This is a genomic window from Streptomyces sp. NBC_01451 (assembly GCF_036227485.1).
In the GTDB taxonomy this organism is placed as follows: Bacteria; Actinomycetota; Actinomycetes; order Streptomycetales; family Streptomycetaceae; genus Streptomyces.
In genome coordinates this window covers 3,901,288-4,016,630 of sequence record NZ_CP109479.1, presented here as the reverse complement: position 1 = coordinate 4,016,630, position 115,343 = coordinate 3,901,288, and the positions used below count along the sequence as shown (strand labels likewise).

The following is a 115,343-nucleotide window of genomic DNA, read 5'->3' as shown; positions in this document are numbered from 1 at the left end:
AGTCCTCGGACGGCCGTACGTCGGCAACCAACAACCAGGTCTCCGGGATCGGCGAGGGCTGGGACTACAACCCCGGCTCGATCACCCGCACGTTCGTGGCCTGCGCGGCGGACACATCGGGCGCGAACAACGACAAACACTTCACCGGCGACCAGTGCTGGGGCTCGAACAACGCGGTGCTGACGCTCAACGGCACCACCACCGAGCTGGTGCGCAGTGACGCCGACGGCACCTGGAAGACCTCCCGCGGTGACAACACCCGTGTGGAACTGCTGACTTCGGCTGACTACAAGCTCATCACCGGCATCGACAGTTCCAACAACGGTGACAACAACGGGGAGTTCTGGCGGGCCACCACCAGCGACGGCACCCAGTACTACTTCGGCATGAACCGCCTGCCGGGCTGGACCTCCGGCAAGGAGGAGACCAAGTCGGTCCTGAAGGTGCCGGTCGCGGGCAACCACCCCGGTGACGCCGCGAAGAACGTACCTGCGGACCCCTGCTACGCCACCAAGTTCGAGGACTCCTTCTGCGACCAGGGCTGGCGCTTCCAGCTCGACTACGTCGTCGACCGCAACGGCAACGCGATGTCGCTGTGGTGGGACAAGGAGACCAACGCCTACGCCAGGAACAACAAGGAAGCCAAGGCGGTCGAGTACGACAGGGCCGGCTACCTCTCCCGCATCGACTACGGCCAGCGCTCGAACACCCTCTACTCGGCCGAGCCGCTGGGCCGGATGAAGTTCACGGCGCAGGAACGCTGCTTCGAGAAGGACGGCGACTGGAAGTGGAACTGCTCCGACGCCAACTTCGACTCCAAGCAGTCGTACCTGACCCGTCCGTGGTTCGACACCCCCGCCGACCTCGCCTGCAAGACGGGCGCGAAGTGCTCGACGTACGCCCCCACGTTCTGGTCGCGCAAGCGCCTGGCCACGGTCACGGCGTGCGCCCAGCGAGAGCAGGGCGTCAAACTCACCGAGTACAACTCGACCGACGACACGGGTGCCCGTAACGCCTGCGGCATCGACGACTCGACGTACGGCACCACCGCCCTCTCGAAGGTGGACTCCTGGAGCCTCGCCCAGTCGTTTCCCTGGGGCCTGACCGGCGAATACACGGCCCTCTGGCTGGAGTCCATCACCCGTACCGGCTACGCGGTCGACGGTTCGACCGACCGCCTGAACCCGGTGGTCTTCGGCCGCAACAAGCTCGTCCTGCCCAACCGCGTCAAGAAGGCCACGGGCGACACCGACCCCCTCTTCGGCAGGCTGCGCATCCAGGACGTGGTCTCCGAGTACGGAGGCCGCACCCACGTCACGTACCTGGCGCCCGAGGACGCCTGCGCGACCGGCGCCGACTTCCCCGACGTCGACAAGAACACGCTGCGCTGCTACCCGGCCTACTGGCACGCGGACGGCGAGCTGACCGACAAGCGGATCTCCTGGTTCCACAAGTACGTGGTCGGGTCGATCACCGAGTACGCGCAACTCGCGGACGCGACAGACGTCACGACGACCTACCAGTACGAGACGAACACCACCGACAAGACGGTCGGTGCCCTGTGGGCCAAGAACCAGGCGGAGTTCTCCCGCCCGAAGACCCGCACCTGGGACGACTGGCGCGGCTACCCGGTCATCGCGACCATCTCCGGCGTCCCGTCGGCCCCGGACGGCAGCGTCGCCGCAAAGTCGGTCACCCGCTACTTCCGGGGCATGAGCGACGACGTCCTGAAGGACGAGACACCGACGAACCCGAAGGACGACGTCAAGCGCTCCTTCATGTTCAAGGACGTCACCGGCGCGGACATCGCGGACGACCGCAAGGCGTACGCGGGCATGGTCGCGGAGTCGCTGACCTACCCCGACTCCAACGCCGCCACGTCGTCGGGCTGGCTGTCCCGCACGGTCAACTACCCCGACGCGCCAGTCCGGTTGGCCACCCGTGACCGGACGGACGGTCCGGATGTGGTCTCCGAGCGGGTGACCCTCGACACCGTCAAGACGATCACCAAGTCCTCGGGCACCCGGCCGGGCGACTCGGCGCCGCTGCGCACGGTGAAGACGCAGACCGAATACGACTCCTACGGTCTGCCGACTGTGGTCCGCGAGTACGGCGACGAGGCGAAGACCACCGACGACTCGTGCACCCGCACGTCGTACGTGAACAACGACTCCACCGGCACAAACGGCGTCTACCTGATCGGCCTGGTCAGCCAGACGATCACGACGACCGGCACGAGCACCTGCTCGGCCTCCCTGTCCGCGTCGACGGCCACGACCCTCGTCACCGGCTCGCGTGTGTACTACGACGGCTCCACCGACCTGGGGGCGGCGCCCACCAAGGGGCAGTCGACGCGTACCGAGACGCCCACGGGAGCGGGCACGGGCTGGGAGACCACCAACCCCGAGTCGCGGACGACGTACGACGACTTCGGCCGGGTCACCAAGGTGACGGATCCCAGCGGGCTGACCAACCTCACGACCTACACGCCTGACTCCGGCCAGGTCTACGAGATCAAGACGGTCCAGGGCACCCAGCTCGACAGCGCCGGCGCGGAGACGGGCCCCGTCTCGATCACCAAGGTGGAGCCCGGCCGAGGGGCGACCCTGACCTCGACCGACGCCAACAACCGGGTGACGTCGTTCACGTACGACCCGCTGGGCCGCACCACGGCGGCCTGGGGACCGACCCAGTCGGCCACGGACGACCCCGACGCGAAGTACACGTACAACACGGTCGAGGGCAAGCCGGTGTCCGTGGTCTCCGAGTCGCTGCAGGACAACCCGACCAGCGCGAAGGACGACGGTGTGTACACCGAGTCCACCGCGATCTACGACGGCCTGGGCCGCGAACGCCAGTCCCAGACCCCGGCGGTGGGCGGCGGCAAGCTCATCACCGACACCTTCCACAACGCGGCCGGCCAGGTCAGCTTCACCCGTAATGCCTACTACATGGCGGGCGACCCCGGCACCGACCTGATCGTCCCCGTCTCCGAGTCCCTCGTCCCCAACGCCACCACCTACACGTACGACGGCCTGGGCCGCGTCCTGACCGTCACGCCCGTCCACCACTCCTTCCCGCAGACGGGCCTGGAGTACGAGGACGGCACCGCCAAGGTGAAGACCACGGACCGCCGCACCCGCTACGAGTACGGCCTCGACTACACGATCGTCCGCCAGCCGAAGGGCACCCCCGGCTCCCGGGTGTGGACGGACGCCCTGGGCCGCACGGTCCAGCAGGACACGTACAGCGACACGACGCTGACCGAGGCCGGCGCGATCAGCACGACGTACGACTACGACCTGCGCGGCGACATGACCACGTCCACGGACGAGGTCGGCCACACCCGCACCTGGAAGTACGACGCGCTCGGCCGGGTCACCGACACCACCGACCCGGACACCGGCACCACGCACACCGACTACGACGCCTACGGCCGGGTGGGCACGGCGACCGACGGCCTCGGCGGGAAGCTGGCGTACAGCTACGAGCGCTACCACCGGGTCTCGGAGGTCAAGTACACCGCGCCGGGCGGCACTTCGGGCACCACGGTCCAGTCGTACGGCTACGACTCGGCGCCCGGCGGCAAGGGCCAGCTGGCCTTCGCGACCCGCTACAACGACGGCGGCAAGGCGTACAAGACGTCGATCGCCGGCTACACGGCGGACTACCAGCCGACGTCGATGACCCTGACCCTCCCCGACGGCACCACCTCGGGCACGACCACGGACGGCTTCAAGACCAACTACACGTACGACTACACGTACAACGACGACGGCCAGCTGGAGAGGTACACGACTCCGGAGGCCGGCGGACTGACCGCCGAGACCGTGATCAACCGCTACAACGCGGCCGGACTCCCCACCACCGTCTCCGGCCGGGACTGGTACGTCGCCGAGACGTCCTACTCGCCCTACGGCCAGGTCATGCGCTCCACGGTGGGTGAGGTGGGCCACCGCGTCTGGCAGGACAACTCCTTCGACGAGTCGACCGGCGAACTGCTCACCAGCAAGCTCGTCCGCGAGAACGCGACCGACACCAGCATCACCGGCAACACGGTGAGCAGGCGCTCCTACGGCTACGACCCCTCCGGCAACATCCTTTCCGTCGCGGACAAGGTGGGCGATGGAGTCACGGACCAGCAGTGCTTCACGTACGACACGCTGGGCCAGCTGAGGACCGCCTGGACCACGCCGAGTGGCGGCGCCTGCACGGCCGCCGGCAAGACGACGGCCGAGCCGGTGTACTCCGACGGCAAGGTCAACGTCTCGTCCAACAACGATGGTTACTGGCAGTCGTACGACTACGACGTGCTGGGCAACCGGAAGACGAAGACGGTCCACAAGGCGGACCCGACCTTCACCACGGCCGGCGCCCGGGTGACCACGAGCGACGTGGCCACCGTCTACAACTACGGCAAGAGTGACGACCCGGCGGTCAAGAACGACCAGCCGCACACCCTGACCTCGTACGACGCGACGAGCTATACCTCGGCCGGGGCCGAGGTGAAGACCCGCTCCACGCAGACGTACGACGCGGCGGGCAACCTCATCAACCGCACCACCGGCGGCGACACGTCCCAGGGCCTCACCTGGACATGGGACGGCCAGATCGAGACGGTGACCGGCTTCGGCCCGGACGGCTCCGGTCCCTGGCTGGGCACGTCCGACATGTGCATGGACCTCGCAGGCGGCAACCCCGCGGCCGGCAGCGTCATCCAGATCTACGCCTGCAACGCGTCCAAGGCACAGAACTTCCGCCTCAAGGCCCTCGACGCCGACAACAACGGCACCGTCGAGAACGCGGCGGTCGGACAGTTCGTGGTCGCGGGTGCCTGCGCCCAGCCGACCAGCGCGGCGGCGGGCGCGGCGGTCCAGGTCCAGCCCTGCAACAAGGACACGGCGACGCAGCTCTGGGAGGTCCAGGACACGGGCCTCCTCAAGCTCAAGGGCACCACCCTCTGCATGAACGCCCCGTCGACCGCGAACAGCACCGACCTGGTCCTGGCGACCTGCTCGGCATCGGCGACGGGCCAGGTGTTCAAGCCGGCCTCGAAGACGACGTACGTGTACGACGGCATGGGCAACCGCGTACTGGAGCGCTCGACCGCCGGTGCGGTCCTGCACCTGCCCGACACGACCGTCTCCCTGACGGTGTCGGGCAAGGTCCGCTCGGCGGAGCGCACCTACGGCCACGGCGGCGCCCCCACGGTGACGCGCTTCCGTGAGGCGTCCTCCACGACGGGCGCCAGCGAACACCTCTTCGCCCAGGCGGTCGACAACAACGGCACCCCGCTGGCCGAGGTCCGGCTGGACGGCGGCCAGGCAGTACGGGTGACGAAGAAGGACCCGTGGGGCGACGACCGCAAGGCGTACAACACATCACGATCGAGGACGGCGTACGCGACGGGTGACGCCGACAGAGCGGCGGGCCTGGTCCACCTGGGCGCCCGGGAGTACGACCCGGCGACGGGCCGCTTCATCTCGGCGGACCCGGTCCTGGACCAGAGCGACCCGCTCCAGGCGAACGGCTACTCGTACGCCAACAACAACCCGGTCACGCACTCGGACCCGAGCGGTCTCACCTCGTCGGCGTCGAGCTTCGACGCGTCGATCGCCGCGCTGGACGCGAAGATCGCCGACTTCCAGCGCACCCTGTCGACGTCGATCGGCGACGTGATCCTGTCGGTCGGCTGGGCGGTGTTCAAGGAGTTCATCGGCTGGAACGACGTGGTCGGCTGCTTCTCGCAGGGCGACCTGTGGGCGTGCGGCAGCCTGCTGATGGACGCGATTCCGTGGACGAGCGTCTTCTCCAAGGGCAAGAAGATGTTCAAGGCGTTCAAGGCGACGATGGGCGCCGTGAAGGCATGGAAGGCAGCCAAGGCCGCCGCGGAGATCGGCCTGAAGGCGGCGAAGGCGGCCAAGGCCGCACTGATCAGAGCGAAGAAGGCAGCGGAGGCCGCGGCGGCGGAAGCCAAACGCAAGGCAAGGGAAGCGGCGAAGGCGGCGGCGGAGGCCGCAAAGAAGAAGGCCCACACGGGTTCGAAGGGCGCAAGAGGCAACGCCCCGCAGGTCAAGGCCCGCAAGTCGGCCCAGGAGAAGGGGTCTTCGGGCGGGGGACGGGCGGAGAACAAGTCCGGTGGGTCGCGGGGTGGTTCAGGCCGGGACGACTCGGGCGGAGGCACCAGCTCGGGGGGCAGTTGCTCCAAGGGCGAACAGAGCAACAGCTTCACTCCTGAGACCCGGGTCCTGATGGCCGACGGTTCCACCAAGGCGATCAAGGACGTCAAGGTCGGCGACAAGGTGATGGCCACCGACCCGGAAACGGGCCAGACCGAGGCGGAGGTAGTCACCGCCGAGATCAAGGGCGAGGGACTCAAGCACCTGGTCAAGGTCACCATCGACACCGACGGCAAGAAGGGCTCGAAGACGGCGGAGGTCACCGCGACCGACGGTCACCCGTTCTGGGTACCCGAACTCGGCGAATGGATCGATGCAACCGACCTAAAGGCCGGCCAGTTGCTCCAGACAGGCACCGGTGCCCGAGTCCGGGTCGCAGCGATCGAGCGGTGGACGGCGCCAGATGCCACCGTTCACAACCTCACCGTCAGCAGCCTGCACACCTATTACGTACTCGCGGAGACCACACCGGTCCTCGTCCACAACTGTGGCGGGCTCATGCCGGGACACGCCGATGAGTGCGGGTGTAACGGTGTCGGTGACGACATCATCTACAAGGACGTCCCCAAGGCCTACGAAGATGTCGACGCCCCGCCCGCCACTTCTGTGTCAAGCCGTGATATCCACGGAACACTGGCCTCCGCCGACGACCAAATGTCTGAAGCCGACATCCAGGACCTCATGTCGAACGCGGATCGTGTTCTCTGGCAAGGGAGTGGAGACAACCTGGCGCGCGTGTATCTGAGACGGGCCTCTAACGGCACACACGACGCCGCTATCCGTAGGTTCGCAGACGGTGGCCCGATCACCAGCTTCCGAAATCTGACGGAATCATCGTTGCAGGGACGGCTGAACAGCGGAAGGTGGTTCGACCATGGCTGAGATGAGTTCTGACCCGACGTGCTGTTTCTGCTACGGCATCATCCAGAGCACCGAGGATCCGTTCGCCATGAGGATCAGGGTGGGCCTGCTGTCCGGTGATCTCAACCAGACTCTTTACGCACACTCGACGTGCTTTAAAGAGCGTCTGCACGCGGACCTTGATTTCTGGTGGGAGTACTCGGATTGAACACGGCAAGCCGTGGTGAGATCTGAGTCGTTTCGATCGTGGCAGCGATAGCCACGCGCGCTTCGGGAGACCCGATCGATGGCCGGTCGGGGCTTCTGAATTTTGATCAGTCACGAGTCCCGTCGGGCCGAGGCTGCCATTCAGCCGACGGCCTCAGGCGCGCTGAGGTGTCCGCATCCCGGCGCGAACCTCGGCGGCCAGGGTGTGCACAGCCAGATCGAGGCGATGTTCTGGCTGCCGAGACATTCCCGGCCCGCTCCGACACCCCCGGCACAGCCCACCCGGCAAAGCCTCCGGCCGCCCCGGCACCCCGCAGTTGGTGCACTCCACCAGCAGGGTGCGCCGGGGACCAGGAGCCGCAGTAGCCGGCGGTACGACGACCCGCTCGGGCGGCATCTTGTCGAGCAGCCGCCTCCGCACGAACCCCCGGGGTGAGTGCACGCTGTCCGGCAGCCCGGCGACGAGGGCGCCGGTGAGCAGTTCGGGCGTCGCCCCCCGGACCAGCCAGTCGGCGGCCAGTTGTTCCAGGGCCGCGCAGTCGGCGGCGGACAGGGCGAGGCGGGGCTCCCGGAGGCCGAGCCGGGCGAGGGTGTCGTACGCGGTGGAGGGACCCGGATCCCGGTCGGGGCGTGGTGAGTTGACTGTCCGGGTTGGTGCGGCGCCGATCTCTTCCGGGTCTTCGTCGGCTGCCAGGGGCTCCTGGGGGCCGGTCTCCCGGACCTCGGCGGCTCCCGGCGTCGCTGCGGGCGCCTCGCGCGTCACGTCACCCTGGAGGAAGGTGGCCCACCATTCGTTGTCACGTGCGGTACGGGACCAGTAGGTGTGGAAGACCCAGCGGGTGCCACTCACGCCTTCACCGGACGGGACGCTCTGGCGTACCCGGCGCAGATGACCGGCCACGCCGAGTTCGTTGAGGGTGGTGCGCACCGCTGCCTGGCCGTACAGGGGCTGCGACTTGGCGATGGTCTTGGCGTCCATTGCCGCGTTCTCGCAGAGCCGGTCCAGGAGGCTCGCCAGGTAGGCGGCGCGGGCTGGGAGGTGGTCGAAGTCGCCCTTGCGGGGCGGTGACTGGCCCGGGGCGGAGCGCTTGCCGAAGCCGGGTTTGGCCATGGGGTGGGCTTGGGCTGCGGGGGCGGGCAGGGCAGCGATAAAGTCGTCGTACGCCACGAGATCTCCATGAGGATCTTGTCGGTCAGACCCCGGCGGGTGTTGGTAGCACCCGGCCGGGGTTGTTTATTGTTGCGAACGGTAGACCGTCACCACGGCGCGTCGCAAGCCGGTCACCAAAAGTCATATCCGCTGGTATAGGCGCCAGTTGAGAAGCGCGGGGGACCGGGGGAGGGTGGGAGGGTGGGTTCAACTTACCGCCCATTCCATACAAAAGGGGCTCGGATCTCGGCGCCTGGAGCTCGGGGCTCAGTCTTCGCCGGATTGCGGGTGCGAGGGGTGTGGGGGAGAGGGCGCGGACGTCGACTCGGACACGGGAACTCGGGCCCTGAACTCCGAGCCTCGAACTCATAGCCCCAAACTCCGAGCCCCGAACTCAGCTCTGCTTCTCTCCGAGGGCTACGCGCAGCCAGTCCAGGGAGCCCGTCGCGAGTACCGCGTCGGCGAGTTCGTTGGCCGACCTGGTGGTGAGCCTGGCGCGGCTGTTGTCGATCCAGCGCTGGGCGTTCTCGTAGCCCTGGGCCTTGTACTCGATGCCCTGGATCATGCACTCCAGCTTGTCGGCATCCCGGGCGCAGATCGCTTCGGCGGACTCCTTCGCCTCGTACTCGGCGACGAGTTCACGCACGGCGGAGGCCAGGATCTCGGGCATACCGGCGACCTGGTCGGCGGTGACGGCCTGTGGGTCGGCCCCGGTGGCGTACTTCTTGCCGAGGTGGTTCACGTCGCCGGTACGGGTCTCCTGGGAGTCGTGCCACACGGCGAGGTGGGCGGCCCGCGCGGGGTCGGCGCCTTCGAGCTTCGCGATGATCGACGCGAGGAGCGCGGTGCGCCAGGAGTGCTCGGCCACCGACTCCGGGTCGCGTACGCCGGCCATCCACCACCCGGTGCGCTTGGTCTGCTTCAGCGTCCCCGCCTCGTACAGGAAGCGCGCCACCGCGGTCAGGTCTTCAGCCACCGTCGGGCTCCTCTCACGCCTCGGCGAGGCGGATCGCGTACCGGATGCTCTCCAACTCCCGGCGCCCGCGCGCCGACAGCTCCCGGCTATCCAACATCACCGGCAGCCGGTCGCGCAGGGCACGGCCCGCCGCACCGGATCGCAGCAGGTTGGGCCGGACCTGGAGCAGGGACCACACGGAGTGGATGTTGAGGTCGACGTAGCCGTGATGCGGGGCGAGCCCTTGAGTGAGGTGGGTCAGCAGCTTGTCACCCGGCCACGGTCCGGGGGCGCGAGCGGCGATGAAGTCGTCACTCAACTCCAGGTGGGCGGTCTCGCCGATCCAGTACGCCCAGTAGTTCAGGTTCGCGGCCTCGCCGGCCTCGTCATCGGTGAGGGCGGTGTGGATGAAGTGACTCATACGGTCCCGGTCTCCTCGCCGGGCCGAGACAGCGGCGACGGAACGGGAGTTGAGCCACCGCGTGAGCCAGTCACCGGGGCGTTCGGCGGCCTGCTGATGGGCGAGCCACTCCGTCGTGTCGGGCTGGTCGTCGTACCCGGAGAGATACAGCGCCTGGCGGCGGAGGAGGAACTGGCCCTCGCCACGAGCCTGCTCGGCGGTACGTCGCATCTGCGCGAAGAAGTATGTCCGTTCGGAGGCTGACAGTTCCGGCCCGGCAGGGGCAGGTCCTCGGCGTCTGCGAGGTGCGGCGGGCAGGTCGCGGACGGGCTGGGGCGGTACGTGGTTGAGGGGCCACGCAAGTACCTCGACGAGGTCGCGCTGCATCACCCAGGCCCCGAGCGGGCTGTCCTCGACCCCGGTGGCCTCTTCGTCGAGGGCTCCTGCAAGGAGTACGTCCGCCTCAAGGGCACGGTCGAGAGCTTGGAGAAGCGCAGGTACGGTGCCCAACTGCATCAGCCGGTGCCGGTGCACGAGCATCTGCCCGACCGGTACGGCGGTCAGCGGGCGGCGGCCCGACTCCCACCCCGCGATCGTGTCTGCGGACACCCGTAACTGCTCAGCCACTTCCTCCTGGGTGAGGCCCAACTGCTCTCGTATGCCCCGGAAGACGTAGCCGGAAATGACGCCCCCACGCGGGCGCCCGGGTGTTCCCTGACCGCTGGTCAGGGTTTGTCGCGAACTCGACCGCATACACAGCCCCATTCCCGTGTGTTCGCAGCAAGCCACTTGTACTCGCGGTCACTTCAAGCAGTGATCGCGGCTCTCTACCGTCGTATGCATCACCGGACGAGCCTAGTGGGGCAGCAGCCCTGAGGGCCGGTGACAAGGCCACACGGAACGCGAGCACCCCCGAGGGACGCGACGATGACCACGACGGCTGCATCAGCATCAGTAGGACCACAGCGTTACCAGGAGCGGTATGCGGCGAGGCCGGAAGCCGCCAGGCAGGCCCGCCGGGACATAGCCCAAGTTCTGGAGAGCTGGGGCCTCTTTCACCTGATCGAGGTAGCCGAACAGATCGTCACGGAACTGTTCGCCAACGCGCTGGAGCACACAGACGCGGCAACGATCGGCACCTCCATCACCCAGACCGGCGAGGAAACGGTACGGATCGTCGTCACGGACACCTCCCGCGCCTCACCTACCCCGGCCGGGCCGTCCTGTGACGCCGAAAACGGGCGCGGCCTTCTCCTTGTGGACGCGCTCGCCCACGACTGGGGAAGCGAGCCGGTCCACGGCGGGAAACGGGTGTGGGCCGAACTGCGCGGGGGTGGTCCGTTGTTCCCCGCGCTGGACGGTGAAATCCCGCTCACCACCAATCAAACTACGGAGGAACCATGCCCACGACAGTCATCCCCTTCGGCGCTCGCGCCGAGCGCACCCCGTACGCCGTGACTCTGGAGGCAGGGTCATTCGCCTACGACCCGGTACGTCAGGTCAACGTCCTGGCCGACGGCTCCGGTTCGCTGTGGAGCCGGTGCACCTCCCTGGCGGGGAGCTGCACGAACACGAACTGGGACAGTAAGAACGACGACACGTCCGACCCGTACGCGATGCGGTGACGCAGCGTCTGTCCGGCGGCCCGGTGCTGGTCGTCACCAAGGAACTGGACCCCGCGGCGGACCTGGTGGTCGACGAACTGACGATCCGGAATGTGCCGGTGATGAGGTTCGACATGGGCGACTTCCCGCAGACCATGTCCCTGTCCGCCGAGCACGCCGTAGCACCTTGGGCGGGCGTCCTGAGCGACGAGTACCGATCCGTGCGGCTGGAGGAGGTGAGAGCCGTCTACTACCGGCGGCCCCGCCTTCCCTCCGTATCCGAGGAACTGCAAGAACCCCACCGCACATGGGCGAACGAGCAGGCACTGGCAGGCCTGCTCGGCACGCTGTACGCACTGCCGGTGACCTGGGTCAACCGGCCGGACGTGGACGGCCTTGCCTCCCACAAGCCGGGACAACTCCCGGTGGCGGCTGCGCACGGGCTGCGTACGCCCCGCTCGCTGATCACCACCGACCCTCAGAGGGCCCGGAGGTTCTGCCGGGAGTTGGGCGGCCCGGTGATCTGCAAGCCGCTCATGGGCGGCCCGTTGGAGTACGCGGACGGCCGCCGCACCGGAGTGCCGACGACATTGATCGACCCTGACACCATCGACGAATCCGTCTCCCTGACGGCGCACCTGTTCCAGGAGTGGATCCCCAAGTCCCATGAGGTGCGGCTGACCGTCGTGGGCACGGACATGTTCGCGGCCGAGATCCACGCGGGTAGCGACACCTCCCGAGTGGACTGGCGCAGCGACTACGACGCCCTCACCTATGACGTGTGCGATGTGCCGCACGACGTACGGGCGGGTGTGCTGGGCTGGCTGAAGCACTTCAGTCTCAGCTTCGGGGCGTTCGACTTTGCCGTGACTCCGTTCGGTGACTGGGTGATGTTTGAGTGCAACCCGTCCGGAGAGTGGTCCTGGATCCAGAACAAGACCGGCCTGCCCATCGCCCCGCACATCGCTGACCTACTCGCCAAGGGACGACCATGACGACGCACACCGAAGAGCGCGCCGCCGAACTGCGTGCGGCACTGGCCGACACTCTGGAGGCCGACGGCCAACTGACCGACCCCACCTGGCGGAAGGCATTCGAGACTGTACCGCGCCATGCGTTCGTACCAGAGTTCTGGACCCTGGCTGACGGCGCGCAGCGGCTCGTGTCGGCAGCCCATCCCGACTGGCTCGACCTGGTGTACACGGATGACGCGCTGGCGACCCAGATGACGGAGGGCGTGGCCACGTCGTCGTCCACCGCACCGGGCCTGATGCTTGCCATGCTCCAGGCGCTGGATGTGGCCGACGGCAATCGGGTGCTTGAGGTGGCCACCGGGACCGGCTACAACGCGGCACTTCTGGCGCAGCGGTTGGGCAGCGACCAGGTGGTAACGGTGGAGGTCGACCCTGTGCTGGCACGGCTGGCGGAATCGCGGATGCAGCACCTCGGATACTCGTCGCTTGTCGTCACTGGGGACGGCCGCGACGGCTATCCGGGCCGTGCACCGTACGACCGGCTGATCGCAACCTGCGGTTTCTCCACGATCCCGACGGCCTGGCTGGAGCAGGTAAAGCCCGGCGGACTGATCGTGTGCCCTTTGGGCTGGGGCACTGTGAGCCTTGTCGTCGGCTATGACGGCCGTGCCGAGGGGCGATTCCTGCCGGGAGGCTCGTACTTCATGGCCGCTCGTGACACCGGCACCACCGGTATCCCAGCGCACCCCGGCAGGCCCAGTCCGACGAGCGGTCGGTTGACCGGCCTGGATCTCACCACCGTCGCGGAGGACGACGCGTTCCGCTTCGTACTCTCCTTGGTCGCGCCCGAGACGGCCTTCGCATCAGAGCACGACGACACCGGCCATGTGACGGCCGTGGAACTGTGGGCTGCTGACGGCGCATGGGCGCGCACCGAGGGCGGGACCGTACGACAGGCAGGGCCGCGCCTTCTGTGGGAGGCGGTGGAGGCCGCGCACGCGCTGTATCGCGAGAACGGCCGTCCGGGCCGTGAGCGCTTCGGCGTGACCGTGACCGCCGAGGAGCAACGCATCTGGCTGGACGCGCCCAGCTGTCCTGTGCCACGCGCCCAGTCGTGATGCAGCCCGATCTTCCCCACCTACGACGGGCAGCCGGACCGACTCTCCGGCACCTGCCGGGTTTGCGGCCCGATAGCGAAGGCCTACCAGACCGCGAGGGCACCACTGGAGAACTACTGCCAACATCGTGAAGTAGTAACGACATGACCGCTGTCGCTGTCGAAATCGCATCCCCGCCCGCCAAGAGGGCCGAACCCGTCGGCATGGTGGTCTTGGTGGTCGTCGAGGACGTTGAGGAGTTGACCGTGGCGGCATCCCCGGCTGCGGCGACGACAGCCCGTACCAGTAACAACGCCCCTGGTGGCCCCGCGCAGCCTTCGTGCCGTGTGGGGTCGTCCCCATCTCTGTATAAGTGCAACCATGCCGACCGACCGCATCGACTTTGCCGACCTGCCCGACGATGTCCAGGGCTCCGTACTCGCCCGCACCGGTCCGCTCCTGAGCGTCGAAACCGTGTCGTCCGGCTTCAACTCAGCCATCTCCGCGCGACTGACGACCGAGAAGGGCGAGGTGTACGTCAAGGGGTTGCCCGCAGATCACCCCCGCGTATGGACGCAACAGCGAGAGGCAGCCGTCGGCCCGTACATGAGTGGGATCTCTCCGCGCGTGCATTGGCACCTCAGGGCCGGCGGATGGGACCTCGTCGCCTTCGACGCACTCGACGGCCGCCACGCCGACTACGCCCCCGGCTCGGAGGATCTCCCGCTCGTCGCCGAGACTCTGGAACGGCTGTCGGGGCTGCGCGCACCGGACGGTGTGGAGCTGAAGGAAGCCGGACACCGGCTGCGTGAGCACGCGCCTGACGCAGTTCTCGTGCACTTCAGCGGAGACACCCTCTGCCACACCGACCCAAACCCCGCCAACATCATGGTCGGTCAGGGACGGGCGTGGCTTGTCGACTGGGCATGGGCCACCCGAGGAGTCGCGTGGCTGGATGCCGGGTACTGGGTCGTCTGGCTGATCGCCGAGGGTGGCCACACACCCGGGAGCGCCGAGCAATGGGCTTCACGTGTCCCTGCCTTCCGCGAGGCCCCCGAGGCAGGGCTGAACGCGTTCGCTCGGGCCAACGAAAGCGTCTGGACCGAGATCGCCGAGGAGTCCCCCAACCCCTGGACCCAGGCCGTCCACTCGGCTGCCAAGGAATGGGCCGCTCATCGTGTACGGACGGCCTGACTGCGTGTGGCTGAGCGCCCCGTTCCATCGCGAATGTGGCCGCGAGACCGTTCGGCCATCGACTGCGCCAACGAAACGGGAACTCGGGGCCTGAACTCCATACAGGACCGTTGGCAAGATGGTATCGATAGCGATAGTATCGCTACAGATACTATTCTCCATGAAAGTCTTCTCATGCGTCGCTTTATCGGTCGTGACCGCGAGCTGCACGTGCTCGGCACCGCCCTGCAGGCCGTCGGCGACGCCGCCGCCTCCGTGAAACCGGGCCAGTGCATCCTCATGCGCGGGAGGCGACGGGTCGGCAAGTCCAGCCTCGTCGAGGAGTTCCTGCGGCGTACCGAGATGCCGTACCTCTTCTTCACGGCGGCCGGTGGCACCGCCGAGGACGAGCTGACGGAGCTGCTCGACGCCGCCGCCCGGTCCACCCTGCCGGGGCGGGAACTGTTCGCGGAGGAGGCCCCGACCCAGTGGAACGCGGCCTTCAGGCTCCTCGCGGAGATCCTGCCCGACGACCGCCCGAGTGTGGTCGTCATCGACGAGGTCCCGTATCTCATGGACCGCATCGACGCTTTCGAGGGCATGCTGCAGCGGGCGTGGGACCGCCTGTTCAGCCGCAAGCCGGTGCTTCTCCTCCTCGTCGGATCCGACCTGTCGATGATGGAGGCGCTGAACAGCTACGACCGCCCCTTCCACCAGCGAGGGAAGGAGATGGTCGTGGGGCCGCTGAACCCGGCCGACATCGGCGAGATGCTCGACCTGGAACCGGCAGCCGCCTTCGACGCCACCCTGATCACCGGCGGTCTCCCGCTGATCTGCGCGGAGTGGCGGCCCGGGTCGGACGTGTGGGAGTTCCTCCGCGACTCGCTCGACAACCCGATCTCGGCACTGCTGGTCTCCGCCGAGCGCTCACTGGGCGCGGAGTTTCCTCCGCAGGCGATGGGCAGGGAGGTCCTGCGGGCCATCGGCAGCGGCGAGCGGACCTTCACCAACATCGCGCGTGCCGCCGGCGGCATCTCCCACAGCACTCTCACCCGCGCCGCTGACGTCCTGATCGACAAGCGGGTGGTCGCGGCCGAACTGCCGCTGTCGCTAAGGCCGTCGAAGGAACGCCGTTACCGAGTCGCCGACCCCTACCTGCGGTTCTGGCTCGCGTTCCTGGATCCGCACATGGCGGAGATCGAGCGGATGCGGGGAGATCTCACGCTGAGCCGGATCAAGGAACAGTGGACGAGCTGGCGTGGCCGCGCGATCGAACCCCTGGTCCGGGAGTCCCTCGCCCGACTCCTCCCGGACGGGGAGCTGCCCGCCGCCCCAGCGATCGGCGGCTACTGGACCCGCGCCAACGACATCGAGATCGACCTCGTGGGCGCCGACCGACAGCCGGTGGCGAAGCAGTTGCTCTTCCTGGGGTCCGTGAAATGGCTGGAGAACTCCGCGTTCGACAGCCACGACCTCGCCGCGCTGCAGAAACACCGGGCGGCGATCACCGACGAGCCCGTACCGCTGGTGGCGGTCTCCCATAACGGGGTCAGCTGTTCCGGACACCAGGCCGCGTACGGTCCCGAAGAACTGCTCGGCGCCTGGCGCGCGACCTGAGAGGATCCCGGCCGGGTGCGGGTGCGGGTGCGGGTGCGGGTGCGGGTGCGGGTGCGGGTGCGGGTCCGACCCTCCGTCCCCTACCGGAACAGCTCCACCGAGATGTGCCCCGACCCGGACAGCGCGCCCAGGAAATCGCCCGCGTCGAAGGCCGCCCCGGCCGACGCGACACCGACCGCCCGCGTACGTCCCGTCAGGACCCGTGCCACCGCCTCCACCGCCAGCGGTGCGCTGACCGCGTAGATGTCCCGACCGCGCGCCACCGCGCGCCGTTCCGTGCCGCCGGACCGTACGACGACGTCCACGACGAAGGTCTGCGCGGACCGCCCGTCCTCGTCGACCGCGACCGGTGCCGGGGTGTCCGGGGCCGACAGTTCCCTGGCCGCGTCCGCCGCCATGTAGCCGCGTACCTCGGGAATGGTCAGGTGGCTGGGGACGGTGACGACGTCGGCCATCGAGAACTCGCCGAACACCTCCCGCGGCCCCATCGGGTCCGGGAAGGGCCACTTCAGGGTCGGCAGCGCGTCGTCGTGGTACTCCAGCCGGCCTCCGCTGTAGCGGACCCGGCGGCCGTTCCTGCGGTCCCGGGAGACCGCGCCCGCGGTGCGCGTGCCGGCGGTGGGGTGCCAGCTGCTCAGGCCGTACGCGATGTGCGCCTCGTCGGCCGACGTCCAGTCGCCCATCGCCGCCGTGACCAGCAGGTCACTGAGGCCGCCGAAGAAGGCCATCGCGGGGATCACCAGGGCGTTCGCGGCACGCGCACGCTCCGCGAAGTGCGTGAACGTGTCGAGGTTGGCCTCGATCTCCGCCGCCACGTCCACATACGGGATCCCGGCCCGCAGCGCCGCCTCGATCACCGGTGCCGCGGTCGCCGCGAACGGCCCGGCGCAGTTGATCACGGCCGCCGTACCGGCCAGCGCCCGGTCCAGCGACCCCGGGTCGTCCACCGAGGCGGGCCGGGCATCGAGCCCGGGGTGCGACGCGGCCAGCTCCCGCAGCTGCTCCGGGTCCCGCCCGGAGAGGATCGGCACGAACCCCCGGTCCAGCAACTCCGCCACCACGAAGCGCCCGGTGTGCCCGTACGCGCCGAACACCACGACAGCCTGCCCCGATGCCGATGCCGATGCCGATGCCGATGCCGATGCCGATCCAGATACCGAACCCATGACTTCTCCCCGTTGAATCCGAGTGATCATCCGCTGATCTGCTGTGACCATCCTGGCGGCGGGAGTCGGTACGTACGAGTGTCCGGAACGACATGTCCCGTACAGTTCCGGACATGGAAACGGGTACGAGGAAGGTCGCCATCGCCCTCACCGGCGGCATGCTGCACTTCGAGCTCGGCATCGCCTACGAGGTCTTCGGCTCCGATCTCACCCACCTGGTCGACCCCTGGTACGACGTCGCCCTCTGCGGCCCGGGCCCGATCCGCGCCGGCAGATTCCTGCTGGAACCCGACTCCGGACTCGACCGCCTCCCGTACGCCGACACGGTGATCGTCCCCGGCTGGGCCGACGTCGACCAGGAGCCGCCCGCCGAACTGGTCGAGGCGGTGCGCGCGGCCCACGAGGCGGGAGCGCGTGTCGCCTCCCTGTGCACGGGCGCGTTCGTGCTGGCCGCCGCCGGGCTGCTGGACGGGCGGCGCGCGACCACGCACTGGGCCCACACCGATGTCCTGGCCGCCCGTCACCCCGAGGTGGAGGTCGATCCGGACGTCCTCTACGTCGACAACGGCAGCGACAGAGGCCGTGTCCTCACCTCCGCCGGCAAGGCGGCCTCGATGGACCTGTGCCTGCACCTCGTACGGCTCGACCACGGCTCGGCGATCGCCAACACCGTCGCCCGCCGCCTCGTCGTACCCCCGCACCGGGCCGGCGGGCAGGCGCAGTTCGTCACCGCGCCGGTGCCCGCCCAGGACGACCATCCGCTCGCCGACCTGTTCCCCTGGGCGATCGAACGGCTCGACCGCCCGCTGACCGTGGAGGACCTGGCCCGCCGGGCGAACATGAGCTCGCGCCACCTGGGCCGCCACTTCCGTACGGTCACCGGCACCACCCCGCTGCAGTGGCTGCTCACCCAGCGGATCCGGCGCGCCCAGGAGCTGCTGGAAGCCACCGGCGACAGTGTCGACGCCATCGCGGAGGCCGTCGGCATGGGCACCGCCACGACCCTGCGCCGCCACTTCAACCGCACGATCGGCGTGCCCCCGGACGCGTACCGCCGTACCTTCCGCAGCACGCGGTCCAGTTCGCGGTCGGGTTCGCGATCCAGTCTGTGAGTCGGTTCGCGGTCCGGTGCGTGATCCAACGCGGGACGGTGTGCGGGATGATGCGCGAAACCTTGACGTGTCCCTGTCGCAGTGGGTACATGGGAGCGCTCCCACATTTCCGCTCCCGTGTTCCTTCTGATGCTGAAGTCTTCTTCGCGCTCACTTTCTGGAGTCGCAGTGAGAATCGCACCGAGAACAACGAAAAGCACGACACGAAAGAGCCCCCCAACCGTCCTGCTGACCGCCCTGGTCACCCTTCTCGGGCTCCTGGCCCTCGCCCTGGCCCCGACCGCCGCCCAGGCGCAGGCCGAGTCGCCCCGCGCCCTGGCCACCGGCCTCCACATCTCCAACGGGCGTCTTCTCGAGGGCAACGGCAACGACTTCGTGATGCGGGGCGTCAACCACGCCCACACCTGGTACCCGACCCAGACCCAATCCCTCAGGGACGTCAAGGCGTTGGGCGCCAACACCGTCCGCGTCGTCCTCGCCGACGGGCACCGCTGGACCAAGAACACCGCCGACGACGTGGCCGCCGTCGTCGCGCAGTGCAAGGCCAACCGCCTGATCTGCGTACTGGAGGTGCACGACACCACCGGCTACGGCGAGGAGGCCGCCGCCGGGACACTCGACCAGGCCGCCGACTACTGGATCGGCCTCAAGAGCGTGCTCGCCGGCCAAGAGGACTACGTCATCATCAACATCGGCAACGAGCCCTGGGGCAACACCGATCCGGCAGGCTGGACCGCCCCCACCATCGCCGCCGTGCAGAAGCTGCGTGCCGCCGGCTTCCAGCACACGATCATGGTGGACGCGCCCAACTGGGGCCAGGACTGGCAGGGCGTCATGCGCGCCAACGCCCAGTCCGTGTACAACGCCGACACCACCGGCAACCTGATCTTCTCCATCCACATGTACAGCGTCTTCGACACGGCGGCGGAGATCACGGACTACCTGAACGCCTTCGTCACGGCCAAACTCCCCATCCTGATCGGTGAGTTCGGCGGTCCGGCCGACCAGTGGGGCGATCCGGACGAGGACACCATGATGGCTACCGCCCAGCAGCTGAAGCTGGGTTACCTGGCCTGGTCGTGGAGCGGGAACACGGACCCGATCCTCGACCTGTCGATCGGCTTCGACCCGAAGCAGCTCAGCACCTGGGGCCAGCGCGTCTTCAACGGTGCCAACGGCATCGCCCAGACCTCCAAGGAGGCCACGGTCTACGGCGGCGGCACGGGCACCGACACCCAGGCCCCGACCGCCCCCGGCGCGCCGACCGCGTCCGCGACCACCGCCACGTCCACCACCCTGACCTGGGCCGCGGCGACCGACAACGTTGCCGTCACCGGCTACGACGTCGTCCGCGTCAACGGCACCACGGAGACGGCAGCCGCCTCCTCCACCACCAGTACGGTCACGGTGACCGGCCTCACCGCGGCCACCGCGTACACCTTCGCCGTGTACGCGCGGGACGCCGCCGGCAACCGTTCGCCGCGCTCGGCCACGGTGAACGTCACCACGTCCCCGGGCGGTGGCACCCCGGGAGTCAGCTGCTCCGTCGCCTACCGGGTCGTCGGTGAATGGCAGGGCGGCTTCCAGGGTGACATCACCCTGCGCAACACGGGCACCGCCGCCCTCACCAACTGGACGCTGGCCTTCAGCTTCGCCAACGGCCAGACCATCAGCAACATGTGGGGCGGAACGCCCACCCAGAGCGGCGCCAACGTGAGCGTCGTACCCGCCTCCTACACGGCCACGATCCCCGCCGCGGGCTCGGTCTCGGTCGGCTTCATCGGGGTGAAGGGGGCGACGAACGCGGCGCCGACCGCCTTCACCCTCAACGGCACTGCCTGCACGGCCACTTGATACCTGCCGAATACCCGCCTACGACCAGAGGGCGGCGTTCCGTCTCCGGAACGCCGCCCTCCGGCCCGCTGGTCGGCCGCTGTGTCCGTCAGTCCTGGTGGGGTGTGCCGTGCACGACGAGCTCGGTCATGTCCAGGTACTCACAGCCCGAGGGGCCGGGGTCCTGCGCGCAGTCCACGCCGTTGTCGACGGCCTGGTTGCCCAACATCGTCACGCGGACGTACCGGACGTTCCGCTCGGTGCCCGTGGTGAGCGGCACGGCGTTCTCCCGGCCGGTGTCGGCGGGCCCGAAGTGGCCCTCGGCGGCGGTGGCCCAGGTGGTGCCGTCCGGGGAGGTCTCGATCCGGTAGTCGCCGAGGGACGCCGTCAGGTCGTCCCCGCAGCCCGACGTCGGGTCGACGCGCAGGTCGCTGACGTCCACGGCCGCGGGCAGCCGTACGGTGTTGTGGACCGGGTCGATCCCGGTGCCGTCGGTGCCGCCCTTGGCGTCCGAACCCCAGACGTTGGCCGACATGTCGATCAGACCTGCCGGTCCGCAGCCGAAGTCGCTGTAGTCGGCGCCGCTGAACTCCGCGACCTCGGCGCCCCCGGAGGACGCCGACCAGTTCCGGCGCACCGCCCAGTCGGCGGCACCGGAGGTGACGGTGAGCGTGCGGATCTGCGGTTCGTACCCGTTGCCGCTCGCGTAGACCTTCCGGTACGTGCCCTCGGGGACGTTCCGGATCGCGTACGTGCCGTCCGCCGCGCTGACGGCGGAGAGGTCGGCGCCGGGGAAGCCGGAGGCGTGGCCGCTGATGCTGACCGTGACCCCGCTCACCGGGGTGCCGGACTCGTCGTCGGTCACCTTGCCGGTGAGCGTGACCACCGGGGTGTCCGGGCCGGGCGGCAGGGAGAAGTCCTCGTCGGGCCGGGTGTCGTCGCCCGTGAGAGCGGCGGCGAACCAGCCCATGCCCCGCTTGGCGAACACCTGCCAGATGCGATCGTGCGCCCGCCCGCCGTCGACCACGGTGTCGGCCTGAAGGATGGCGTTCCGCTGGTCGAGGAAGGACGGGTTGACCGGCGACAGCTCCATCGCCCGGGTGACGAGCGACTCGGTGAGCCGGCTGCCGAGCGCGTCGCGGAGGTCCCAGAGCGTCTCGCCCCAGATCTCGCCGTCGCCGTGCACCTCCGGACCGCGGGCGGCGATCTTCCCGTAGTCACCGTAGGTGTAGCCGCCGGGGCCGGCCCCGGCCGTGCCGTGGCACCTGGCCGACGTGGAGCCGACCGGGCAGTCCAACGCCTGCGAACGCGCGGGGAGTTCGTCGCTCCAGCCGGGCGCGTCGAGTGTCACGTCCCCGTCGGTGCGCCCGTTGTCCTTCAGCAGGCCCTCGTTGTTGAGGAAGTCGAGGGCGTACCAGTCGCTCCACGCCTCGCCCATGGCCCCGGACTGCTGGCTGTTGAGGGCGGGGACACCGTCGGCGTCGGTGACGAGGCGGTGGGACAGGCCGTGCGTGTACTCGTGGTAGACGGTGGCCGCGTCGTCGCCGAAGTTGCCCTGCAACACGTTGTAGCCCGGTATGGAACCGGTCAGGTACATCTGCATCGTCGGCGCCTGGCCGTCCGGCGGCGTACCCATGTTGGCGTTGTTCAGGTGGTCCTCGTCGGGCATCCCGTCCTTGATGGCCGCGCCGTCGTCCGTCTGCGCCTGTACGGCGTCGCCGTCCCGGCTGTCGAAGTTGCCGGCGGCCCGGGTGAAGCCGATCGGACCGGCTTCCAGGTGGTCGTGGAAGGTGCCGAGGAAGTAGTAGACCTGCGCGGCGTTCTGCTCGCGGTTGGTCTGCCAGGAGTACGGCGTCTTCTGGTCCCACGAGCAGGGCAGCGGGGTGCCGCAGCCGTCACCGGTGAACGGCTTGAACGGGAAGGAGAACGTCCCGTCGGCCGCCGGGGCGACCTCCTCGCCCGGGTCCACCTTGTTGTTGTCGTTGACGTCGCTGTAGACGTGCCCGACCGGCCCGTCGAGGGTCTGCGCGCCCTCGGGGAGCCAGCCCCGGGCGGTCAGATGGCGGGTGTGCTGCTTGCCGCCGGACCGGGCACCCGGGTACTGGTCCCAGACCAGCACCTTGCCGGTCTGCCGGAGCGTGCCCGCCGAGGACGCGTTCGGCGACTGCTCGCCCGACTGCGCGGTGGACGAGGTCGCGGACTGCGCGGGTGTCAGGTCGGAGGACAGGTTCTGCCGGTACAGGACCCGGCCGGTGACCGCGTCGACCACGTGCAGCCACATGCCCTGGCCGTCCGGCGTCGTGACCGTCCGCCACGCACGTCGGGCCGTGCCGCCCGGCGCCGCGTACACCACCTGCTTGGCGGTGTCGGAGGCGTCGACGCTCACGTCCGCGCCGCCCGCGATGTCGCGAACCGCCTTGCGCCGGGCGTCGGTTCCGGTGATCCTGGCGGGCGCCAGCGCGGACGGCAGCTTGCGCACCGGGGCACCGAGGACGCTGATCAGCCGTCCGTCGCGGGCGACGTTGGCCTTGACGCCGTTGCCGAACACCGGGACACCGTCGACCGACTGGACGAACGACAGGTGACGTATCCCGGCGACATCGGTGTACTGCTTGCGCAGGGTGAGCCCGCGGACCTGGTCGGCGGTGAGCCCGAACACGTCGGGATGCGCCCGCAGATACCGCCGGGCGATGTCCTCCGGGTCGGCGCCACTGGCCGACGTCAAGTACCCGTCGAGCCGGGCGACCTGGCGCGCCGTACCGGTGGCCGGGTCCAGTTCGAGCACGCCCTGCGCGCCGAGCTGCTTGCGCAACTGCCTTACGCCGGGCCGCTGTTCGGCCTGCGTCAGCCGGGCGTCGGTCCGCGCCAGCGACTGCTGCGAGGGTATGGGCGGCAGCCCATCCGTCGTCGGGGAGCCCGCCGGGGTGTCCGACGCGGTGCTTGACGTCGTGCCTGACGGGGAGTCTGCGGCGGGGCGGCCCGCCGGATCGCCCGGGGCCGCGTTCGCACCGCCGGGCAACAGAGCGACGGCCAGCGAGAGGCCGGCCGTCGCGGTGAGTATGGTCGCGCGCGTTCCGCGCGAGAAGGGGGCTTTCGCCATGGTGCGCCTCGTGGGGGGTGAGGTTCAACGACCGCATGGAGCAGCCGAGTTGTGCTGCCCAAACCTCTCAGGACGCACAGCACAACAGGAAGCCTGAAAGTTTGATGTTCACAGGAGTCTCACAGGCCACATCTCTTCGCGCTCAGCACCGGGGCGTCGGTCACAGCCCCCTGCCTGCGGTGTGAGGGCGACGCAACCCAAGTCCCCACGGTCTCTAACAGATCGGAAACCGGCCGTTGCGGCAGGCGCACTAACTTCGTGACATGAGGGTGTGGACGCCAATACGGCCGCTGCTCGACAGGCTCACCGGACTCGGCGAAGCCGGCAGGCGCGGTGTCGGCAAAGGCGTTGCCGCCAACGGAGTCGCCGCCAAAGAAGTCGATGACGAAGGCGTTGCCGACAACGGCGGTGCCGACAAAGGCGGTTCAGCGCGCCGCCAAGGTGACGGAACACCTCCCGGTCGTCGTCCGCTGCCCGGCTGGCGCAGCATCAGGGGCCGGGTGGCGGTGGTCATCACCGTCCCGATCTGCCTGCTGCTGACGGTCGCCGGTCTTGCCGTGTACGGCCGCGCGGAGGCGCTCGGTGACGCCCGGACGACCCGTGACGAGGTCGGACTGAGCCTGCGCGTCCAGGCGCTGGTGCACCAGCTGCAACGCGAACGCGGCCTGACGAACGGCCTGTTGGGAGGCGAGAAGAGCTACCGCACACCGCTCACCGACACTCGCCGCCGCGTCGACACCGCGCTGGAGGCCATGCGCCCCGAACGCGCCGTCGAAGAGGTCATCCAGAAGCACCTGCGGCGCCTCACCGCCATCCGCACCGCGGCCGACAGGGACACCGCGGCCGACAGGGACACCGCGTCCGGCGGGGGCGCCGTCGACCGCACCGCCACCCTCACCTTCTACACGACCGCCGTCGACGCCCTCAACGCGGTCGACCCGGTGGCGGACACCGTGACCCGCGACGACCGTCAACTCCGCGACGGACTCGCCGCGTTGCGGGAACTGGCCGCCGCCAAGGAGTCCGTCGCCCTCGAACGCGGCTTCCTCAACGGCGTGTTCGCCGAGGGCGCCTTCCGGGACCGCGAGTACCTCACCTTCACCGAGGTGCGCGCCACCCGCGTCGCCGCCCTCGCCCGCTTCCGCCAGGTCGCCACCGCGCCCCAACTCGCATCCCTGAAGCGCGCGTTCGGCACCAAAGACGCCGAGCGCGCCACCACCTACGAGACCCGGGCGGAGGACGCCCCCGACGGCTCCGCGCTGCGCGTCGACCCCGGCACCTGGTGGGACGTGATGACGGTACTCGTGGACGACCTCTACGCGGTCCAGCAGACGGTCGGCGACGACGTACGCGACCGGGCCGACCACCTGAGCCGTGACGCCGAACTGGGCCTCGCCGCCTACCTCCTCGGGGGAACGCTCATGGCCGTCCTCGTGGCGGCCCTCGCCGCTTTCGCCTCGCGTTCCCTCACCCGCCCCCTGGCCGCACTCGCCGAGGCCGCCCACGACGTGGCCCGGCACCGGCTGCCCGCCACCGTCGCCCGTATCCAGCGGTCCCCGCTGGACCAGGCGGAGTTCCCCGAGGAGCAGACACAGGAACAGTCCCTCGGGGGCGCGGCGGAGATCGCCAAAGTCGCGGAGTCCCTGCGCCAGGTGGAACACACCGCCCTCCAACTGGCCGCCCAGCAGGCCGGCCTGCGCCGCAGCACCACCGAGTCGCTCGCCAACCTCGGCCGCCGCAACCAGAATCTCGTACGCCGTCAACTGGGCCTCATCACCCGCCTGGAACGGCAGGAACTCGACCCGGACGCCCTCGCCGAGCTCTTCGAACTCGACCACCTCGCCACCCGAATGCGGCGCAACGCCGAGAGCCTGCTGGTCCTGGCCGGCCAGAATCCGCCCCGGCCCACGGCCGCACCCGCCGGTGGCCTGGAGGTCGTCCAGTCGGCCGTGGCCGAGGTGGAGCAGTACCGCAGGGTCCTGATCGCGGCCGTGGAACCGGTGCGCGTCCGCGGGCACGCCGTCGCCGATGTCGCCCACCTCCTCGCCGAACTCATCGAGAACGGGCTGACGTTCTCCCCACCGAACGAACCGGTCGAGGTGCACGGCTGGTACGACACCGAGGACGCCACGTACAGCTTCGCCGTCGTCGACCACGGCGTGGGCATGTCCGCCGCCGACAAGGAACGCGCGAGCGCCCGCCTCTCCGGTTCCGACGAGGACGCCTTCCTCGCCGCACCGACCCGCTTCCTCGGACACCTCGTCGTCGGCCGGCTCGCCCACCGCCTCGGCGAGGGAGCGAAGGTCCACCTCTTCGACACCCCGGGCGGCGGCCTGTCCGCACTCCTCGTCCTGCCCGACCGCCTGCTGGCCCCCGCCCAGCCCCTCAGCACCGCACCCCTCGCCACCGCACCGCCCACCCCCCTGCCCGCCGGACCACCGGCTGTCTCCTCCCTGCTCAACGGCTTCCGAGCAGGTGTCGCCCGAGCCGAGGCCCGAAGCACCCAAGGAGCGTCATCGTGACCACCGCAGTCCAGAGTTTCGGCTGGCTCATCTCGGAGTTCGTACGCACCGCCGACGGCGTCACCGACGCGGTCGCGGTCTCCTCGGACGGCCTCCTCATGGCCGCCTCCGACAGCCTCGGCCGAGACCGCGCCGACCACCTCGCCGCCGTCGTCTCCGGCATCACCAGCCTCGCCCAGAACGCGGCGACGACACACGGCTTCCGCGGCATGAAGCTCGTCATGATCGAAATGCTCGGCGGCTTTCTCATGGTCGGCCGCATCCGCGACGGCAGCTGCCTCGGCGTCCTGGCCGCCGAGGGCTGCGACGTGGGCCTGGTCGGCTACGAGATGTCCGTCCTCGCCGACAGGGCAGGCGAACTCCTCACCCCACAACTGGTACGCCAGCTCCACTCGGCACCCTTGGCCGCGGGATAAGTGCGGTTCCCCCACGGGGAGTTCCACCGGTACGGGGGTCAGGGTCCGTCGGCGGCGCGGCGCGGTGCCGACGGGATCGTCCAGGGTCACTCGGCCCAGGTGGACCGCACACCGGAGACCGGCGTGCCCCGGTGCCACCGCCGTCCCCGCACGCCACCTGCCTGGATACCCGGACGGCAGCCCACGACGAGGATCCGGCCCCTGACACCTGACGCCTCACACCTCCACACCTGACGCTCAGCCAAGACGTACGCGTCCGACCACCGGCAAGTGGTCGCTCCCGGTCGCGCCCAGGGCCGACACCTCCGTCACGACGGCCCCTCTGCCGAGCACCTGGTCGATCCGCGCGACCGGCAGCGAAGCAGGCCAGCTGAACGCGAACCCCGCCTCGGGGGAGCCGAGTTGTGAGGTGAGCGGATCCAACCCCCGGTCCTGCACGGTGCCGTTGAGGTCCCCCACGACCAGGAGCCGGACCGCCGGGTCGTCCGCGATCCGTGCCCCGAGTCGGGCCGCGCTCTCGTCACGGGCCGCCGATGCGAAGCCGCTCGCGCCCAGACGGATCGACGGCAGGTGGACCACGTACACCGCGACCGCTCCCTCGGGCGCGGCGACCGTGGCCCGCAGGCCGCGCTGCCAGCTGCCCGGGAAGCCCGCGGGCCGGATGTCCACGGCCCGCACGTCCGTGATGGGGTACGCGGACCAGAGCCCGACCGTGCCGTGGACCGCCCGGTGAGGGTGGGCCCCGCCCAGGGCGTCCTCGTACACGGGCAGCGCCGTCGGTGTCAGCTCCTGTACGGCCACGAGGTCGGCGTCCGTGGCGAGCAGCGCCCGGGCCGTACCGGCGGGGTCGGGATTGTCGTCGGCCACGTTGTGCTGGACGACAGTCAGGTCGTACGAGCCGGAGGACGAGCCGAACCACAGCCCGCCGAACAGCCAGAGCCAGGCGAGGGCGGGCAGCAGACATGCGACCAGCCCTCCCACCGACCGCTTGAACAGGGCGAGACACGCGATGAGCGGCACGGCCACGCCCAGCCACGGCAGAAACGTCTCCAGCGCACTCCCGAGCCGCCCGACCCGGTTGGGCAGGCCGGAGTGCAGAACCAGCAGCCCGGTGACCCCGACGGCGCACGCGACGAGCCCGCACTCCCACCGTCGCCGCCACCCGCTCCGACGCTCTCCGCGCACGACCACCGGCCCCCCTTGTCCCGACGGACGACGCGCATCCCCGCCGGACGGTTCCCCACGGCGAACCGGGAGCCGTCGGATCGGCCCGGTCGGCCCGTGGTCGGAGAAGCCGAGCATCCGCCCGGTCAGCAGCCGGCGGGCTCTGCGTCCGGGCTGCCGTTCTCCGTGCCGAAGCCCGCACCGAGCACGTCCGACCGAGTTTCCGAAGACCGATCGCGGAGGCCGCCCCCCGGACGTACGCACTACGAGCGTTCGGTGAGCAACTCCGCCAGGCGGTCGGCGAATTCGGTGAGCCAGTGCAGCCGTGTTCCACTGCGGGCGATACGAAATCCGTGGCGGCGGCCCCAGAAGGCAGCCTGGACGGCATGGAACTGGGCCCACCGCTGGACGCGTTCACGGTCGAGTTCCGCGGCCTCGGCGAAGACGTCCAGGACACGGTGGACAGCCTGGCGCAGGTCATCCGCTTCAAGGAGCGTCAGAGCACGGGACTTCAGCAGGGTGCCGCCGTCGTAGGCGGGATCTCCCACGTAGCCCTTGGGATCGACAGCCAGCCACGGCTCTCGCCCGGCGCGCAGGATGTTCCGGGCATGAAAGTCGCCATGGACGAGGGTGTCCGGCTGGGTCCGGCCCAACTCCCGAATGGTCGCCACGGCGGCATCCAGCACCTGCCGAGGCAGCGCATGCGTCAACTCCTCGGCGTCCTTGCGGAGTTGCTCCTCCCAGGCATCGGCCTGTTCACGCAGCCTGGGCAGGCCGGGCGGTGCGGGGACGGCCAGGCGGCGATTGAGCCGCCCGGCGACCGTCACCACCTCGTCGCCGTCCTCGACCTCCGCCAGGGTCGACGGCTGAACCCGCTCCAGCAGCATCGCGAACCGCCCGTCGTCGCGCTCGTGCAGCAGGACCGCGCCGCACCCGCCCCACGCGACGAACGCATCCGGCTCATGCACGTTGCCGGGATGCGGAAACGACACCTTCAGCACGGCGCGATCCTCAACCCGTCGCTGCCGCCGTACCGGAACGACGACGCCGACGCCCCCGTGCATGACCTCGCCGTCCGGAACACACCCCCAGCGCCCCAGCAACTCCTCCACGATCCGGGGCAGTTCGGCGAGCCACGCCGCCCCGGCCTCCCCCTCGCGGTCGACGGTGCTCCGTACGAACTTCTCCGGCATCCCGATCACCCCGGCACCCTACGCGCCGGCCCACCGCAGCTTGATCGCGCTCTCGCGCAGCGGGACCGACTGCGCGGGGCTCGACGCCGCATACGGCCCGGCGGAACTCCTCACGGCATGGTCCTCCTGAGCACACCGGAGTACGTGCGGGTTCCGGACGTCCATGGCCTGGCGCCGCCACTCGGGTCGGCCGAGTACCTCCCTGGGTGAGAAACCCCAGGTCAGATCCACCATCTGGCAGGTGGCTGATCCTCTTCAGGAGTCCGGAGGAGAATCGGGGTCCCCGGCGGCCCGCCCGCACACGCAAACGGCCCCGAACAAGTCCGAGGCCGGGCAGGAGTCCTACCTGGAAAGGAAACCCCAGGTAGGACCAGCAATGCGGTGTGCCCTCGGCAGGATTCGAACCTGCGACACCGGCTTTAGGAGAGCCGTGCTCTATCCCCTGAGCTACGAAGGCGGGGACTTGCGTAAAACGTGGGTGAATACTCTGAGTGAGTATCCTCCCCCGCTGTGGCAAGGGTGGGACCACCACTGAGGGCGGTCCTTGACAGCCTAGCGGATCAGCGTGGGGTGGTGGAGTGGGGTTGAGGGCACAGCCCCGTTTCATGATCGTGTGGTTGTTCTTCGCTGCCGCTGCCGCTGCCGCTGCCGCTGCCGCTGCCGCTGCCGCTGCCGCTGTGGTCTGTGGTCTCCGTGTCCGTGTCCGTGTCCGAGCGGCTGGGGTCTTCTCGGTAGCGGGCGGCGCCCGTGGCGTTCTGTGCGGAGCGGTCGAACGGGGAGGCTTGGTTGCTGCGACGGCCTTCTCGGTCCCGTGCCGCAAGGCAGGGGCGGAGTCGTGGCCCCGAGGGCGAAACCAGGGGCCGGGGATGTGGTGCGTCAGGTGCGCTGTCAGGCGTCCAGCAGGGCGAGGGCGTTGTCGATCCCCTGGTCGAGGAGTTCATGGGCGAGTCGGGTGTCGGTCAGGGCGCGGGACAGTTGGAGTGTCCCGGCCATCAGGCCGAGGAGGCCGAGGGCCCTCACGCGTGCGGAGGACGGGGCGTCGGGGGCCATGCGGGCGGCGATGCCGTCGATGAGGACGAGCACGCCGTCGGTGTACGCCTGCCTGGTCGCGTCGGTGCAGCGCCCGATCTCGTCGAGCAGGGCGGCGTTGGGGCAGCCGTCGCCAAGGCTGTCGCGGTGCTGGGGCGACAGGTATCCCCGTACGATCTGCTCGACTCCGGCCCGGCCGGGCGCGGCCCGCGCGACGACGTTCTCGGCCTGTGCCTTCAGTTGGTCGGCGATGGCCGTGGTGACGAGGTCGTCCTTGGATTCGAAGTGAGCGTAGAAGGCGCCATTGGTCAGCCCCGCGTCCTTCATGAGCGTCGAGACCCCGGAGCCGTCGATACCGTCCTGCTTGAACCGGCGGCCCGCCGTCTCGATGATCCGCCGCCTCGTCGCCGACTTGTGCTCTTTCCCGTACCGCACCACAGCGCGCCCTCCATCGCCGCCCCGAGGGGCCGGTCGACCTTCACCGGCCCCTCGAAGCCTATGATATTGCGAACGTAATTCAAAGAGTCGGCGGACGGTGGCGGCCGGCCACCGTCCGCCAGGTCGCTATCAGCCCTTCACGCGGTGGCCTCACAAGGTTGCTTCACGGGGTGTTTCACAGGGTGTGATCGGGGCGGCGGAGGAACGGGCGCAGGGTCTCGATGACGCCCGGGTCGTCGACCGTCGACGGGATGGGTTCGTCGTGGCCGTCGGCGATGCCGCGCATGGTCTTGCGCAGGATCTTGCCCGAGCGGGTCTTGGGCAGGGCGGTCACGACCGTGACGTCCTTGAGTGAGGCGACGGCACCGATGCGTTCGCGTACGAGCTGGACGAGTTCGGCCTCGACCTCGCCCGGTTCGCGGTCGCTGCCGGCCTTCAGGACGACGAAGCCGCGCGGGATCTGTCCCTTGAGCGCGTCGGCGACGCCGATGACGGCGCATTCGGCGACGTCGGGATGAGCGGCCAGGGCCTCTTCCATGCTGCCGGTGGACAGCCGGTGTCCGGCGACGTTGATGACGTCGTCGGTGCGGCCCATGACGAAGACGTAGCCGTCGTCGTCGAGGTGGCCGCTGTCGCCGGTGAGGTAGTAGCCGTCGTAGGCGGAGAGGTAGGAGGCGACGTAGCGGTCGTCGTCCTGCCAGAGAGTGGGGAGCGCGCCGGGTGGCAGGGGAAGGCGTACGACGATCGCGCCGTCGACACCCGCGGGCACCGGCTTGCCCGAGGCGTCGAGGACGCGGACGTCCCAGCCCGGCAGCGGGCGGGTCGGGGAGCCGGGCTTGAGGGGAGCGGCTTCGATGCCCACGGGGTTGGCGACGATGGGCCAGCCGGTCTCGGTCTGCCACCAGTGGTCGATCACCGGGACGCCCAGGAGATTGCTTGCCCAGTGGTAGGTCTCGGGGTCGAGGCGCTCACCGGCCAGGAAGAGATAGCGCAGGTGGGAGAGGTCGTAGCCGGCGGTGAGCGCCCCCTTCGGGTCCTCCTTCCGGATCGCCCGGAAGGCGGTGGGTGCCGTGAACATGGTCTTGACCCCGTACTCGGCGGCCACCCGCCAGAACTGGCCCGCGTCCGGGGTGCCGACCGGCTTGCCCTCGTACAGGACCGTCGTCGCACCGGCCAGCAGGGGTGCGTAGACGATGTACGAGTGCCCCACGACCCAGCCGACGTCCGAGCCGGTGAACATGGTCTCGCCCGGGCCCACGTCGTACACGGCGCCCATGGACCAGTGCAGGGCGACCGCGTAGCCGCCACTGTCGCGCACGACTCCCTTGGGCTTTCCGGTGGTTCCGGAGGTGTAGAGGATGTAGAGGGGGTCGGTGGCGGGGACGGGAACGCAGTCGGCCGGCGGTGCGGCAGCCACCAGGTCGGCCCAGTCGAGATCGTCGGGCCCCAACTCGGCTGTCCCCTGTGGGCGTTGCAGGATCACGCTCTTCTCCGGCTTGTGGACCGCGAGTTCGATCGCCTGGTCGAGCAGCGGCTTGTACGCGATGACCCGCTTGCCCTCGATCCCGCAGGAGGCGGAGACGACCACCTTGGGGGCCGCGTCGTCGATGCGGAGGGCGAGTTCACGCGGGGCGAACCCGCCGAAGACGACCGAGTGGACCGCGCCGATGCGTGCGCAGGCCAGCATCGCGACGGCTGCCTCGGGAACCATCGGCATGTAGATCACTACACGGTCGCCGTGCTCGACACCGAGCCGCGCGAGCGCTCCGGCGAAGGCCGCCACCTCGTCCCTCAGCTGCACAAAGGTGTAGGTGCGCCGGGTGTCGGTCACGGGGGAGTCGTAGATGAGCGCAGCCTGTTCGCCGCGGCCGGCTTCGATGTGCCGGTCGAGCGCGTTGAAACAGACGTTGAGCCTTCCGTCGGGAAACCAGCGGTAGAAGGGCGCGCCCGAGGAGTCCAGAGCGCGTCGCGGAGCGACATCCCAGTCGATGCCCTCCGCCGCCTTCAGCCAGAAACTCTCCGGGTCCTCGGTACTCGAGCGGAAGACGTCCTCGTACGTTCCCATCGCGCACTCCTTTGTGGCATCAAGGGACGGTGGTGGGGCTGCTTGCGGAACGGTGCCGGACACAAGTACCGCACACCGGCCGACATGGTCGAGCCTGATGCCTGATGCCTGATGCCTGATGCCTGATGCCTGATGCCTGATGCCTGATGCCGGAGACCGCGGGGTGCCGGAGACCGGTGGACCGCCGTGCCGGCGGACCGGTCGTCGGTACGGCGGTGGTGCGGTGGCCCGGCCGTCGACAGGCCCGCCGTCAGGTACGGCCTCCGCTCACGTGCCGAGGTGCTTGCGCAGCCACTGGCCCATCTGCTGGATCGCCTGGTCCACCTCGGGTACGCGCCCGGCGCCCAGGACGAACGAGTGCTGCCCTTCGGGCATCGGGTGGACCTCGGAGGTGACCTTGAAGTCCGCGAGGCGGCGGCCGAGTTCGGCGCCGTCGTCGGCGAGGGTCTCGTACTCGCCGTAGTGGACGGTCGTGGGCGGCAGGCCGGTCAGATCGGCGTTCGCGATGCTGATCGCGGGGTCGGTGAAGTCCACGGCGGGATCCTGCAGCCAGGCTCCTCGGAAGAGTTCGAGGGTGTTCCTGCTGAGCATCCTGTCGTTGTCCTCGTTCTCGTCCACCGACGCGTTCTGGATGGTGAGGTCGGTCCACGGCGAGACGCTGACGATCGCGCCCGGGGTGGCCTCCCCCTTCGCGAGCAGGCGCAGCGGGAGCATCACCGCGAGCGTCCCGCCGATCGAGTGGCCCGTGCTGCCGATGTTCCGCGGCTCGTAGCCCTGGGAGAGCAGCCAGCGGTATGCGGTCTCGGCGTCGTCGAGCTGTGCGGGGTAGGGGTGTTCGGGCGCCAGGCGGAAGTCCACGACGAGGGAGCGGGCTCCGGCGGCCTTGGCAATGTGGCCGGCGGCCTTGCGGTCCGAGTGCATGGAGGCGGTGACGGATCCGCCGAAGTGGAAGTGGAGCAGTGCCTTGTCGGGGTCGGCGCCCTCGGGGATGGCCCACAGGGCGGGGACGCCGTCCGCGTCCACCTCGGCGTACGTGACGCCTTCCGGCTCGGTCGACGCCTTGTGGTTCGAGTCCACGATGTCGCGGATGACGGCCAGGTCGAGACCTGGTGCCGACGACTTCGCACTCACGCTCGCGAGGAACTCAGCGAACTCGTGTGCCTCTTGGCTTACTCCCATGGTGCTGCTCCTTCTCGGACGGACGCCATGCCGGGTTCCCCCGTGGCGGCCGGGTCGATGTGCTGGTCATGACGCTACTGGCTGAGTATAAGAAAGTAAACTCAGATGGGGTTGGGATCACCTCATGGATGCGCGGAGGCCCGCTGCGGGGCATCGGGGCGGATCCTTCAGGGCGTCTGCCGGGCGGGGCGCGGCCTCCGGGCCGGGCGGACCGCCCGGGGGTGGGCGGGGCGAGCGCGTGCGACGCGCCGGCGGGCGGCGGCCGGGTGAGCGGTCATGCGGCGCGGTGGTGGGGCGCCAGCGTGGCGTGGATCTGGTCGCGGATGTCGGCGAGGACGGCTTCGTCGCTGCGGTGCAGGTGCGCGGTGGCGGTGGTGCTGATGTGGATGATCGCGGTGACCACCCGTGCCAGCGTCGCCGCGTCGGCGGCGCCGATGTGCTCGTCGCGGGTGAGTAGGCCGGTGACGCCGTCCTCCAGGCGGCCGGCAAGGGTCAGGCCCGCTTGCCGGTAGGGCTCGGCCGGGTCGCCGAAGACGAGTTCGTGCAGGTAGGTGCGGCCGTTCTCGATGTGCTCCCGCACGCACTCCACCACGGGGCGGATGAGAGCGACGACCGGCTCCAGTACGTCCTGTCCGGCGGTGGCGTCCGCGGCGACGAGCCCGGAATCGATGGCGGCGGCGAACTTCTCGTTCTGCACCATGATCAGCAGCTCGGCCTTGGTGGACGCGTACAGGTAGAGCGTCCCGATCGCGACATCGGCCCGGCGGGCGACCTGCTGCGTCGTGACCCTGCCGACGCCGTGTTCGACGAACAGTTCGCGGGCTGCGGTCATGATGCGCTCGCGCTTGTCCTGTTTGGCCCTCTCGCGGCGCCCGATCGGCAGGTGACCGCCTCCCATGGGGACCTCCCTTGACAATATTTCTGAGTGGACTCATAGTTGAGTGCACTCGGATTGGTCGGGTGGGGCGAGGTCCTGGATGTCGCGCCGGGTTTGCCGATCCAATCTCGAACTTGGATAAATAGGACAAAGACTAGGAGTGGCGCCCCATGAGAGCGTTCGTCGTCACCAAGTACAAGGAGCCGCTGCAGGAGGCGGACGTCCCCGAGCCCACCGTGGGGGAGCGCGACGTGCTGGTCCGGGTGGAGGCCGCCGGACTGAACCCGCTGGACGAGAAGATCCGCACCGGTGAGTTCAAGCAGGTCCTGCCCTACAGGCTGCCGCTGATCCTGCGCAACGACGTCGCGGGCACCGTCATCGGTGTCGGGTCGGCGGTCCGCGGTTTCAAGCCCGGAGACGAGGTCTACGCCCGGCCCCACCAGGACCGCATCGGCACGTTCGCCGAGCGCATCTCCGTCGCGGAGGACGACGTGGCGCTCAAGCCCGCCTCGATCAGCATGGACGAGGCCGGCTCGCTGCCGCTGGCGGCGCTCACCGCATGGCAGGCGCTGGTGGAGCGCGGAAACGTGCGGCCCGGGCAGAAGGTTCTCATCCACGCCGGCGCCGGCGGGGTCGGTTCGATCGCGATCCAGCTCGCCGCGCACCTCGGTGCGCACGTCGCCACGACCGCCGGCGGTTCCAACGCGGACTTCGTGCGCGCGCTCGGCGCGGACACGGTGATCGACTACCGCACCCAGGACTTCGAGCAGCTCCTGTCCGGCTACGACCTGGTGCTGGACAGCCTCGGCGGGGAGAACCTCGAGAAGTCCCTGCGGGTGCTCAGGCCCGGCGGCAAGGCCATCGGGATCGCCGGTCCCCCGGACCCCGCGTTCGCCCGCGAGGCCGGCCTGAACCCGCTGGTGCGCCTGGCGGTCGCAGCCCTGAGCGGCAAGATCCGCAGGCAGGCGAAGAAGCTCGGGGTGACGTACGAGTTCCTTTTCATGCGCGCCAGCGGCGACCAGCTCCGCCAGATCACCACCCTCATCGACCAGGGCGTGCTGCGTCCGGTCGTGGGCAAGGTGGTCGGCTTCGACCAGACCCCGCAGGCGCTGAAGTCCCTGTCCCAGGGCGGCATCCGCGGCAAGGCCGTCATCGGCAACACCTGACCCGGCTGGCCCAGCTGACCCGGCTGATCCGCCGCAACCGCGCCGGGCGACACAAGGCGCCCGGCGACACAGGAAACACAACACGCCCAGCGACACAGAACACGCAAGGAGAATCCGTCATGAGCAGCACCGGCACCCCGAACGAAGCCGTCATCACCTCCTACGCGAAGGCCCCGGCCCGCACCGTCAGCGCCGGTGGCGTCACCTACGCCTACCGGGAGCTGGGACCGAAGGGCGGCATCCCCGTCGTCTTCTTCGTCCACCTCGCCGCGACCCTGGACAACTGGGACCCCCGCATCGTCGACCCCATCGCGCAGGGCCGTCACGTCATCGCCTTCGACAACCGCGGTGTCGGGGCGTCCACCGGCCAGGTGCCGGACAGTGTCGAGGCGATGGCCGACGACGCCTACACCTTCATCAGGGCGCTCGGGTACGACAAGATCGACGTCTTCTCCTTCTCCCTCGGCGGCATGGTCGCCCAGGCCCTGGTGGTCAAGCACCCCGAGCTCGTCCGCAAGCTCGTCCTCACCGGCACCGGGCCCAAGGGCGGCAAGGACATGGACAAGGTCGCCAGAGTCACCTATTACGACATCCTGCGCGCCACGCTGACCCGCTCGGACCCCAAGGAGTTCCTGTTCTTCAACCGCAACGCCACCGGCAAGCCCGCCGCACGCGCCTTCGTCAACAGGCTCAAGGAGCGCACCGTCGACCGCGACGCGGACATCAAGACCAAGGCGTTCCAGACACAGCTGAAGGCGATCAAGAAGTGGGGGCGCTCCACCCCCGACGACCTGTCGACGATCACACAGCCCACCCTGATCGCCAACGGCGACAACGACCGCATGGTGCCCTCGGTCCTGTCGGAGGACCTGCACCACCGCATCAAGGGCAGCGAGCTGATCATCTACCCCGACTCCGGACACGGCGGCATCTTCCAGTACCACGACCGGTTCGCCCCCGTGGCGGTCGAGTTCCTCGCCCCGTGACAACCGTCTGACCAGGAAGAGAAGGGCAACGCCATGAGTACGTCACCGGCCGTCGCACCCCTGGGAGTGAAGAAGCCTCTCACCTCCTCGATCCTGCTGTGGGTGCGGACCGATCAGCCCCGCCAGACCGGCATGGACCACTGGAAGGGCCCGCACTCGGGGATCATCTCCGCCACCCCGGGCCTGGAGGAGTACCGGCAGATCCACCTCGCCGAGCAGAACCCGGGCCGGTGGCCGGCCGTCGACGGGGTCCAGACCGCGATCCCCGCCGACCGGAAGATCGACGGTGTCGCGGAAGTCACCTTCCGGTCGGCGCTCGCACCCCTGCAAGGGCGCAAGCAGACGAAGCTGGCCTACGCCGACGAGATCAACGTGTTCCGCCGCACCCTGCTCTACACCGGCCCGCCGAACTCCTCGCGGTGGTACGACGTCGCAGGCCCCGGAGAGACCGTCGGTGCCCGCACTCTCGTCTACCTGCGCCGCAGGGACGGCGTCGGCGCCGGCGCCTTCCGGAAGTTCGTCAACGAACAGCTCGCTCCCGCGCTCGCCGGCACCGGAGTGCTGACGGAACTGCGCACCCAGACGTTCCTGCCCTGGATCGAAAAGCTCTGGGACACCCCGGACGTGGCCCACGACAACCCCCACGACCAGCACTTCCACGCCTCCCTCGGCCTCGGGTTCACCGACACGGCGGCACGGGACGCCTTCTTCACCGGCCACGTGATCCAGGACCTGTCCGACCGGCTGGCCCCGCAGGTCTCCGCGATCCACGCCTACGACGTCACCGCCGCCCTCACCTACGTCAAGAACGGCGAGATCCTCCCGCACTACGAGGAGTGAGCGGGGCGGGCGGGAAGCGGACCGCCGGAGCTGCTCGGCAGATCCATCCACCCCACGCTTCCCGGCCCTCCTCGCGCCCCGTCGCCGTCGGACACCGTCACCCGTCACCCGTCCGACACCGTCACCCATCCGTATCCGTATCCGGAGCCAGTCATGAGCGAGCCCAGCACCATCCACTACGAGCGCACCTCACCGCAGACAGCGAAGATCACCTTCGCCAACCCGCCCGTCAACCTCATCGCGGGTGAGACCGTCCTGCGCCTCATCGAGATCGTCGGGGAGCTGGCCACCGACCCGGACATCCAGGTCGTACTGTTCGACAGCGCCACCCCCGACTTCTTCTACAACCACTTCGACCTGGCCGCCGCCGCCGACTTCCCCGCCTCCGGGGACCCGGACGCGGTGCCGGCCTGGACGAATCTGGTCCTGGAACTCTCCAAAGCGCCGTACGTCACCATCGCGGTCATCCGGGGACGCACCCGCGGCGGCGGGAACGAGCTCGCTCTCGCCCTCGATCTGCGCTACGCCAGCCGTGAGAAGGCGATCTTCGGACAGCCCGAGGTCGGCAGCGGGCTGCTGCCCGGCGGTGGCGGCAGCGAACGCCTGCCCCGGGCCATCGGACGCGACCGCGCCCTGGAAGCCATCCTCACCAGCGACGACTACGACGCCGACACCGCCGAACGCTGGGGCTGGGTCACCCGCGCCCTCCCCGACAGCGAACTCGACGCCTTCGTCGGCACCGTCGCCGCCCGGCTCGCCTCCTTCGACCGCACCTCGCTCGCCTCGGCCAAAGCCCAGATCAACCGGGCGTCCCTGCCCCCGGACGCGGACCTGGTCGCCGCGTACGGCGAGTTCGCCCACTCCCTCACCCTCCCCGGTTTCCTCACCCGGGCCGCAGGCACGCAGGCCGTCGTCGAACAGGCCGGCATCGACTTCGAATACCGCCTCGGGCACTACATCGGCCTCGCCAACCAGCGACGCTGACACCCGGCAGCAAGCGAGCGGGTACGCAGCGGATGCCGCGGTCGTGCTCGTGTCCGACGTCTTCCGTACCGTGGGCGACGGCGCACCGGTGTCGCCGGTGGATGCGAGCGCGCGTCGGCGCCCGCGTCGGGACCGGGGAACGGGCTCAGGCGTTCGTGCCGCGCAGGTCCGGGTAGAGCGCCTCGACCGGGCCGCTCAGCGCCGCCTTGACCCCCTGGGTCAACTCGTCGGCCAGGACCTCGTACGCGCCGGCCTCGACCGCGTCGTAGACCGCCGTCACCAGCTGCGTCGGCAGCATCTTGGGTCCGTCGGCGTGGGCGGCCATCGGGGTGTCGACGTAGCCCATGTGCACACCGGTCACGTGGACGCCCTTGGGTGCGAGCTCGATGCGCAGGGAGTTGGTGGCCGACCACAGTGCGGCCTTGGACGCGCTGTAGGCGCCGCCGAAGGCGTACCAGCTGGCGACGGAGTGCACGTCGATGAGGATCGAGCCCTGCTTGGCGGCGAGGATCGGGGCGAAGGCGCGGGCGAGGAGGACCGGTCCGAAGAAGTTCGTCTCCATGTTCGCCCGGATGTCCGCCTCGGTGACGTCCAGCAGGCTCGCGCTCGGCGGGGTGGCGCCCGCGTTGTTGACGAGCGCGGTGACGTCCGGCGCGGCGGCGACGGCCCCGGCGACCGACGCGGGGTCGGTGACGTCGAGGGTCAGGGGGACGATGCGTTCGTCGTCCCAGGCGCGGGGGGAACGGGCGGTGGCGTAGACCTTGGCGGCGCCGCGAGCCAGGGCGTCGTGGACGAAGTGGGTGCCGATACCGCCATTGGCGCCGGTGACGAGGACGACTGCTCCATCGAGGGAGGGCATGGGTGTTCCTTCGTTCCAGGGGGATGTGAGGTGCGTGGCTCTGCACGGATGGAGCAATGTCTCCTCGCCCTGCCGTGGGAGAATGAGCACAGCCGTATCCGAGCCCACGCGGTAACGATCGTAATCATAACTGACTACAGTCAGAATCTACTCCTGGAGGAAACCGCCATGTCTGTCGCCCCCCGGTCGGTCGGACGGCGCGAGCGGAACAAGCAGGAGAAGTTCGACCGCATCGTCGCCGCCGCCACCGAGTTGTTCTCCGAGCACGGCGTCGACGAGGTCACGACCCAGCAGATCGCCGACAAGGCCGACATCGGCACCGGGACCCTGTTCCTCTACGCCAAGACCAAGGGCGAACTCCTCCTCCTTGTCCAGAACGCCAAGTACGTCGAAGCGCTTGAGCGGGGCCGGGCGGACGCCGAGAGCGTCCCGGGAGTGCTGGACGCGGTGATGGCGATCGTCCGGCCGATCGTGGAGTGCAACCGCGTCCAGATCGACAACGGACGCACCTACCTGCGAGAGATGGTCTTCGGCGACCCCGAGGAGCCCCGGCACGGCGCGGCACTCGCCATCGTCGCGCAGACCGAGGAGGCCATGGCCGCCGCGCTGCGCCGGGACGAACGGGTCACGGAGGGCGACGCCGCGACGCTGGCGCACATCGTGTCCGCCGTGATGTTCCTCAGCATGGCGGTGAGCGTGAACATCGGCCTGAGCGTCGAGGAGCTCGTGCAGGACATCCGGAGGCAGGTCGGCCTCCTGCTGCCTCGCTGAAGCGCGGTCGGCCCCGGACCCAGGCGGTCACCGCCTCGCGGCGGACGGTCAGGGTGATGGGGAGCCGGATGTCGACCTCGTCGGGGAGCAGTCGGCGCGGTCCCGTCCGCGGGGTCAGGAAGGCCTACAGGACGCGGATGCCGGCTCCCTGCCGGGTGGCTTCGAGCCGGGCGAAGACGTTCGTCGAGGAGAAGGCGGGGGCAGGCCGGGACCTGGCCGCCGACCGGCTCGTGGAGGCGCTCCGGGCCCTGTGCCAGGATCTTGAGGTGCCCACCCCGAAAGCCCACGGCATCGACGAGGACGAGTGGTTCCGCCTGGCGCCCCACATGGCCGAGCAGGCGCTCGCGTCCGGATCGCCCGCCAACAACCCCGTCGTACCCACCGTGGACGAGATCCAGGATCTCTACGCGCAGACCTACGCCTGACCCCCGGCGAGTAAGGAACGTGATGGCCATGACAGCAGGTCCGCACGGACGGCGAGGCGACGCCCGATGACCGACACCGCGGCGGACGCGGTTCTCGCCCACGTCCATCGGGGCGTCGGCCGCATCCTGCTGAACCGGCCCAAAGCGCTCAACGCCCTGACGACGGGCATGGTCGCCGCCATCGACCAGGTGCTCGCCGTGTGGGAGGGCGCCTCGCTGTCCGCCGTGCTGATCGCCAGTACCAGCGCGAAGGCGTTCTGCGCCGGCGGAGACATCCGTACGATCCGCGAGCACAGCCTCGCCGGGGACGCCGGGGCCAGTGAACGGTTCTTCGCCTCCGAGTACCGGCTCAACGCCCGGATCGCCGAGTATCCCGTGCCGGTCGTGTCGCTGATCGACGGCCTGTGCATGGGCGGCGGTCTCGGTCTGTCCGTCCACGGCGGCTTCCGCGTCGTCACCGAGCGCGCGGTGCTGGCGATGCCGGAGACCGGGATCGGGTTCTTCCCGGACGTCGGGGCCAGCTACTTCCTGCCGAGGCTGCCCGGCGCGATCGGCATGTATCTGGGACTGACCGGGCACCGGCTCGACGCGGCCGACGCGCTGTACGCGGGGGTGGCCACGCACTTCGTCCCCGCCGACGGGCTCGACGCGGTCGGGGACGCCCTGGCCGACAACCCCGGCGACCCGGTGGACGTCGTACTGAAACGCCTCGCCGGCCGTTCCCCGGTGACGGGCGGCGGGCTGGCGGCGGCACGCGGGGACGTGGACTGGGCGTTCGGCGCGCCGACCCTCGGTGAGATCGAGAAACGCCTGCGCCGCCTCGACACCCCCTGGGCGGCAGCCGCGTCGGCCGCACTGGAGTCCGCCTCACCGCAGAGCCTGGAGATCACCCACGCCCTGCTGGCCCGGGGCAGGCAGTACACGCTGCGCGAGTGCCTCGCCGCCGAACTGCTCCTCACGCGCACGACGATCCGTACGCCGGACTTCCTGGAGGGCGTCCGCGCGGCCCTGGTCGACAAGGACCGCACCCCCAACTGGCGACGTGCGTCGCTCGGCGGACGGCCGCCGCTGTCCTGAGCGTGTCCGCCCCCGCATACGCGCCGGTCCGTCCGCCGGAGACTGTTCGCCGTCGGGCTCGGCATCTTCACCGCCGCCTCGGCCGCCGCCGCGCTCGCACCGGGGATGAACGAACTCATCGCCGCCCGAGCGGTGCAGGGCCTCGGGGCCGCCATCGTGACGCCCCTGACACTCACCCTGCTGTCGGCCGCCGTCCCGGCCGAGCGGCGCGGCCCTGGGGGTCTGGGGGTCTGGGGCGTGGCCGGCGGTATCCCCGTCGCCACCGGACCGCTCATCGGCGGCACGCTCACCGAGCACCTCGCCTTGCAGTGGATCTTCTGGCGGCCCGGCCGGTCACGGCGGGGGCCGCCCCTCGGCGGTCTGTCCCGCTTCCCGGGCTCGTGCCCGGCGCGGAGCCGTCACACCGTGGCCGGGGGCCCTCCTTCGGACAGCGTGCCCCTCGGGCCGGCCCTCGGCCGGCTGAGGGGCACCACTTCCCTCACAGGACGGCCGGCAGACGGAAGGCTGACGGAGGGAGTCCTCGGCTCACTCGGACGACCTCATGCGAAAGGCCGGGCCGGGCACGCTCTCGATGTCCTTCACCTGTACGGAGTGACCTCGCTCGCAGCGAATCCGGACGTCGACGTGCGCGCCGCACTCGCGGTGCCGAGCCACCACCGCCGGCCCCTCCGGGTCGGCGCGGTAACGGTCACCCCACTGCAGCAGCCCCATCACGGCGGGCACCAGATCCATGCCCTTCGGGGTGATCACGTACTTCGGCCGGCTTCGCGAACCGGGCTCCTTGTATGTCTCGGTCGCGAGGATCCCTTCCTCCACCAGCATCCGGAGCCGCGTCGCCAGCAGGTTACGAGGACAGCCCAGGACGCGTTCGAAGTCCCCGAACCGGGACGAGCCGTACCACGCCTCACGCAGGATCAGGATCGTCCACTTCTCGCCCACGATCTCAAGAGTTCGCGCGATCGAGCAGTTGGACGTGTCCCGGTCCAGTCGGGGGTCCATGCCGGTGTCCTGGAGAACTTCGGTCCACGCATCCATGGGGCGATTCTAACCGAGTTTGAGTTTATATTTATATACTCAGCCGTAGGGGTGTGCCGAGGCGGGCGGTGGCGCAAGCCGGCGCTGTTGGATCGGTGAACGGAACAGGTTGTTCGATCGGGAGTGGGCCGACGCACCGTCGGAGGTCGGCCGCCCCAGCGGAAAGGAACAGTCCATGGACGAGCAGGGTGAGCATTTCGACGTCGTCGTACTCGGCGCCGGCCCCGGCGGATACGTCGCCGCCATCCGGGCCGCCCAACTGGGCAAGAGCGTCGCGGTCGTCGAGGAGAAGTACTGGGGCGGCGTCTGTCTGAACGTGGGCTGCATCCCCACCAAGGCCCTGCTGCGCAACGCCGAGCTCGCGCACATCTTCACGCGCGAGGCGAAGACCTTCGGCATCAAGGTCGACGGGGAGGTCTCCTTCGACTACGGCGAGGCCTTCCGCCGCAGCAGGAAGGTCGCGGACGGCCGGGTCAAGGGCGTCCACTACCTGATGAAGAAGAACAAGATCACGGAGATCAGCGGCCGTGGCACGTTCGTCGACCCGCACACGCTCCAGGTGGCCGACTTCGAAGGCAGCACCCGCACCATCGGCTTCGACCACTGCGTCATCGCCGCAGGGGCCACCCCGAAGCTGCTGCCCGGCACCCGCCGTACGTCGCGCGTGGTGACGTTCGAGGAGCAGATCCTGGCCGAGGATCTGCCGCGGTCGATCGTGATCGCGGGCGCCGGCGCGATCGGCGTCGAGTTCGCCTACGTGCTGCACAACTACGGCGTGAAGGTCACCGTCGTCGAGTTCCTGGACCGGATCGCGCCGCTGGAGGACGCCGAGGTCTCCGCCGAACTGGCCAAGCAGTACCGGAAGCTGGGCATCGACGTCCTCACGTCGACCCGGGTCGAGTCGATCGACGAGTCCGGCCCACTGGTGCGTGTCACGGTCACCGGCAAGGACGGTACCCAGCGGGTCCTGGAGGCCGACAAGGTTCTGCAGGCGATCGGCTTCGCCCCGAACGTCACCGGCTACGGCCTGGAGAACGCCGGCGTGCGCGTCACCGAGCGCGGCGCGATCGACGTCGACGGCCGCTGCCGCACCTCCGTACCGCACATCTACGCCATCGGGGACGTCACCGCGAAGCTGATGCTCGCGCACGCCGCCGAGGCGATGGGAGTGGTCGCCGCCGAGACGATCGCGGGCGCGGAGACCATGGAGCTGGACTACGTGATGATCCCGCGGTCCACCTTCTGCCAGCCGCAGATCGCCAGTTTCGGTTACACCGAGGCGCAGGCGAGGGAGAAGGGCTTCGACGTCAAGGTGGCCAAGTTCCCGTTCACCGCGAACGCCAAGGCTCATGGCCTGGGCGACGCGGGCGGCTTCGTGAAACTGATCAGCGACGCCAAGTACGGCGAGCTCCTCGGAGGTCATCTGATCGGCCCGGACGTCACCGAGCTGCTGCCCGAGCTGACTCTGGCCCAGCAGTGGGATCTCACCGTCCACGAGGTCGCCCGCAACGTCCACGCCCACCCCACCCTGGGCGAGGCGGTCAAGGAAGCCGTCCACGGCCTCGCGGGCCACATGATCAACATGTAGCCGGATGTCCGGCGCGGCGACAGGGGGGCGCGTCGTGCCCGGATCGGTTTCGCGGGCTCGCGCTCTCCTGGAGATCACCGGCGGGCTTCGTTGCCTGCGCCGTACGTGGCGGGTCGCCGATGCACCGTCACATGGCTGCGGCCTGGCCGGGACCGGGGCGGCTCCGCAGAGGCGGGCGAAGGACGCCCCGGATCGGAGCCGGCCGGGGTGTCACCCGCGCCTGTCGGCAGCCGGCCGGGGTCTCGGGGCCGACACCGGGCAGCGCGACGAGCTCCCGCCGGCGCCATACCGTTCGCCCTGCTCTGCGTCGTCCTGCCCGGCCCGCGCGTACGCCTCCTCATGGCCCGCTCCCGACGCGCGGACCGGCAAACCCTCGCCGATCACGTCGACAGGAAAGGCCTCCGCCCGGTCATCGAGCGCGTCTATCCCCTGGACGACATCCAGGACGCCCACCGAGCCACCGAAACCGGCCACGCCCGCGGCAAGCGCGTCATCCGCCTCGTGTAGCGCCGAGTGGGGGGTGCCGTCCGAGCCCCCTGTCGCGTGGACGGGGCAATCCGGTTTCTGGTGGCCGGTGTCGGTAACCATTCGGTTATTCGGAGAACCGGCAGTGGTGCGGATCGGGTATTCGGAGAACCGGTCGTAGTGCGGAATCCGTCCGCACTGTCCGTGATACCCATGGCGGAGCGAATCGGCGTGATGGTCGGAAGGCCGCGTGGGAAGCGTCCGGCTCGTGGGTTCGGGGTGATGTCCGCCGCTGGGGCAGGCGATTTCTGCCCTATCGGCCTGCCAGGAATTGTTCGTAATCGACCAGATGGTGGACCGGTAATTTCCTTTTCCTGACTTCGAGGAAACAGGCATGGCGCATCCCTGTTGTTCGCCGTTACCGTCGGTGTCCGGGGGAGGGGGAATCATGGCCAAGATCATGAATGGCGGAGGCCCAGGAGGCCCGGGGGAATCATTCCGCGTCGATCGGCTGGCCGCACTCCTGCTCACCGAGCAGCGGGGTGTCGATCCCGCCGGGACGTGGACCGAGTACGGGGGCGGCGACCGCGTGGCCGGCCCGCCCGACGCCTCCGGCGGTGACGTCGACCGAGAACACCTCGACACCTGGCTCGCGGCAGCGGCGGCGCTCGCCGCCGGGGAACCGAAGCGGGCCCTGGCGGTCCTGGGCGGGCTGCCGCCCGCTGCCGCCTCCGCCCGCCCCGGTCGCCCGCCGTCGCAGGCGCTCACCCGCGCGATGCGGGCCGCCGCGCTCGCCATGGACACCGACTGGCAGCCCGGCGGATACCTCGCACCGTTACGGGCCGAGCCCGGAACTCCGGAATCCGCGGGGCCCGTCCTCGTCCCTGACGAGCGGCTGCGGCTGTGCACGCACCTCGCCGGACAGTTCATTCCCGTCCTCCTCTCCGCGCGGATGACATTGGGACACGCGACGACGGCCGAGGCCGCGCGTGAGCGTGCGTCCCGCTACGGAGCACGGATCGAGGGCGCGGGATGGGACGTCTCGGAGGGCATCGACGAACCGCTGAAGTGGTACGACGGCCTGTACGAGCCGATCGCCGAGGCCGGCCACGAGGAGGCCGCCGCCTGCCATCTCCTGCTGGCCGCGGATCTGCGGGTCCGGGCAGGCGACCGGGAGGCGGCTGTCCCACTGCTGCACGCGGGGCTCCGGCAAGCCTCCCGGCGTCCTGCCGCGACCGGTCTGGCCGAACTCCTCAGGGGCGACTGGGAACTCGGGCCGCCGGGCCTGGCGGAGCAGTGCGTCGTCCCGCCGACCCCGCCGTCCGCGCCGGAGCTGGACCGGGCCGCCGAACGGTACGGACTGGCGGAAGCCGCCTATCGCGCGGCGGGCTCACAGCGCGGACGAGCCGCGGCACTGCTGCGTCTCGCGCACGTACACCGACTCCGCGGAGAGACGGAGGCATGCCGTACGACCGTGGCGGCGGCACTGGCGGCGGCGCTGGCCGCCGGCGACGGGGCCTGCGCCGTGCTGCTCCGGGTCCATCAGGCGCTGGACCTGATCGCCATCGATACCCGGGCCCAGGCCCAGACACATATCGGTACCAGTACCGATGCCGATGCCGATGCCGATATCGATATCGAGTCCGGCACAGAGGCCAAGGTCGCAGCGGTCGTGGTCGGCTGGGGCGGGACGGTCGGCAGTGCGTCGTGGGTGCGGGGGCTGGCCCGGCTGGTCCAGGACCGGGCGGATGCCTGGAGCGCGCAGGGGTACATCGCGCGCAGCGGCCGTGCCACGTCGCTGGCGCGGCTGCTGGCCCCGGACCGGGACAGCGGCCCCGGTGACAGGGAGGCCCTGCCGAAGGCGGGCACCTATGCGGAGGCGCGGCATCGGCTGGCCGCCGTCGTCCTCACCGACCTGGAGCAGCGAGACCACCTCGAACGGATCCGGCGCTGTACCGACCTGGGCGAGGCGCCCGACATCACGCACTGCCTCGGTGTCATCCAGGGCGCCCAGATCTTCCACAGCCAGGCCTCCGCGCTGCGGGATCCCGATCTGATGGCCGCCGCCCGTCTACGCATCGAACGCGCACTCGACGTCGGCGGGCTCCTGGTGGCGGGCACCGGTGCCCCGGCGGACGGGCCGTTGGCGGAGATCCTCGACGGCCTCCGTTCCGATCTGGCGGCCTGCCCGGCCCAGGAGGCGCTGTTCCGGTCTCGTCGGTCCCGTTCGGCGGGGCTGGAGGAGGAGGCGGACCGCTTCGCCGACGAGGCGGTCGTCCTGGCCGGGCAGATCCCGCAGGAGCTCTTCCGCAGCGTCGTGCGCTGCGCCGCCCTCGCCGATCTGGGCCGGTGGAAGGCGGCCCGAGCCGAGGTCCGAGCGGTCGAGGCACGGCTTCCGGCGGTCCAGGCGGCCGGTCTCTGGGCACGGCTGGGCAGGCCCGGGCGTGCGCGTGGGCATGTGCCGCGTATCGGCGTCGTCGGTACCGGCGACGACCACTCGTGGGAATCGGCCGCCCTCCACGCCGAGCTGGCTCTGGCCGAGGGCGCCTACGGGGACGCCGCCGACCAGGCGCTGCGTGGGCTCGCCGCGTACGAGGAACACCGGCTCAGGCTGGCCAGGGACACACTGCGCGCCTCCTTCGCCGACGACCCGGTACCGGCCGGGCTCCACCACGCGGCCACCCTCGCCCTGCTGCTGCCCGGTGGCGGGGACGCGCCCGCCGCCGCCTTCACGCAGGCCGAGCGCGGCCGGGCGGGGTTCCTCGGCGCCGTCCGCGCCCTCGACGCCGCGGGAACGGACCGGGAGGACCGTACGGCCGTCAGGAACTGGCTGGCGGCCGAGGTCCGGTGGGCCGCGGAGTTCGAGGAGCACGTGGGCGCCGTCCGCCATGAGACGGCAGGTCCGTCCGAAGGCCGGGCGGCGGAGGCCGGAGGGCGGCTGTCCGAGGGGGCACGGCCACAGGTGACCGAGCGGCGTATGCGCATCGGGGCGGTGGACCGGGCGCTGGACGCCGCCGAGGCGGTGGTGCGGAGGCGGGTTCCGGCCGCCCTCACCGCCGGCGCCGGTGAACCGCCGGACGCGGCAGCCGTCGCCGAGGCGCTTCCCCCGGACACCGTGCTGCTCGCCTACCACCTCTTCGGCGACTCGCTGGTCGGCTGGGCCATGACCCGCGAGAGGCTGCTGTTCGAGCACGTGACGAGTCCGCCCGAGCACCGGAAGCTCGCCCACGACGTGGTGGCGACCGCCCGCCGCTTCCGTGACTGGTGTGCGGCGGCACCGGGCAGCGGTCCTGCGGAGGCCGACGGGCGCCGGCTCGCCGAGTGGCTGCTGAGGCCCTTCGCCGCGCCGCTGAGGGACTGCCCGCGGGTGATCGTGGTGCCTCCCGCGACGCTCGCCCTGCTGCCGTTCCACGCGCTGCCCTGGCACGCCGACGTCCTGGGCGCCACCCACGAGGTCTCGTACCTGCCCGCCGCGGCCGGGGTCACGCGGCGCCGCTCGCCGGAACCGGACCGGCCGTGGAACGAACTCCGGGCACTCCTGGTGGGTGCCCCCGCCACTGATCCGCGCCGCGGACTGCCGACGCTTCCGGGCACCGCCGTCGAGACCGCCGAGATCGCCCGGCTCCTGCCCCGCAGCCGACTGCTGACCGGCGCCGGGGCGACCCGCGCCGAGGTGCTGGCGGCGGCCCCCGGCCACGACGTGCTGCACCTCGCCGCTCACGGACTGGTCGACGAACTCGCCCCGAACCGCAGCCGGTTGCCGCTGGCCGGCGATGACGCCCTCGGCCTCGCCGACCTGCTGTCCGCCGCGCACGGTCCGCGACTGCTCGTACTGTCCGCCTGCGACACCGGGCGCGGCAGGGCCACGGCGGGCGGCGACGTCCTGGGGCTCACCCGGGCCGCCCTGATCACCGGTGCCCGGCACACGGTGGTCTCGCTCTGGCCGGTGCACGACAGCGTCGGCTGTCTGGTGATCACCAGGATGTACCGGCATCTCGTCCACGATCCGGCCCCTCGTGTCGGCGCCGCGCTGGCCCTGGCACAACGCGAGGTGCGCGCCCTGTCCGGTGCGGAACGGGACGAGGAGTTCCGCCTTCTCGCCCACCGCACCGGGACGGACCCGGGTCCGCGCCACCGGGCCCGCTCGTGGGCCCCCGGCGAATGCTCCGTTCCGTCCCGGGACACCGAACCGGTGCGGCGCCGGGCCGCGACCGAGAGGCACCCGTACTACTGGGCGCCCTTCATCCATGTGGGGGTGTGAGATGACCTTGAGAGCCGTACTGATCGGCGCCCAGACCTACGGTCTGACCGGCGTGCACGCCGACGTCGAACTGATGCGCCGCGTGCTGACGGACCGCGGTTTCACCGACGTGGACGTCTGTACGAAGGAGCGGGCCCGCTACGAGGGGATCAGGGAGGCACTGGCCCGGCTGCGGCACGCCGTCCGGCCGGGTGACGGAGTGGTCGTGTACTACTCGGGGCACGGCGGGCTGTCGGACGGACTCCAGTATCTGGTGCCCGTCGACATGGGCGAGAGCACCACCACCGACTTCCGCGGCTACCTCGCCGAGGAACTCACCGCGGCCGTGCGCGCGCTCACCGCCGTCACCCCCAACGTCACCTGCGTCCTCGACTCCTGTCACTCGGGCGGAGCCGTACGGGAGGCGGCGTACGAATCGGGCCTGTGGGCGCTGAAGTCCGTACGGCTGCCACGTGTTCCCCCGGACGCGGCGCTCGCCCGCGCGGCACTCCTGGCCGGCACCGACGACTCGCTCGTACCGGACGTCGTACGGCTGACGGCGTGCGAGCAGCACGGCTCGGCGTACGAGGCCGAACTGCGCCCCGGGGCCGGCCGGCAGGGGGTGTTCACGGCGGCCCTCGCCGACCTGCTCGACGCCACCGCGGGCCGCCGTGTCACCTGGTCGGTGCTGGTGGCCCGGGCCCGTGACCGGATCAAGCAGCAGCAGGTGCTCCAGCGGCCCGACGCGGGCGGGCCCTCGGGGCGGCTGCCGTTCTCCCTGGAGGAGCCCGCCGAGCCGGAGCGGCTTCCCCTGCTGCGGCGGGAGGGCCGGTTCCGCGTCCCGGGCGGGGCCCTGTTCGGGCTCGGGCCCGAGGACGAGGTCAGGATGGTGTTCCCCGACGGCACTCCGCGCGACGAGGAACGGGAGACGTCCGTACCGGCGACCGTGGAGGAGATGCACGCGGGCGACGCGGTGCTGCGCGTGACGCCCGCCGCGGTTCCGCGGTCACCGGTGGACGAGTTGTCGAACGCGCTGGTGCCGCCCGGCTCGTACGCCGTCGCCGTACGGCTGCACGACCGCCGGCAGGTGCTGATCGACGCCGCCGGGCCGTTCGCCGACGCACTGCGCAAGGAACTCGCCCGCTCGCCACGCCTGGCGGAAACACCCGATGCGGACGGGGCCTTCGCCGTCGTGCGGGTCCGCGACGGCAGGCCCGTGGTACTGAACCGCGAGGGGCAGCCCGCGCGCGGGCCGGCCGATCCGGCGTATTCCGACGCCTCCCGGCTGACGGCCCTCCTGGACGAGCTGGCCAGGGGCGAACGCGTGCGGTGGCTGCGCGACCCCCAGGACGCGAGCCGCCTCGACGCCGGACTCGACGTCATGTTCGAGGCCCGGCGGCCCACGGGGAACGGCGGCTGGCGCCTGCTCAAGCCCACGGGCGAGCGCCTGTACGACGGTGACCTCTACCGGGTCACGGTGCACAACCGCTCCGGCGCACGGCTGTACTTCTGGGTGGTCGGCGTCGGACTGAGCGGTCGCACGGCGCTGGTGACCAACGACCAGCCCAGCGGCTACCCGACGGAACCCTGGAGCGCCCGCACGACCGCTCCCGTGCGGGTGTACTGGCCTCCGGACGTACCCGAGCAGGGTCCGCGCCCCGAGACGGTCCATCTGATCGTGGGCGACCGCCCGATGGACCTCGGCGGCCTCACCTCGCGCGAGGCCCGCGACCGGTCCGCGCGGACGGCCGACCCCGCCCTGGGCGCCCTGCTCCAGGAGGTCTGGGAGGGAGTGCGGGACCAGCGGATGGACGGGGGAGAGGACTTCCACTACCGCGTGCGGACCGTGCACGCCCAAGCGCTGCCCCGCACCTGGGAGGCAGGCACGTGACCGCACGGTCTCCGGCGCGGCCCTCCGGGACGGCCTGCCGTGCGACGGCTCACCAGGGGAGCGGGAGCGGCCACGGGGAGATTCCCGGCGTCCGCCGACCGGCGGCCGGCGCCGCGGTACGAGCTACGGGGACCCGGCTGCCAGTGGCGGGCCGGGCCCCCGTGCTGTCCCCCGAACCGCCAGAGTGCACCAGACGTGGCGACGGACTCCCCGCAGCAGTGCGGAATGCGGGCGGAGAATCCGGCGACCCCGCCCCCGGCCGGTGGAACTGCCCTCCGCGTGTCCCAACTTGCGCGAAAGAAAGGGGTGTTCGCCGATCGGCGGATACGATGCCGTACGCCGCCAATGCCGGAGAAAGCCTGCTTGTGTGGGGAGATGCCGTGATGTCGGAGAGGTGCGCGGAAGGCGCGGGAGCTGTCGACCGGTGGCCGCACGGCACGCTCCTGGCCGATCTGGCCGCTTCCCCGGAGGTCATGAAGACCCTGCTCTCCCTGGGGACACCACGCTCGTACGAGGCGGGTGAGCACCTCCTGATCGAAGGCCTCCAGGAGACGTTCGTACTGCTCCTCCTCGACGGCGTCACCAAGGTCACCGCGACCGCGGAGGGCGGGGACACCGCGCTGCTGGCCATCCGGCTCGGCGGGGATCTGGTCGGGGAGTTCGCGGCCTTCGACAACCGGCCCAGGTCGGCCACCGTCACCGCCGCCGGGGCCGTGACCGCCCGGCGCATCGGCCAACGGGACTTCCTGGACTGCCTGGACGGGTATCCGGCCGCGGCGCTGGCCGTCAGCCGCATGCTGGTCCGCAAGAACCGGTGGTCGGTACGGCGCCGGGGCGACTTCAGCGGCTGCCCGGTGGCGACCCGCGTCGCCCGCGTCCTCGTCGACCTCGCGGAGGACTACGGCGAGCCGGGGCACGGCGGTGTGCTGCTCGGGCCACGCCTCACCCAGGCGGAGCTCGCCGGGCTCGTCGGCGCCCGGGAGCGCCGGGTGCACCACGTGCTCGGGGAACTGGCCGGGCAGGGAGTCATACAGGTCGGCTACGGGCGGACGATCGTCCTGTCCCTCGCCGGGCTGCGCCGGGCCGCCCGGCTGACGGAGCCCGGCGGCTGACCGGAGCCGGTACCGGACACGCACGGCACAGGAACAAGGGGGAACCGGACCAATGCGGGACAACGGCACGGCAGACGCGGGTGCGGACGACGGACACGGTGAGGACGGGGCGGCAGGGGTACGCGACGACGTGCTCGGTACACCGGATCTCCTCGCCCTCGACGGAGTGGTGCCGAAGGGAGGAGGACCACCCGTCCGCGACCGGATCGGCGGCGTCTCCCTCGGCCGGCCGCTCGCCTACGCACTGCGGGACCCGGCCCGCCGGCGCCCGACGGCGGACGCGGACCGCGACTTCCTCGTCTGCTTCCCGTTCGACCTGGAGGAACTGCCCGACGGACGCCGCTACGAACAGGCCACCCTCACCGTCGACCTCGCCGACGGCCTGCACGCGCTGAGCCTCGACCCGGCTCCCGGCACCGTCGCCGCCGACGGCACGGAGATCTCCGTGTTCGGGCTCGGCCGCCAACGGCTCCGCTGGACCTTCAGGGCCCGTGGGCGCGGCGCCGGGCTCCGCCCCGACGGACGGTGGGCCCAGGCGGTGGTGCGGATGCCGGCGTCCTCCGCCGAGGTGTCCGGCCGGGTCAGCCTGAGCACGACGACCGTGCAGCCGGTGCTCGGCGGCGCCCTTCGGCGCAGGGCGGCGGAAACCCCCTACGACACGCCGTTCCGCATCCGGGCGGGGGAGGCGTGGCAGACGGCCGGCCCGCTCACGCACCAGGGGGTGTTGCCCGGAGCCTGGGCGCTGGCCGCGTACCAGGACGAGATGCCGCACCCCGAGCACCGGGAGGACCGGGAGGCGGACGACGGCAGACTGCCTCCGGGGCTTCGGCGGCTGTGCCTCGCGGTCGACATCGAGAGATACAGCGCCCGGGACAATGCCGACATGGTCCGGTTGCAGCGCGTTCTGCTCCGCACACTCCGCGCGGCGTGCGAGCGGGTCGGCGTCGACTGGGAGCGCTGCGGCCGGCAGGCGCAGGGCGACGGCTATCTGCTCGTTCTCGAACCCGACGTCGACGAGACCAGGGTCGTCCCCGGCCTCCTGGCCGGACTGACGGCAGGTCTGGCAGCGGCCAACGCACGGACCGCCGGGGCGAACTCCGCTGCTGGGAAAGAGAGTTCGGCCGGTGGCCTGGGCAGTGTCCGCATGCGGGCCAGCCTGCACCAGGGCATCGTGCACGAGGCGGACAGCGGATACGCGGGCTCCGCCGTGGTCGCCCTCTTCCGCGTACTCGACTCCGGCCCCGTCCGCCGCTTCCTCGCCGAGTCCCGCGACACCGACCTCGTGGCCGCCTTCTCGGACACGCTCTACCAGGACCTCGTCGGCACCGGCTACGAGGGACTGTCGGCCGCCGGTTTCGAGAAGGTGGAGATCGAGATCGCGGCCAAGAACTTCACCGGCGTCGCCTGGGTCCGCGCGATGCGCTCCGCGGCCGAACACTGACCGGCTCCTCTCTTCCCTCCTCTTCCCCTTCGGGTTCGTTCCTGTGCGTTCTGGTTTCTATCGGCAAAGGAGCCGACATGAGTGACACGGCGTCGGCGGACGCGCTGGCCACGGTCATCGCACGCACCACCCAGGCCATCGAGTCGGTCGGCGCGGACGACCGCGCGCCGTGGCTCTTCGCGCGCTGCTGGATGCGGGCCAGCCGCTACGAGGTGATCGGCAAGGACCCCGCGGACATCGACAGCGCCCTCGCGGACTTCGACGCCCTGCCGGCGGAGCTGCCGGGCCGGGCCAAGCTGGCGTCCGTGCTGGTGACCGCCCTGCTCAGGTCGGGCACGCTGATGGGATCGGTACGGATGTCCCGCGCGATGCTTCTCACGGACATCGCCGACACGGACCCGGCCCCGCTGGCGGACTGGCCCGTGACGTCCGCCGCGCTGCGGGCGTCGGACCTGCTGGTGGCCTGGCAGGAGGACCGGCCGGGATTCAGCCCGCGCGCCGCGCTGCGGGAGCTGGAGGGGTACGCGCGGATCGTCGGCGACGCCCAGCCCCAGGCCATGCTGGTCGACTCCGCCCGGAGAGGACTCCAGCATCTGGTCACCCAGGGCGACATGAGTCCGTCGGGAGCGCGACGGCTCGGCGACGACCTGCGCGGATTCACCGACGGCCTGGGCCCCCGGTCCCCACTGCTCGACCGCGCCACGGTGATGACGCTGCTCCAGGAGGCGAGCGCCCAGGCCATGCGCGGTGACCACCTGGGCGCCATGGCGAAACTGGAGGAACTGCGCGGGGCCTCGCTCCAGTTGCCCGCGGGCGATCCGCTGCGGGCGGCGGTGGACGAGGCGTGGAACCAGCTCGCCCCGTTCCTGGAGATGCTCCGGCCCGACGGTGCGGCGGGCGGCGGGAACGCGCGCCGTGCGCAGTACGTGAACCCGGCGAGCGATGCCCACCTGCGCATGTTCGAGGAGATGGCCGTCCAGCCCGGGATCCCGGACAACGAACGTGCCCTCCGGCTGTCCCAGCTCGGCACCGCCGAACTGGGCACGGACACCCGGGAGTCGGTGGACAACGCGGTGAAACACCTCACCGAGGCGCTGTCCGTCGCCACCGAACACGACCCGCGGCGCACGTACTACCTGATGTTCGCCGGGGTCGCGCACCTGCGCAGGGTCGAGATGACCGGCGACCGGCGTGACCTCAGGACCGCCACGGAACTGCTCGAACAGGCCTGGCGGCAGGCCGAGTCCAGCACCCATGGCCTGTGGACCATGACCGCCATGCCGCTGGCCCACGCCTACCGGCTCGCCGGCCGCAACGAACTGGGCCGGTCGACGGCACTGAGCGGACTGCGCGGGCACGCGTGGAGCGTGCTGCTCCAGTCGACGCCCGACGACATGCAGGCCACCGCACGCGACGCGGCCGGCGACGCCCTGGACACGGCACGGCTGTGCCTGATGGACCATGACCCGGAAGGCGCCGCCACAGCCCTGGACGCGGGCCGCGGTCTGATCCTCTACGCCACCACCGAGACCCGTGACATCGAGGCACGGCTCACCGCCGTGGGCGACCCGGCACTGGCCCGGGAATGGGCGCGGGCACAGCGGAGCCACTCGGCGGACGACATGCCGGACGAGCTGCGGCGCCGGGTCATCGGCGTGCTGGCGGGCGTCGAACTGACCGCCGACGGCTCGCCGGCCGCCAGTATGGCCAAGGGCACGACACGGCTGCTCGACCCGCCGCAACCGCACGAGACGAGGGCGGCCCTGCGCTCGCTCGGCGCGGACGCGCTGGTCTACCTGGTGCCCGGCGACGAGCGCAACGGTGCCGCCGTGGTGATCCCGGCCGACGCACCCCCGAGCTGGTTCCTGCTGCCGGAGCTGAACGACACCGGCACCGCGGCGTTCGAGACCTTCCTCTTCGACGCGGCGCAGGACATGGAGGGCAGCGGCCGGCCCGCTCGCGACAGCGCACAGACCGACGGCAGCGTCCCGCCCGCTCGCGACAGCGCACCCCTGGACGCGCGGACCGAGGCCCCGCAGGCGCTTGAGGAGATCTGCGAGTGGGCGTGGGAGGCCGCGATCGGGCCGCTCGTCGAGCGCCACCTGGACCTGCCCGCGGACCGCCCGGCACGGCTGGTGCTGATTCCCGTACGGGAACTGGCCCGGGTGCCGTGGCACGCGGCGCGCACCCGGTCGGCGGACGGGACATGGCGGTACGCGATGGAGCGCGTCGTCTTCTCCTACACACCCTCCGCCCGCCTGCTGTGCGAGTCGGCCTGGCACGCCCCGGTGCCCCTCACCGGTGCGGGACTGGTGGTCGGCGACCCCGACCCCGCCGGAAGGGCGAGGGACCTGCCGGCCGCGCGCGTCGAAGCACTGGCGATCAAGGACCGCTTCTACCCGGACGCCCGCTACGTCGGCAGGATGCCCGACGGCGAGCCGAGCCCGGAAGGAGCGGGCACCCGCGACGAGGTGCTGCGCTGGCTCGCGGATCCCGACGGCGGCAGCATGATGCACCTGGCCTGCCACGGAATCGTCGAGCAGACCACCTCGGCGGGGGACAGTTCCTATCTGCTGCTCGACCGCGGTGAACACCTCGCGGCCGAGCGGCTGGTGCGGACCCTGGGCGTCGGCTCCGACCGGGGCATCGCGCTCGCCGTCCTGGCCGCGTGCAGCACCGGCCGCTCCGCGCGCGGCTACGACGAGGCGTTCAGCCTGGGCACCACGCTGCTGGCCGGCCGGGTCCGGTCGGTGGTCAGCGCGACCTGGAGTGTGCCGGACGAGGCGACCTCGGTGCTGATGTTCATGTTCCACCACTTCCTCAGGGAGGAGGGCCTGGCACCGGCTGACGCCCTGCGCACGGCACAGCTGTGCATGGCCGGCTGCCGGAAACCGCCGGAGGCCATGCCCGGGAGGATGCGCGCCCAACTCCGCGGCCACGACCGGTCGGCCGTCGCGTCCTGGGCGGGCTTCGTGCACACCGGGCGCTGAGCGCCGCCGCCCGGGGGTCCGTCACCGGGCGGCGGGACAGAGCCGGTCGGGCGCCCCGTACGGACGCCTCAGCGTCCGGATGCCCGGCCGGCGGACGCGGAGGGGTCGTAACGGCCCGACCCGAGACACCAGTCGACCAGCGGGACGATGCTGTCGTCCACCTGCTCCTCCCCGCCGATGACCGCCGCGGTGAAGAAGAAGCGCACCTCGCGGAACTCGTTCTCCATGGCGCGCGCCAGGTTGCCCAGGCCCAGCTCGCCGACGAGCCAGGCCCGGGTCGACCCGCTGTCGTCGGGCCGGTGCTCGCCCAGCAGCCGCTGCCGGGACAGCACGTCGTACTTGCTGACGGCCACCGCGAGCCGGGACTGCGCGAGGTCGCCGTTCATGCGCTTCATCGTCTGCGTGCTCTGGTTGAAGATGTGCTCCGGATCGACGGGTGAGGCGAGGGTGCGGTCCACACCCGCCTGCTGCTCGGGGGACAGCCCCTGCCAGAACGCGGCCACCGACAGCGGGTCCAGCACGAAGACGAAGGTGCGCGCGGTCCGCGCGTACCGCAGGGCGTCGGTGTCCTCCAGGTTGACGAAGCGCTCCCCGGCGGTGTCGAAGATGTGCACCAGCCTGCGGGACCGCCCCTTGCCGAGCAGCAGCGAGTGCGCGGCCGGCAGGGCCCGCGGGGTGCCGAGCGGGTTACCCCTGATGCGCAGGATCTCCCGCAGTACTTCGTACCTGGCCGCGGTGTCCCGGTCGGCGAACCCGGCCGGTGGACCGCCCCGGCCCGCCGCGTCGAACAGCGTCATCAGGATCGCGGCCATCAGCTGTGTCTTGCCCGCTGCGGTTCCGCCCACCATCGGCAGCACCGTCTCCGGGACGAGACCGGTGCTGTCGCTCATGGCGCTCGCGCAGTACGGGCAGATCCCCTGGAGACGGTGGCTCCCGGTGAGGATCAGCGTCGGCAGCTTGTGGCCGCAGGCACAGCGCCGCTTCAGAACGCCGTAGCGGCCGGGGCGGATGTCCTGGTGCCGGCGCCGGCATCCGTCGCCCGGGCATTCGTACACCGGGTACTCCACCAGCTCGTAGCACTGCGGGCAGACCATGCCGTGGTGCAGGTTCTTGGCCCGCAGCACCGCACGGTCCACCGCGCGGAGCGTGCCCGCCGTGATCCGGACCACGCCCTGCGCGACGTACACCAGGACGACGTGCAGGAGACACAGGAGAGCGAGAAGGACCGCGGCCAGTACGGCGCCCAGGGCGAGGCCCGTGTACAGGGTGAGACCTACGGGCACACTGGCCAGCCGACTGGACCGGGGCTGCCCGAAGTACCCGACGGTCGTCGAGCTGAAGGAGTCCGCCACGGTACGGCGGAAGCGGCCCGCGGTCAGCAGGCACGCGGTGCGCAGATCACGGGTGGCCGGGCCGTGGAAGTACTGACGGTAGGCGGGTTCCGGCTCGTTCTGCGGCCGGTAGGGCGGCAGGCTCGGGTGCTGGTACTCGGGCGTACGCCGGTGCGTCACCCCCACCAGGACCTGGCCGTGGAGCCACAGCAGTTGGCCCGTCAGCCCGAGGGCACGCAGGACCGCGATGGTCGGGGCCACAGCCAGGAAGACGATGAGCGCGCAGATGTACAGGGCACCCATCAGCACGTACACGATGAACTCGGTCACCCCGTCACCCCCCGGCGCCGGACGGCGGGTCCTGGCCGTTCCCGGTCTCCGCCGCGCCGGTCCGCGGCGCCCGCCTGCTCGTGCGCCGCCGCTTGAACCAGCCGGAGCGCTTCTCCTCCGACCGCCGGGCCATGCGTTCGGCGAGGTCCACGCTGAGCGGCCGTGCCTCGGCGGTGAGGAGGTCCAGATCGTCGGGAGGCCACTTCTTTTCGACGGTCTCCAGCGCCCGGTCCAGAAGCTCCCGCTGGGAGGTGGTCATGGACCGCTGGGCCGCTACCGCCGTCAGGATGTTCCGCAGCGACTGGGGGGTCGGCGTCGCCGCCGCGAGGCACACCAGTTCCAGATAGCGGAGCGAGGTCCGGTCGCCCATCGCGAGGAGGACACGCGAGAGTTCGTGCGGCGTTCCCGGGCACTCCAGGAGCGCCCGGGGGAGCCGCTGGCGGCGCAGGGCGGCCACCGGCTGCCAGCGCGGCGGCCACTGTGTCTCCGCCACGTTCAGCAGCCCGGCCGCACTGGGGCGTGACAGCGACTCCGCGATCCGTAGGGCGTTCTGGGCGCACTCGCGCGTACCCCGTGGCAACCACGCGATGCGCCTGGGCGACGTCAGCAGGTCGCACAGCTCCAGGCAGAGCACCAGTTCGTCGCTGGTGTGGATGTCCCGCGCGACCACCGCCTCCAGCCACGTCGCCGCGCTGGCGTCGACCCGCACGGACGACGGCAGCAACGGAACGACCTCGACCGCCTCCTCGTGCGTCCAGCGCCCCGACGGCCACAGCATCCTCAGCAACGTCCCGTCCAGCACGCAGGGTTCACGCAGGAGCAGCACGCGCGCCAGACTGTTGGCGGTGCGTTCCGGATCACGCTCGGCGCGCGCGATGAGGAAGTGCTCGCGCAGCGCCGGATGGTGTTCCAGATCCTTCTCCTTCAGCAGCTCACTGGGCAGTCCCCGCATCAGTTCGGGGAACTGGTGCGGCTGTTCGGCCAGTTGTCCGCTCAGGGCGAGCACCATGCCCTCCCGGAACTCGGGCCAGTTCGTGGCCACCCGGGTCAGCCGCGACCGGAAGCGTTCGTCGACGTGCGAGGTCACGGTCCGGCTCAGGAGCATCTGGGCGATCTCGGTGCTCCTGCGCACGAGGGTGTCGTGGTCCGGTTCCAGCCGGGCCGCGGACGCCCACAGCAGCAGCCGTACGCCCTGCCGGTCGTCGCAGTCCCGGAGCAGCTCCCCGAAACGGGCGGTGGCCTGCCTGCTGAGCACCGGGTCCCGGATCGGCACCGGTTCGACGGCCGTGGGACCGTCCGCCATGTACGCCCGCATCCCGGTCTCCAGCAGCTCGCCCTGGATCCGCTCGACGAGGTCCCTGTCGTCCGCGCTCCGGGCGATCCGGCTCAGCACGGTCAGCTGGTCCGCGGACAGCTGCCGCGACCGGTAGAGGTCCCGGGCGACGGCGGCCAGCACGTTCGCCGGCAGGTGATCGGCGCCGTCGAGCCAGCCGACGAGCGCGGCCACCTCCTCGTCGTCGAGCGCGGTCCCGCCGGACGCCGTCGCCGCCACCGCCGGCGGATACCAGTCCTCCGCGGTGAGTTCCAGTCCGCTGACGTACTCGTCCGTCCACGACCAGAAGGTCTGGGCCGTCAGGACACCGACCCGGCCGAGCAGCCCGGCGAGCGGATGTTCGGGCAGTTCGGGCAGTCGGCCGGAGGCGAGGTCGAAGACGTGGAACGCGTCCTGGGTGTCGGGGCCGAGGCCGACGTGGATCTCCGGCACCGTGCCGACCAGCCGCAGCCTGCTGCGCTCCGGACGGCTCAGGTACGTGGCGAAGGACAGGCGCCGGGCGACGGGCGGGGGCAGCAGATAGCAGACGGCCGCGAACCAGTGGGCGACCGTCTCGGACGACGCGTCGATCACCAGGACGGTCCGGTCCTCGGCGATTGCCGCGAGTACCGCCGACACCAGCTGCGGCAGCCGGTCACCGTACGGATGTCCGCGCAGGAAGCGGTCCACCCCCGCCGGTGACAGCGGCCCGGGGCGGGGCGGCCCGGTCAGTTCGGGCAGCCGGGTGTCCGTCACCGGGCCCTTCGTCCACTCGGGAGAGCGCCACAGCTCGATGGGGAGGGACACACCGCTCGCGCCGGTGAAGTCGGTACGGCCCACGGCGTGGGCGAAGTAGTTGCCGAAACGCTGGGACGGGTCCCGGCCGACGTACTGGACGCACGCCGCCACGGACATCTCTCCCGGGCCGCCCGGCACGAAGCACAGGTTCACCGGGCAGCGCTCCAGGTCGGCGGGCGCGTCCGAGTAGACGAGGGAAGGCGGCGGCTCGTAGGCGACCAGTGCCTCCACCTCGCGAAGGGTCTCCGTGGACACGCCCTCGCTCACCGCGTTGAACTGGTAGCCCGCGTATCCGGTCAGGCCCCGCTCGCACGAGGTGTAGTACATCTGCTGGAAGCCCATCTCACCCCCTGCCCTGTTTCGGCACCGAGCCGAACTCGCTGAGCAACCACAGCAGCGGGTCGGTGACCCGGTACGGCTGGATGCCGGTCGGAGCGACCTGCTGGTCCGGTGTGGGGGTGCGGCCGAGCGCGGAGACACCGAAGTAGCGGTAGCGCGCGTAGTTGCTCTCCAGCGTCTGGTCCAGGGACACGCCGTCCCACTGCTTGAGCAGGTCGCGGACCTCCTCGTGCGCGCTGAGACTGTCCGCGACGTCGAACCGGCCGTGCTGCGGCGGATGGACCCGCAGCGGGCTCCCGGCCGGCAACTGGTGCCAGAAGGCGTCCATCTTGGAGAACACCACGGCGACCGGCGTCCTGACCTTGACGGCGCGGCGGCCCGAGGACCGGGCCAGCAGCATGCTCGTGATCCGGCTCAGCACGTGCTGGGGGGTGTTGCTCTCGGCGGGCGGCAGCACGGTCCCGTCCAGCGCCAGCTCCTGCGCGCCCCGCATCTGCAACGGGTCGAGGACGATGATGATCCCGTCCGCGTTGGAGAGGTAACGGGTGTTCAGTTCGACGCTCTCGCGCGAGTTGAAGTCCTCGCCCGCGGTGTCGAAGAAGGACAGCACGGTGGGCTGGGAGCGGGCGCCGAGCAGCCCGTCCTGGATCCGTCCGAACCGGAACACCAGCGGGTCGACCCGGTTGTCCTGGCTCGCGGCCGACTGCGTGCCGAGGAGCATCTGCCGGTGCTTGTAGAGCTTGTCCTGGTAGTCGCTGCCGAAGCGGGTCATCGTCGACTCGTCCGAACCCATCAGCGAGACCCGGAAGTTCTCGCCCACACGGTTCATCAGCTCGTGGAGCAGCACCGTCATGAGGACGGTCTTGCCGGAGTTGCGGGCGCCGACCATCGCTATGAGGCGGTTGTCCACCATGCCGAACTGCACCGGGAGGAGGCTGTGGCACACCGGGCAGACGCGGTACGTCGTCTCCCCGCCGCACTGCGGGCAGTCGGTGACCGGTTTGCGGCCGTCGGCGGTGAACACGGGACCGACCTCCCCGCGGTCGCCCAGCCGGTCGACACGCACCTGGTCGCGCTCCGCCCTGCAACGCCGGCCGCTGCGGCTCAGCCGGGTGTTGCAGCGGAACTGGATCTCCCGGGCGGTGAAGGTCTCGTAGCAGTAGGGACAGGCGAAGTTCCTTGCCATTCACGTCACCTTCAGTCGGTGCAGGGCCGCGGGGCGCAGCTCGATGTCCCCGCCGGCCGGTTCCGCCGGGAAACAGACCAGCCACGCGTCGCCGCGGTCCGTCCGGGCGCAGGGAAACGGGAACTCGACGACGAGGGGGCTGTGCGCCTCGATCTGCTGGGGCGGTATCTCGTGGACCACGGTGCCGTCGGCCGGATGCGCGGGCCGGTACCTGCCACGGCCCAGCACCACGTGGAGGGCCGGCAGCCGGCAGTTGGTCTCGCTCGTGAACGACACGGTGGCGACCCTGCCGCGCAGCCGCCGCCGGAGCGCGGGCTCGTAGCGGACCACCGGGAGCCCGGAGGCCACCTCCAGGGAGGACGGGGGCTCCCAGCCGGCCTCTCCGCCCGGGACCATGGCCTCCACCGTGAGGGTCACCCCGCCACGGCCCACCACCAGGTCGAGGCCGCCGTCGTGCTCGTAGACCCGCCGGGAGCAGCGGACGTCGCCCTCCCTGAGGCGGCCGTCGGACGGGCCGGGATCCTCCAGCCGCCAGCGCACCTGTGCCATGAGGCTGCCGGGCGGCCACTCCCACAGCAGGAGCAGGTGGTCGTCGCGCCGGACCGCCTGAAGGTCCGTCACCGGCACACCCACGAGGTCACCGCCCGGGGGCGTGGCGCGGCGCTTCTCCGGGGCGGCGGGAGGGCGTTCGGCCTCACGAGGGGGCGGCACGTACGCCCTGTCCGGCTCCGGCGGAGGGTTCGCCCCGGCGGGAGCGGTCCGGTCCTCCGGCCCGCCGGATTCCGGGCCCCGGGGCGGCACGTCCGCCGGCCCGGCGGCGTACGGCGGGGGAGCGCCGTCGGCGGTGCGGCTCGCAGGCCGTAAGCCCGCCCCGGAGCCGCCCGCCCCGGAGCCGCCCGGACCTGTGGCGGTCGCGCCGTCGAACCGGCCCGCGGAGGGAGGCGCGGGTGTGCTCCGGGGTTCCGGATCGTCGGCCCCGGCGGGTTCGGGGTCCAGGAGCGGAGGTTCCGGATCCGCCGCACGGCCGTCACCGGCCCACGCTCCCGCGGGCGCGGCAGCGTGCGACGCGGGCCGGGTGTACGGCCCGGACTCGATCCGCAGCAGCCCGAAGTCCTGGATCAGGGCGAGGCCGCGGACCACCGCCAGCTCGGGCGTGGCCGACCGCACGGGGAGGTCGAGGCCGTCCGTGAACCACTCGGCCGTACCCGGCGTCGCGGACACACCGCCGGCCAGCAGCAGACCCGACGGCCACTGGCCCGTGCGCTGCCGTGCCGCCTCCAGGATCTGGGCCAGGGCGTCGCGGGAACGCGCCCGTTCCGGGGCCAGCACGGCGTCGAGGCGCTCCCGGTCGAACGTGACGGTGTGGCCGGTCCCCTCCAGCAGGACCGTGTCCGTCGCCTCCTCGGCCCGCGCGAGACGCAGCCGGAGCCCTTCGGCGGCCCTCAGCAGGGGTGGGCTCACCCGGTCGTACGGCAGTTGGCGCAGCAGTTCCCGGGCGACGGCCTCGTCCCGGGCCAGACCGCCCAGCGGGTGCTCGGCGGTCTCCACCAGCTGGACGCGCCGGTCGCTGACGGCGAGCACGGTCAGCCGCAGACCCGTACGGCCCTGGTCCCAGACCACGACGGTGCTGTCCGCGCCGTCGCGCAGCGCGCCGTGGTGCAGCGCGGCGGCCACCGGGTCGGGAACGACCTTGGGAACCCGCAGACCGACGGCCTCGGCGGCGCGGCGCAACGCCATCTCCTGCGCGTCGGACACCCCGGGCGGTATGGACAGCACGGCCTGGCGTTCTTCCGGCGCCCCCGCCTCCTCGGCCCGGCGGAGCAGCTCGGTGAGCACTCCGCCGACCAGCGCGGCGGGGGAGGCACGGAACACGGCGGACGCCGGGACAGCCGGGTTCGTCCCCGATTCGGCGGCGAACAGCCGCGACCGTACCGAGAACAGCTCGTCGTCCTCGGCGCCCGCCGTCCCCTGCCCGGCCGCGGCCAGCGCGGGGACCGCCTCGTCCGTGGTGACCGGTTGCCTCCGCGCGTCCAGCCAGGCGATCCGCGCCCGGCTGGCACCCAGATCGATGCCGTACACGGTCAGTGTGTCCTTTCCGGGGTGCCGTCGGCGGCCGGCGGCAGCACTCGTCCGACGAGGGGCGCGGCGCCGCCGCCCAGGACCCCGGCGGAGCCCGGGACACCGTCACCCGCCGCCGACACCCGCACCTCTCCCGCTCCGTCGATGCCGATCTCGATGCCGACCCCGATCCGGGAGCCGGGCGGCGGCGACTGGGACAGCAGGTGGGTGACGATCGCCGACCGCAGCAGTTCGAGCTCGTTGCGGATCTGGCGGCCCCCGTACGCCCGTTGTTCGGGGACGGCCATCCGCCGCTTGATCCACGCATGGACGCCGGGCCGGTCGAAGACCACCTCGATCTGGTTGCGTTCCTGCGCGGACGCCGCGAGCTGGTCGAGCAGCCGGTCGGCGATACCGACGACGTGATGCGCCCGGAGCATGTCGAACACCACGACACCCGGTTTCAGCCGCCCGAAGATCTCCGGACGGCCGATGGCGCGGAACTTCTCCTCCACCGCCTCGAAGAAGTGCTGCCGCAGCCTGCTGTAGGGCAGCTCACCGTTCTCCGCCGCGAGCAGTCCGGACATGCCGTCCGTGCCGGTGTTGGAGGTGAAGATGATCAGCGACTGCGAGAAGTAGGCGGTCTGCCCCCGTCCGTCGGTCAGCCGCCCGTCCTCCAGGATCTGAAGGAACTTGTCGAGCACCGCCGGGTGCGCCTTCTCGATCTCGTCGAACAGCAGCACGCTGAAGGGCCGTTCCTGGACCCGTCTGGTCAGCTCGCCGCCCTGGTCGTATCCCACGAATCCCGGCGGCGCTCCGGCCAGCCGCTCGGCGGCGTGCTCCTGCTGGTACTCGCTCATGTCGAAGCGGGCGTAGGCGGTCGGATCACCGAAGATCAGCTTCGCCACGGCCTTCGCCAGCTCCGTCTTGCCCACTCCCGTCGGGCCGACGAAGAAGAACGACCCGCGGGGCCTGGCCGCCCCCGACTCCCCGAAGTCCAGCCCGACGAAGGCTGCCTGGAGCGCCGCCGCCACCGCGTCGACCGCCACGTGCTGCCCGATCACCGACGACCTGAGGGTGTCCGCGGCCTGCGCCATCACCGTGCCGTCGAGCTGGGACCACGGATCGACGCTGACGTTGAGCCGGTGTGCCTGCATCAGCCGGTCCGGTCGGTGGATCTCCACGCGGCGCAGCTGCGAGGTCCTCGCCAGCGCGGCCAGTTCCCAGCCCGCCATGCCGTCCGTCGCTCCGACGAGCGCCTCGATGTCGTGCCGGGTGGCGGACTCGTGCCCACGGAAGTCCGTCCGCAGCAGCGACAGCCACAGCCTGCGTTCCGCCTGGTCCGGAGGGCCGATCCGGAGACTGGCCACCCTCGGGTCCTCCTGCCAGAACCAGCCGGGCAGCCGGGACAGGTCGCCCACCGCGACCAGCACCGCGTTCCTGGCCCGGCGCCCGGGGGCAGCCGAGTCGGGCACCACGGCGTCCGCCATGGCGGCGCGCAGCCGCAGGTATCCCTGGGCCGATGCCGGATCGGCCACGGGCAGCGCGTGGTCGACGTCCTCGAAGACGAAGGCGGTGGCGGCCCCCGAGTGGGCGGCCAGACGGCGCACCTGGGCGGTCGCGTCCTCCAGCGAGACCAGCCGACGCGGACCGCGAGGCCGCAACAGCCCGGCCGCCGCGGACCGGCGGGCGGTGGACCGGCGGGTGCCGCCCGGGGACGAACCGTCGTCCTCGGTGTCCGCCGCCGGGCCCGGCCGGTCCACTCCGGCGTACGCCGAGGAGCCACCGGGGGGTTCCGGCGTCCCCGTAGCGCCCACGGCGGGGTCGGGCGCGGCCGGTGGCGGCGTCCCGCCGGGGGCGGGCAGGCCGGCGACCAGCGCGTCGAACCGCTCCTGGTGACCGGGCACCGGGAAGGTGAGCCCGTCCACCGGGTCCCACCAGCCCACCACCTCCGCGCCACGCCCCATCAGCACATTGACGAAGAGTTCACGGAACGGAACGGGCGTGCCGTCGAACCACCATCGGTCGCGGATCTGGCCGCTGACCACGACCTGGCGTCCGCGTTCCATCTCCCAGCCGAGCGACACGGCCCACAACGGCATCAGCGCGTGGGCCGGGGCGGGTCCGCCGGAGGTGGTGCCGTCCTCCCCGCCGACGGCGCCCTTCACTGCCGACGCTCCCTGCGGGCGGCCCGGAAGACGCGCCCGCGGTCGCCAGGCGGCTTGCCCTCCCACCGGAGTTCACCCGGTACGAAGCCGTCGTCGGCCATGGTCTCGTGCACCTGCTCCAGCAGGTCCTCCGTGCTGTCGCAGACGGTCTCGGCACCGGCCGGCTCGGCGGACACGTCGGCCTCGCCGTCGACGTGGTACGCCAGTACGGGAGCCCCGTCGGCCGCGCTGGCGACGGTGGCGGAGTACAGGGCGCCGTTGGACCGTTCGAAGCGCAGCAGCAGGCCCCGGTCCTGGTCGTCGCCGCCGGTGAAGGCGAATCCCGCTTCGGACATGGCGTGCTGCAGCGCCCGGGCGAGGTGCGTGCGCCGTTCGTACGCCAGCAGGAGTTCGTCCAGCGCGGCCTCGGCGCGCGGAAGCAGCTGCTCCAGTCCGGCGACCGCGGTGAGCGCCGCGGTCGCCCGCCCGGTGCCCAGGGCGTCGGTCACCTCGGCCAGCGCGGATCGCAACTCGTCCGCGAGGGCGGTTTCGGCGAAGTCGACCGCGTCCCGGATCGCGTCGCGCACGGCGGCGTCGATGGTGTCGAGCCGGTCCGCGGCCTCCTCCAGTGACTCACGGCGGAGCCGTTCCTCCTCGGCGGCGAGCCGGGACGCCTCCGCACGCAGCGCCTCCCGCTCGGTCTCCCGCTCCGCTTCCTCGGCCGCTTCCCTCCTGCGGGCCTCCGCCGCCTCCCCGACGGCGGCTGCGTGCTGGGCGAGCCGGTGCTCGACGGTGCCCAGCAGGGCCTCGAACCTGGCCGTGTGCCCCGCTTCGAGCGCCGTGCGCAGTTCACCGATGAGGCCGCGGCAACCGTGATGCCCCTCGGGATCGTCCGCGAGCGCCTGCGGGCCCAGGTCCGCCAGCCGGAGCCCGAGCGCCTCCAGCGCCTGCCGGGGGGTGTCCCGGCCGCTGCCGGCCGTCGGCCCCGGCCGCGCCGAGGACCGCAGGCGCACCGCACGGCCGCGCAGCCGCTCGATCTCCTCGTCCACGGTGTCGCCCGCGCCGTGCCGCAGCCGTTCGCGCAACTGCGCCGTCTCCGCGGCGATCCGGTCCACGGCGTCACCCGGCGCGCCGCTCGCCGCGAGGGTTCTCACCATTTCGTCGAGCTCCGTCAGCCTTTGCCCGGCCGCCCGCGCGTGTTCCGTCCGTACGCCGACGAGCCGCTGCTCGTCCTGGGCCCTGCGGGTCTCGGCCAGCTCGGCCGTCCGGCGTCTGCGGGCCTCCGCCCGTACCGCGTCGCGGCGCCGTCGCTCAGCCGCCCGTTCCGCTTCGCGGCGCCGTCGCTCAGCCGCCTGCCGGGCCCGGTGCCGGGCTTCCTCCTGTTGTCGGGCCGCACTGATCGTCACGGTGCTGTACTTCGGTGATCCGCTCATCCGTCCCCCGGATTTCCGCCCGCGTGTGAGTGGCGGCTGCCGTCTCCCGGGCGTCCACCACGTATCCCGCTGCGGCCAGTTGCTCCTCCAGCAAGGTGCGAAAGCCGGGAACGGCAGGAACCCCGGCCCACGAGAACCGGCCGTCGTCGCCCACGGACACCTCGATGCCCGCCCCCGTGTCTATGAGCGACGTCACATGATGGTAGCGCTCCGTGAGTACGACAACACGCTGATTGGATGAACCTCGCCAAAGGAGATCCCCGTGCCGGGCGGCCACATAGGGGCCGTCGACGAGGAGGTCGAGCCGGTCCAGCAGGGCGCGCTGGCCCGGCGTACCGCGCCGCAGTGCCTCGTGCCGGAAGCCCGAGTACGCCATCGCCGAGAACCCGGGCCGCCGTTCGCGAACCGCGTCCAGCAGGTCCGCGAGCGGCTGGGCCTGGCTGAAGGGCTCGCCGCCGGAGAGGGTGACGCCCTCCACGTCGGTCAGGCCCGTCAGCCAGTCGGCCAGCTCCGCGACGGTACGGACCTCGCCGCCCGCGAACGGGAGCGTCTCCGGCGCGACACAGCCCCGGCAGCGCAGGGGGCAGCCCTGCACCCAGATCACCGCCCGCACGTTCGGCCCCAGCGTGGTGCAGCGGTCGAGGACGCGGTTGACCGTCAGTTCGCCCCGGCGGGCCGCCGGGGCCGGGCCGCGTGCGTCTCCCTCGTGCTCGTCGTCGTGTGTCGCCTGCGGGTGCCGGGCCGCCGGGGCGGGATCGGGGGTGGCATCGGTCATGGTCGGCGCACCTCGCTGTTTCCGGGCCGGGTGTCGGTCGCTGCCCAGGTGGTCCCGCCGCGCTCCTGCTGGTCGCACCAGGGGCACCAGGGCCGCTCCACTGTGTGCACGTGCGAATCGTCGCGGTCGCAGGCGGTCAGCCGACCGGGTCGCGACTCCGCGCGCAGCCCTCGTGCCCAGGCGGCGGCGTCCGGCCGGGTGGCCGGGTCACCGCGCCCGGAGCGGCCGAAGACCTGGACGAAGAGCGCGGTGAGCCCTCGTGGCAGCAGGTCCACGGGCGGCGCGGCCCTCGGCAGGACCACCGAGCCCCGGTCGGTGATCCGGCACCGGCCGTTGCGCACGTTGTCGTCGAGCGAGAAGTACGGGCTGCCGTCGGCCGGGCGGCCGTGGAAGGGGTGCAGCCCGCCCATCAGCAACTGGTGGACGAGGACGGCGAGGACGAAGCAGTCCGAGGCGCGGTCCGGCAGAGCGTCGGAGTCGATGCCCTCGGGGGCGGTGTAGCCGGGCGAGCGCATACGGCAGGGGAAGGTCCGCCGTCCGTCGGTGAACTGGAGGGAGTCGATGTCCGCGAGCCCGGTCCGGCCCTCGGCGTCGCTCCAGAGGTTGTCCGGTTTGAGATCGCCGATCACATAGCCCTCGGCGTGCAGGTCGGCGACGAGTTCCGCCAGCGAGGCGGCCGTGCGCAGGGCTGTGGCCCAGGTCGCCGACGGCAGGGACTCCCGGCGTGCGGTCGGCAGCAGGACGTGCTCGAAGGGCAGGAACGCCCGGCGCATGTCCCGCATCAGATACCCGGTGACGCCTCCGGACGTGCCGAGGGTCTCCAGCGGCCAGGCGAGCCGGCTCGGCGTTCCGCTCAGCAGCCGCACGGTCCGCGGCTCCCGCCCCTGCCGGACGAGGCTCTCCACGCGCAGCCGGTAGTTGTCGGCCTCGGCAGGCAGGGGCACGAGTTTCGCCACCAGTCCCGGCTGGCCGTCGACGGTGTACACCACGCCTTCCGAGCCGCTTCCCACGACATCGCCGAGCAGCCATTCGCGCCCCGAGGCGGATCTGGTGCGAATCATCGTGGTCACCCCCTCCCGGTCCGCGCGCGGCGCTCACCGCGCGCGGTGAGCGCGCACAGCAGCGTCAGATCGTCACCGCTGCGTCCGGCTTCGGGGCTGCACAGCAGGGCGCGCAGTGGTTCCGCGTCACCGCCGTTGTCCCGCAGGGCCGCCGCCAGTCCGACGAAGAACCGGCTGGAGGGCAACGGCCCGGCCGCGGGCGGCAGTCCGTGCACGTCCGGGTGGTCCAGCGTCAGCGGTACGCAGCCGTCGGTGGCCAGCACGACACCACTGAGGTCCGGATCCCACAGGGCGAAGGATCGCACGCGCATTCGGGCCCCGGGGGAGGAGAGGAAGAGGGGAGGCTGCCGTGCGTCGGGTGGCGGAAGCACCAGATGGCAGCGCTCGCGCATGCTGTCGCCGTCCAGGGTCAGGACGGTGCCGAAGCAGTCGCCGACGCACAGGAACGCGGCCCAGGGCGGTTTCACGACCGCCGCCGCCAGGGTCGCGGCGAACTCACCGGGGCCGGCACCGGCACCGGGTCCTGGTCCTGGTCCTGGTCCTGGGCCTGGGTAGCCGGCACCGCCGTCGAGCGGGACGCCGGCGCCGACGGGCTCCTCGCCGTACTCCGCCGCCGGGGGCAGGGCACGGGTCGCCCGCAGCCAGGTGTCCACGACCTCCTTCGCCCGGCCGCTGATCCACTCGGTCCACGCGGAGCCGCCCAGGTCGCCGCCCGGCAGGTCCCGGGCGAGCACCCGGCACGCGATGTCGACGGCCAGATGGGCTCCCAGGGCGCTGCGGTCGCGGCTGCCGGCTCCGTCGGCGACGGCCAGTACGACGCCGTCGCCGCCCTCGCAGCGGGCGGACTTCAGCGCGTCCTGGCAGCCGGTTCCCGCGGCGAGATGGTCGGTGCCCTGCACCACGGCCCCTGACACGAACAGCCCACGGTGGTCGTCCACTAGAGGTGCTTCTCCTCCAGGTCGCTCATGGCCTTCTGCAGCGCTGCCTGCCGGGCGACCTCGCGGTGCACCTCTCCGGCCGTGCCGATCGAGCTGACCCGGTCGGAGCTGCGCAGCAGGAACCGCAGGATCTCGGTGAAGTCGAGGCCTTCCAGCATGAACGTGGCGTCCGGCGCCAGCACTTCGAGGAGCCGGCGGTCGGCGCCCTGGACGCCGATCGTGAGGAAGACGCATCCGTCGGGGGGCGGGGCCGCCTCCGCCGTGCGCAACCGGTCGGCCAGCGGGGCCAGTTCGGCCGCGTCCAGCGGGCGGCCCCGTTCGTCGCTCGGCGCGCCGTCGGTCACCAGCCAGATCAGCGGCCGGAGCACGGACAGCCGGTGGGCCTCCAGCGCCCGGCGGCGTTCCACGACGATCCGCAGAGCGATGTCCAGCGCGGGCGCGAGGCAGGTGTAGCCCGCCGCGGTGAGCGGGGGCGGCGACAACCGGTCCACCGGTACGAACACCCGGTCGGGATCGGCCTGTTCGGCGCTGACGAGGGCGGAGGCCTCCGCGTCGTACACCCGGACCTGCGAACCGAAGGTGATCAGACAGATCTCCACCCGCGCCCGCAGCCGGGCCTGGGACCGGACGCTCTCGAACAGGGTGGTGAGCGCCGAGTTGACCTCGTCGATGCGTGGGCTGGACGCGGGGCGGGCCATGGAGCCCGAGGCGTCGAGGAGGATGACGACCGGCTGCCGCTCGTCGAGCCCGGACGCGAACTGGATGTCGTAGCCCATGCTCGTGCTCATGCGGTGTCCGGATTCCCGGCGCCCGGCGGGCCGTCGTCCGGCCCGGACTCCGTCATGACGAGGCGCTCTTGTCCGGTGTCGAATTCCAGCCGCACCCGCAGGCCGGGTGTCGCGTGCACGCCGGCCGGCAGGGCACGCAGCAGGAGACCGTCGACCAGAACGTAGGCGTCGGGTGCGGGCCAGGTGACCACGCGTCCCACCGAACCGTGGGCGCCCGACCATAACTCCGTCACGTGCTCAACCTTTCGCGGCACAGGCCGATCCGGTGGCCACCGAGTGTAGTTGCGCGGAGGCGGATTGTCGCAGGATTCCGCCGGCAGGGCCGCGGCCTGCTCCGGCCCGCCCCTACCGCACCAGGCAGGGCCGCTTCCCGTCGAACTCCCACCCCGGCACCAGGTACCGCATCCCGATCGCGTCGTCCCGCGCCCCCAGCGCCTTCTCCCGGTACAGCTCATGTGCCGCGAGCACCCGCTCCATGTCCACCCTGACCCCCAGCCCCGGGGCGTCCGGCACCGCGATCTCGCCTCCGACGATGTGTGGCGGATCGACCGTGAGGCGTTCCAGGCCCTCCTGCCAGATCCAGTGGGTGTCGAGGGCGTTGTACTCGCCCGGGGCCGCCGCGCCGCAGTGGGTGACCATGGCCAGGGAGATGTCGAAGTGGTTGTTGGAGTGGCAGCCCCAGGTCAGGCCCATCGCGTTGCACAGCTGGGCGACGCGTACCGAGCCCTGCATGGTCCAGAAGTGCGGGTCGGCCAGCGGGATGGAGACCGACTGGAGGGCCAGGGCGTGGGTCAGCTGCCGCCAGTCCGTGGCGATCATGTTGGTCGCCGTGGGCAGGCCGGTCGCCCGGCGGAACTCGGCGAGGATCTCGCGCCCCGAGTAGCCGTCCTCCGCGCCGCAGGGATCCTCGGCGTAGGCCAGCGTGCCGTTCAGGGGTGTGCACAGCTCGATCGCCTCGCGCAGCGACCACGCGCCGTTCGGGTCGAGGGTGATCCGTGCCTCCGGGAAGCGGTCCTTCAGCGCCCGTACGGCCTTGACCTCGTCCGTGCCCTCCAGGACCCCGCCCTTGAGCTTGAAGTCGCGGAAGCCGTACAGGGCGTGGGTGGCCTCGGCCTGGCGGACGATCGCCTCCGGGGTCAGGGCCTCCTCGTGCCGGACGCGGTACCAGTCGACGTCCGAGTCCGGCTCGCGGACGTAGTCCAGGTCGGTCCGGTCCGGGTCGCCGACGTAGAAGAGGTAGCCCAATACCCGTACGGAGTCCCGCTGTTGGCCGTCGCCGAGCAGGGCGGCGACCGGTACGTCCAGGTGCTGGCCGAGGAGGTCGAGGAGGGCCGACTCGACGGCCGTCACCGCGTGCACGGTGGTGCGCAGGTCGAAGGTCTGGGCGCCGCGTCCGCCCTGGTCGCGGTCGGCGAACCGGGCCCCGATCTCCGCCAGGACGCGCTTGTAGTCGCCCACCTTCGCCCCGACGACCAGGGACTCGGCGTCGCGCAGTGTCCGTGTGATCTTCTCGCCGCCGGGGACCTCGCCGAGTCCCGTACGGCCCTCGGAGTCGGTGAGGATCACGATGTTGCGCGTGAACCAGGGGCCGTGGGCGCCGGAGAGGTTCAGCTCCATGCTGTCCCGGCCGGCGACCGGGTAGACGGAGAAGGAGGTGACGGTCGGCCGACCCGTGCCGGTACCCGTACTCGTGTTCGTGTGCGTGCTCATGGTCACCGGAATCCTTGTGCGCGGACTGCGTATGTGGATGTTGTCCATGTATGTAGATGGAGACTAGGTGAGTGACCGCGCGGGGGCAATGGGAGCGGCGGCTACGTCAGCGGCACCCGGGTGAACCTGCCCGCCGTGCGCAGTTCCCCCTCGATCCGGGACGCCGTCCCGTACAGCTCCGGCAGCACCTCCGCCACGCACTGCTCCGCCGTACGCCGGGTCGTGTGCATCGCGACGTTCACCGCCGCGACGACCCGTCCCGTACGGTCCCGCACCGGCACGGCGATCGACCGCAGCCCTTCCTCCAGCTCCTCGCTGACCAGGGCGTAACCCTGCCGCCGTACCTCCGCCAGCACCTGTGCGAAGGCCGCCGGGTCCGTCACGGTGTGCGGGGTCAGCGGAGCCAGGTCCGGCACCCGCCGCTCCGGCTCCGGCAGTCCGGCAAGCAGCACCCGGCCCACCGAGGTCGGGTACGCCGGAAGCCGCGTGCCGACGGTGATGTTGGCGCTCACGATGCGCCGCGTCGCCACCCGCGCCGTGTACTGGATCTCCGCCCCCGAACCCGCACCCGCGTTCCCGGCCAGGACCGCCAGTGACGCCGACTCCTCGACGCGTCCCGCGAGTTCGGCCAGGTGGGGGGAGGCGATCTCGGGCAGGGAGGTGTGGGAGAGGGGCGGGAAGCCCAGGGACAGCACCCGGGGGGTGAGGGTGAAGGTGCGGCCGTGGGCCTCGACGTACCCCAGGTGCTCGTAGGTGATCAGGGCCCGGCGGGCGGTCGCCCGTGCCAGGCCCGTGGCCCGCGCGACCTCCGTCAGGGTCAGCTCGGCGCGGGACTCGCCGAAGGCCGTCAGGACGGTGAGGCCCCTGGCCAGGGACTCGACGAACTCCCGGCCCAGTTCCTGCTTCGAGGCCCCGGTCCAGGCCGCCAGGCCGGAGGGGGGCGCCGGCGTCCCGGCGGCCGGGCGCACCCGCAGTTCGGCCCGCAGCTCGGCCTCCATCGCGACCACCGTCGCCCGCAGCCGCGGCAGCAGGTCGTCGCGCAGGCCGGTCGCCGTACGGCGGCTCGTGTGGCTGACGACGCTCGCCACACAGGCCACCCGGCCCGTGCGGGGGTCCCGTACGGGTACGGAGACGGCGACCAGCCCCGGTTCGATCAGCTGGTCGTCCAGCGCCCAGCCGTCGACGCGGGCCCGCTCGGCGTAGGCCTCGAAGTCGGCGCCCGAGTCGTCGGTCCGCGGCGGTATCGCGGGGAAGCCGAGGTCGGCCGGGTCCGCCGTCCGGCGTTCGTGCCAGCGGTGCCAGTCGGCGGGCGTCCACTCGGTGGCGAACAGCGGGCCGGGGGCGGTGCGTTCGGCGGGGAGCAGGTCGCCGATGCGGAAGCTGAGGGACATCGCGCGGCGCCGGGTGGCCTGGTGGATGAACCGGATGCCGTCCCGGTCGCCGACCGCCAGCGACACCGACTCGTCCAGCTCGTCGGCGAGGGCGTCCGCGTGCGCGTCGAGCAGGGCGGGCAGCCGGAGGGCGGCCAGATAGGCGTTGCCGAGCTCCATCAGCCGAGGGGTGAGAACCGCGTCCCGGCCGTCGAGACGGACGTACCCCATCCGGGCGAGCGTCGCCGTGATCCGGTCCACCGTGGAACGGGCCAGCCCGGTCGCGCGCTCAAGACCGCTCAGGCTCAGCGTCCCGCCCGCCTCGGTCAGCTGCCGCAGCACGGCGATCCCGCGCATCAGCGGGGCGACGGCCTCGGCGGGTACGGGACCGTCCAGGACCGGCGGGACATTCGTGGCGGGGGCAACCATGGGCACACCGTAATGCCCGCACGGAACAGCCGGCCGTACGCCCGCCGGCGCGGGCGGGCTCCCCGCGCACCCCCCCCCGGCCGGGTCACCGCCGGGTGATCGTCACCCGGTAGTTCCCGTCGAGGTCCGCGCTCGTCACGGTGATCTGGATGCCCCGCCTCGGGTCCTTGAAGGTCTCGCCGGGTGCGAAGGGCGCGTCGGAGAGCTCGGCGTGGACGTTCGGGCTGCGCGTGCAGCCGCCGCTGTTCCGCCGGGAGTCGTACACCGTGACCGGGCCGCGGCCGGTGTCGACGTTCGCGTCGACCCGGTAGACCAGCACGCCCGGCCGGCACACCGTCTCGTCGTTGCCCTCGCGCGTGCGCAGCTCAAGGGCGTACCCCGTACGGGAGTTGATGGGCACGAACACGAGTTTCGCGCCGCCGGGACGGGCCAGCGGGGTGAGCGTGTACTCCGTCGTCCCGGCCGTCACCGCGCAGCCCACCTGCGAGGGGTCCAGCCAGCCGAGCTTCCACTTGTGCCAGCCGAGGAGGTCGTTGTTGGCCCCCCAGTCCTCGCTCATGATGTCCCAGTGGCCGACCGCGCCCCCGCCGTGCTGCGTGTAGAGGTCGGGCAGCCCGAACACATGGCCGTTCTCGTGCGGGAGGACGCGGTAGCCCGTGGTGTCGTACGAACCGGAGCCGTCGTCCTGCCGGGAGTAGACGAAGGACGCGTTGGCGACGGGCACCCCGTCCGCGACCGGCGCATCCCGGTTCCCGGCGAAGGTGACGGACAGGACGGTGTCCAGGGCGGAGGGGCCCGCGTTCGGGGTGACCAGCACGTTCAGCAGGTCGTACGAGCGGAAGTCGACCACCGGGTCGGCGGCGGCCACGATGTCGTGGACGAGCCTGCGGTAGCCGGGGTCGAAGGGGGCGCCGCGTTCTATGCCGTACGAGCGGAACGTCCGGGGCATCCGCAGCCAGTCGGCGACGGGAGCCTCGGGGCGGTAGTCGAGGCGGCCGTACGAACTGGTGGTGAACCAGTCGCGGGTCTGCGGGAAGAACTCCGCGAGCCGGTCGAGGGCGCTGCCCTGGCCGGGGGCGTCGGAGAAGTCGACCATCAGGTTCAGGGCGCGGACGGTACCCGTGGAACGGGAGTAGCCGGCCGGGGTGGGCAGCCCCTCGGACATCTGGACGCCGAGGCCGCCCCGGATGGCGCAGGGGCCGAGCGGGGAGGTGCGGGCCAGCGGGACGGAGCCCGCCGCCGTCGTGGAACCCCTGGTGAGGTGCCCGGTGCCGGCGGAGGTGCTGACCGCGAGGGTCAGCGCGGCCACGGACACGAGGGCCGCCGCCCGGCGGGGGCGCAGGGGGCCCGGCGGGCGTATCCGACGACGGCTGGACGGCTGCTGCATGCACGGACCCCTCGCGCCACGGCAGCCGCCGGTCTCGGACTGCACCCTTTCGATCACCCTGTGTCGAGGTCGGCGCGGGCGCGCGCTGGAGGAGACCGATCGTGGGTTTCCCGCCGAAGGGCATGTGACCCAGGTCACATCGAATCTCTTCGGATCCGGGAAATAACCGGGGATCGATTCCCCGTTTAGCCATGTGTCCGAGCGAAACGGGGACTGCCTCCCCGGATCGCAACATCACGTTCATGAAGGAGTACGCCGTGCAGACCGCGATCCCCGTGCAGAAGGTGACCCGGCCCCGTGCCGATGCCCTGCGCAACCGGGAGCGGATCGTCACCGCCGCCCGCGAGATGTTCGTCGAGTTCGGCCCCGAGGTGCCGCTCGACGAGATCGCCCGCCGGGCCGGCGTCGGCAATGCCACGGTGTACCGCAACTTCCCGGACCGGGAGGCTCTCGTCCGGGAGGTCGTCTGCTCGGTCATGGACCGTACGTCCGAGGCGGCGGAGTTCGCGCTCGCCGAGACCGGCGACGCCTTCGAGGCGCTGTCGCGCTTCGTGCACGTCGCCGCCGACGAACGGATCAGCGCTCTCTGCCCGATGATGTCCAGCACCTTCGACCAGCACCACCCGGACCTGGAGGCAGCGCGGGAGCGGGTCGAACAGCTCACCGAGGAGATCATGGACCGTGCCAAGGCGGCCGGACAGCTCCGCACCGACGTGGGCGTGGGTGATGTGATGGTCGTCGTGTCCCAGCTCAGCCGTCCTCCGGCGGGTTCGGCGTGCATGAGCATCGACCGCTTCGTCCACCGTCACCTGCAGCTGTTCCTGGACGGGCTGCGGGCCCCGGCCCGCTCCGAACTGCCCGGCAAGGCCGCGACGATGGAGGATCTGCGCCAGTCCTGACCGATCAGTCCGGAGCACCACCCGAGTCACCACCGAGTCACCACTCGCAACAACTCGCGACACCCCCAGCTTCCAGTCGTCAGCGCCGACGAACTGATCCCTTTCACGTCCTTTTTCTCTTCCGAAGTCCCGAAGTGGGTATCTCCATGTCCGAAACAGCCCAGGCTGTCGCCGCCAAGGCGCCGACTCCCGACTCCAACCGCTGGAAGGCGCTCACCTTCATCGCGCTCGCCCAGCTGATGGTCGTGCTCGACGCGACCATCGTGAACATCGCACTGCCCTCCGCCCAGCAGGACCTGGGGATATCGGACGGCAACCGGCAGTGGGTCATCACGGCCTACGCCCTGGCCTTCGGCGGACTGCTGCTCTTCGGCGGCCGGATCGCCGACATCTGGGGCCGCAAGAACACCTTCGTCACCGGTCTGATCGGCTTCGCCGCCGCCTCCGCCCTCGGCGGTGCCGCGACGAACGAGGCGATGCTCCTCGGCTCCCGCGCCCTGCAGGGTGCCTTCGGCGCACTGCTCGCGCCCGCCGCGCTCTCCCTGCTCGCGGTGATGTTCACCGACGCCAAGGAGCGCGCCAAGGCGTTCGGCATCTACGGGGCGATCGCCGGTGGCGGCGGCGCCGTGGGCCTCATCCTCGGCGGCTTCCTCACCGAGTACCTGAACTGGCGCTGGACGTTCTTCGTGAACATCCCGTTCGCCGCCGTCGCCGCCCTCGGCGCGTACTTCGTCATCCGTGAGCCGTCCGGCAGCCGCAACCGCTCGCCGCTCGACATCCCGGGCGTCGTCCTGTCCACCCTCGGTCTGGTCTCCCTCGTCTACGGCTTCACACGCGCCGAGTCCGAGGGCTGGAGCGACTCCCTGACGATCGGCCTGTTCGTCGCCTCGGCGGTCCTCCTCGCGACCTTCGTGTTCGTCGAGTCCAGGGTCAAGGCCCCGCTGCTGCCCCTGCGCGTCATCACCGAGCGCAACCGCGGCGGTGTCTACCTCTCGCTCGGCCTCGCGATCATCGCGATGTTCGGCCTGTTCCTCTTCCTCACCTACTACCTGCAGATCGTGAAGGGCTACTCCCCGGTCAAGACCGGCTTCGCCTTCCTGCCGATGATCGCGGGCATGATCACGGGCTCCACGCAGATCGGTGCCCGGCTGATGACCCGCGTCCCGGCGCGGCTCCTGATGGGCCCGGGCTTCCTGCTCGCCGCCGTCGGCATGCTGCTGCTGACCCAGATGGAGATCGGCTCCTCGTACGCGGCCCTGCTCCTGCCGGCCATGCTCCTGCTCGGCCTCGGCATGGGTACGGCCTTCATGCCGGCCATGTCCCTGGCCACGCTGGGCGTCGAGCCGCGTGACTCCGGTGTCGCCTCCGCGATGGTCAACACCTCGCAGCAGGTGGGCGGCGCGATCGGTACGGCCCTGCTGAACACCATCGCCGCCTCCGCGACCACGTCGTACATCGCCGACCACATCGGCGGCGCCGCCTCCCGTTCCCAGCAGCAGCTGGTCCAGCTGGAGGGCATGGTCGAGGGTTACACCAGCGCCATCTGGTTCGCCGTCGGCATCCTGGTCGTCGCGGCGACCATCGCCTTCACCTTCATCAACGCCGGTGCCCCGGACATGAGTTCGGTCAGCGGTGAGGGTGCCGAGGAGGAGCTGAAGGTTCCGGTGGTCGCCCACTGACCCCGGCCTCCGCTCACCCGGGACCCCTCTTACCCCTTCGGGCCACTCCGTACGTCACGCGGGGTGGGGACGCCTCGTGACGTACGACTCCAGGATCTGCCCTGGTTCCGCTCAGCGGAGCCAGGGCAGATCCGCGCCCGCGTCCTTCGGCTGAAGGCCCTGGGCGACGATCTCCATGACGTCGTGGAGCGTCTTGCGCTGCTCGTCGCTGATCCGGTCGAACAACGCCTGCCGTACGGCGGTCACATGACCGGGCGCGGTGCGCCGGAGCACCTCCTGGCCCTGCTCGGTCAGGACGGCGAACTGGCCGCGCTTGTCCGAGGGGCAGTCCTCGCGGCGTACCCAGCCGTTCTTCTCCAGCCGGGCGATGGCGTGCGAGAGACGGGAGCGGGTGATCTTGGCCTTCATCGCCAGCTCGGTCATGCGCAGACGTCCGTCCGCCTGCTCGCCGAGACCGACCAGCAGGCCGTAGTAGACGTGCGGCATGCCGGCGTCACGCTGGAGCTGACGGTCGAGATGGTCCTCCAGAAGGGTGACGGCGTGCATGTAGGCGCGCCAGGTGCGCTGCTCCTCGTCGGTGAGCCAGCGGGGCTCCTCGTCAGATGTAGATGCCGTGTTCATGTACTCCACTCTACGTTCCCCGTCCTTGAATTTTAAACCAAAACGATGTATGTTCAGTATGCGAGAAGCTTGAGACTTCAAGATGCAGACTTGAAGCAGAAGAGGTAAAGGTCCACGGAAGGAAGCAGTCGTCATGTCCGCCGACATCCAGGAGCGCATGCCCGCGCTCTACATCAGTCACGGCGCGCCTCCACTGGCGGACGACCCGGTCTGGCCCGGCCAGCTCGCCGCCTGGTCGGCCGACCTGCCCCGCCCCAAGGCGATCCTCATGGTCTCCGCCCACTGGGAAGAGGCCCCGCTCGCCCTCGGCGCCATCGAAACGATCCCCCTCGTCTACGACTTCTGGGGCTTCCCCGAGCACTACTACCAGGTCGAGTACGCCGCCCCGGGCGCCCCCGAACTCGCCGAGTCCGTACGCAAGCTGCTGCGGGCCCCCGGCATGCCCGTCCAGGACATCCCGGACCGTGGTCTCGACCACGGCGCGTACGTCCCGTTGGTGGAGATGTTCCCCGAGGCGGACATCCCTGTCCTCCAGATCTCCATGCCGACCCTCGACCCGGTGAAACTGATGGACATCGGGCGCAGGCTCGCCCCACTGCGCGACGAGGGCGTGCTGATCGTCGGCTCCGGCTTCTTCACCCACAACCTGGCCGCGCTGCGGCACACGGGCTCCGGCGTGCCGACCTGGTCGAGCGAGTTCGACGACTGGGGCCGCAGGGCGCTGGAGAGGCGGGACGTGGACGGCCTGCTGGACTTCCTGAACAAGGCTCCCGCGGGCCGTTACGCCCACCCGCGCACCGAGCACTTCGCCCCGCTCTTCGTGACGATGGGCGCCGCCGACCTGGCCGGTGAGCTGGACTCCCAGAAGTCGGTCATCGACGGCTTCTGGATGGGGATGGCCAAGCGGTCGGTGCAGTTCGGCTGACCTCCGGGGGCCGGTGATCGGCCCCTTCGGGCAGGTGCCCGGTGGCCGGAAGGGTCACCCGAACGGGCACGGGAAGAGGCATCAGAGCTCCTTCTCGTACCAGGCCACATCCCAGTAACGGCCGAACTTGCGGCCCACCTCGCGGTACGTGCCCACGTACCGGAACCCGAAGCGTTCGTGCAGCCGCACGGACGCTTCGTTCGGTGGCACGACCCCCGCCAGGGCCCGATGCACGTCCTCGCCGGCCAGGACCTCGAAGAGCGCCTCGTAGAGCAGCGTGCCGATGCCGCGCCCGCCGGCGTCCGGGGCGAGATAGACGGTGACCTCCACGGTGGTGCCGTAGGCCGGCTTCGCGCGGAAGGGGCCGGATGTGGCATACCCCAGAATCCGCTGTGAGTCCATGTCCGCGGCAACCATCAGGCGGTGCGGGCCGTCTTCAGGGTAGGAGAGCAGCCAGGGGCGGCGCTCCTGAGGTGTGAAGGTTTTGATGTCGAAAGTGGTTGGTGTCTCCCGCACGTAGTGGTTGTAGAGATCGGTGAGGGCTTCGAGATCATCCTCGACACCCGGCCTGACCAGCACCTTTGTACGTTCCGACGACATCGCGCCTCCTCTGTGGCGGGACAGGGTACTGCAAGATCAGAAAAACAGGGGGACGGGTTGGGAATTCTGTCCTGATTCCAGTCGTTGTTTCCTTCAGAAGCTGGGCACGCGAGGAGTGTGCTGAGCGTTCAGTAATCAACAGAGATACCCAGGACCACCCGCTGGCCCTCCATCGCAAGGGAGCAAGCATGGCAACCCGTGCCGTCGCCCGTCGTACGTCGTCCGCCACCGGCGGGACCGTCGGCGGCGCACGCAGTGTTCGCGCCCATGGCGGCGAGATCGCCGACCGCGACCTGGTCGGCATGTACTTGGACGAGATAGCCCGCACCCCTCTCCTCGACGCCGCGAAGGAGGTCGAGCTGTCGCAGACCATCGAAGCCGGTGTGTTCGCACGCCAGATCCTCGACGGCGAGGCGGAGGCCGACGCCGACGCCACCACCCAGGAGCTGGAGGCGCTCGTCGCCGAGAGCGAGCGGGCCAAGGACGTCTTCATCCGCTCCAACCTCCGGCTGGTCGTCGCCGTGGCGCGCCGCTACCCCCGCAGCGGCCTGCCTCTCCTCGACCTGATCCAGGAGGGCAACGCCGGTCTGGTGCGCGCGGTCGAGAAGTTCGACTACCGCAAGGGCTTCAAGTTCTCGACGTACGCCACCTGGTGGATCCGGCAGGCCATCACCCGCTCCATAGCCGACCAGTCACGCACGATCCGCCTCCCCGTCCACCTGGTCGAGGAACTGGGCCGGATCCGTCGAGTGCAGCGCGAGTTCAACCGTAAGAACGGCCGGGACCCGGAGCCCGCGGAGATCGCCGCCGAACTGGACACGAACGCGGCCCGCGTGGTCGACGTCCTGGACTGGGCCCGCGACCCGGTCTCGCTGAACATGCCGGTGGACGACGAGGGCGAGACCCAGTTCGGCGACCTCCTGGAGGACACGTCGGCGGTGTCGCCGGAGCAGTCCGTGCTGACTCTCCTGCGCAGCGAGGAACTGGACGACCTGATCGGCCGCCTCGACCAGCGGACGGCCTCCATCATCAAGATGCGGTACGGCATCGTCGACGGCCGGGAGCGGACGCTGACGGAGGTCGGCAAGGAGCACGGGCTGACCCGTGAGCGGATCCGGCAGATAGAGAAGCACGCGCTGCTGGAACTGAAGAAGCTGGCACGGGACACCGGGTTCGACGCGGTGGCGTAGTTCCCGGCGCCCCGCAGGGGGCGCATTCGAGTGGCTCGTGCGCCGGGAGGCGTACGACTGTTGGTGGCCGCGTGCGCGGGGTGGCGGAAGGCCGCGCAAAGACAGCGGTGCAAGGCTGCTTCAAACCACCGGGTCCGGGGCACAAGACCTCAGGGCCCAGGACTTCGGGTCCGGGCGGTGACGCCTCGGGCCCCCCTGAGCCGAGTCCCGACGCAACCCCCCCCCAGCGTCGGGGCTCTCCCCGAGCCGGGCTTCGGCACCTACCCCCCCCAGGTGCCGGGGCCCGGCTCTCTTTTGCCTGGTGGATCGCCTGAGGTGCCCCACAGCTGATCTGAGGGCGGGGCACCCCGTACCTGAACCCCGGGGTGGCCCGCCGAATGGCAGATTCTGCCACAGCGGCATAACGTGGCGTCCGTGTCCCATCCCACTTCCCTCACCGAACGGCGAAAGCACGAGACCCGGATGGAGATCGCCCTCGTAGCGGGGCGGCTCTTCGTGACCCACGGCCCGCGGGCCACCCGCGCCGAGGACATCGCCCAGGCCGCAGGGGTCGCACCGCGCACCTTCTACCGCTACTTCGCCACCAAGGAAGAGGCCATCGGCCCCCTGTTCGGCGCCGGCACGGAGCGCTGGGCCCAGGCGGTACGCGAGGCCCCGGCCGCACTGTCCGTGCCGCAGGCCCTGGAACACGGGGCACGGCATGTGCTGACGCCCGGCGACGGGGTGTCGCAGGGCGCTCTGGACTGGGCCCGCACCCTGTTCCGGCTGGCGGAGGAGAGCCCCGGCCTGCTGCGGGTGTGGGCGGAGCGGTGCCTGATGTCGGAACGCGCGCTGGCCCAGGCGCTGGCCTCCCGGGGCGCGGGTCCGGCCGACTCGCCCGAGACGCGCTTCACCGCCGCCGTCGCCAGTGCCGCCGTACGCGTCGCCTTCGAGATCTGGTCGGCCGGGGACGCACCTGCCGACGGCCCGAGCGGCCCGGCGGAACTCGCGGTGCGCAACCTGGAGGCGCTCCGGGACTTTCCGTGGAACGGCGCGGACTCCTGAGTCACGAGTGCCCGTGGCCGGTCGGTCAGCTGCCCGCCGCCCGGGTCATACGGGCCCCCAACTCCCTCACCCGCTGGACGAGTTCGGCCGGTTCCTGGACCGTGAACTCGCAGTCGACGGACGCGAGCCGCACGGTCAGTGACTCCAGCGCGTCGCTGACCGACGAACGGATACGGCAGCTGTGCTCGTCGATGGGCTCGGGGACACCGAGCCAGGCCGGGACGCGGGCGGCGACATGGGCGGCCGGGGCGGCGAACGTCACCTCGAACGCGTAGGCCTCCTGCCGTACGTACATCGAGCGGCGCAGATACTCCGCCGCGTCGCCCGTCGGCAGCTCGCGCGGGGTGAAGCGGGCGCCCGTCGCGAAGGGGTCGCTGACCCGGTCGACGCGGAAGGTGCGCCAGTCGGCGCGGTCGAGGTCGTAGGCGACGAGATACCAGCGGCGGCCGGTCGAAACCAGCCGGTGGGGCTCGGTCAGGCGCTTGGTGGGGGTGCCGTCCTTGGCGCGGTAGGCGAACCGCAGCCGCTCCTGGCCGGCCACCGCCGAGGCCATCACGGTCAGTGTCTCGGGCGCGATGACCGCACCGTCTCCGCTGGTCAGCGGGGTGGTCGCGGCCTGGAGGGTGGAGACACGGCGGCGCAGCCGGGACGGCAGGACCTGCTCCAGCTTGGCCAGCGCCCGTACGGACGCCTCGTCCAGCCCCTCGACCGCGTGCCCGGCACCCGCCCGCAGCCCGACCGCGATGGCCACCGCCTCCTCGTCGTCGAGCACCAGCGGCGGCATGGCCTTGCCCGCGACCAGCCGGTATCCGCCGTCGGAACCCTTGGTCGCCTGCACGGGATAGCCGAGTTCACGCAGCCGGTCGATGTCCCGCCGCACCGTGCGCCGGGACACCCCGAGCCGGTCGGAGAGCTCGCCGCCCGGCCACTCGCGGGGCGTCTGGAGGAGCGAGAGGAGCTGAAGGAGCCGGGCCGGTGTGTCCGTCGTCATGAGTTCGAGGATGCCGCACCACTAGGACACGATCTGACCTAATGGGGTTCTAGCTTGAACGCATGACCTCCACCGAAACACCAACCGGTCTCCCTGTGGTGCCGGACCGGCGACGCTGGTTCGCCCTCGCCATCGTGATGACCGCGGCCTTCATGGACCTCGTCGACGTCACGATCGTCAACGTCGCGATCCCGTCCATCCAGCGCGAGGCCGGCGCCACCTTCAGCCAGATCCAGTGGATCACGGCCGGCTACGCGCTCGCCTTCGCCGCCGGTCTCGTCACCGGCGGGCGGCTCGGCGACATCCACGGCCGCAAGCGGCTGTTCCTCGTGGGCATGGGCGGCTTCACCCTCGCCTCCGCCCTGTGCGGCTTCGCCGCCAACCCGGAGATGCTGGTCGCCTCCCGCATCCTCCAGGGCGGCATGGCGGCGATGATGGTGCCGCAGGTCCTGTCGATCGTCCACGCGACCTTCCCGGCGCACGAGCGCGGCAAGGTGTTCGGGCTCTTCGGCGCGATCGTCGGCCTGGGCGCGGTGACCGGTCCGCTGCTGGGCGCGCTGCTGACGGAGTGGGACCTGTTCGGCCTCGGCTGGCGCCCGATCTTCCTGATCAACCTGCCGGTCGGCATCGCGGGACTGGTCCTGGGCCACCGCTTCATCACCGAGTCGAAGGCTCCCCGGGCGCTGAAGCTGGACCTCGTCGGCGTCGCCCTGGTGACCCTGGGCCTGCTGATGCTGCTCTACCCGCTGATCCGCGGGCGCGAGCTGGACTGGCCGCTGTGGGGACACCTGTCGATGGCGGGCTCGCTCGGTGTCTTCGGCGCGCTGGTGGCGTACGAGAAGCGCAAGACGCGGATCGACGGTTCGCCGCTGATAGAGCTGTCGCTGTTCAGGGTGAAGAGCTTCGCCGCGGGCATCGCCGTGCAGACCGTCTTCGGGGTCGGCCTGGGCATCTTCTTCCTGGTGTGGACGCTGTACATGCAGATGGGGCTCGGCTGGAGCGCCCTGCGGGCCGGTCTGACCGGTGTGCCCTTCTCGATCGCGGTGTCGGTGGCGGCCGGGATGTCCGTCCAGAAACTGGTCCCGCGCTTCGGCCGCAAGGTGCTCCAGGCGGGCGCCCTGGTGATGGGCCTCGGTGTGCTGGTCTACATCTGGGAGTCCGGCCGCTACGGCCTGGCCATCGCCTCCTGGCAGATGGCGCTCCCGCTGGTCGTCATGGGCGCCGGGATGGGCCTGATCGTCGCCCCGCTGACGGACGCCGTGCTGTCCGAGGTCCCGAAGGAGCACGCCGGATCGGCTTCCGGGCTGATCAACACCGTGCAGCAGATGGGCAACGCGCTCGGGCTCGGGCTGGTGTCGGTGGTGTTCTTCGGGACGATGGGGGACCGGTTGGCGCCCGACGAGGTGGGGCCGGCGTTCGTGGACGCCTTCCAGAACGCGCTGGGGTGGGTGGCCGGGCTGATGGGCGTGATCTTCCTGGCGATGTTCGCGCTGCCGGGACGGGCTCCCGTATCGGACGCGCAGGACGCCGCGGCCGAGGAGGGCGAGGAGGAGGGCGAGCGGGAGAAGGTCCTCGTCGGGTGAGTGAGGACGGCTGAGAGAGGACGGCTGAGCAAGGACGGCTCGGCGAGTGCGCTCGGCAAGGGCGGTGGAGCAGGGCCCGGCACCTCAGGTGCCGGGCCCTTTCCCCTGCGCGCAGCCGCTCGGATGGCCACCCCGCACCCCACAGAAGCCTGATTGTGTCCGAGTCACGCCCGAATCTGTTTACTTTGCGGAAATCCGGGCGTAGCCTCCGAGTGAAACCACAAGTTCGGGCATCGGTCGGAGGTAAACGGACATGTACGCACCGGAGCGGCAGCAGGAGATCCTGCGGCTCGCCCGTGACGGCGGGCGGGTGGACGTGCTGTCCCTCGCCGAGCAGTTCCAGGTCACCGCGGAGACCGTCCGGCGGGACCTGAAGGCTCTGGACCGCGCGGGCCTCCTGCGGCGTGTGCACGGTGGGGCCATACCGGCCGGCCGCCTCGACTTCGAGCCGGACCTCACCGAGCGCGAGTCGACCTACGCCGACGAGAAGGACCGCATCGCCAAGGCCGCCCTCGCCGAACTGCCCACCGAGGGCACCCTGATCCTCGACGCCGGCTCGACGGTCGCACGCCTCGCCGCCGCCATCCCGCTGGACGCGACGCTCACCGTCGTCACGCACAGCCTTCCGATCGCGGCCCGCCTCGCCGACCACCCCGGCATCCAGCTGCACCTCGTCGGCGGACGCGTCCGGCACCGTACCCGCGCCGCCGTGGACGCCTGGGCGCTGCGGGCGTACGGCGAGATCCGCGCCGACGTCCTGTTCGTGGCCGCCAACGGGTTCTCCGCCGAACGCGGGCTGACCACGCCCGACCTCGCCGAGGCCGCCGTGAAGCGGGCCGCCGTCGAGGCCGCCCGCCGAGTGGTGCTCCTCGCCGACTCGACGAAGCATGGCCAGGAGCACTTCGCCCGCTTCGGCGACCTGGGCGACGTGGACCTGCTGATCACCGACAGCGGGCTCAGCCCCGAGGACGCCACCGGCCTGGAGCGCGGCGGCGGCACGGAAGTGGTGCGCGCATGATTCTCACCGTCACCCCCAACCCGTCCCTCGACCGTACGTACGAGGTCCCGTCGCTCGACCGCGGCGAGGTCATCCGCGCCACCGGCGAACGCATGGACCCGGGCGGCAAGGGCGTCAACGTCTCGCGGGCCGTCGCCGCCGCCGGGCAGCGCACCGTGGCCGTGCTGCCGCTGGGCGGCGCTCCCGGAGCACTCGTCGCCGACCTCCTGCACGCCCAGGGCATCGAGGTCGCGCCGGTGCCGATCTCCGGTGCCACCCGCTCCAACATCGCGCTCGCCGAGTCCGACGGCGTCCTGACGAAGATCAACGCACCCGGTCCCGAACTCTCCGCCGCCGAACAGGAGTTGCTCCTGGAGACCGTGCGCCGGCAGTCGGCCGACGCCGACTGGATCGCCTGCTGCGGCAGCCTGCCGCGCGGCCTCGCCCCCTCCTGGTACGCCGACCTCGTCGCCCGCACGCACGCCGCGGGCGCCCGGATCGCCCTCGACACCTCCGGCCCGGCGCTCCTCGCCGCCCTGCGCGAGCGGCCCGACGTCGTCAAACCGAACGCCGAGGAGCTCGCCGAAGCGGTCGGCCGCCCCCTCGCCACGATCGGTGACGCCGTCAAGGCCGCCGAGGAACTGCGCGAACTGGGCGCGGGCGCCGTCCTCGCCAGCCTCGGCGCCGACGGGCAACTGCTCGTCAACGGCTCCGGCACCTGGTTCGGCAGCGCACGCGTCGACACCGTACGCAGCAACGTGGGCGCCGGTGACTCCTCGCTCGCCGGCTTCCTGATCGCCGGGGGCAGCGGGCCCGAGGCGCTCGCCTCGGCCGTCGCACACGGCGCCGCCGCCGTCCAGCTGCCCGGCAGCGTGATGCCGACGCCCGCCGACCTCGACCCGTCCGCCGTAACGGTGACGAGCGAGGTGCCCGTGGACCGCGTACTGAGGGAGCCGGTGTCATGACGACGATGACGACGGCAACGACGATGACGACGACGGCATCCCGCACCCGGTGCGTCCGTCCCCCTGAACCGGCCCTGACGCGGCGGGGTTCCCCTGGCCCCGCCGCAGCCACCCCCGAGAACCCCCACCCCCATCCCCACCGCAGTACCCGTACCACCCCCGTCCCCAGCCCCGCCCACCCCACGCACCGGGCGATACGCGTGCGAAGGAGCCCGCGATGAGCGAGATGATCACCGCGGACCTGGTCGATCTCGACCTGTCCGCCCAGACCAAGGACGCGGCTGCCCGTGCCCTCGCCGAGCGCATGGTGGCGAAGGGGCGGGTGACCGACCTCGACGGCTTCCTCGCCGACGTGGCCGCCCGCGAGGCGCAGATGCCGACCGGCCTCGACGGCGGCATCGGCATCCCGCACTGCCGAAGCGAACACGTGACCGAGCCGACGCTCGCCTTCGGGCGCAGCGCCGCCGGGATCGACTTCGGCGCGGCGGACGGACCCGCCGACCTGATCTTCCTGATCGCGGCCCCGGCCGGCGCCGACGACGCCCACCTGACGATCCTCTCGTCACTGGCCCGGCAGCTGATGAACGACGAGTTCACCGCGGCCCTGCGGTCGGTGGGCGACGCGGCCGGCGCCGCCGCGCTGATCCGCGGCGACGAGAGCCCGGCCGCGGGCACCGACGACTCCGCGTCGGCTTCGGCGGCGGCCTCCGCCGAAGCCGACGCGGGTACCAGCACCGACGAGCGACCGTTCCGTATCGTCGCCGTCACCTCCTGCCCGACCGGTATCGCGCACACGTACATGGCGGCCGAGTCGCTGGAGAACGCGGGCCGGGAGGCGGGCGTCGAGCTCGTCGTCGAGCCCCAGGGCTCCGCCGGGTTCACCCGGCTCGACCCGGCCGTCATCGCCGCCGCCGACGGCGTGATCTTCGCCCACGACGTGCCCGTACGGGAGAAGGAACGCTTCGCCGGGAAGCCGACCGTCGACGTCGGTGTCAAGGCCGGCATCAACAAGCCCGCCCAGCTCATCGCCGACGTACGCGGCAAGGCCGAGCGCGGCGAGGTCACCGCCGGTGCCCAGGGCGGCGGCACGCCCGTCGAACGGGCCGGCGAGTCCGGCGACAACTACGGCACCAAGCTGCGCAAGTGGCTGATGACCGGCGTGAGTTACATGGTCCCGTTCGTCGCCGCGGGCGGTCTGCTGCTCGCCCTCGGCTTCGCGATCGGCGGCTGGGAGATCAACAAGGCGCCCTCGGTCATGGAGCACTTCTCCTGGACCCAGGTCGACAGCTGGGGCGCGCTGCTGTTCCAGATCGGCGGGGTCGCCTTCGGCTTCCTGATCCCGGTCCTGGCCGGCTACATCGCCTACGGCATGGCGGACCGGCCTGGTCTCGTCCCCGGCTTCGTCGGCGGCATGATCGCCTCGAACATCGCTGCGGGCTTCCTCGGCGGTCTGGTCGCCGGTCTGCTGGCCGGTGGCATCGTCCTGGCGATCCAGAAGATCAGGATTCCCCCGGTGTTGCGCGGCATCATGCCGGTCGTGGTGATCCCGCTGATCTCCTCGCTGATCGTCGGCTTCCTGATGTTCGTCGTGGTCGGCAAGCCCATCGCCGAGGCCCAGAAGGGCATGACGGACTGGCTCTCCGGCCTCTCCGGCACCAACGCCGTCCTGCTGGGCGTCCTGCTCGGCCTGATGATGTGCTTCGACCTCGGCGGCCCCGTCAACAAGGTCGCCTACGCCTTCGCCACCGCCGGCATCGCCGTCCAGGACCCGAGCGACTCCGCGATGAAGGTCATGGCCGCCGTGATGGCCGCGGGCATGGTCCCGCCGCTGGGCATGGCGCTGGCCACCGTCCTCCGCAAGAAGCTCTTCACCCCGGCCGAGCGCGAGAACGGCAAGGCCGCCTGGGTACTGGGCGCGTCCTTCATCTCCGAGGGCGCGATCCCCTTCGCGGCGGCGGACCCGCTGCGCGTCATCCCGGCCTCGATGGCGGGCGGCGCGGTCACCGGCGCCCTGTCGATGGCCTTCGGCGCCACGCTGCGCGCCCCGCACGGCGGCATCTTCGTGGTCCCGCTGATCGGCAGCCCGTTCCTCTACCTGATCGCCATCGCGGCCGGCACCTGCGTCACCACGGCCCTGGTGATCGTCCTCAAGAGCATGCGCAAGCAGGCACCGGCGGCCGCGGCCGCCGAGTCGCCGGAGGGCGCCGCGCGGTCGGCCGAGAAGAAGGAGCCGGTGGCGGCGTAAGGCCTCCCCGGAGCGGAAGAGTTTCCCGGACAGCCGGAAGGCCGCCGCGGCCGAGTGCCGCGGCGGCCTCCCGCACTTCCACGTCCGCACTTCTGTGTACGTGTGCTTCTGTGTCCGCGCTTCTACGCCTGTGTTTCTACGCCCCTGCTGCTACGCCCCTGCTGCTACGCCCCTGCTGCTACGTCCGTGCTGCTACGTCCGTGCCGCTCGGCGCTCCATCGCGTCCCGCGCCCCGTCCTCCGTCGGATACACCTCGCACATGTGCCGGCCGTCCGGTGTCGCCGTGTGCTCGATCTCCCAGAGGGAGATCTCCTCACCGCCGGGCAACAGGAAGGCGTGCTCGTAGAGCGAGAAGCCGATACCGGCCCGCCCCGCACGGCACGGGCGCCCGAACGCCTGGGTGATCTGGTGCGCGAACGCCGTACGCAGCAGGTCGGCGGTCTCCGCCCCCGGCCGGTCCGTGTTCTCCGCACGCCTCAGTAACCGGCGGGCGTGGTCCGCCGAGTCGTCGTCCGGAACGTACCTGTGCCGCGGCTGGACGACCGCGGCGAGCTGCACCGTCACCGGCAGCTCGAAGTCCGGTGCGTCCGCAGGCAGCGGGAGCCGGGCCGTGGCGGCGCGCAACTCCTCCTCGTCGACATACACCTCGTGCTGCGGACCCGATCCGGGCGCCGTGTTGTGCACCAGCTCCCAGAGGGTGAGCGCCGAACCGTCGGCGAGCAGCCAGGTATGGCGGTACGTCTCGCGGTGCAGCCCCGCGCTGTGGTGCGCGGAGTGCAGCGAGCTGTCGTGCGCCAGCGCGCAGTCGAGCCGACGTATCGCCTCGTCGGGCAGTTCGAAGGAGTTCAGCGCACGGCCCAGGAGTCGCTCGAGATGCTCCTCCGGAGACTCGGGCGACTCGGGTGGTTCGTACGCTGCCGTCTCGTACGGAACGCTCAAGGCTTCTCCCGGCGTTGCTGCATGTCACCTTGTGGGTGCATACCGTAGCCCCTCGGTCGGACATCATGTCCGCGAACCGAGAAAACGTATGCCCGGAAGACGCCCGGGCCGCACGAAAAGTTCCCGCACGGCCCCGAAAACCGCCAATGATCCGTCAACACGCCCTGATGGGACGGTACTTCAGGAAGCTCCTCCGGCAGTCCACTCGCTCCACGACATGTTCCAGCCGTTGAGACCGTTGTCCGGAGCGACCTGCTTGTCCGCGGAGTTCCTGACGATGACGACGTCCCCGATCATCGAGTTGTCGAAGAACCACCTGGCCGGCGTGTCCCCCTGGGCCCCCTGCACATCCCGCAGCCCCACACAGCCGTGACTGGTGCCCTCGCGCCCGAAGGGCGGGTTGCTCTGCCTGTACCAGTAGTTGCCGTGGATGAACGTCCCGGAAGTGGTCAGCCGCATCGCGTTCGGCACGTCCTTGATGTCGTACGCGTTGGCCAGACCGACCGAACGGCTGTCCATCCGCGTCTCCCGCAGCTTCTCGGAGATGACCATCTGCCCGTTGTACGTGGTGAACTCCGGGCTGCCGGCCGAGATCGGGATGTTCTTGCGGGTCTGCCCGTCCCGTACGACCGTCATGGTCTGCGTGCTGACGTCGACCGTGGACACCTGCGAGCGCCCGATCGTGAAGCTCACCGTCTTCTTCTGCACCCCGACCGCACCGTTCGCGCCCTTGACCCCGTCCAGGTCGATCTTCATCGTGACCTTGGAACCGGCCTTCCAGTACTCCTCGGGCCGGAAGTCCAGCCGCTGCGCACCGAACCAGTGCCCCACCACCTGCTGCCCGCTGCTCGACGTGACCGTGATGTGCGACCGCACGGCCGCCTGGTCGGTGATGGCCTTGTCGAAGGTGAACGAGACCGGCATCCCCACCCCGACCGTCGTCCCGTTGTCCGGCGTGTACGACCCGATGAAGCTGTTCGCCCTGGTGACCGTGGTGAAGGTCGAGTCGGCGGCCCGGGTCCGCCCGTCGGCGTCCTTCGCGGTCGCCGCTATTCGGTACCGCGTCCCACGCTCCAACTGCTGCCCCGGCTGCCAGCTCCGCCCGTCCGCGGACATCGCCCCCGCCACGGCCGCCCCCGTCCCCGCGACGGTCATCCTCACGTCCGTCAGCGTGCCACCGCTGACCTTCACACCGGTCGTGTTGATCGACGCGCCCGCCGACCCGTCCTTCGCGGAGATCGCGATCCGCACGGACGACGTCGTGACGGAACCGCTGCCGCCCTTGCCGGTCCCGCTGCCGCCCTTGCCCCCCTTGCCGTCGTCTCCTCCGCCGTTGTTGCCACCGCACGCGGTGAGGGACAGCGCGCCGACCATCAGGACGGCACATGCCCCCAGTGCGCGCCGAGCTGTTGTGTTCGGCTTTGTCACGTGCTGCTCCCGTTTTGTGTGATGTGGGTGATCCGCTCCACTGCGTGGGGAAAGAGGGGAACACCCCGGGTCCGGGTTCCCGCCGATCATGCTCACGCCCATCACGTGACAGAACCGCGACAATCACACCTCAACCGAGAAGGAAACGGCCGGAGTTACCGGTCCCCGCGCAGTTGCCCGCGCCAGTTTCCCGTGCAGTCATCCACGCAGTTCTCCCTGCGACTCTCCGTACAGCTCCCGGTACGACGGCCACGCCCCGCCCGCCCCCGCCACCGGCTCCGCCGCCCGCACCGCCCGGACGATCGCCCGTGTCACCAGGTCCGCGCCCGCCGCGAGGATCTCGTTGAGCGCGAGCGGGTCACCCTCGGCGAGCCGACGCGCCCCTGTCGCCAACGTGAACACCGTGTCCCCGTCGGTGAGCAGATGCACCGGCCGCACGGCACGCGCGATGCCGTCGTGCGCCGTACCGGCCACCTTCTGCGCCTGCGCCTTCGACAGCGCCGCGTCGGTCGCGACCACCGCGAGCGTGGTGTTCAGCGGCGGCAGAGGAGTCTGCGCGGCGACCTCGGCCAGCCGCCGCCGCGCCGCCTCGTGCACCCCGGCCGCCGGATACCCGACCCGCCGCCCCTCGAACAACTCCCCGTACAGCACCCCCGTTTCCGGATCCACCGAGAACCCCGCCGCGTTGGCCACCACCAGCGCCGCCACCGTGATCCCGGACGGCAGCACGGTGCTCGCGGTGCCGACCCCGCCCTTGAGGTGTCCGACCACGGCCCCCGTACCGGCGCCCACGCACCCCTCCGCGACGGGCGCGCCCGGCTCGCTCGCGGCTGCTGCCTCGACGGCCGCCCGACCGGTGGCAGCGTCCGGCCGGGCCCGGAAGTCGCCACCCCGGCCCAGGTCGAAGACACAGGCCGCGGGCACCACCGGCACGACGTGCCCGGGACCGGGCCCGACCCGCACCCCGCGCCCCCGCTCCTCCAGCCAGGCCATCACGCCCGACGCCGAGTCCAGCCCGTACGCGCTGCCGCCCGTCAGCACCACCGCCTCGACGCTCCGCACCACGTTGCGCGGATCCAGGGCGTCGGTCTCCTTGGTGCCGGGCCCGCCGCCCCGCACGTCCACGGCCGCCACCGCTCCGCCCTCCGGCGTGAGCACGACCGTCGTACCGGTGAGCCACCCGTCGCCGATCCGGGTCGCGTGCCCCACCCGCAGACCGGCGACATCTGTCAGAGCGTCAACTGTCATGACCCCCAGTGTTGTCCAACGCCCCCTGTCCCGCCTCCTCCGCCTCCTCCGTCTGTCCGGCCGCCTCCGTGTCTTCCGCCCGGCGCTCCCCGGCCGCTGTCCGGGCTGTGAGCGTGACCCCGGCCGCCACCGCGAGCGCCGACACGAGGCCCGCCGCGAGCACCGCCCGGTCGCCCAGGAACGTGCACCCGATCACCAGCAACGCAGCGGACGGCAGGATCAGTTGCTCGACGATGCCCACCTTGAAGTAGCGCGAGTGCAGGGCCCAGACGGTGACCAGGAAGAGCGCCGCAGGCAGGGTCACGGCGGCGGACGCGGCCGTAGTGGAGATGTGTGCCTTGCCGACCGCCTGCTCGACCGCGACCTCCAGGCCCGCCCCGATCGCGGCGGCCGACGCGAAGATCAGGTAGTGGCCGTACCCCCACAGGAACGCCTGCCCGCTGGTGCGCAGTCGCCCGTGGATGGGCACGGCGAAGTAGATCCACCAGGCGGAGAACACGAGCAGCAGCCCGCCCGCCGCGATCGGCAGCAGATCGGCCAGCGCGTCGTTCTCCTGCACACCCGACTTCACGGCCACCGTCGCCGCCGCGATCGCCTCGCCCAGCACGATGATGGTGAACAGCCCGTACCGCTCGGAGATGTGGTGCGGGTGCCAGGACGTGGTGAAGTTCCGCTCCGCGTAGACGGGGACCGCCAGTTCCACGAGCGCCATCACCAGGAACACCCAGGGGCGGCCGGACTCCGGAAGGACCACCAGCCCCAGCCAGCCGACCATGCAGAGGAGCACACCACCGGCGTACCGCAGAGCGGTCGTCCGCTCGGCGCCGGTGGCGGCGCGGGCGGCCCGCAGCCACTGGGCGGCCATCGGCAGCCGCATGATCAGATAGCCGAGCCAGACGATCACGAAGTCGTGGTCCTCGAAGGCCCGCGAGACCCCGGCCGCCAGCACCAGGACGCCGGCGATCTGCACCAGCGTGACGACCCGGTAGAGCACGTCGTCGTTGTCGTAGGCCGAGGCGAACCAGGTGAAGTTCATCCAGGCCCACCAGATGGCGAAGAACACCATCGCGTAGTTGAGGATGCCCTCGCCCGGGTGCCCCTCGGCGACTGCGTGCACCAACTGGACGCCCGCCTGGGCGACGGCCACCACGAAGCAGAGGTCGAAGAAGAGCTCCAGCGGCGAGGCGACCCGGTGCGACTCGCCGCGTCCGCGCGCGGTCAGCCTGCGCAGGGGAGCGTCGCGGCCGGCACCGGCCGAGGCGTCGGGCAGGTCGGGTACGTCGGCCACGGGTGAGGAACTGGACGTCATACGCCCCAGCACAGCAGATGAGCCATCCACGCGCAGGCCGAAGGACGGCGCCGGGGCGTGATCGTGATCCGGCGGGCACCCCACGGCCCGGCCCGGGCCCGGCAGGTGGGACGTACCCTGGAGTCATGAGCAGCCCCGCCGCCCCCGAACCGCGCGCCCCGAAGCCCGTGCTGATCTTCGACGACCCGCTGGACCGGCAGTCGTCGGACGACACGGACCGGGGGTGGGGCGAGCGCCCGGGCGAGGGCGGCGGCGACAGCGCGGCCGACCTGAGGCGCTTCCTCGACGAGAAGCCGCCCCACCACATCTGACACCTCTGCACCAGGCCGGACGGCCTCCGCGGGAGGCCGCCGAGCGCGCTGCCTACCGCTCGTTGCGCTCGGAGTCCCGCTGGGTCACCAGGGCCTCGTTCTGCCCGGCGCCCCGCTGGGTCACCAGGGCGTCGCGGATCTCCTTGAGGACCTCCAGCTCGCTCACCTCCATGACCTCCTGCGCGCCCTCCTTCGCCTTCTGGCGCGCGGCTGCCCGGGCCAGGTACTTCGACATCGGCAGGACCATCAGGAAGTAGACGACGGCCGCGGTGATGAGGAAGGTGAGCGTCGAGCCCAGGACCGAACCCCACATGATGCGGACGCCGGTCGCGGTGTCGCCGGTGCCGTCGCAGGGGCCCTTGAGGCAGGAGCTGTAGTTGTCCAGGTTCTTGGTCCCGAACGCCCCCACCATGGGGTTGATGACGCCCTTCACCACAGAGTTGACGACGTTGGTGAAAGCGGTACCGATGACTACCGCGACCGCCAGATCGACGACGTTTCCGCGCGTCAGGAAGGTCTTGAAGCCCTCCAGAACGCTCGGTTGCTTCTTCTCGCTCACCGCGGGGCCTCTCCTCGTGCACGCAATTGGTGGAACAAACAGTTCCGCAACCTACGTCAACGCCCGGCAGGCCTGTCCAATTGGGTAACTCCAACGAGGGACTTGACGACTGGCGGTTCGAGGCAATCACGGTACGGCTCACCACAGGGTCACCGCCAGCCTGGCCGTCGTACCCGCGCCGGCCAGCCGGGACGCCGTGGCGTGCGGCACCGAGAGCACGATCAGTGCCCCGCCCTCGGCCATGCCGTCCTGGGACACCGGGACCTGCGGCACCTGTGTCACCCGTGCCCGGCGCGCGACCACCCGGGCGTCGGTGCCCGTCGGCGACTCCTCGGCCGCGATGACGTCGACCCGGTCACCGGGCCGCAGCAGCCGTACCGTGGCCGCGTCGGCGATCCGTACCGGCGCCGTCACCATCTGCACCGCCGGCCGCGCCCGTACGGGATCCGCCACGGGGTGGCCCCGGACGCGTCCCGCATCGGGGGGCGACCCCGCGGTCTGGCGTGGTCCGGCGGCGACGATCGCCGCCGCCGTGACGGCGAGGCCCACGGCCAGCGCCCGCCTCCGGTGCCCCACCAGGCCACGCAGCCGATACCGCCCGCCGCGCACCCGCACGGGAGCGAAGTGCGGCACCTCGCAGGGCGCGGGCACGAGAGGGACGGAACGCACGGAACGTACGGGGTGCGCGGAGAACACGGAACGTACGGGATGCGTGTAGGACGGGGGACGTACGGAAGACACGAGGACCACCACCTGTGACGAGGGAGCTGCTTGCGGCTGCTTGCGCTCCCACGATGAGGCTTTCCGGCGAACCGTGCCGAGGCCTGTGTGCTACTCGCCGGTTGTGGACAACTCGCTCACCCGAACGGGAGGTTCCGCCCCCGCCGACCCCGTGCCGCGCCGACGCCGATGCCGTGCCCGGCCCCGTGTCCGGCCTGGTCAGGGCAGCTCGAACCCCGGGTCCATCCCGCCCAGCGCCTTCGTGCACAGGCAGTCCCGTGTCCCGCCCGCCGGCAGCGCGGCCACCGCGTCGAACAGGACGCCCCGCATCCGGTCCACGTTCGCCGCGAACACCTGGAGGACCTCCTCGTGCGAGACGCCCTCGCCGGTCTCCGCGCCCGCGTCGAGGTCGGTGACGAGGGTCAACGACGTGTAGCAGAGCTCCAGTTCACGGGCGAGCGCCGCCTCGGGATGACCCGTCATGCCCACCACCGACCAGCCCTGCGCCCGGTGCCACAGGGATTCGGCGCGGGTGGAGAACCGCGGCCCCTCGATCACGGTCAGCGTGCCGCCGTCCACCGGCTCCCAGTCGCGCCCGCGCGCCGCCTCCAGAACGACCTTGCGGCCGACGGGGCAGTAAGGGTCGGCGAGGGACACGTGCACCACGTTGGGGACGGTGCCGTCGGGCAGCGGCAGGCCGTCGAAGAACGTCCCCGCCCGGGACTTCGTACGGTCGACCAGCTGGTCCGGTACGAGCAGTGTGCCCGGGCCGTACTCGGGCCGCAGGCCGCCCACCGCGCACGGGGCGAGCACCTGGCGCACGCCGACGGACCGCAAGGCCCACAGGTTGGCGCGGTAGTCGATGCGGTGCGGAGGGAGGTGGTGGCCGCGTCCGTGGCGGGGGAGGAAGGCGACCCGGCGGCCGGCGACCTCGCCGAGGAACAGGGAGTCACTGGGGGGTCCGTACGGCGTGTCGACCTGTATCTCGGTCACGTCGTCGAGGAAGGAGTAGAAGCCGGAGCCACCGATCACGCCGATCTCGGCGCTCGCAGCGCCCGCGGGATTCGCCTGATTCACCATGACCGCACCCTAGCCGCGCCCGAAAACACCGAAGACCCCGTCGTCGTACGACGACAGGGTCCCGTGGGCGTGGGCCGGGAAGCGGTGCCTACGCGGCCGAGCTGGTGCTCGACGAACTGCTGGAGCCCGACGAGGAGCTGGACGACGAGGACGATCCCGACGACGAGGAGCTCGACGAACTCGACGACGAGTCCGACGAGGACGACGTCGAAGAGGACGACGTGGACGGCTTCGACGCGGCGGGCGCGCTGCTCGACGAGGAGCCGCGGCTGTCGTTGCGGTAGAAGCCGGAGCCCTTGAAGACGATGCCGACCGCGGAGAACACCTTCTTCAGGCGGCCACCGCAGCTGGGGCACTCGGTCAGGGCGTCATCGGTGAACTTCTGCACCGCTTCGAGGCCCTCAGCGCACTCCGTGCACTGGTACTGGTAGGTCGGCACTTGTCTTCCTCCTGGCACTCTCACTCGATGAGTGCTAACGACGGTCCAGTGTGACGTATTCCTGAGGATCAGTCCACTGTCACCGGCACGCGGTGACCGACGCCACGCGCGAGAGTCCGGCTCGCCGGGCGGATCGCCGCCCGCGGTGTCAGCCGTGAACGCAGGGTCACGAGGGTCGCGAGGGCCAGCAGTGTGCCGCCCATGGGGACCAGGAATCCGGCGCCGTCCCAGAGGCGGTCCTCCAGCTGGCCGGCGACGGTGACGGCCGCCGCCTGGCCGAGGGCGACCGCGCCGGTCAGCCAGGTGAACGCCTCGGTGCGGGCGCCGGCCGGGACCAGCGCGTCGACCAGGGTGTAGCCGGTGATCAGCGCGGGCGCGACGCACATGCCGACCAGGAGGCCGAGCCCGGTCAGCGTCAGCACGGACTCCGCCGTCCACAGGCCGGAGGCGGTGACCGCGAGTGCCGCGTACCCGGCGAGCAGGCGGCGTTGCGGGGCCGTGCGCCAGGCGACGGCTCCGCAGACCACGCCGGAGAGCATGTTGCCGGCGGCGAAGACCCCGTACAGGACGCCGTTCAGGCCGGGGTTGCCGGTGGACTCGCTGAACGCGGCGAGCGAGACCTGCATACCGCCGAAGACGGCCCCGATGCCCAGGAAGGCGACGATCAGGACGCGTATCCCGGGGACGCCCAGTGCCGAAACGCGCTCCACGCGCGCGTGCTGCCCGTGGAGCGGGCTGTCGGTGAGGGCCCTCGGCTGGGTGCTCTTCTGGGCGGCGAACAACAGGCCGCCGAGGAGGGTCAGCGCGGCCTCGGTGACCAGGCCGGCCGCCGGGTCGACGGCTGTGCACAGGGCGGTGGCGAGCAGCGGGCCGAAGACGAAGGTCAGCTCGTCGGTGACGGACTCGAAGGCCGCCGCCGTCGGCATGAGGGGGGAGTCCTGGAGCTTCGCCGCCCAGCGCGCACGGACCATGGGGCCGACCTGGGGCGTGGAGGCGCCGGTCAGGACCGCGGCGGCGAACAGCGTCCACAGGGGGGCGCCGGTCAGCGCCAGCGCCGTCAGGGCGAGGCCGGACAGGGTGTGCAGGACGACACCGGGGACGAGGACCGCGCGCTGCCCGTGGCGGTCGGCCAGGCGGCCCCCGTAGGGCGCGCACAGGGCCATGGAGACGCCGGTGACGGCGGCCACGGCGCCGGCGGTCCCGTACGAGCCGGTGGTGTGCTGGACGAGCAGCACGATGGAGATGGTGAGCATCGCGAACGGCTGTCGCGCGGCGAAACCGGGGAGCAGGAACGTCCAGGCGCCGGGGGTGCGGAGCAACTGTCCGTAGGTGACCGTGGATGCCACGGCCGTGCCTTTCTGCCGCCTGGTAGCGCGGCCCCCTTGCGTGGGGCGGCGCCGAGAGCTGTCCTCTTGCGCGGACTGCGGTAGATGCCGACGCCCCCGCAGAGGATGTCCCGGCCGCCATACGGTCGCGCCAGCTCTGCTTCAGACAGAGTTGGTTCGATCAGGGTGCGCCTTCACTGTACAGGGGCAACGGCGCCCTGTGCCTCTGAAAGGAAGCGGAGAGGTGCGTCACGCCTCTGCTCCGTTCCCGCCCGTCCCCAGCCACTGCGCCAGCTTGCCGCCCTGCCCCACGGCCCGCAGTCGGCGTTCCGTCGCGTCGCGGACCGGGTCGGTGGTCACCACGAGGAGTTCGTCACCGCGGTGCAGGATGGTCGTCGGCAGCGGAACGAACGATTTTTCGTCGCGGACGACGAGCGTGACCGCGGCGCCCGGCGGCAGCCTCAGCTCGCCCACCTCCACGCCGTGCATCTTGGAGCCGTCGGGTATCGCGACGGACAGCAGATGCCCGCGCAGCCGCTCCAGGGGTGCCGACTCGATGCCTAGGTCGGCCGCCTCCGCGCTCTTGCCGAGGCGCAGTTTGCGGGCCAGCCAGGGGAGCGTCGGGCCCTGGACGAGGGTGTAGACGACGACCAGTACGAAGACGATGTTGAAGATGCGACGGCTGTCCTCGACGCCGCTCACCATGGGGATCGTCGCCAGGATGATGGGCACCGCGCCGCGCAGCCCGGCCCAGGACATCAGGGTCTGCTCCTGCCACGGGACCCGGAACGGCGTCAGGCTGACGATCACGCTCAGTGGGCGCGCGACCATGGTCAGGGCCAGGCCTATGACGAGCGCGGGCCAGATGTCGTCGCCCATCTCGTGCGGGGTCACCTGGAGGCCGAGCAGGACGAACATGCCGATCTGGGCGATCCAGCCGAGTCCGTCGGCGAAGCCGCGGGTGGCCGGCCAGTGGGGGAGCTTGGCGTTGCCGAGGACCATGGCGGCCAGGTAGACCGCGAGGAAACCGCTGCCGTGGGCGAGTGCGCCGGCGGCGTACGCGGTGACCGCGATGGCCATCACGGCGATGGGGTAGAGGCCGGACGCGGGCAGGGCCACGTGCCGGAGGCCCCAGGCACCGAGCCACCCGACCGTGATCCCGATGGCCGCGCCGATGGCCAGCTCCAGGACGATGACGCCCAGCAGCGTGTACCAGTGCTCGACCGGGCCCGCCGTGGACAGCGAGACGACCAGGATGACGACCGGGGCGTCGTTGAAGCCCGACTCGGCCTCCAGGGTGCCCGTCACGCGCGCGGGGAGGGGGATCTTCCGCAGGACGGAGAAGACCGCCGCCGCGTCCGTCGAGGACACCACCGCGCCGATGATGAACGCCTGCCGCCACTCCAGCCCCACCAGGTAGTGCGCGGCCGTCGCCGTGATCCCGACACTCACCGCCACCCCCGCCAGCGCCAGCACGGAGGCGGCCGGCAGGGCGGGTTTGATCTCCTTCCACTTCGTGCCGAGTCCGCCCTCGGCCAGGATCACGACCAGGGCCGCGTACCCGATGACCTGGGTCAGTTCGGCGTTGTCGAAGTGGATGTCGCCGATGCCGTCCTGGCCCATGGCGACGCCGATCCCCAGGTAGACGAGCAGGCTGGGGAGCCCGCTGCGCGAGGAGATCCGGACCGCTGCCACAGCGATGAGGAGGACGAGCGAGCAGACGAGCAGGAGCTGGTTGAGGTGGTGGACAGTCAGCGGCCGTTCCCTTCCCTGGCCCGGGCGCGGCACGCGCGGGGCTCACGTACATCGGACACGAGGTGAGGTCACCGCGCACCCAAGTACTTCGTTACCTTACCTAACTCTTGACGATTTCTTGACACTTCTCCGGGCATGATCGAACGCCCGTCCGTTCGCGTACCCGACTCCGCGTCAAGTCGCGCCGGGCCCTGCCCCTATGGTTGCTCCAGCACTCCAGTACCGCCTGCCGCTCGCGTTAGGACAGCAAGGACAGCGATGCCCCCCACCACCACCAGCTCTTCCGGTAACAAGTCCGGCAAGTCCGGCAGGAAGAAGGGGCGCAAAGCCCGACTGTTCGTGATCGTCCTGGTTCTGGCCATCGTCGGAGGCCTCGCCTTCGGCGCCTACTGGTCCGTCAGTACCGTCCGGGCCTCCTTCCCGCAGACCAAGGGCTCGATCTCGCTCGAAGGCCTGTCCGGACCCGTCGACGTCAAGCGCGACAGCTACGGCGTCCCGCAGATCTACGCCTCCTCCGACGAGGACCTGTTCATGGCACAGGGCTACGTCCAGGCGCAGGACCGGTTCTACGAGATGGACGTACGCCGGCACATGACGTCCGGCCGGCTCTCCGAGATGTTCGGCAAGGGGCAGGTCGAGAACGACGAGTTCCTGCGCACCCTGGGCTGGGACCGGGTGGCCAAGGACGAGTACGACAAGACCCTGTCGGCCGCCACGAAGAAGTACCTCCAGGCCTACGCCAAGGGAGTCAACGCCTACCTGAAGGGCAAGGACGGCGCGGACATCTCCCTGGAGTACGCGGCCCTCGGGTTCGAGAACGACTACAAGCCGCAGGAGTGGACCCCGGTCGACTCGGTCGCGTGGCTGAAGGCGATGGCCTGGGACCTGCGCGGCAACATGCAGGACGAGATCGACCGATCCCTGCTGACCAGCCGTCTCGGCCCGCAGCAGATCGCCGACCTGTACCCGGAGTACCCGTACAGCCGGAACAAGCCGATCGTCCAGGAAGGCGCGTACGACGCCACGACGCAGACGTACGCGCAGGGCGGCAGCACCGCGGGCACGGAGTCCGCCTCCTCTGGTACGTCCGAAACCTCGGCCGTCGACTCCGCGGCCTTCCAGAGCCAGCTGGAGGGCCTCTACCGGGTCCTCGACGACGTCCCGACGGCCGTCGGGGTGAACGGCAACGGCATCGGCTCCAACTCCTGGGTCGTCGCGGGCGCCCACACCATCACCGGAAAACCGCTGCTGGCCAACGACCCGCACCTGTCGCCTTCGCTGCCGTCCGTCTGGTACCAGATGGGCCTGCACTGCCGCAGCGTCTCCGCCAAGTGCCAGTACGACGTCTCCGGATACACCTTCGCGGGCATGCCCGGCGTGATCATCGGCCACAACGCCGACATCGCCTGGGGCATGACCAACTCGGGCGCCGACGTCACCGACCTCTACCTGGAGAAGCTCTCCGGCGACGGCTACCTGTACGACGGTAAGACGAAGCCGTTCACCACGCGCGAGGAGACCATCGAGGTCGCCGGCGGCGCGTCCAAGAAGATCGTCGTCCGCGAGACCGAGAACGGGCCCCTGCTGTCCGACCGGGACGACGAACTCGTCAAGGTCGGCCAGAAGGCCACCGTCGACGCAGCGGCCCCCGACCGCGGTGACGGCTACGGCATCGCGCTGCGCTGGACCGCGCTGGACCCCGGCACCTCCATGGACGCCGTCTTCCTGATCGACAAGGCGTCGAACTGGACCGAGTTCCGCGCGGGCGCGGCCTCCTTCGACGTGCCCTCGCAGAACCTCGTCTACGCGGACACCGCGGGCAACATCGGCTACCAGCTCCCGGGACGCATCCCCACGCGCGCGGCGGGCGACGACGGCTCGCTCCCGGTCCCCGGCTGGGACTCCAAGTACCGCTGGACCGGCTACCTCAAGCAGGCCGAGCTGCCCTTCGAGTACAACCCGAAGCGCGGCTACATCGTGACCGCCAACCAGGCCGTCGTCGACAAGGCCAAGTACCCGTACACGCTCACCACGGACTGGGGCTACGGCACCCGCAGCCAGCGCATCGCCGATCTGATCGCGTCGAAGATCAAGGGCGGCGGCAAGATCTCCACCGACGACATGCGCCAGATGCAGCTGGACAACAGCAGCGAGATCGCCAAGCTGCTGGTGCCCAAGCTGCTGGCGATCGACGTCAAGGACAAGTACGTCCGTGAGGCGCAGAAGCTCCTCGTGGGCTGGGACTACACCCAGGACCCCGACTCGGCCGCGGCGGCCTACTTCAACTCGGTCTGGCGCAACATCCTGAAGCTCGCCTTCGGCAACAAGCTGCCCAAGGAAGTGCGCGTCAAGGGACAGTGCCTGTACGTCAGGCCGGTCAGCACCACCAGCCCCGCCGACGCGGACCAGCCGGTGCTCGAATGCGGTCAGCGGGACGCGGACCAGGCGCAGCCGGACGGCGGTGACCGCTGGTTCGAGGTGGTCCGCAAGATCGTCAACGACCAGGACAACGACTGGTGGAGCACGCCGAGGACCCGCACCGAGACGGCCGCGACCAACCGCGACCAGCTGTTCGCGCGCGCCATGTCGGACGCCCGCTGGGAACTGACCGCCAAGCTCGGCAAGGACATCGACACCTGGAGCTGGGGCCGGCTGCACCGCCTGTTCCTGAAGAACCAGACCCTGGGCACCGAGGGCCCCGGCTTCGTGCAGTACATCCTCAACCGCGGCCCCTGGAAGCTCGGCGGCGGCGAGGCGGCGGTCGACGCGACCGGCTGGAACGCGGCAGGCGGCTACGGCGTCATCTGGGTGCCGTCGATGCGCATGGTGGTCAACCTCGGCGACCTCGACAAGTCGAAGTGGATCAACCTGACGGGAGCCTCCGGGCACGCCTTCAGCGACCACTACACCGACCAGACGGGCAAGTGGGTCAAGGGCGAACTGCTGGACTGGTCCTTCTCGGACAAGGCGGTCGACGACAGCACGAGCGACACACTGCTGCTGAAACCGTGAGCACGCGGTAGGCGATCCGCGAACGGCCCTCCACGCGCGCGTGGAGGGCCGTTTCCGTTTCAGGAGGAGCCGGGGAAGCGGCGTACTCCCGACGGGGTGACCACCGCGTGCACCGGCCGGTCGTGCGGCTCGGCCGGGACCCGGGGGAGCACCTCGGAGTCGTACAGCAGCACCACCAGGGCCGGATCGGCGCCCGAGCGCTCCAGCCGGGCCAGCACACGGTCGTACGAGCCTCCGCCGCGCCCCAGGCGCAGCCCCAGGCCGTCCACGGCCAGTCCGGGCAGCAGGACGGCGTCGGCGCCCGTCACGGCGTCCGCCCCGAGACGCTCGCCGGCCGGCTCCAGGAGGGCCATCCGCCCACCGTGCCGCACCTCCACCAGGGACCCCTGTCCGGCGTACGTGCCCCAGTCGAGGTCGTTGTCCGGGAGGAGCACCGGCAGCAGGACCCGCACCCCGCGTGCGTGGAGGACGTCGAGCAGCGCCAGGGTGCCGGGTTCGGTGCCGACGGAGACGTACGCGGCGACCGTGCGCGCGTGCGCGAGCTCGGGCAGGCCGGGCGCGCGGGAGGCCAGGGCGGCCCCCGCCGCCTCGACGTCGGCGGCCGTCAACCCGCTTCTCGCCGCGAGGAGGTCCCGTCGCAACGTCCGCTTGTCAGGCCCTGCCTCCATGGCGCTCCCACTATCGCGTCCAGTGATCTCATGTGCTTCATATGCAGATGTGAGCTTCATTTAATCGGCACCACGGAATCCGTACAAAGGCTCCGGATAAGGTTGCCGGCATGACTGAGTCGCACCCCAGGATCAGCAAGGCTGTCATCCCCGCAGCAGGCCTCGGTACCCGGTTCCTGCCGGCCACCAAGGCCACTCCCAAGGAGATGCTGCCGGTCGTCGACAAGCCGGCGATCCAGTACGTGGTCGAGGAGGCCGCGTCCGCGGGCCTCGACGACGTCCTCATGATCACGGGACGCAACAAGCGCCCCCTTGAGGACCACTTCGACCGCAACTACGAGCTGGAGTCCGCCCTTCAGAAGAAGGGCGACGCCGCGCGACTCGCCAAGGTCCAGGAGTCCAGCGACCTCGCGACCATGCACTACGTCCGCCAGGGCGACCCCAAGGGCCTAGGCCACGCCGTCCTGTGCGCGGCCCCGCACGTCGGCCACGAGCCCTTCGCCGTCCTCCTCGGCGACGACCTCATCGACCCCCGCGACCCCCTGCTCAAGCGCATGGTCGAGGTCCAGGAGCAGCACGGCGGCAGCGTGATCGCCCTCATGGAGGTCGCCCCCGAGCAGATCCACATGTACGGCTGCGCGGCCGTCGAGACCACCGCCGACGGAGACGTCGTCAAGGTCACCGGCCTCGTCGAGAAGCCGGACGCCGCGGACGCACCGTCGAACTACGCGGTCATCGGCCGCTACGTCCTCGACCCCCACATCTTCGGCATACTCCGCCAGACCGAGCCCGGCCGCGGCGGCGAGATCCAGCTCACCGACGCCCTCCAGCAGCTCGCCCAGGACGAGAAGGTCGGCGGCCCCGTGCACGGCGTCGTCTTCAAGGGCCGCCGCTATGACACCGGGGACCGCGGCGACTACCTGCGTGCCATTGTCAGACTCGCATGCGAACGTGAGGACCTGGGCCCGGACTTCCGGACCTGGCTTCGCAGTTACGTAGCCGAGGAGATGTAGCAACGTTGAGCAGCGCCGCGCCCCGCACCACCACCGGCCAGGACCACCTGTGGTCGGTGGACGAGCACCTGGAGGACATCCTCGCGACCGTCCGCCCCCTCGAACCCATCGAGCTGCAGATCCTCGACGCGCAGGGCTGCGTCCTGGTCGAGGACGTCACGGTGCAGGTCTCCCTGCCGCCGTTCGACAACAGCTCCATGGACGGGTACGCGGTCCGGGTCGCCGATGTCGCGGGCGCGAGCGAGGAGTACCCGGCCGCCCTGACGGTGATCGGAGACGTCGCGGCCGGCCAGGACGGACTGCTCCACGTGGGCCCCGGCCAGGCCGCCCGCATCATGACCGGCGCCCCGCTGCCACCCGGCGCCGAGACCGTCGTCCCCGTGGAGTGGACCGACGGCGGCCTCGGTGAGGGCCCCGTCACCGGGATGCGCGCCCGCAGCATCGACCCCGACGGCGCCTACGGCCAGGTGCGCGTGCACCGCCCGGCACCGGCACGCGCGCACGTGCGCGCACAGGGCAGCGACGTCCGGGCCGGCGACCGCGCCCTCGCCGAGGGCACCGTCCTCGGCCCGCCGCAGATCGCCCTCCTCGCCGCGATCGGCCGCGGCACCGTACGCGTACGCCCGCGCCCGCGCGTGGTCGTCATGTCGACCGGCAGCGAGCTGATCCAGCCCGACCAGAAACTCGCGCACGGCCAGATCTACGACTCCAACAGCTTCGCCCTCACCGCCGCCGCCCGGGACGCCGGGGCGATCGCCTACCGCGTGGGCGCGGTCGCCGACGACGCCGAGACCCTCCGCTCCACCATCGAGGACCAGCTCGTCCGCGCCGACCTCGTCGTCACCACCGGAGGCGTCAGCGTGGGCGCGTACGACGTGGTCAAGGAGGCCCTCTCGCACGTCGCCGACGAGGACGAGCCCGGCGCCGGCGTCGACTTCCGCAAGCTCGCCATGCAGCCCGGCAAGCCCCAGGGCTTCGGAACCGTCGGCCCCGACCACACACCGCTGCTCGCCCTGCCGGGCAACCCGGTGTCGTCGTACGTCTCCTTCGAACTGTTCGTGCGGCCCGCGATCCGTGCCCTGATGGGCGTGACGGACATCCACCGGCCCACGACCAGGGCGGTCCTGACGACGGACAAGGCGCTGACCTCGCCGCCCGGGCGCCGCCAGTTCCTGCGCGGCACCTACGCGGACGGCCGGGTGACGCCGGTGGGCGGCGCCGGATCGCACCTGATCGCGGCCCTTGCCCACGCCGACGCGCTGATCGTCGTACCCGAGGAGCAGGAGTCCGTGGAGCCCGGCGCCGAGGTCGAGGTCGTCCTGCTCGGCTGACCGGCGGGCGCGGGCGGCTGAAGGGCGCCGGTTGGGAGTAGCGTGTCGCGCACAACAGGCCCGACCGGGAGCGCCGCAGCACATGAGCATGCAGGACGACCGACTGACGCACATCGACGAGGCGGGCGCCGCCCGCATGGTCGACGTATCCGCGAAGGACGTGACCGCGCGCACCGCCCGTGCCAGTGGCCGTGTCCTTGTCTCGCCGCGCGTGATCGAGCTGCTGCGCGGGGAAGGGGTCCCCAAGGGGGACGCCCTGGCCACCGCGCGGATCGCGGGCATCATGGGAGCCAAGCGGACACCGGACCTCATCCCGCTCTGCCACCCGTTGTCGGTGTCGGGTGTGAAACTGGACCTGTCGGTCGCGGACGACGCCGTCGAGATCCTGGCCACCGTGAAGACGACGGACCGCACGGGCGTCGAGATGGAGGCCCTCACGGCGGTCTCGGTCGCCGCGCTCACCGTGATCGACATGGTCAAGGCGGTCGACAAGGGAGCGGTCATCACGGACGTCCGGGTGGAGGAGAAAACCGGCGGGAAGTCGGGCGACTGGAGCCGGCCATGACACCGACGCCACCTGTCGAGCCGCTGCTCGGGGGCGCGCTGCTCGCGCCCTACGCCGCCCTCGTCGTGACCGCCTCCAACCGTGCGGCGGCGGGCGTCTACGAGGACAAGGGCGGCCCGCTGATCGTGGCCGGGCTGGAGAAGTCCGGCTTCGCCGTCGCCGGACCGTTGGTCGTGCCCGACGGCGACCCGGTGGAGAACGCGCTGCGGGCCGGTGTCGAGGCCGGGTACGACGTCATCGTCACCACCGGCGGCACCGGCATCTCGCCGACCGACCGCACTCCGGAGGCGACCCGCGCGGTGCTCGACCTGGAGGTGCCGGGCATCGCCGAGGCCATCCGGGCGTTCGGCCGCGAGAAGGTGCCGACGTCGGCGCTGTCGCGCGGCCTCGCCGGCGTCGCGGCCGGGACACTCATCGTCAATCTGCCGGGTTCCACCGGCGGGGTGAAGGACGGACTGGCCGTGCTGGAGCCCTTGTTGAAACATGCCGTAGACCAGATCCGGGGCGGCGATCACCCCAGACCCGGCGCCAGCAGTGGGGGTGCGAGCTGAACAGCCCGTCCTGGCCGGTCGAGCTGGTGGACGGCGATGTCGTCCTCCGGCCCGTCAGGCTGCGCGACCAGCGGACCTGGCGCGAGATCAACCGGCGCAACCGGGACTGGCTGCGGCCCTGGGAGGCGACGATCCCACCGCCGACGCCCAGTGGTCCGATCGCCCACCGGCCGACCTACCGTCAGATGATCCGGCATCTGCGCGCGGAGGCGAACGCGGGCCGGATGCTGCCCTTCGCCATCGAGTACCAGGGTCAGCTGGTCGGCCAGTTGACGGTCGCCGGCATCACCTGGGGCTCGATGTGTTCGGGACACGTCGGCTATTGGGTGGACGAGGCGGTGGCGGGCCGGGGCGTGATGCCGACGGCGGTCGCACTCGCTGTGGACCACTGTTTCCGTACGGTCGGGCTGCACCGGGTCGAGGTCTGCATTCGCCCCGAGAACGGGCCGAGCCGCCGGGTCGTCGAGAAACTCGGATTCCGCGACGAAGGGCTCAGGCCCCGCTATCTCCACATCGACGGGGCCTGGCGCGACCATCTCGTCTTCGCGCTGACCGCGGAAGAGGTCCCGGAGGGACTGCTGAGCCGCTCGCAGCGAGCACGCTCCCGGAACACACCACAGAACACATCACGGAACACGCCACAGAATCCCGCGGAAATTGAATAAGTGTTCGAAAGCTGGTCGACCGGTGATCGTGCGACGATCGGACGGCGATCGACTTGTGGTGCCAAATTCACGCCCGCGATGACCCACTGATCGGATCGATCACAAAAAAAGCTCGAAATATCAGCCAGATCGTGCGACACACCGGCTCAATTGGCAGATGGCCTCACGCAAACCCCTCTACCGTGTGAGGCGTGAGCAGCAGCGGCCTCATCTACGCAGTCATTGTCGGGGCCTGGGCCGCCTACTTGGTGCCGATGTGGCTCCGTAGGCAGGACGAGCTGAACGAGGCTCGTCCGACGGAACGCTTCAGCACCGCCATCCGGCTCCTGTCCGGACGGGCGGGCATGGAGCGCCGGTACGCCAAGGACCTGCGGGCGCGCTCCACCGACGAGGGGGAGCGCGGCGCCGGAGACCCGGAGGGTGTCACCGACTCGGTGGACGTCCGGGCCTTCGCCCTGCCCCCGACCCGCCCCAAGGCAAAGGTCCAGGTACAGGCACAGGAACAGGCGCACCAGGAGCATGCACCGGCCCAGGCGCACGAACAGCCGAGGGCGCCGAAGCGGGAGCAGCACGCACAGGTGTCCGCTTCGGCCCCGGTTTCGGCGCCGGCCGGGGAACGGAAGCGTGAGCGCGTACCGGCGGCTCGTCGGAGCGCGAGCGCATCGGCGGAAGCCGCCGCGCGCGCCCGGCGCTCGAAGGTGCTCGCGCGCCGACGGCGTACGACGGCGATGTTGTTCTTCGCCTTCACGCTCGGCACGATCGTCGCGGCGGTCGGCGGACTCGCCTTCCTCTGGGCCCCCGCCGTCCCGGCGGCCATGCTGAGCGGATACATCGCCTACCTGCGTACGCAGGAACGGCGCCGTTTCACCTACCAGATGGATCGGCGCCAGGCCGAGCTCGCCGCGCAGCGACTGCGTGAGCGCCAGCCCCGGCGGCGGCCGTCCGGCGAACCCGGGGCCGAGGAGCAGGACGAGCACCCGGAACCGGAGACCGACCCCGGCCTGTCCGCGCTCGCCGCCGACAGGCGCGCGCTCGTCGAGCAGACCGACCACGCGGAGTGGGTCGACCAGCAGCGCGAACGCCAGCGCCGCCCCGGCCACGGCGACAGCTGGGATCCGGTCCCGGTACCGCTGCCGACGTACGTGACCGCCCCGGTCGCCCCCCGTGCCACGTCCGACGTGGACCTCGGCGCACCGGACGCCTGGAGCTCGGCGCGGTCCAGCACGGTGGGCCGGGAGTCGGAGTCGTCGGCGGACGAGCAGGCGACGACGGAGGACGCGACGGAGGCGGAGCTGTCGGAGGGGCCCGAGTCCGACCCGGAGCAGGACGAGGAGGGCTCGGACGGCCGCACCGACGCGCGCCGCGCAGCCTCCGCCAGGCGAGCCCGGGAACGGGGCCGTACACCGCTGTTCGACCAGTACGAGGACGGCGAACGGCCTCGCGCGGCCAACGAGTAGCGAGCGGTACCGGCAGGTGGGAGACCGTGCGGCGGCCTCGACCGACCAGCGCGGAACGGATTTCCGAGCACCCGGATCGGGATGCTAGAGTTTCACTCGTTGCAAGGGCCTGTGGCGCAGTCTGGTAGCGCACCTCGTTCGCATCGAGGGGGTCTGGGGTTCAAATCCCCACAGGTCCACCGCAGCTCAAAGCCCCAGTCGGAGAGATCCGGCTGGGGCTTTTTGGTGCCGTACAGCAGCGAAGTGCAGCGACTGTTTTCGGTCGTGCCCGTTGCGTGCCCGATCCGACGGGACACAGCGGTGGCTCGCATGGAACCGCGGACAGAGGGCGGAAGGTCCGCAGGTCAACGTCTCGCCAGGCCACTGCTCAAAGGCGTTCCGCCCGTGAAGTAGCCTGCCCGCGGAGGGGTGCCATGTCCGCGTGGATCATGCTGGGGTCCGGCTGCTTTCTCATAGTGCTGGGCGTGTTGACCTGGGCCGGCCGGGGAACTGCGGCGTACGCGCGGTCGCCGAGAGCTGGTTGGGGTTGGATGGCGGTGGGCATCGGCTTCGTCTTGGACGGAGGACCCCGACTTCTCGGCTTCTCCGACGGCGCGGCGATGGTTCTTTCCACGGTGGCTCTGGGACTCGTCGTGCTGGGTGGGGTGCTTCAGGTCCGGGGTGGAGGGTTCGCCATGGCCCCCGCTCCCGCTCCCGCTCCCGTTGGCGACGGCGACGGCGACGGTGACGGTGACGGCGATTAGACGGTGGCCCGTGTGGCGAGGGAGTTGGTGGGACGAACTCGCCCGGGGTGCCGGTCGGACACCGCCCCGGGCGAGAGTGGTTGCGGCGGAACCGTCAGCGTCCGCAGCACCCCCGGCAGCGGAGCGGCGTTCACCGTCCGGCTTCCCCGTGTGGCCGGGCCGGAGGAACCTCGGTCGTAGGACACCGAGGCCGTCAAGGGCGGCTTCCCGCGAGGTCCGACGGCCTTCGCCGCAGTGACAGCGCCGCCGGTAGCAGGGCCGAGGCCACCGCAAGTGCCGCGCAGGCCGTTGTCGTCGTGGCGAGTGCCGACCAGGGGAGTTCGAGGGTGGCCCGTACGGACAGGACGCGGAGCGCGCTCCACATGCCCAGCAGGTTCACCCCGGCTACCAGCAGGCCGAGGAGCGCGCCTACCGTCACCACCAGAAGGGCTTCCGCGCCGACCACTCCCAGTACCTGCCGGCGGGTGGCGCCGGCCAGGCGCAGCGCGGCCAGCTCGCGGGCCCGGTCGGAGGTTGCCATGGTCATGGTGTTGGCGAGGGAGATGCCCGTGTAGACGAGGGCGATGCCGAGCACGAGGAGGAGGCCGACCCGGGTCGCGGGGTTGGCGGCGGAGGGCGGGGAACCGGCTCTCAGCCATTGGGGCCGGGTGAGCAGTTGTCCGCCGGTTCCGCTGACGGCCCTGCGCAGGCTCGCTGTCGTCGCCGGAGCGTCCGCGCCGGCCGCCAGGGTCACGTCCAGCCGGTCGGGCCGGGATCCCCGTGCGTTGACCGGGGTGACATACGCACCGTTGTCGCCCGTGCCGGTGGCCAGAGTCGCGGCGATCCGTAGTGACCGCTCGGTGCCGTCGCCCAGCCACACCGTCACCTTCTCGCCCACCGTGTGCCGTTCCCACTCCTCGTTGACGATGATCGAGTCGTCGTCGAGGTCGGTCACCCGGCCCGATGTCACCGGCAGGCCGGCCGTCGCGGAGAGGAGTACCGGATCGGCCGCGCGGGCCTTGGACCTGATGAGGGCCACGCCCTCCTCCAGGACGTACACGGCGGTCGGCGCGGTCGCGGAGACCGCGGCCACTCCGGGCAGGGCGCGCAGACGTGCCGCCAGTCGTGGGTCGAAGGCCGCGCCCGGGGGCGCGGTGACGACGAGGCCGGCTGCCGTCGCGCGGCGCAGCTCGGTCGCCCGCGCCCCGTCGAGGGTCGCGGTGGCGCCGAGGAGGGAGCCCGTGAGGGCCACGGTGACCAGGACGGGGGCCGCGATCGCGGCGGTGCGGCGGACGTTCGCGGTGGTGTTCTCACGGGCCAGCAGCACTGTGGCGCCCGGGAGCCGGTCCAGCGGCCGGGTGAGGAGGCGGACCAGGGGGCGTACGAGGACCGGTGCGAGGAGCGCGGTCGCGGTGATCAGGAGCAGGGGGCGGCTGGTGTACGTCTTGCGGTGCAGCAGGTCGCCCGGGTCCGTCAACAGGGAGACGGCGAGGGTCAGTACGGCTGTGAGCAGGAGGGCCGCGCCGATCAGGAGGCGGGTGCGGGGCAGGGGGCGGGTGTGCGGTGCGGCCTCGCGCAGCGCCTCCGTCGGGGCGGTGCGGCCCGCGCGCCAGGACGCGCTCACCACACCGCACAGAGCCACCAACAGGCCTGTCCAGAAAGCCAGATGGTACGGCCACACCTGCTCGCCGAGCGCGAACCAGCGCGGTGCGACACCGCCCTCGACCGTCCACTCGACGAGACGCGGCGCGCCGTACGCGCCGAGTGCGCAGCCGGCGGCCGAGGCGAGGACACCGACGGCCAGGGCCTCCGCGAGGACCATGCGACGGAGTTGGCCCGGGGTCGCTCCGGCGGTGCGCAGCAGACCGAACTCCCGTTGCCGCTGGGCGACGGTGAACGCGAACGTCGACGCCACGACGAACACCGACACGAAACCGGTGACTCCGCCCGCCGTGCCGAACAGGGCGTTCAGAGCGGTGAGCGCTTCCCTGTCCCGGCCGGGGTCCGCGTCCGCGAGGCGTCGGGCGCCGCCGGTCAGGACCGTGACACCGTCGGCCCCGCGCACTGCCTCCCGTACGGCTGCCACGTCATCGGAGTCCACCACCAACTGGACGCTGTACGGGGCGAGTTCGGCGGCCCGGGCGTCCGTGAGGAACATGGCGTTCTCGAAGCCCGGCCCGGCGCCGGGAGGGCTGACCGTGCCGACGACGCGTACCGTGCCGTGGGCGGTGGGCACCCGGTCGCCGGGTTTCGCCCAGTCGCCGGTCACGACCGCCTCCCCGGCGGTTCGCGGGGGCCGGCCTTCGGTGATCGTGTACGGGGCGAAGGCGGCGGTCGACCAGGGGTGGGCCAGCAGATCGTCGGGGGCGGTGCTCGTGTTGGCCCGTACGGCGAATGTTCTGTCCTCGACGACCCTGCCCAGGGTGCGCAGTTGGGCGACGACCTCCTTCGGTACGGGGCGTGGGTGGGCGAGTTGTCGGGTCTCGGTGCCGTGCGGGGTCCGTACGCGGAGGGTGTCCGCGCCTCGTACGACCAGCGGTGCGGCGGCGAACCGTTCGGGGCCGCGGGCGGGGGCGTCCAGGGTGGCGGCCAGGGCCAGGCCCATGACGGCGATCAGGGCGACACCGAGGGAGAGGGCGACGAAGCTGCCGGTGAAGGCCGTCCAGCGGGTACGGAGGGTGGTCGTCGTCATCATCGGCACGGGGCGGTCTCCGGACGGGTCGCCTGCGCGGACTCCAGGGTTGCCATACGGGCGGCGACCGCCTGTGCCGACGGGCCCGTCATCTCGTCGTGCAGCCCGCCGTCGACGAGGAGGACCACCCGGTCCGCGTACGACGCCGCCACCGGGTCGTGCGTGACCATGACGACCGTACGGCCGTCCGTGTCGACCATCGCGCGCAGCAGCCGGAGCACCTCGTGGCCCGCCCGGGAGTCCAGGGCGCCGGTCGGCTCGTCGGCGAACAGGACCTCGGGGCGGGTGATCAACGCGCGGGCCAGGGCCACTCGTTGCTGCTGCCCGCCGGAGAGTTCCGATGGCCGGTGGCGGGCCCGGTCGGCGAGGCCGACCCGCGTCAGCACCTGCCGTACCTGCGACCTGGCGGGGCGGCGGCGGGCCAGGCGAAGGGGGAGTGCCACGTTCTGCTCGGCGGTCAGGGAGGGGATCAGGTTGAAGGCCTGGAAGACGAAGCCGACGCGGTCGCGGCGCAACAGGGTCAACTCACGTTCGTTCAGGGCGGTCAGCTCGGTGCCGTCCAGCGTGACCGAACCGGACGTGGGCCGGTCCAGCCCCGCCGCGCACTGAAGCAGGGTCGACTTGCCCGAGCCGGACGGGCCCATGACGGAGGTGAGGGTGCCCCGGGGGAAGGCGAGGGTGATCGAGTCGAGGGCTGTCACCACGCTCCCGGCCCGTCCACCGGTGCCGAACTTCCGGGTGACGGAACGCAGTTGAACGGCGCCGCTGCTCAAGGGCTCAAGGTTCTCGGGCTCAGGGTTCTCGGGTTCGAGGCTCATCGGTTCGAGGTTCATGGGGCTCAAGGCAACCGTGCGCGGTGCGCCGGAGCAGTGCGGCAGGGGCGAGTCCTGGGGTAGGGCCAGGCATACCCCCGATTCGCCCGCTGGACCGATGGTCCTTGCGGGCGGCCGGCTCCTAACGTGATCGTCATGCATCCGAGGAACGTGTGGCAGGCCATGACCCGGCCGGGTTTTCTGCTGTCGTGGTGGCCCTGGCGGTCGGTCGCCTATCTCGTCAGTGGGGCCGTGACCGGATCATTCGTCCTTGTGCTGGTCGTGCTTCTGGCCGTGGCCGGCGGGACGCTCGCCGTCGTGCTCGTGGGTCTGCCACTGCTCGTCGCCCTCGCCCTGGCCGGGCTTCCCGTGGCCCGCGTCGAGCGGGCCAGGCTGCGGCTGGTCGATCCGGAGCCGGTGCCCGATCCGCACCGCGAGCCGGTCGCGCCCGGTCTGCGGCCCTGGCTGGCGGTCAGACTGCGGGAGGGGGCGACCTGGCGGGAGCTCGGGTACGCGCTGCTGTTCGCGGGCCTGTTGTGGCCCGTGGACGCCCTTCTCGTCACCGTCGCGCTGCTCGTTCCGGTCGCCCTGGTGGCAACTCCGTTGCTGCTGGCCACCGTTGGCGACGGGCTGGAGGTGAAGGTGCTCAAGCAGTGGACGGTCACCGACTGGCCGACCGCCTTCGGCTGCGCGGCCGGCGGCCTGGTTCTGCTGGCCCTGGGCGCCTATGTGCTCGCGGTCGCCGCCGGTGCGCGGGCCGGGCTGACGCAGCTGCTGATCGCCGCCAGGGACGTCGAGTTGGGGGAGCGGGTCGTCGAACTGGCGCGCTCCCGCGTCCGGTTGGTGGACGCCTTCGAGGCGGAGCGGCGTCGGATCGAGCGCGATCTGCACGACGGTGCCCAACAGCGCCTGGTCGCCCTGTCGGTGACGCTCGGGCTGGCCCGGCTGGACGCACCGCCGGGGCCGCTCGCCGATCAACTGGCCAAGGCGCAGGGGGAAGCGGGCAAGGCGCTGGCGGAGTTGCGCGAGCTGATCCACGGGATCCATCCCCAGGTCCTCGCCGACTACGGACTCCAGGCGGCGGTGGCCGACGCGGCCGACCGTACGGCGGTGCCCGTGGACGTCGCCTTCGAGGTGCCCGGCCGCCTTCCCGGGGCGGTGGAGTCGGCCGCGTACTTCGTGGTCTGCGAGGCGCTCGCCAACGTCGACCGGCACAGCGGGGCGAGCCGGGCCGAGGTCGGCGGCGGACACCGCGACGGACGGCTGTTGGTCACCGTGCGGGACGACGGGCGGGGTGGCGCGGACGCCGGGGGCGGCAGCGGGCTCACCGGGCTCGCGGACCGGGTGTCGGTGCTCGATGGCAGACTTTCCCTGTCCAGCCCGCCGGGTGGACCGACGTTGCTGCGGGTGGAGATTCCTTGCGAGTTGAG

At 71.1% G+C, this 115,343-nt stretch carries 88 protein-coding genes, 2 tRNA genes and 1 pseudogene (2 of these 91 only partly in view); 47 read left to right on the top strand and 44 right to left on the bottom strand.

The features are described 5' to 3' along the window. On the top strand, positions 1–7,061 hold the 3' portion of the coding sequence (locus OG595_RS17345) for a ricin-type beta-trefoil lectin domain protein (protein WP_329273092.1). The gene continues 1,207 nt to the left of window position 1, outside the view; only the last 7,061 of its 8,268 coding nucleotides appear in the window; its start codon lies beyond the left edge, outside the window; it ends in the stop codon at positions 7,059–7,061. Next, positions 7,054–7,248, top strand: a complete 195-nt coding sequence (locus OG595_RS17340; protein WP_329273090.1) for a hypothetical protein — start codon at positions 7,054–7,056, stop codon at positions 7,246–7,248. The genes OG595_RS17345 and OG595_RS17340 overlap by 8 nt, the downstream gene beginning before the upstream one ends. Positions 7,249–7,401: 153 nt before the next feature. On the opposite strand, the gene OG595_RS17335 is transcribed toward OG595_RS17340, so the two are convergent. The 3 genes from OG595_RS17335 to OG595_RS17325 form a co-directional block, all read right to left on the bottom strand. Further along, on the bottom strand, positions 7,402–8,415 hold the full coding sequence (locus tag OG595_RS17335; protein ID WP_329273088.1) for a hypothetical protein: 1,014 nt from the start codon (positions 8,413–8,415) through the stop codon (positions 7,402–7,404). A 376-nt stretch (positions 8,416–8,791) separates the two neighbouring features. Then, on the bottom strand, positions 8,792–9,373 hold the full coding sequence (locus tag OG595_RS17330) for an HD domain-containing protein (protein WP_329273087.1): 582 nt from the start codon (positions 9,371–9,373) through the stop codon (positions 8,792–8,794). A gap of 13 nt (positions 9,374–9,386) precedes the next feature. Next, entirely contained in the window at positions 9,387–10,517 is a 1,131-nt protein-coding gene (locus OG595_RS17325; RefSeq protein ID WP_329273085.1) for a helix-turn-helix transcriptional regulator, read from the bottom strand. A gap of 162 nt (positions 10,518–10,679) precedes the next feature. Between OG595_RS17325 and OG595_RS17320 the strand changes: the two genes are divergently transcribed. The 6 genes from OG595_RS17320 to OG595_RS17295 all read left to right on the top strand — a co-directional run bounded on the left by OG595_RS17320 (position 10,680) and on the right by OG595_RS17295 (position 16,217). Further along, entirely contained in the window at positions 10,680–11,210 is a 531-nt protein-coding gene (locus tag OG595_RS17320) for an ATP-binding protein (protein WP_329273082.1), read from the top strand. Then, complete coding sequence (tgmA, locus tag OG595_RS17315; protein WP_329273080.1) at positions 11,153–11,377, top strand: putative ATP-grasp-modified RiPP; 225 nt, start codon at positions 11,153–11,155, stop codon at positions 11,375–11,377. Before OG595_RS17320 ends, tgmA begins: the two co-directional genes overlap by 58 nt. Further along, positions 11,374–12,351, top strand: coding sequence for an ATP-grasp ribosomal peptide maturase (gene tgmB, locus OG595_RS17310; protein WP_329273077.1), 978 nt, complete (start codon positions 11,374–11,376; stop codon positions 12,349–12,351). Before tgmA ends, tgmB begins: the two co-directional genes overlap by 4 nt. Beyond that, a complete protein-coding gene (locus tag OG595_RS17305) occupies positions 12,348–13,448 on the top strand; it encodes a methyltransferase domain-containing protein (RefSeq protein ID WP_329273075.1) in 1,101 nt (366 codons plus the stop codon). Before tgmB ends, OG595_RS17305 begins: the two co-directional genes overlap by 4 nt. Positions 13,449–13,808: 360 nt before the next feature. Beyond that, positions 13,809–14,621 carry a phosphotransferase family protein gene (locus tag OG595_RS17300; RefSeq protein ID WP_329273073.1) on the top strand — a complete coding sequence of 271 codons (813 nt, stop codon included), beginning with the start codon at positions 13,809–13,811 and terminating at the stop codon, positions 14,619–14,621. A gap of 174 nt (positions 14,622–14,795) precedes the next feature. Then, complete coding sequence (locus OG595_RS17295) at positions 14,796–16,217, top strand: ATP-binding protein (protein WP_329273070.1); 1,422 nt, start codon at positions 14,796–14,798, stop codon at positions 16,215–16,217. An 80-nt stretch (positions 16,218–16,297) separates the two neighbouring features. Here OG595_RS17295 and OG595_RS17290 read toward each other — a convergent pair whose 3' ends face one another. Next, a complete protein-coding gene (locus tag OG595_RS17290; RefSeq protein ID WP_329273068.1) occupies positions 16,298–17,383 on the bottom strand; it encodes a saccharopine dehydrogenase family protein in 1,086 nt (361 codons plus the stop codon). A 113-nt stretch (positions 17,384–17,496) separates the two neighbouring features. On the opposite strand from OG595_RS17290, the gene OG595_RS17285 reads away from it, so the two are divergent. After that, on the top strand, positions 17,497–18,495 hold the full coding sequence (locus OG595_RS17285; RefSeq protein ID WP_329273066.1) for a helix-turn-helix domain-containing protein: 999 nt from the start codon (positions 17,497–17,499) through the stop codon (positions 18,493–18,495). 168 nt (positions 18,496–18,663) lie between these two features. Beyond that, complete coding sequence (locus OG595_RS17280) at positions 18,664–20,349, top strand: cellulase family glycosylhydrolase (protein ID WP_443073057.1); 1,686 nt, start codon at positions 18,664–18,666, stop codon at positions 20,347–20,349. Between the two features lie 88 nt (positions 20,350–20,437). Here OG595_RS17280 and OG595_RS17275 read toward each other — a convergent pair whose 3' ends face one another. Next, positions 20,438–23,428 (bottom strand): M36 family metallopeptidase, encoded by a 2,991-nt coding sequence (locus OG595_RS17275; RefSeq protein ID WP_329273063.1) that lies wholly within the window; start codon positions 23,426–23,428, stop codon positions 20,438–20,440. 263 nt (positions 23,429–23,691) lie between these two features. Here OG595_RS17275 and OG595_RS17270 point away from each other — a divergent pair, with 263 nt between their 5' ends. Next, complete coding sequence (locus OG595_RS17270) at positions 23,692–25,950, top strand: sensor histidine kinase (RefSeq protein WP_329273061.1); 2,259 nt, start codon at positions 23,692–23,694, stop codon at positions 25,948–25,950. Beyond that, on the top strand, positions 25,947–26,366 hold the full coding sequence (locus OG595_RS17265; protein WP_329273059.1) for a roadblock/LC7 domain-containing protein: 420 nt from the start codon (positions 25,947–25,949) through the stop codon (positions 26,364–26,366). The genes OG595_RS17270 and OG595_RS17265 overlap by 4 nt, the downstream gene beginning before the upstream one ends. Positions 26,367–26,603: 237 nt before the next feature. On the opposite strand, the gene OG595_RS17260 is transcribed toward OG595_RS17265, so the two are convergent. The 7 genes from OG595_RS17260 to OG595_RS17230 all read right to left on the bottom strand — a co-directional run bounded on the left by OG595_RS17260 (position 26,604) and on the right by OG595_RS17230 (position 34,332). Next, positions 26,604–27,557 (bottom strand): endonuclease/exonuclease/phosphatase family protein, encoded by a 954-nt coding sequence (locus tag OG595_RS17260; protein WP_329273055.1) that lies wholly within the window; start codon positions 27,555–27,557, stop codon positions 26,604–26,606. Between the two features lie 236 nt (positions 27,558–27,793). Beyond that, positions 27,794–28,732, bottom strand: a complete 939-nt coding sequence (locus tag OG595_RS17255; protein WP_329273054.1) for an aminoglycoside phosphotransferase family protein — start codon at positions 28,730–28,732, stop codon at positions 27,794–27,796. A 375-nt stretch (positions 28,733–29,107) separates the two neighbouring features. Then, positions 29,108–29,180, bottom strand: a tRNA-Arg gene (locus tag OG595_RS17250). A gap of 431 nt (positions 29,181–29,611) precedes the next feature. Continuing rightward, positions 29,612–30,190, bottom strand: a complete 579-nt coding sequence (locus tag OG595_RS17245; RefSeq protein ID WP_329273052.1) for a TetR/AcrR family transcriptional regulator — start codon at positions 30,188–30,190, stop codon at positions 29,612–29,614. Positions 30,191–30,365: 175 nt separating this feature from the next. Next, a complete protein-coding gene (locus OG595_RS17240; RefSeq protein WP_329273050.1) occupies positions 30,366–32,255 on the bottom strand; it encodes a propionyl-CoA synthetase in 1,890 nt (629 codons plus the stop codon). 267 nt (positions 32,256–32,522) lie between these two features. Beyond that, positions 32,523–33,434, bottom strand: coding sequence for an alpha/beta hydrolase (locus OG595_RS17235; RefSeq protein ID WP_329273049.1), 912 nt, complete (start codon positions 33,432–33,434; stop codon positions 32,523–32,525). A 274-nt stretch (positions 33,435–33,708) separates the two neighbouring features. Beyond that, a complete protein-coding gene (locus OG595_RS17230) occupies positions 33,709–34,332 on the bottom strand; it encodes a TetR/AcrR family transcriptional regulator (RefSeq protein WP_329273047.1) in 624 nt (207 codons plus the stop codon). A 149-nt stretch (positions 34,333–34,481) separates the two neighbouring features. On the opposite strand from OG595_RS17230, the gene OG595_RS17225 reads away from it, so the two are divergent. The 4 genes from OG595_RS17225 (at position 34,482) to OG595_RS17210 (ending at position 38,287) form a co-directional block, all read left to right on the top strand. Then, the gene (locus OG595_RS17225; protein WP_329273045.1) at positions 34,482–35,477 is read left to right on the top strand and encodes an NADP-dependent oxidoreductase; all 996 of its coding nucleotides are present in this window, start codon (positions 34,482–34,484) and stop codon (positions 35,475–35,477) included. A gap of 119 nt (positions 35,478–35,596) precedes the next feature. Further along, positions 35,597–36,463 carry an alpha/beta fold hydrolase gene (locus OG595_RS17220; RefSeq protein WP_329273043.1) on the top strand — a complete coding sequence of 289 codons (867 nt, stop codon included), beginning with the start codon at positions 35,597–35,599 and terminating at the stop codon, positions 36,461–36,463. A gap of 33 nt (positions 36,464–36,496) precedes the next feature. Beyond that, the gene (locus OG595_RS17215; protein WP_329273042.1) at positions 36,497–37,303 is read left to right on the top strand and encodes a strictosidine synthase; all 807 of its coding nucleotides are present in this window, start codon (positions 36,497–36,499) and stop codon (positions 37,301–37,303) included. 153 nt (positions 37,304–37,456) lie between these two features. Continuing rightward, the gene (locus OG595_RS17210) at positions 37,457–38,287 is read left to right on the top strand and encodes an enoyl-CoA hydratase/isomerase family protein (protein WP_329273040.1); all 831 of its coding nucleotides are present in this window, start codon (positions 37,457–37,459) and stop codon (positions 38,285–38,287) included. Positions 38,288–38,432: 145 nt separating this feature from the next. Here OG595_RS17210 and OG595_RS17205 read toward each other — a convergent pair whose 3' ends face one another. Next, positions 38,433–39,146 (bottom strand): SDR family oxidoreductase, encoded by a 714-nt coding sequence (locus tag OG595_RS17205; protein ID WP_329273038.1) that lies wholly within the window; start codon positions 39,144–39,146, stop codon positions 38,433–38,435. A gap of 168 nt (positions 39,147–39,314) precedes the next feature. On the opposite strand from OG595_RS17205, the gene OG595_RS17200 reads away from it, so the two are divergent. From OG595_RS17200 to OG595_RS17185, 4 genes and pseudogenes are all read left to right on the top strand, one after another. Next, complete coding sequence (locus OG595_RS17200) at positions 39,315–39,917, top strand: TetR/AcrR family transcriptional regulator (RefSeq protein WP_329273036.1); 603 nt, start codon at positions 39,315–39,317, stop codon at positions 39,915–39,917. A gap of 137 nt (positions 39,918–40,054) precedes the next feature. After that, a complete protein-coding gene (locus OG595_RS17195; protein WP_329273034.1) occupies positions 40,055–40,342 on the top strand; it encodes an iron-containing alcohol dehydrogenase in 288 nt (95 codons plus the stop codon). A 66-nt stretch (positions 40,343–40,408) separates the two neighbouring features. Continuing rightward, positions 40,409–41,419, top strand: coding sequence for an enoyl-CoA hydratase/isomerase family protein (locus OG595_RS17190; RefSeq protein WP_329273033.1), 1,011 nt, complete (start codon positions 40,409–40,411; stop codon positions 41,417–41,419). A gap of 33 nt (positions 41,420–41,452) precedes the next feature. Further along, positions 41,453–41,740 (top strand): annotated as a pseudogene (locus tag OG595_RS17185) (MFS transporter); the annotation flags it as partial. A 204-nt stretch (positions 41,741–41,944) separates the two neighbouring features. On the opposite strand, the gene OG595_RS17180 reads toward OG595_RS17185, so the two are convergent. Next, positions 41,945–42,454, bottom strand: coding sequence for a winged helix-turn-helix transcriptional regulator (locus OG595_RS17180; RefSeq protein WP_329273031.1), 510 nt, complete (start codon positions 42,452–42,454; stop codon positions 41,945–41,947). A gap of 175 nt (positions 42,455–42,629) precedes the next feature. Between OG595_RS17180 and lpdA the strand changes: the two genes are divergently transcribed. The 7 genes from lpdA to OG595_RS17145 all read left to right on the top strand — a co-directional run bounded on the left by lpdA (position 42,630) and on the right by OG595_RS17145 (position 56,181). Beyond that, positions 42,630–44,042, top strand: a complete 1,413-nt coding sequence (gene lpdA, locus OG595_RS17175) for a dihydrolipoyl dehydrogenase (RefSeq protein WP_329273029.1) — start codon at positions 42,630–42,632, stop codon at positions 44,040–44,042. 339 nt (positions 44,043–44,381) lie between these two features. Next, entirely contained in the window at positions 44,382–44,549 is a 168-nt protein-coding gene (locus OG595_RS17170; RefSeq protein WP_329273027.1) for a zinc-binding dehydrogenase, read from the top strand. A gap of 406 nt (positions 44,550–44,955) precedes the next feature. Continuing rightward, on the top strand, positions 44,956–48,768 hold the full coding sequence (locus OG595_RS17165; protein ID WP_329273026.1) for a CHAT domain-containing protein: 3,813 nt from the start codon (positions 44,956–44,958) through the stop codon (positions 48,766–48,768). A gap of 1 nt (position 48,769) precedes the next feature. Then, entirely contained in the window at positions 48,770–50,638 is a 1,869-nt protein-coding gene (locus OG595_RS17160) for a caspase family protein (protein ID WP_329273024.1), read from the top strand. A gap of 383 nt (positions 50,639–51,021) precedes the next feature. After that, the gene (locus tag OG595_RS17155) at positions 51,022–51,750 is read left to right on the top strand and encodes a Crp/Fnr family transcriptional regulator (RefSeq protein ID WP_329273023.1); all 729 of its coding nucleotides are present in this window, start codon (positions 51,022–51,024) and stop codon (positions 51,748–51,750) included. 52 nt (positions 51,751–51,802) lie between these two features. Continuing rightward, positions 51,803–53,191, top strand: coding sequence for a hypothetical protein (locus OG595_RS17150; protein WP_329273020.1), 1,389 nt, complete (start codon positions 51,803–51,805; stop codon positions 53,189–53,191). A gap of 77 nt (positions 53,192–53,268) precedes the next feature. Continuing rightward, entirely contained in the window at positions 53,269–56,181 is a 2,913-nt protein-coding gene (locus OG595_RS17145; protein ID WP_329273018.1) for a CHAT domain-containing protein, read from the top strand. Between the two features lie 68 nt (positions 56,182–56,249). Here OG595_RS17145 and OG595_RS17140 read toward each other — a convergent pair whose 3' ends face one another. The 14 genes from OG595_RS17140 to OG595_RS17075 all read right to left on the bottom strand — a co-directional run bounded on the left by OG595_RS17140 (position 56,250) and on the right by OG595_RS17075 (position 75,573). Next, positions 56,250–57,842: a TRAFAC clade GTPase domain-containing protein gene (locus OG595_RS17140; RefSeq protein WP_329273017.1), complete on the bottom strand. Its 1,593-nt coding sequence runs from the start codon at positions 57,840–57,842 to the stop codon at positions 56,250–56,252. 4 nt (positions 57,843–57,846) lie between these two features. Next, the gene (locus tag OG595_RS17135; RefSeq protein ID WP_329273015.1) at positions 57,847–60,294 is read right to left on the bottom strand and encodes a GTPase-associated protein 1-related protein; all 2,448 of its coding nucleotides are present in this window, start codon (positions 60,292–60,294) and stop codon (positions 57,847–57,849) included. Between the two features lies 1 nt (position 60,295). Then, positions 60,296–61,477 (bottom strand): TRAFAC clade GTPase domain-containing protein, encoded by a 1,182-nt coding sequence (locus OG595_RS17130; protein WP_329273014.1) that lies wholly within the window; start codon positions 61,475–61,477, stop codon positions 60,296–60,298. Continuing rightward, the gene (locus OG595_RS17125; protein WP_329273013.1) at positions 61,478–63,556 is read right to left on the bottom strand and encodes an Hsp70 family protein; all 2,079 of its coding nucleotides are present in this window, start codon (positions 63,554–63,556) and stop codon (positions 61,478–61,480) included. It lies immediately after the preceding gene. Between the two features lie 2 nt (positions 63,557–63,558). Continuing rightward, the gene (locus OG595_RS17120; protein ID WP_329273012.1) at positions 63,559–65,703 is read right to left on the bottom strand and encodes an AAA family ATPase; all 2,145 of its coding nucleotides are present in this window, start codon (positions 65,701–65,703) and stop codon (positions 63,559–63,561) included. After that, the gene (locus OG595_RS17115; RefSeq protein ID WP_329273011.1) at positions 65,700–67,115 is read right to left on the bottom strand and encodes a hypothetical protein; all 1,416 of its coding nucleotides are present in this window, start codon (positions 67,113–67,115) and stop codon (positions 65,700–65,702) included. Before OG595_RS17115 ends, OG595_RS17120 begins: the two co-directional genes overlap by 4 nt. Beyond that, positions 67,027–67,890 (bottom strand): 4Fe-4S single cluster domain-containing protein, encoded by an 864-nt coding sequence (locus tag OG595_RS17110; protein WP_329273010.1) that lies wholly within the window; start codon positions 67,888–67,890, stop codon positions 67,027–67,029. The genes OG595_RS17115 and OG595_RS17110 overlap by 89 nt, the downstream gene beginning before the upstream one ends. Beyond that, on the bottom strand, positions 67,887–68,951 hold the full coding sequence (locus tag OG595_RS17105; protein WP_329273009.1) for a protein kinase domain-containing protein: 1,065 nt from the start codon (positions 68,949–68,951) through the stop codon (positions 67,887–67,889). Before OG595_RS17105 ends, OG595_RS17110 begins: the two co-directional genes overlap by 4 nt. 5 nt (positions 68,952–68,956) lie before the next feature. Next, complete coding sequence (locus OG595_RS17100) at positions 68,957–69,889, bottom strand: protein phosphatase 2C domain-containing protein (protein WP_329273008.1); 933 nt, start codon at positions 69,887–69,889, stop codon at positions 68,957–68,959. Then, positions 69,889–70,677, bottom strand: a complete 789-nt coding sequence (locus OG595_RS17095) for a vWA domain-containing protein (protein ID WP_329273007.1) — start codon at positions 70,675–70,677, stop codon at positions 69,889–69,891. Before OG595_RS17095 ends, OG595_RS17100 begins: the two co-directional genes overlap by 1 nt. Continuing rightward, positions 70,674–70,910: a hypothetical protein gene (locus OG595_RS17090; RefSeq protein WP_329273006.1), complete on the bottom strand. Its 237-nt coding sequence runs from the start codon at positions 70,908–70,910 to the stop codon at positions 70,674–70,676. The genes OG595_RS17095 and OG595_RS17090 overlap by 4 nt, the downstream gene beginning before the upstream one ends. A gap of 112 nt (positions 70,911–71,022) precedes the next feature. Then, complete coding sequence (locus tag OG595_RS17085) at positions 71,023–72,387, bottom strand: enolase C-terminal domain-like protein (RefSeq protein WP_329273004.1); 1,365 nt, start codon at positions 72,385–72,387, stop codon at positions 71,023–71,025. 101 nt (positions 72,388–72,488) lie between these two features. Next, positions 72,489–74,186 carry an IclR family transcriptional regulator domain-containing protein gene (locus OG595_RS17080; RefSeq protein ID WP_329273000.1) on the bottom strand — a complete coding sequence of 566 codons (1,698 nt, stop codon included), beginning with the start codon at positions 74,184–74,186 and terminating at the stop codon, positions 72,489–72,491. Between the two features lie 85 nt (positions 74,187–74,271). After that, entirely contained in the window at positions 74,272–75,573 is a 1,302-nt protein-coding gene (locus OG595_RS17075) for a M6 family metalloprotease domain-containing protein (protein WP_329272997.1), read from the bottom strand. A 257-nt stretch (positions 75,574–75,830) separates the two neighbouring features. Here OG595_RS17075 and OG595_RS17070 point away from each other — a divergent pair, with 257 nt between their 5' ends. Both OG595_RS17070 and OG595_RS17065 read left to right on the top strand, forming a co-directional pair. Then, complete coding sequence (locus OG595_RS17070) at positions 75,831–76,472, top strand: TetR/AcrR family transcriptional regulator (protein ID WP_329282961.1); 642 nt, start codon at positions 75,831–75,833, stop codon at positions 76,470–76,472. Positions 76,473–76,618: 146 nt separating this feature from the next. Next, on the top strand, positions 76,619–78,151 hold the full coding sequence (locus OG595_RS17065) for an MFS transporter (protein ID WP_329272995.1): 1,533 nt from the start codon (positions 76,619–76,621) through the stop codon (positions 78,149–78,151). 111 nt (positions 78,152–78,262) lie between these two features. On the opposite strand, the gene OG595_RS17060 is transcribed toward OG595_RS17065, so the two are convergent. Further along, positions 78,263–78,772, bottom strand: a complete 510-nt coding sequence (locus OG595_RS17060) for a MarR family winged helix-turn-helix transcriptional regulator (protein ID WP_329272994.1) — start codon at positions 78,770–78,772, stop codon at positions 78,263–78,265. Positions 78,773–78,905: 133 nt separating this feature from the next. Between OG595_RS17060 and OG595_RS17055 the strand changes: the two genes are divergently transcribed. Next, on the top strand, positions 78,906–79,697 hold the full coding sequence (locus tag OG595_RS17055; protein WP_329272992.1) for a dioxygenase family protein: 792 nt from the start codon (positions 78,906–78,908) through the stop codon (positions 79,695–79,697). 81 nt (positions 79,698–79,778) lie between these two features. Here the strand turns inward: OG595_RS17055 and OG595_RS17050 are convergent, their stop codons facing one another. Beyond that, positions 79,779–80,297, bottom strand: coding sequence for a GNAT family N-acetyltransferase (locus OG595_RS17050; protein ID WP_329272989.1), 519 nt, complete (start codon positions 80,295–80,297; stop codon positions 79,779–79,781). A gap of 188 nt (positions 80,298–80,485) precedes the next feature. Here OG595_RS17050 and OG595_RS17045 point away from each other — a divergent pair, with 188 nt between their 5' ends. Together OG595_RS17045 and OG595_RS17040 are read left to right on the top strand one after the other, a co-directional pair. After that, positions 80,486–81,487 carry a sigma-70 family RNA polymerase sigma factor gene (locus OG595_RS17045; RefSeq protein WP_329272987.1) on the top strand — a complete coding sequence of 334 codons (1,002 nt, stop codon included), beginning with the start codon at positions 80,486–80,488 and terminating at the stop codon, positions 81,485–81,487. 462 nt (positions 81,488–81,949) lie between these two features. Next, positions 81,950–82,531: a TetR/AcrR family transcriptional regulator gene (locus OG595_RS17040; protein ID WP_329282958.1), complete on the top strand. Its 582-nt coding sequence runs from the start codon at positions 81,950–81,952 to the stop codon at positions 82,529–82,531. 25 nt (positions 82,532–82,556) lie between these two features. On the opposite strand, the gene OG595_RS17035 is transcribed toward OG595_RS17040, so the two are convergent. Continuing rightward, positions 82,557–83,522 carry a helix-turn-helix transcriptional regulator gene (locus OG595_RS17035; RefSeq protein WP_329272985.1) on the bottom strand — a complete coding sequence of 322 codons (966 nt, stop codon included), beginning with the start codon at positions 83,520–83,522 and terminating at the stop codon, positions 82,557–82,559. Between the two features lie 62 nt (positions 83,523–83,584). On the opposite strand from OG595_RS17035, the gene OG595_RS17030 reads away from it, so the two are divergent. From OG595_RS17030 to OG595_RS17015, 4 genes are all read left to right on the top strand, one after another. After that, complete coding sequence (locus OG595_RS17030; RefSeq protein WP_329272983.1) at positions 83,585–85,105, top strand: MFS transporter; 1,521 nt, start codon at positions 83,585–83,587, stop codon at positions 85,103–85,105. Positions 85,106–85,358: 253 nt separating this feature from the next. Continuing rightward, positions 85,359–86,123 carry a DeoR/GlpR family DNA-binding transcription regulator gene (locus OG595_RS17025; RefSeq protein ID WP_329272981.1) on the top strand — a complete coding sequence of 255 codons (765 nt, stop codon included), beginning with the start codon at positions 85,359–85,361 and terminating at the stop codon, positions 86,121–86,123. Continuing rightward, positions 86,120–87,067, top strand: coding sequence for a 1-phosphofructokinase (pfkB, locus tag OG595_RS17020; protein ID WP_329272978.1), 948 nt, complete (start codon positions 86,120–86,122; stop codon positions 87,065–87,067). The genes OG595_RS17025 and pfkB overlap by 4 nt, the downstream gene beginning before the upstream one ends. A gap of 217 nt (positions 87,068–87,284) precedes the next feature. Continuing rightward, a complete protein-coding gene (locus tag OG595_RS17015; RefSeq protein ID WP_329272975.1) occupies positions 87,285–89,312 on the top strand; it encodes a PTS fructose transporter subunit IIABC in 2,028 nt (675 codons plus the stop codon). A gap of 192 nt (positions 89,313–89,504) precedes the next feature. On the opposite strand, the gene OG595_RS17010 is transcribed toward OG595_RS17015, so the two are convergent. The 4 genes from OG595_RS17010 to OG595_RS16995 form a co-directional block, all read right to left on the bottom strand. After that, the gene (locus tag OG595_RS17010; protein ID WP_329272974.1) at positions 89,505–90,251 is read right to left on the bottom strand and encodes a DUF6227 family protein; all 747 of its coding nucleotides are present in this window, start codon (positions 90,249–90,251) and stop codon (positions 89,505–89,507) included. A gap of 180 nt (positions 90,252–90,431) precedes the next feature. Continuing rightward, a complete protein-coding gene (locus OG595_RS17005) occupies positions 90,432–91,625 on the bottom strand; it encodes a L,D-transpeptidase (protein WP_443073344.1) in 1,194 nt (397 codons plus the stop codon). A gap of 252 nt (positions 91,626–91,877) precedes the next feature. Continuing rightward, the gene (locus OG595_RS17000; protein ID WP_329272970.1) at positions 91,878–92,927 is read right to left on the bottom strand and encodes a P1 family peptidase; all 1,050 of its coding nucleotides are present in this window, start codon (positions 92,925–92,927) and stop codon (positions 91,878–91,880) included. Next, positions 92,917–94,236, bottom strand: coding sequence for a low temperature requirement protein A (locus tag OG595_RS16995; protein WP_329272969.1), 1,320 nt, complete (start codon positions 94,234–94,236; stop codon positions 92,917–92,919). Before OG595_RS16995 ends, OG595_RS17000 begins: the two co-directional genes overlap by 11 nt. Before the next feature lie 125 nt (positions 94,237–94,361). Between OG595_RS16995 and OG595_RS16990 the strand changes: the two genes are divergently transcribed. Continuing rightward, positions 94,362–94,547, top strand: coding sequence for a hypothetical protein (locus OG595_RS16990; protein ID WP_329272966.1), 186 nt, complete (start codon positions 94,362–94,364; stop codon positions 94,545–94,547). A 52-nt stretch (positions 94,548–94,599) separates the two neighbouring features. Here the strand turns inward: OG595_RS16990 and OG595_RS16985 are convergent, their stop codons facing one another. The 6 genes from OG595_RS16985 to OG595_RS16960 all read right to left on the bottom strand — a co-directional run bounded on the left by OG595_RS16985 (position 94,600) and on the right by OG595_RS16960 (position 100,458). Next, complete coding sequence (locus OG595_RS16985; RefSeq protein ID WP_329272963.1) at positions 94,600–95,106, bottom strand: large conductance mechanosensitive channel protein MscL; 507 nt, start codon at positions 95,104–95,106, stop codon at positions 94,600–94,602. A gap of 138 nt (positions 95,107–95,244) precedes the next feature. After that, positions 95,245–95,847, bottom strand: a complete 603-nt coding sequence (locus OG595_RS16980; RefSeq protein WP_443073056.1) for an RcpC/CpaB family pilus assembly protein — start codon at positions 95,845–95,847, stop codon at positions 95,245–95,247. Positions 95,848–96,045: 198 nt separating this feature from the next. Then, positions 96,046–96,906 (bottom strand): S-methyl-5'-thioadenosine phosphorylase, encoded by an 861-nt coding sequence (locus tag OG595_RS16975; RefSeq protein WP_329272960.1) that lies wholly within the window; start codon positions 96,904–96,906, stop codon positions 96,046–96,048. A gap of 88 nt (positions 96,907–96,994) precedes the next feature. After that, on the bottom strand, positions 96,995–97,345 hold the full coding sequence (locus OG595_RS16970) for an FmdB family zinc ribbon protein (protein WP_329272957.1): 351 nt from the start codon (positions 97,343–97,345) through the stop codon (positions 96,995–96,997). Between the two features lie 68 nt (positions 97,346–97,413). Beyond that, on the bottom strand, positions 97,414–98,691 hold the full coding sequence (locus OG595_RS16965; protein WP_329272955.1) for an MFS transporter: 1,278 nt from the start codon (positions 98,689–98,691) through the stop codon (positions 97,414–97,416). A 228-nt stretch (positions 98,692–98,919) separates the two neighbouring features. Continuing rightward, positions 98,920–100,458 (bottom strand): potassium/proton antiporter, encoded by a 1,539-nt coding sequence (locus tag OG595_RS16960; protein WP_329272953.1) that lies wholly within the window; start codon positions 100,456–100,458, stop codon positions 98,920–98,922. A 225-nt stretch (positions 100,459–100,683) separates the two neighbouring features. Here OG595_RS16960 and OG595_RS16955 point away from each other — a divergent pair, with 225 nt between their 5' ends. Beyond that, positions 100,684–103,437: a penicillin acylase family protein gene (locus tag OG595_RS16955; RefSeq protein ID WP_329272952.1), complete on the top strand. Its 2,754-nt coding sequence runs from the start codon at positions 100,684–100,686 to the stop codon at positions 103,435–103,437. Between the two features lie 59 nt (positions 103,438–103,496). Here the strand turns inward: OG595_RS16955 and OG595_RS16950 are convergent, their stop codons facing one another. Next, entirely contained in the window at positions 103,497–104,105 is a 609-nt protein-coding gene (locus OG595_RS16950; RefSeq protein ID WP_329272951.1) for a 5-formyltetrahydrofolate cyclo-ligase, read from the bottom strand. A gap of 110 nt (positions 104,106–104,215) precedes the next feature. On the opposite strand from OG595_RS16950, the gene galU reads away from it, so the two are divergent. The 8 genes from galU (at position 104,216) to OG595_RS16910 (ending at position 110,430) form a co-directional block, all read left to right on the top strand. Continuing rightward, complete coding sequence (gene galU, locus OG595_RS16945; protein WP_329272948.1) at positions 104,216–105,118, top strand: UTP--glucose-1-phosphate uridylyltransferase GalU; 903 nt, start codon at positions 104,216–104,218, stop codon at positions 105,116–105,118. A gap of 5 nt (positions 105,119–105,123) precedes the next feature. Further along, the gene (gene glp / locus OG595_RS16940; RefSeq protein ID WP_329272946.1) at positions 105,124–106,449 is read left to right on the top strand and encodes a molybdotransferase-like divisome protein Glp; all 1,326 of its coding nucleotides are present in this window, start codon (positions 105,124–105,126) and stop codon (positions 106,447–106,449) included. Positions 106,450–106,531: 82 nt separating this feature from the next. After that, entirely contained in the window at positions 106,532–107,014 is a 483-nt protein-coding gene (gene moaC, locus OG595_RS16935; protein ID WP_329272944.1) for a cyclic pyranopterin monophosphate synthase MoaC, read from the top strand. Beyond that, positions 107,011–107,565 carry a MogA/MoaB family molybdenum cofactor biosynthesis protein gene (locus OG595_RS16930; RefSeq protein WP_329272942.1) on the top strand — a complete coding sequence of 185 codons (555 nt, stop codon included), beginning with the start codon at positions 107,011–107,013 and terminating at the stop codon, positions 107,563–107,565. The genes moaC and OG595_RS16930 overlap by 4 nt, the downstream gene beginning before the upstream one ends. A 26-nt stretch (positions 107,566–107,591) precedes the next feature. After that, entirely contained in the window at positions 107,592–108,230 is a 639-nt protein-coding gene (locus OG595_RS16925; RefSeq protein WP_329272941.1) for a GNAT family N-acetyltransferase, read from the top strand. A gap of 191 nt (positions 108,231–108,421) precedes the next feature. Continuing rightward, positions 108,422–109,687 (top strand): divisome protein SepX/GlpR, encoded by a 1,266-nt coding sequence (sepX, locus tag OG595_RS16920; protein ID WP_329272938.1) that lies wholly within the window; start codon positions 108,422–108,424, stop codon positions 109,685–109,687. A 105-nt stretch (positions 109,688–109,792) separates the two neighbouring features. Then, positions 109,793–109,866: transfer RNA gene (locus tag OG595_RS16915), tRNA-Ala, on the top strand. 234 nt (positions 109,867–110,100) lie between these two features. Then, positions 110,101–110,430, top strand: a complete 330-nt coding sequence (locus tag OG595_RS16910; protein WP_329272935.1) for a hypothetical protein — start codon at positions 110,101–110,103, stop codon at positions 110,428–110,430. Between the two features lie 193 nt (positions 110,431–110,623). Here OG595_RS16910 and OG595_RS16905 read toward each other — a convergent pair whose 3' ends face one another. After that, on the bottom strand, positions 110,624–113,104 hold the full coding sequence (locus OG595_RS16905) for an ABC transporter permease (protein WP_329282954.1): 2,481 nt from the start codon (positions 113,102–113,104) through the stop codon (positions 110,624–110,626). Continuing rightward, a complete protein-coding gene (locus OG595_RS16900) occupies positions 113,101–113,919 on the bottom strand; it encodes an ABC transporter ATP-binding protein (RefSeq protein ID WP_329282952.1) in 819 nt (272 codons plus the stop codon). The genes OG595_RS16905 and OG595_RS16900 overlap by 4 nt, the downstream gene beginning before the upstream one ends. Before the next feature lie 150 nt (positions 113,920–114,069). On the opposite strand from OG595_RS16900, the gene OG595_RS16895 reads away from it, so the two are divergent. Next, a protein-coding gene (locus OG595_RS16895) for a sensor histidine kinase (RefSeq protein ID WP_329272932.1) crosses the window boundary here: on the top strand, positions 114,070–115,343 show its 5' portion. It continues 34 nt past the right edge of the window; only the first 1,274 of its 1,308 coding nucleotides appear in the window; its start codon is at positions 114,070–114,072; the stop codon falls past the right edge of the window.

Coding starts and splice junctions, on each gene's coding strand:
- tgmA (WP_329273080.1), top strand. CDS start 11,153: ATGCCCACGACAGTCATCCCCTTCGGCGCTCGCGCCGAGCGCACCCCG.
- OG595_RS17305 (WP_329273075.1), top strand. CDS start 12,348: ATGACGACGCACACCGAAGAGCGCGCCGCCGAACTGCGTGCGGCACTG.
- OG595_RS17285 (WP_329273066.1), top strand. CDS start 17,497: ATGGAAACGGGTACGAGGAAGGTCGCCATCGCCCTCACCGGCGGCATG.
- OG595_RS17235 (WP_329273049.1), bottom strand. CDS start 33,434: ATGGGAGTAAGCCAAGAGGCACACGAGTTCGCTGAGTTCCTCGCGAGC.
- OG595_RS16955 (WP_329272952.1), top strand. CDS start 100,684: ATGCCCCCCACCACCACCAGCTCTTCCGGTAACAAGTCCGGCAAGTCC.
- OG595_RS17190 (WP_329273033.1), top strand. CDS start 40,409: ATGACCGACACCGCGGCGGACGCGGTTCTCGCCCACGTCCATCGGGGC.
- OG595_RS17290 (WP_329273068.1), bottom strand. CDS start 17,383: ATGGGTTCGGTATCTGGATCGGCATCGGCATCGGCATCGGCATCGGCA.
- OG595_RS17295 (WP_329273070.1), top strand. CDS start 14,796: ATGCGTCGCTTTATCGGTCGTGACCGCGAGCTGCACGTGCTCGGCACC.
- OG595_RS17215 (WP_329273042.1), top strand. CDS start 36,497: ATGAGTACGTCACCGGCCGTCGCACCCCTGGGAGTGAAGAAGCCTCTC.
- OG595_RS17220 (WP_329273043.1), top strand. CDS start 35,597: ATGAGCAGCACCGGCACCCCGAACGAAGCCGTCATCACCTCCTACGCG.
- OG595_RS17300 (WP_329273073.1), top strand. CDS start 13,809: ATGCCGACCGACCGCATCGACTTTGCCGACCTGCCCGACGATGTCCAG.
- OG595_RS17030 (WP_329272983.1), top strand. CDS start 83,585: ATGACCTCCACCGAAACACCAACCGGTCTCCCTGTGGTGCCGGACCGG.
- OG595_RS17065 (WP_329272995.1), top strand. CDS start 76,619: ATGTCCGAAACAGCCCAGGCTGTCGCCGCCAAGGCGCCGACTCCCGAC.
- OG595_RS17340 (WP_329273090.1), top strand. CDS start 7,054: ATGGCTGAGATGAGTTCTGACCCGACGTGCTGTTTCTGCTACGGCATC.
- OG595_RS16995 (WP_329272969.1), bottom strand. CDS start 94,236: ATGACGTCCAGTTCCTCACCCGTGGCCGACGTACCCGACCTGCCCGAC.
- OG595_RS17180 (WP_329273031.1), bottom strand. CDS start 42,454: ATGGATGCGTGGACCGAAGTTCTCCAGGACACCGGCATGGACCCCCGA.
- OG595_RS17085 (WP_329273004.1), bottom strand. CDS start 72,387: ATGAGCACGCACACGAACACGAGTACGGGTACCGGCACGGGTCGGCCG.
- OG595_RS17060 (WP_329272994.1), bottom strand. CDS start 78,772: ATGAACACGGCATCTACATCTGACGAGGAGCCCCGCTGGCTCACCGAC.
- OG595_RS16990 (WP_329272966.1), top strand. CDS start 94,362: ATGAGCAGCCCCGCCGCCCCCGAACCGCGCGCCCCGAAGCCCGTGCTG.
- galU (WP_329272948.1), top strand. CDS start 104,216: ATGACTGAGTCGCACCCCAGGATCAGCAAGGCTGTCATCCCCGCAGCA.
- OG595_RS16910 (WP_329272935.1), top strand. CDS start 110,101: ATGTCCGCGTGGATCATGCTGGGGTCCGGCTGCTTTCTCATAGTGCTG.
- OG595_RS17275 (WP_329273063.1), bottom strand. CDS start 23,428: ATGGCGAAAGCCCCCTTCTCGCGCGGAACGCGCGCGACCATACTCACC.
- OG595_RS17210 (WP_329273040.1), top strand. CDS start 37,457: ATGAGCGAGCCCAGCACCATCCACTACGAGCGCACCTCACCGCAGACA.
- OG595_RS17035 (WP_329272985.1), bottom strand. CDS start 83,522: ATGACGACGGACACACCGGCCCGGCTCCTTCAGCTCCTCTCGCTCCTC.
- OG595_RS17240 (WP_329273050.1), bottom strand. CDS start 32,255: ATGGGAACGTACGAGGACGTCTTCCGCTCGAGTACCGAGGACCCGGAG.
- OG595_RS17325 (WP_329273085.1), bottom strand. CDS start 10,517: ATGGGGCTGTGTATGCGGTCGAGTTCGCGACAAACCCTGACCAGCGGT.
- OG595_RS17130 (WP_329273014.1), bottom strand. CDS start 61,477: ATGGCAAGGAACTTCGCCTGTCCCTACTGCTACGAGACCTTCACCGCC.
- OG595_RS16905 (WP_329282954.1), bottom strand. CDS start 113,104: ATGATGACGACGACCACCCTCCGTACCCGCTGGACGGCCTTCACCGGC.
- OG595_RS17095 (WP_329273007.1), bottom strand. CDS start 70,677: ATGAGCACGAGCATGGGCTACGACATCCAGTTCGCGTCCGGGCTCGAC.
- OG595_RS17080 (WP_329273000.1), bottom strand. CDS start 74,186: ATGGTTGCCCCCGCCACGAATGTCCCGCCGGTCCTGGACGGTCCCGTA.
- OG595_RS17110 (WP_329273010.1), bottom strand. CDS start 67,890: ATGACCGATGCCACCCCCGATCCCGCCCCGGCGGCCCGGCACCCGCAG.
- OG595_RS16975 (WP_329272960.1), bottom strand. CDS start 96,906: ATGGTGAATCAGGCGAATCCCGCGGGCGCTGCGAGCGCCGAGATCGGC.
- OG595_RS17005 (WP_443073344.1), bottom strand. CDS start 91,625: ATGGTCGGCGCGCTGTCCCTCACCGCGTGCGGTGGCAACAACGGCGGA.
- OG595_RS17205 (WP_329273038.1), bottom strand. CDS start 39,146: ATGCCCTCCCTCGATGGAGCAGTCGTCCTCGTCACCGGCGCCAATGGC.
- pfkB (WP_329272978.1), top strand. CDS start 86,120: ATGATTCTCACCGTCACCCCCAACCCGTCCCTCGACCGTACGTACGAG.
- OG595_RS16930 (WP_329272942.1), top strand. CDS start 107,011: ATGACACCGACGCCACCTGTCGAGCCGCTGCTCGGGGGCGCGCTGCTC.
- OG595_RS17170 (WP_329273027.1), top strand. CDS start 44,382: ATGGCCCGCTCCCGACGCGCGGACCGGCAAACCCTCGCCGATCACGTC.
- OG595_RS17195 (WP_329273034.1), top strand. CDS start 40,055: ATGCCGGCTCCCTGCCGGGTGGCTTCGAGCCGGGCGAAGACGTTCGTC.
- OG595_RS17040 (WP_329282958.1), top strand. CDS start 81,950: ATGGAGATCGCCCTCGTAGCGGGGCGGCTCTTCGTGACCCACGGCCCG.
- moaC (WP_329272944.1), top strand. CDS start 106,532: ATGAGCATGCAGGACGACCGACTGACGCACATCGACGAGGCGGGCGCC.
- OG595_RS17155 (WP_329273023.1), top strand. CDS start 51,022: ATGTCGGAGAGGTGCGCGGAAGGCGCGGGAGCTGTCGACCGGTGGCCG.
- OG595_RS17150 (WP_329273020.1), top strand. CDS start 51,803: ATGCGGGACAACGGCACGGCAGACGCGGGTGCGGACGACGGACACGGT.
- OG595_RS17105 (WP_329273009.1), bottom strand. CDS start 68,951: ATGATTCGCACCAGATCCGCCTCGGGGCGCGAATGGCTGCTCGGCGAT.
- OG595_RS17225 (WP_329273045.1), top strand. CDS start 34,482: ATGAGAGCGTTCGTCGTCACCAAGTACAAGGAGCCGCTGCAGGAGGCG.
- OG595_RS17145 (WP_329273018.1), top strand. CDS start 53,269: ATGAGTGACACGGCGTCGGCGGACGCGCTGGCCACGGTCATCGCACGC.
- OG595_RS17000 (WP_329272970.1), bottom strand. CDS start 92,927: ATGACAGTTGACGCTCTGACAGATGTCGCCGGTCTGCGGGTGGGGCAC.
- OG595_RS17050 (WP_329272989.1), bottom strand. CDS start 80,297: ATGTCGTCGGAACGTACAAAGGTGCTGGTCAGGCCGGGTGTCGAGGAT.
- OG595_RS17045 (WP_329272987.1), top strand. CDS start 80,486: ATGGCAACCCGTGCCGTCGCCCGTCGTACGTCGTCCGCCACCGGCGGG.
- OG595_RS17075 (WP_329272997.1), bottom strand. CDS start 75,573: ATGCAGCAGCCGTCCAGCCGTCGTCGGATACGCCCGCCGGGCCCCCTG.
- OG595_RS17270 (WP_329273061.1), top strand. CDS start 23,692: ATGAGGGTGTGGACGCCAATACGGCCGCTGCTCGACAGGCTCACCGGA.
- OG595_RS17165 (WP_329273026.1), top strand. CDS start 44,956: ATGGCCAAGATCATGAATGGCGGAGGCCCAGGAGGCCCGGGGGAATCA.
- OG595_RS17135 (WP_329273015.1), bottom strand. CDS start 60,294: ATGGGCTTCCAGCAGATGTACTACACCTCGTGCGAGCGGGGCCTGACC.
- lpdA (WP_329273029.1), top strand. CDS start 42,630: ATGGACGAGCAGGGTGAGCATTTCGACGTCGTCGTACTCGGCGCCGGC.
- OG595_RS17230 (WP_329273047.1), bottom strand. CDS start 34,332: ATGGGAGGCGGTCACCTGCCGATCGGGCGCCGCGAGAGGGCCAAACAG.
- OG595_RS17055 (WP_329272992.1), top strand. CDS start 78,906: ATGTCCGCCGACATCCAGGAGCGCATGCCCGCGCTCTACATCAGTCAC.
- OG595_RS17320 (WP_329273082.1), top strand. CDS start 10,680: ATGACCACGACGGCTGCATCAGCATCAGTAGGACCACAGCGTTACCAG.
- OG595_RS17025 (WP_329272981.1), top strand. CDS start 85,359: ATGTACGCACCGGAGCGGCAGCAGGAGATCCTGCGGCTCGCCCGTGAC.
- OG595_RS16900 (WP_329282952.1), bottom strand. CDS start 113,919: ATGAGCCTCGAACCCGAGAACCCTGAGCCCGAGAACCTTGAGCCCTTG.
- OG595_RS17015 (WP_329272975.1), top strand. CDS start 87,285: ATGAGCGAGATGATCACCGCGGACCTGGTCGATCTCGACCTGTCCGCC.
- OG595_RS17160 (WP_329273024.1), top strand. CDS start 48,770: ATGACCTTGAGAGCCGTACTGATCGGCGCCCAGACCTACGGTCTGACC.
- OG595_RS17200 (WP_329273036.1), top strand. CDS start 39,315: ATGTCTGTCGCCCCCCGGTCGGTCGGACGGCGCGAGCGGAACAAGCAG.
- OG595_RS17115 (WP_329273011.1), bottom strand. CDS start 67,115: ATGAGCGGATCACCGAAGTACAGCACCGTGACGATCAGTGCGGCCCGA.
- OG595_RS16950 (WP_329272951.1), bottom strand. CDS start 104,105: ATGGAGGCAGGGCCTGACAAGCGGACGTTGCGACGGGACCTCCTCGCG.